Below are 115,073 nucleotides of genomic sequence, written 5' to 3' on the forward strand. Positions count from 1 at the left end.
GCGGCCGACGGACGGGTGGTCGGGTCGACCCGGTTCCTCGAACTGGACTACTGGCAGGGGCCGCTGGTGTGGCCCTCCGTGCCGGGGGTTCCGCACGGGGACCCGCTGACCTCCGTCCCGGACGCCGCCGAGATCGGCAACACCTGGCTGTCGCCGGCAGCCCAGGGCACCGGGATCAACGCCGAGGCGAAGCTGCTCATGCTCCGCCACGCCTTCGAGACCTGGGGGGTGCGCCGGATCTCGCTGCGGGCCGATGCCCGCAACGGGCGCTCCAGAGCCGCGATGGAACGACTCGGGTTCACCTCCGAAGGGGTCCGCCGGGCCCATTCGCGGGGGCTGGACGGCGAGGTCCGCAACACCGCGTTCTACTCCGTCCTCGACGAGGAGTGGCCGACGGTGCGGGCCGTGATCGAGATGCGGCTCGCGGACGCGGCCAAGGCCCGTCGCCGGCGCCGCACCCTCGTGCCGGCCTGAGTCCGACGGCCCCTCCCCGACCCCCGGTGGCGTAACGGTTCCGCACGCCCGCGCCCCGGGGGTCGCCCCGTTCGGCAATGCCCCGACCAGGCGATACCCAAGAGATCGTCAAGCGCGGAACCTGTGCGATCGTGGCGTCATCCTTCGACACGAAGAACGCCACCAGCCCCCTGCCGGGCAGTACGAGCCGGAGCACCGCACATGCCGCACCAGCCCGAGGGGCCGTCCGCGCCCCAGCGACCGCCCCTCCCCTCCCGCGGCGGCGACCGGCCCCGGCCCGGCACCCCGCCCCGCGCCCCACGCCCCGACCACCGGCCGGCGGCCGGCCCCGGGACCCCGCGTCCGTCCACCTCCGTGTACGGCACCCCGGGCGCCTTCGACCCCAACGGTCGCTTCGGCGCGCCCGACACCCACGCGGCCCCGCCCGCCCCGCCCCGCCCGGCCGCGCCCTTCGGCGGCGGCGAGGGCCCCCGGCCCCCCGAGTACCGGCCCGTGCCCGAACCCGAGCGGCCTCGGCGTCGGGGCCGGCGCTGGATCGTGGCCGGGGTCTCGCTGCTCGCGCTCGCGGGCATCGCGGCCGGCGTGATGACCTACTTCGAGATCCCGCCCTTCACCGACAAGGGCACCGAGGTCTCCTTCGGACCCACCCGACCCGACACCGGCACCCCGCAGGGCGGCGCCAAGCCGAACGCCGCGAGCAAGGTCTCGCTGCCCACCGGCCCCGCCGCCGACTTCAAGAACTCCATGACCCTGGACGACGGCACCCACGTGGCCGTCACCACCCTGGACGGCAAGAAGTCCGGGTTCACCGGCAAGGTCTGGGTGTGGGCCCCCAAGCAGTACTTCGACCCGAAGTACAAGGACAGCGGCTTCCCCGTGATGATCGCGCTGCCCGGTGGCGCGGGCTACCCGAACAACTACTGGATGGGCACCGACCTCGGCCTGCAGAAGTCCATCGCCCAGTGGTCCGAGGAGGGCAAGAGCAAGCCGTTCATCCTCGCCATGCCCGTCCTCAACCCCGGCCCCGACACCGGCGGCCTGTACTGGGACGGCTCCGACATCCCCGGCCAGCCCAAGATGGGCACCTGGCTCACCGAGGACGTCCCCGACCTGGTCCGCGCCAACTTCCGCACGGTCAAGTCCCGCGACGGCTGGGCCTTCATGGGCTCCTCCACGGGCGGTTTCGCCGGGCTCAAGGCCGTGCTGAAGCACCCCGACAAGTTCAAGGCCGTGATCGCCTCCGGCCCCGACATCGTGCCGGACTCCCGACTGTGGGTCGGGCACGACAAGGAGAAGGCCGAGAACAACCCCGAGCTGCTCGCCCAACAGCTGATCGCCAAGGGCGGCCCGGACGTGTACCTCGCCCTCCAGGTCGGCACGGCGGAGGACCCGAAGACCCTCGCGAACGCCCGCAAGTTCGTCCAGACCTACGGCAAGGGCCCCATCCACACCACCCTGCGCGAGATCCCCGGCGGCAAGCACAACGCCAAGACCTACGTGCCGAACATGGGCGAGGGCCCCATCCAGTTCATCAGCAAGGTGATGGAGGGCCCGGTCTCCGACTGAGCCCGCCCCCGTCCCCGCCCCTCTCTCCCCCGCCCCTCACTCCCCCGGCCCGCCGAGCCCCCTCGGCGGGCCGGCGCCGTCCCAGGCGGGCCATCCCGGGTCCCCGCCCGTCACGAAGGCCACCCACGCCGCGTGCACCCGCGCGGCCAGTTCCCGCGGCGGGTTCGGACCGGTCAACCAGGCGGCCCCGGGCGCGTCCAGGGTGTCCAGCACGAAGGCCGGCTCGATCGCGTGACAGGCCCCGAGCCCCGGCAGCCCGGAGGGCCAGTCGAAGCGGTACGCGTACACCGGGGCCGCCCCGGGGCGGGCCGAACGGGCCCGCGCCCAGCGGCGCAGCGGCTCGCGCAGCAACGCGTCCGTGAGCAGTCCGCCCGCCAGGTCGGCCGGCCCGGCCCCCGGATCGGCGGCCCGGGCCGCCGCCGCCCGCTCCCGGCCCGTGCCCGTCCAGCGGCGGGCCGCCTCCGGGGCCCAGCGCCCCAGCCGGTCCAGCCGGCGGCCCGCGCCGGTCGGGGCCAGCCACAATCGGTGCTCCCGCGCCGTCCACCCGGTGAGCACGGGGATCCGGTCCCCGGCCGGTCCCCGGGTGAGGGCCTCGATCGGGTCCTCGGGCAGCGTGGCCGGGTCCCGCACGAGACCGAACGCGGGCCCGCCGAGCAGCGGCACCGAACGGGCCTGCGCCCGGGTCTGCGCCGCCACCAGCCGCTCCCACGGGACCCCCGCGAGCCCCGCCGCCGTGGCCGGGACCCGCAGCAGCCGGGCCGTGCGCCGGGTCACGGCCCGCACCCGTTCCCGCGCGAGCGCCCCGGGCGCCCCGCTCTGGAGCACGGCCCGCGCGAACAGGCCCTCGGCGGCGGGGGCGGTGAGGAGGGCGCCCACCGCGACGGCCCCGGCCGAATGGCCGCAGACCGTCACCCGATCGGGGTCCCCGCCGAAGCCGGCGATGTGCGCGCGCACCCAGCGCAGGGCCGCGATCTGGTCCAGCAGCCCGCGGTTGGCCGGGGCGTCGGGCAGCAGCGCGTACCCCAGGGCGCCGAGCCGGTGCTCCAGGGTGACGGCGACCACCCCGTCCCGGGCGAAGGCCCCGCCGTCGTACACCGGGTTGCTGCCGGTGCCCCGGGTGAAGGCCCCGCCGTGCAGCCACACCAGCACCGGCAGCCGCGCCCCGGGGCCGGGCTCGGGGGTCCACACATTGAGGGTGAGGAAGTCCTCGCCGGGCCGGATCGGATCGGGCAGCAGCCGGTCGTAGGGCGGCCGGTAGGCGGGCTTGGGGGCGGTGGGTCCGAAGGCGCGGGCGTCCAGCGTCCCGGCGCCGCCGGGCGGCGGGGCGGGGGCGGCGAAACCGGCGCGGCCCACCGGCGGGGCGGCGTACGGGATGCCCCGGAACACCGCGATCGGGCCCTGTCGGACCCCTTCCACCACCCGGTCCCCGATCCGGGTCCGGGGCGGGAGAGTCGCCATCGTGCTTCCCTTCGGCAGGCCACGACCGGGGGGCGGGCCCGGTTCACGCACCGTGACACAGTCCCCGTGCGGGTGACAAGGCGTGACCCGCTCGGGCCCCCGACGGGTTGAACCCGCGACGGCGCCGCCGTCTCTCCCCCTGCCGACCCGATCGATCGCGAGACCCGCCATGCCCCGTGCCCCCCTGTCCCTGTCCTGTTCCGCGGCCGTGTTCGGCGCGGCCCTCGCCGCGTTGCTCACCACCCCGTTCGCGTCGGCGGCGGGGAGCGAGTTCCAGTACATGGGACGCGACGACACGGTGCACACGCTGACCTCGCCCTCCGGGTGCGCGGCGGCCAAGGGCGGCGGGGGCGGCGGCGGGCGGGCGGTGGTCAACAAGACCCCGCTGGTGGCCGAGCTGTACGAGAAGCCGGGATGCGCGGGCACGCCGCGCCAGTCCGTCGCCCCGAAGGGCAGCACACCCGTGCGATACCCGTTCGACTCGGTGCGCTTCCGTTCCGCCAAGTAGGCGCCCGGCCGTGACCCTCGGCCGGCCCCGCCGTTGTACGCCATGTCATTGCGCCGCAGATCATGCGGCAACCCGTTCCACAAGGAGATCTTGATGTCGCGTATCGCGAAGGCAGTCGCCGTCACCGCCGCCGCCGGCGGTGCCCTGGCCGCCGGTGCCGGCCTGGCCGTCGCCGACGCCGGAGCGCAGGGTGCGGCGATCGGCTCGCCCGGCGTCGCGTCGGGCAACCTCATCCAGGTTCCGGTGCACGTCCCGGTGAACGTCTGCGGCAACACCGTCGACGTCATCGGCCTGCTGAACCCGTCGTTCGGCAACACCTGCGTCAACGCCTCGGGTGGCGACCACCACACCGACGGCTACGGCGGCTGATCGAGGGCCCAGCCCTCGGCGGTCCTCCCGTGAGGGAGCGCTCGTCGGCCCCCGGCACCCTCCCGGTGCCGGGGGCCTCCTCGTGTCCGGGGCCGGTCCGGGTCAGGTCTCGTAGCGGTAGACGCCCTCGTGGCCGAGCATCTCGCGGGGGGTGACCCCCCAGGGGGCCATGGGTTCGTCCAGGGCGACCACCCGGCCGCGCTGGAGGTCCCCGTAGGGCAGGGGGCCGGCGGGGAGGTAGCCGGAGTCCGGGTGGCGTTGCTGCCAGCGGTCCCAGATCAGGTCCACGAAGGCGTGGTGCAGCCAGAACACGGGGTCGTTGGGCGAGGCCCCGCCGGTCATGTGCCCGCCGATCCACTGGTGCACCTTGTTGTGGTTGCGCCAGCGTTCGGCGCGGGGCGCGGCCCAGCCCTCCAGTTTGTTGCGGAAGCCGCCGCCGGTGGCGGTGGAGTCCCAGGGGGAGCGGTCGTAGACCGGGTCCTCCAGGGCCAGTTCGAGTTCGGCCGGGGTGGGCAGGGCGATGGGGTTGGCGGGACGGCCGAGGTTGCGGGTGAGGAAGCGGGCCTCGCTGACCCGGACGGTGATCTCCCATTCGCCCCGCTGGTGGGCGAAGGGTCCCGTCATGACCTGGCGGTCGCTCTCGCGGCCGGTGCCGCCGAGGAAGTCCTCGGCCCACAGGGAGGCGGCGGGGGTGTTGTCCGTCGTCCAGTCCCAGTAGGGCACGGTGACCCCGGGGTCGATCTCGCGCAGGGCGGACTCGAACTCCAGCAGGTAGCGGCGGTGCCAGGGGAAGAAGGACGGGGACATGTGGGCCACGCGCAGGCCGCGTTCGCGGTCGGGCACGAAGTAGCGGTCGTGGGTGCGGACGAACTCGTCGTAGACCCCATCGCGTTTGAGTTGGAGCACGGCGCCGACGAAGCGGCGCTTCTGCGCGGCGGTCAGGTCGCGCTGGTTCTGCCGGGTGTACACGCGGCGGTTCCTCCCGTGGTGGGTCGCCGGGGTGGGACGGGGGGCGGGGTTCAGGCGTCCGGGGCGCCGTGGCGCATGCCGCCGTCGGGGGCCAGGCGGGTGGTGCCGAGTTCGTCCACGGCGGCGCGGGCCAGGTCCAGCGGGGTGGCGAAGGACTCGAAGTGGTTGATGCCGCTCAGGTAGCTGCCGTCGGCGCGGCGCATCACCGGCAGGGGTCGGCCGTCGATGCGGACCAGGTCGCCGGCGACGGCGATGTGTCGGCCCCGGTAGGTGCTCTCGCGGACCGGCGGGCCGGGGGCGGGGGCCGGGGCGGCGCGCACGGGAGCGGTGCGGCGACCGGCGCGGAGCACCGGGGCCAGCGCGGCGGCGGTGCCGGCGAGGACGGCGGCGGTGAACGCCGTGCGGAGCAGGGTGCGCCGCGCCGTGGCGGCTGTCGTGTGCATGTGGTCTCCCTCGACGCGCCGGGCCGTGTTCTCGAGGTCCAACGAGGCCCGGCGGACGAGGTCACCGCTCAGGACACGGGGTCGGGGTCGAGGCGCTTGTAGAAGAGGGTGGTGGGACGCAGCCGGCCCTCGGGGTCGGTGGCGTAGTCGGGGATGGTGCCGACCTCGGTGTACCCGGCGGCGGCGTAGAGCGGCTCGGCGCCGCTGTCGGTCTCGGTGTCGAGGTGGAGCAGGGTGACCCCGTCCTCGCGGGCCCCCGATTCCACGGCGGCCAGGAGGGCGCGGGCCACGCCGGTGCGCCGGGCCTCGGGGTGCACCATCACGGTGCAGACCTCGGCGCGGTGGCGTCCGTTGGGCTTGGTCGCGCGGCGCAGTCCGGCGGTGCCGACGGCGCGGCCGGAGGCGTCCTGCGCGATCCACAGGGCGAGGGTCCCGTCGGCGGTCTCGGGTATCCGGCACTCCCACCAGGCGGCGGCCTGGGGCAGGTCGAGGTCTCCGAGGAAGCCGAGCGAGGCCCCCTCGCGCACCACGTCGAGCAGCAGGACACCCAGTTCCTCGTGGCGCAGGCGCAGGGTGGTGGCGGACAGTGCGGTGATCTCCGTCATCCCGACACCCTACCCAAGGGCCCGTTTCGGGCGCGGGGCGCGCGAGCGGGTCGCACGGGCGGCCGGCGGGGCGCGCGGGGTGCGCTCAGGCGGTGGGGCGCGCGGGGCCGCGCAGTCGGGGCAGGTGCAGGTCGCGCACGATGGCAAGCAGGCGCAGGGCGAAGACGAGGGCGGCCGAGACGGCGGTGTTCGCGTCGGCGCCGACCCCGGCGGTGTGCAGGCCGAGGTAGCAGCCGGCGCCGAGGAGGGCGGCGGTGGCGTACACCTCCTCGCGCAGCAGCAGGGGCGGGAACTCGCCGCAGAGCACGTCGCGGACCACCTCGCCGGTGACCCCGGTGAGCACGGCGAGGAGCAGTACGGCGACGGGGGTGACGTGGGCGTCGAGGGCGGCGCGGGCGCCGATCACGGTCACGACGGACAGGCCGACCGCGTCCACCACGAGCAGGGTGCGGCGGGGCAGCTCGCCGCGTCGGCGCAGGTACAGCATGGTCGCGCCGGCCACCCCCGCGATGAGGGTCAGCAACAGCCAGTCGCGGGTCCAGTACAGGGGGTGTCGGTCGAGGATGAGGTCGCGCAGGGTGCCGCCGGAGATCGAGGCGGCGAAGGCGAGCACGAGCCCGCCGAAGGGGTCCATGCGGGCGCGGTGGGCGGCGAGGACTCCGGAGGCCGCGAAGGCGGCGATCCCGAGCAGGTAGAGGGCGTGCGGCACGGCGCCTCCTTCGGGGGCAGGGACGGGGCGACCCGAAGAGACTGCCGGCGGCGGACAGCGGGTCGCTTCGGCCGTTCGGCCGGCGCGGCCCGCCGTTCGGCCGGTCCGTACGGGGTGCTCAGGCGGGCGGGGCCGGCAGGTCGGCGAAAGCGGCGACGAGGTCGAGGTGCCGGCCGGGGGTGCCGAAGGTCGCGGCCTGGGATTTGGCGCGTTTGAGCAGGAGGTGGGTGACGTGTTCCCAGGTCATGCCGAGGCCGCCGTGCAGTTGCAGGCATTCCTCGGCGGCGTGGACGGCGGTGCGCGAGCAGTGGGCCTGGGCCACGGCGACGAGCAGGGGCGCGTCGGCGGCGTCCTTGGCGAGGGCGTCGGCGGCGGCGAGGGCCGCCGCGCGGGCGCCGCCGATCTCGATCCACAGGAGGGCGGCGCGGTGGCCGAGGGCCTGGAAGGAGCCCAGCGGCCGGTTGAACTGTCGGCGGACGCGCAGGTGGGCGACGATCTCGGCGAGGCAGCGTTCGGCGACGCCGAGCTGTTCGGAGGCGAGCAGGCCGGCGGCGGTGAGGAGGGCGCCGGCGACGGCGGCGCGGGCTCCGGTGGGGTCGGCGAGGCGGTGGGCGGGGGCGGCGTCGAGGGTGACGCGGTGCAGGGGGCGGGTCTGGTCGAGGGAGGTGAGGGCGGTGATCCGGGCGTGTTCGGCGGCCACGGCGTACAGGCCGGTGTCGGCGAGGACGAGGAGGATGTCGGCGGCGTCCGCGTCGGCCACGGGGTGGACGGTGCCGGTGAGCCGGCCGGCGGGGTCGGCGCGGATGCCGGTGGGCAGTTCGGCGCCGGGGGCGAGGGTCAGTGGCAGGGCGGGCACGACGAGGGTCTCGGCGCGGGCGAGGCGGCGGAGGAGGGGTTCGGCGGCGGGGTCGTCGCGCAGGCAGCCGAGGAGGATCTCGGGGGCGAGGACCCCGGCGGTGAGGTAGGGGACGGGGGCGACGGCGCGGCCGAGTTCGGTGAGCACGGCGGCGGCCTCGCGGGGGCCGGCGCCGGCGCCGCCGAGGCGTTCGGGGACGAGCAGGGCCAGGGCCCCGATCCCCTGTCCGAGGCGCTGCCACAGGGCCCGGTCGCGGGGGCCGGTGGGGCGGCCGGCGCGGGCGGCCGCCTCGGTGTCGGCGAGGTGTTCCAGGACCCGGGTGGTGGGGCAGTGCTTGTCGAGGAGGGCGCGCACGCTCGCGGCGAGTTCCTCCGCGGCCTCGTCGGCGATCAGGTCCAGGGGGGTCTCGGGGGGCTGCGCGGGCCGCGGGCTCATCGGGCGAGGTCCTTCCAGGGCAGGTCCTTGTCGTCACGGGGTTCGGCGGGCAGGCCGAGGACGCGCTGGGCGATGACGGAGAGCAGGATCTCGCTCGTGCCGCCCTCGATGCTGTTGCCCTTGGCGCGCAGGTAGCGGTAGCCGGCGTCGCGGCCGGTGAAGTCGACGTGTTCGGGGCGGGTCATCGTCCAGTCCCCGTAGAGCAGGCCCTCGTCGCCGGCGAGTTCGAGTTCGAGGGCGCTGATCTCCTGGTTGAGGCGGGCGAAGGTGACCTTGGCGGCGCTGCCCTCGGGGCCGGGGCGGCCGGCGGCGAGTTGTTGGCGCAGGCGTTCGGAGCCCAGGCGGGCGACCTCCGCCTCGACCCACAGGGCGAGCAGGCGTTGGTGCAGGTGGTGGGTGCGGGCCTCGGGTCGGGAGCGCCAGAGCTCGGCGGCCGGGGCGATCATGCCGCCTTCGCGGGGCAGGCGCATGCCGCCGATGGAGACCCGTTCGTTGAGGAGGGTGGTGCGGGCGATCTCCCAGCCCTGGCCGACGGCGCCGAGGCGGTGGGCGTCGGGGACGCGGACGCCGGTGAGGAAGACCTCGTTGAACTCGGCCTCGCCGGTGATCTGGCGCAGCGGGCGGACCTCGACCCCGGGGGCGGTCATATCGCACAGGAAGTACGTGATGCCCTGGTGTTTGGGCAGGTCGGGGTCGGTGCGGGCGACGAGGATGGCCCAGCGGGCGGTGTGCGCGCCGGAGGTCCACACCTTCTGTCCGTCCACCGTCCAGTGCGCGCCGTCGGGGTCGGGGACGGCGCGGGTGGCCAGGGCGGCGAGGTCGGAGCCGGCCCCGGGTTCGCTGAAGAGCTGGCACCAGACCTCCTCGCCGAGCCACAACGGGCGCAGGAAGCGCTCGCGTTGGGCCTCGGTGCCGTGGGCGAGGATGGTGGGCGCGGCCATGCCGAGGCCGATGCCGATGCGGCGGGGGTCGTTGTCGGGGGCGCCGGCGGCTTCGAGGGCGGCGTCCACGCCGGCCTGGAGGGCCCGGGGGGCGCCGAGGCCGCCGAGGCCGGGCGGGAAGTGGACCCAGGCGAGTCCGGCGGCCCAGCGGGCGGCGAGGAACTCGGCGGGCGGGGTCTCGGCCGGCGGGTGGGTGGCCAGGAGTTCGGCGACGCGGGCGCGCAGTCCGGCGGCGTCGGGGACGGGGGCGGGGTCGGCGGGGCTCATCGGGCGGCTCCGGGGAGCAGCACGAGCCGGCCGACGGTGCTGCCCTCGGCGACCCGGGCCACGGCGTCGGCGCCGTCGGCCAGCGGCAGCCGGCCGCCGATGAGCGGGGCGATGGCGCCGGCGGCGGCGAGGCGGGTCAGTTCCTCGTGGCAGGCGCGGACGGCGGCGTGGTCGCGGGCCGCGTACAGGCCCCAGTGCAGGCCGACGAGGGAGTAGTTCTTGACGAGGGCGTGCCCGAGGGCGGGGGTGGGGATGGTGCCGGAGGCGAAGCCGACGACGAGGATCCGGCCCTCGAAGGCGACGCTCTTGGCGGCGACGGTGTGGAAGTCCCCGCCGATGGGGTCGTAGACCACGTCGGCGCCGCGCCCCTCGGTGAACTCCTTGACCCGGGCGGGGACGTCGTCGGCGCGGCGGTCGAGGACGAGGTCGCAGCCGAGGTCGGCGGCGACCTTCGCCTTCTCGGGTCCGCCGACCACGCCGATGACGCGGGCGCCGGCGGCCTTGCCGAGTTGGACGGCGGCGCTGCCGACCCCGCCGGCGGCGGCGCCGACGAGGAGCGTCTCGCCGGGGCGCAGGGCGGCCCGTCGGTGCAGGCCGAACCAGCCGGTCTGGTAGGCGATGTGGAGGGCGGCGGCCGAGGCGTCGTCGAGGGTGTCGGGGGCGGGCAGCAGGGTGTCGGCGGCGGCGAGGGTGTGTTCGGCGAAGCCGCCGTGCGGGAGGGCGGGGGTGGCGATGACGCGTCGCCCGTCCTCGGTCTCGGCGCAGACCTCGATGCCGGGGGTGAAGGGGAGTTCGGGGCGGATCTGGTACTGGCCCCGGCACAGCAGGGCGTCGGGGAAGTTGACGGCGGCGGCCAGGACGCGCAGGCGCACCTGGCCGGGGCCGGGTTCGGGCGGGGGGATCTCCCGGAGGCGCATGACCTCGCGGGGTTCGCCGTTCACGGGTACTCGCCATGCCTGCATCGGGGGCCTCCAGCCGCCGTCGAGGGATCACGCTCGCGCCGCATGCTAAGCGGTCGCTTGGCCCCGTGGGAACCGTCGGGCGCGGGGCCGTCGCGGGTTCGCGGGCGGCGCGGGGATGGTGTTCCGGGGCGGTGGGGGCTATCAATGCGGCGTCGCGCTTCGCCCGTCCGGCCACCGGAGGTCCCCATGCACCCTTCGCCCCTCACCCCGCCCGGGTTGCCGGCCCCGCCGCCGTTGGGCGCGGCGGCCCTGCCGGCGGGGACGTACGCGGGGCGGGTGGTGCTGGTGACGGGGGGTGGCACGGGGCTGGGGCGGGCCATCGCGACGGAGTTCGCGCGGCTGGGCGCGGACCTGGTGCTGGTGGGACGGCGGCCGGAGCCGTTGAAGGCGGTGTGCGAGGAGTTGGCGGCGCTGCCGGGCGCGGGGCGGGCCTCGGCGGCGGTGTGCGACATCCGGGATCCGGAGCGGGTCGCGGAGGTCTTCGACGCGGCGGGGGCGGCGGCGGGGCTGCCGGACGTGTTGGTGAACAACGCGGCGGCGAACTTCCCGAGTCCGGCGGAGGAGTTGTCGCCGAACGCGTGGCGGGCGGTGGTGGACATCACCCTGACGGGTACCTGGTTCGTCACCCGCGAGTTCGGGCGCCGGCACCTGGCGGCCGGCACCCCGGGGTCGGTGCTGAACGTGGGGGCCTCGTACGCGTGGACGGGCGGGCCGGGGTTCGCGCACAGCGCGGCGGCGAAGGCGGGGGTGAAGAGCCTGGTGGAGACCTTGGCGGTGGAGTGGGGGCCGTACGGGATCCAGGTGAACGGCCTGGTGCCGGGTCTGGTGCCGCACGAGGACATGACGGCGGACATCCGGGCCGGTCTGGACCGGGCGGGGGTGGAGCGGGGCGCCGGCGGGGACCGGGCGGCCCGTTCCTCCCCGGCGCACCGGGTGGGCGAGGCGAGGGAGTTGGGCTGGGCGGCCACGTTCCTGGCCTCGCCCTACGGCCGGTTCATCACGGGGCACACCCTGGTGGTGGACGGGGCGAACTGGCAGCGGCGGGCGGTGGTCAACCCGGCGGCGGTGCCCTTGCGGGAGCAGTTGGGTCGGCCCCCGTTCACGGAGCGTCCGTGACGGGGTGGGGGCCGTCGGTCGGGGTGGGTCAGTGGCCCTCGAACTCGGCTTCGCGACGTTCGGCGCGGGCCGCGTAGCCCTCGCGGCAGTCCTCGGAGGCGAGGGTGAGGGCGGCGGAGGCGGCGACCCGGTCGAGGGCGGCGGGGAGGGCCGCGTCGGCGTAGGAGTCGACGGCGCGTTTGACGGCGCGGACGGCGAGGGGGGCCTTGGCGGCGATCTCGGCGGCCAGCGCGGTGACGGTCTTGTCGAGGTCGGCGCGGGGGACGACCTCTTGGACGAGGTTCAGTCGGGCGGCCCGCTCGGCGTCGATGCGGCGGCCGGTCAGGGCGAGCATCTTGGCCCAGCCGGCGCCGGCCTCGCGGGCGATCCGCAGGTCGCCACCGGCGTCCACGGCCACCCCGAGGCCCACTTCGGGGAGGGCGAAGACGGCGTCGTCGGCGGCCACCCGGATGTCGGCGAGCAGGGCCAGTTCGAAGCCGAAGCCGATGCAGGGGCCCTGGACGGCGGCGATCACGGGCTGGGGCAGGCCGGAGAGCACGGCGAAGCGCTCGTGCACCCAGCGGATGCCCTCCCGGTACGCCTCGATCCGGGCGGCGGTGCCCTCGCGGGGCGGGACCAGCCGGCCGGGGGCGGTGACGTCGATGCCGGCGCAGAAGGCCCGCCCCTCGGCCCGCAGCACCACGACGCGGGCCTCGGGGTCGAAGCGGATCCGGTCGGCGAGCAGGCCGAGTTGGCGGCTGGACTCCCAGCTCCAGCCGTTGAGCCGGTCGGGCCGGCACAGGGTGAGCGTGGCGATCCGGTCGGCCACGTGCAGCCGGATCCGTTCCTCGCCCTCGGCGATCTCCGTGGACACGGTGTCGATCACGTGCTCACCCCTTCGAACGGCCGCACCCGGAACGGGTGTTGACGAGCCGTCAGATTAGGGGCGGCGGGTCACCGGGGGAAGAGTTCGAAGGCGACCGCCGGCCGGCCGCCGTAGCGGCCCGCCTGGGAGCCGGCCACCCCGGCGAGGAAGGTTCGCGCGTACTCTTCCGGGTCCTGGTCGGTGAGCGCCTCGATGTAGGCGCGGTGGGCGAGCAGGGAGCGGATCGCGCGTTCCAGGCCCGGTTCGGCGGGGACGGCGTGGTCGGCGTGCGGGCTGCCGGAGACGGCGACCCAGCGCACCCCGTCCCAGGGGGCGAGGCCCTGTTCGGCGAGGAGTTCGGGGAAGATCCAGCGGTTGCCGGCGTCGGAGGCGGCGTCGAGGGTGGCCCGGCCGACGGCCTTGTGGTCGGGGGTGTTCCAGTGGTTGCCGGGCCAGGTGTCGTACGGGTTGAGGGTGAGCACGAGTTCGGGGCGGTGCCGGCGGATCGCGGCGGCGATGTCCCGGCGCAGGGCGGGCCCGTACTCCACGACCCCGTCGGCGTGGTCGAGGAACTCGACCACCGACACGCCGACCTCGGCGGCGCTCGCGATCTGCTCGGCCTCGCGCAGCGCGGCGCAGGCGGTGGGCTCGATCCCGTCGATCCCGGCCTCGCCCCGGGTGGCGAGCAGGTAGACGATATCCTTGCCGGCCTCGGTCCACTGGGCGATGGCGGCGGCGCAGCCGTATTCGAGGTCGTCGGGGTGGGCGACGACGGCCAGCGCGCGGGTCCAGTCGGCGGGCATGTCGGCGAAGGGGGACGGGGCGTTCTCGATTTCGCTCACACGAACGACGATAGAAGATCCCTTCCGAACGGGCGCGACGGGCCCGGCCCCGATCCCCCGACGCGGGCGTCTCGGCATGTGGACTACGATCGCGTGATCGAATTCTCGGGGGACGAAGGGGGGACGCCGGCGTGCGGTCCGCGTGGATGTGGTGGTTGTACGACCGGGCCGGGGAGCTGGGCTGGTCCGACGGGCCCCTGCGGGCGACCGTCGGCACCGTGGCGGTGCTCGCGACGGCCGCCCTGGCCTGGGTGACCCTGCACCGCCACCACCCGGCCCGGCTGGTGGCGGCCGGGGCGGTGACGGTGCTCGGGGTGTGCTGGCTGGCCCTGCACTGAGAGCCCCCCGGCCGGCCGTCAGCGGTCGTGCACCAAATCCAGCAGGCGGTCCAGCACCCGGCCGCCGGAGGTCCGCAGCCCGTCGTGCTCGTACTCGTCGGTGACCCAGGTGCGCAGGCCCCGGATCGTGCGGGCGGTGACCAGGGAGTCGGCGGTGTCCACGTACATGTCGTCGTGGTAGATCGCGGCCGCGACCGGCACCTCGTTGGCGGCCAGCCGCGCCGGGTCGTACAGCGGGGTCCAGCCGGTGCGGTGGGCGAGGGCCTCGGCGGTCTCGCGCAGCGGGGCCAGGGCCGGGTCGACGCTGAAGTGCCAGGGGTGGATGGTCTCGCCGGTGAACAGGACCGGCGTGTCGGGTCCGGCGTCGAGGGCGAGGTCCGCGTCGAAGGCGGGGTGTTCGGCGCGGATCCGTTCGGCGGCCCAGGCGGTGGGCCGCTCGGGGTCCTGGGCGTAGAGGGATTCCTGGAGCAGGGCGTACAGCGGGTGCCCGGCGAAGGACAGCAGGGCGCCGACCCGCTCCAGGAAGGAGTCGGCCAGGGTGGGTCGGGCGGTGCCGGGCAGGAACGCCTCGGCGAGCAGCAGGTGCAGGGCGTGGGTGCCCTCGCCTGAGCCGAGGGCGAGGCCGAGGGACTGGAAGGACTCCACGGTCAGCCGGTGCCCGCCGGGCAGTGTGGTGGGGTGTTCGCGCAGGTGCGCGGCGATGGCCCGGACCCGCGCCAGGTCCTGGGGGTGGCGGGCGTAGTGGGCGGTGTTCTTGGCCCGAACGCGGGGGTAGGAGGCGCGGTACACGCCGTCGGCGTCGGTGGTCAGGCCGGGCAGCCCGCCGGTGATCAGGGCGTGGGTGAGGCCCTCGGGGGCCACCGAGAGGTAGTGGGTGACGCAGAACCCGCCGAAGCTCTGCCCCAGGACGCTCCAGGGCGCGCCGCCGGTGAGGGCGAGGCGGACGGCCTCGGCGTCGGCGACGATCGCGTCGGCCCGGAAGTGCGCGAGGTGTTCGGCCTGGGCCTCGGGCCCGCCCCGGGCGGGCAGGGTCTGCCGGTTGGCGGGGCTGGACAGGCCGGTGCCGCGCTGGTCGAGGAGGAGCACGCGGTGGTCGCGCAGGGCCCGGTCCAGCCATGCCTGGCGGCCGATGAAGCGGCGGGCCCCGAAGCCGGGGCCGCCCTCCAGATACAGCAGCCAGGGCAGGGTCTCGGGGTCGCGGCCGACCGGGGCCAGTTCGCGGGCGTGCAGTTCCAGGCGTTCGCCGTCGGGGCGGGCGTGGTCCAGGGGCACGCTGAAGGCGTGGTCGGTGAGGACCACCCCGGGCTGTCGCCAGGCGGGGGCCGCGGGCCGGGTCAGGGCCGGTCGGACGGCGAAGGGGACGGGGGCGCGCAGCGGACGCGTCGGGGTGGGCACGGACACGGCGGGGCTCTTTCACGGGAGCGGGCCCGACCGGCCGCGCGCGGGCGGGGGTGGTGCGCGGCGCGGGCGGTCGGGCGTGACGGGTGGTCGGGGTGGGCGGTCGGGGTGGGCGTGCGGCCCCGGGTCAGAACTCGACGACGGACCGCAGCACGTTGCCGGAGGCCATGCGGGCGAAGGCGCCCTCCACGTCGTCGAGCGGGATGGTCTCGGAGACGAACGCGTCCAGGTCGAGCCGGCCCTGGAGGTAGAGGTCGACGAGGACGGGGAAGTCGCGTTCGGGCAGGCAGTCCCCGTACCAGGAGGACTTCAGGGAGCCGCCCCGGCCGAACACGTCCAGCAGGGGGAGTTCCAGGCGCATCTCGGGGGTGGGGACGCCGACGAGGACGGTGGTGCCGGCCAGGTCGCGGGCGTAGAACGCCTGTTGGTAGGTCTCGGGGCGGCCGACCGCGTCGATGACCACGTCGGCGCCGTGGCCGCCGGTGAGTTCGCGGATGGCCTCGACCACGTCGACCTCGCGGGCGGCGAGGGTGTGGGTGGCGCCGAGGGAGCGGGCGGCGTCGAGTTTGCCGGGGTCGACGTCGACGGCGATGATCCGCCCGGCGCCGGCGAGGCGGGCGCCGGCGACGGCGGCGTTGCCGACCCCGCCGCAGCCGATGACGGCCACGGAGTCGCCGCGCGAGACGTTGCCGGTGTTGATGGCGGCGCCGAGGCCCGCCATCACCCCGCAGCCGAGGAGTCCGACGGCGGCCGGGCGGGCGGCGGGGTCGACCTTGGTGCACTGGCCGGCGGCCACGAGGGTCTTCTCGGCGAAGGCGCCGATGCCGAGGGCCGGGCTGAGCGGGGTGCCGTCCTCCAGGGTCATGGGCTGGGTCGCGTTGTGGGTGGCGAAGCAGTACCAGGGCCGGCCGCGCCGACAGGCCCGACAATCCCCGCACACAGCGCGCCAGTTGAGGACGACGAAGTCACCGGGGGCCACGTTGGTGACGCCCTCGCCGACGGCCTCGACCTCGCCGGCGGCCTCGTGGCCGAGGAGGAAGGGGAACTCGTCGTTGATGCCGCCCTCGCGGTAGTGCAGGTCGGTGTGGCACACGCCGCATGCCTTCACCCGCACCAGCGCCTCGCCCGGTCCGGGGTCCGGCACCAGGATGGTGGTGGTCTCCACCGGCTCGCCCTTGCTGCGCGCGATGACCCCGCGTACGCGATGAGTCACGTCGTCCCTCGCTCTCCTCGGCTCTGTTCGGCACCGGTCGGCGTGGCCCTGTCGGGATCGTCCGTCCGGGTCGTGTCGATCATCGCACGGTGACCGGCGCCGATCGGGGCCCGCGTCCGGATCCGGTGCGGGCGCGGGGGCCGGGACGGGGATTCAGGGCACGAGGGTCAGCCGGGGGTCCTCGGCCGCCGCCGCGCGCAGGGCCGCGGCGAACGCGGCGGACGCGGGATGCCCGGCGCCGCCGGCCCGGACCGCCAGGACCGTGTGCCGGCGCATCGGCAGGGCCGTCAACCGCACCCCGGGCGGGGGTCCGCCGGCCGGCAGGCCCAGGGCGGGGACCACCGTGACCCCTTGGCCGGCGGCCACGAGGGCCAGCGCGGTCGCGAACTCGTCCACGCGGTGCCGGATCCGGGGGGTGAACCCGGCGGCCCGGCAGGAGCCCAGCAGCATGGTGTGGCACAGGGTGCCGGGGGTGGCCGTGATCCAGGGGTCGTCGCGGTGTTCGGCGAGCACCGCCCAGGGGTCCCCGGCGCCGTCCCCGTCGGCGGGCCGGCGGGCGGCGGGGGCGGCGAGGTGCAGGGGTTCGTGGAAGAGGGCGCGGGTCTCCAGGCCGGGCTCCTCGGGCAGCGGGGCGAGGTCGTAGGCGTGTCGCAGCGCCAGGTCGAGGTCCCCGCCGCGCAGGGCCTGCGCCACGCCGGCCGGGTCCGTCTCGGTGACGTGCACCTCCAGCGCGGGGTGCCGGGACCCGAGATCGGTGAGGACCTCGGGCACGAGGGAGCGCGCGGCGGTCGGGAACGCGCCCAGCCGCAGGACTCCCCCGAGCCCGCCCCGGGCCCGCGCGAGCTCCCCCTCGGCCCGCTCCAGGTGCCGCAGCACCGCCTCGGCGTGCCCGACCAGAGCCAGGGCGGCGGGGGTGAGGGAGACCTTGCGTCCGGTGCGCTCCAGCAGCGGCAGGCCGGCCTCGCGTTCCAGGGTCGACAGTTGTTGGGAGACCGCCGAGGGGCTGAAGTTCAGGGCTTCGGCGACGGCGGCGATGGTGCCCCGGTGGGCGAGTTCGCGCAGCAGGCGCAGGCGTCGGACGTCGAGCATCGGCCCAGCTTACGCTCGGCGCCGGAAAAGCGAACTGGACCCGGCGCTCGACGCCGGCGCAGGCTCGGTCCATGAGCCGACGCACGCACACCACGACCGAACGCCCGGGGACCACGACCGCCCGCCCGGAGGGGATCCACGTCCCGCTGGTGACCCCGTTCACCGCCGAGGGCGAACTCGCCGCGCCGGCCCTGGAGGCGCTCGCGCACCGGGTGCTGTCGCAGGGCGCGGCGGGGCTGGTGGCCCTGGGCACCACCGGCGAGCCCGCCGCCCTGGACCCGGCGGAGCGCCGGGCCGTGACCCTCGCGTGCGCCCGGGCCTGCCGCGAGCACGATCGGTCGCTCACGATCGGGGTGGGCGGCGGCGACACGCGGGCGGTCGCGGCGGGGCTCACGGCCTTGGCCGAGCTGCCCGGACTGCCGGAGCGGACGGCGGCGCTGGTGACCGTGCCGGCCTTCACCCGCCCCTCGCCGGCCGGGGTGTTGGCGCACGTGCGCCGGCTCGCGGCGGCCTCGCCGGTGCCGCTGATCGTCTATCACATCCCGTACCGCACGGGGCTCGCGCTGGACGCGGAGACCCTGCGGGCCCTGTTGGCCGTGCCCGGGGTGGCCGGGATGAAGTACGCCGCCGGACAGGTGGACGCGGACACGGTGGCGCTGGCGGCCGACGCCCCGGCCGGCCCGAGCCTGTTGGCCGGGGACGACCTGCTGTTGGCCCCGCTGCTGGCCCTGGGCGCCCGGGGCGGGATCCTGGCCTCGGCGCACCTGGCCACGGGCCGGTTCGCGGCCGTCGCCGAGGCGTGGCGGACCGGGACGGCCCGTACCGGCGCGGGCACCCGGGAGACGGAACGGGCCCTGGCCCGGTGGGGGGCGACCCTGTTCGCGGAGCCGAACCCGGCGGTCCTCAAGGGGGTGCTGCACGCGCGCGGCCTGATCCCGACCCCCGATGTGCGACTGCCGCTGCTGCCGGCCGCGCCGGAGTCGGTGGCCTCGGCCCTGGCGGCGCTCGCCCGCGCGGAGACGGCGGGCGACACGACGGACGGGGTGACGGACGGGGCCACGGGGGACGCGCGGGCCGCGTGAGCTCGGACTCCCTCGGGGGCCGCGCGGCATGATCACGGGCCGGGCGGGCCGGATACCGGGGGTCGCGCGCGTCCGACCGGGCCCGCGCTCCCCCGCGCGAAAGGCGTCCCCGTGCCCCTCGATCCCCAGGCCCCACCACCGACCCCGTCCCTCACCCCGACCCGTGCGCACACCCCGGAGGAGCGGCGCCGGTACTACGGGGCGCATCCCGCGCCCTTGACCGTGGTTCACCGCGCTGGTGGTGGACGAGGCCGGCCGCGGTCACCGACCGGGAGGGGCCCGAGGAGGGCCTGGCCCACGAACTCAAGGAGGAGTTGGGGCTGTCGGTGCCGGTGGGGCGGTTGTTGGCCGTGGACTCGCGGGCTTCGGGCGAGTTGGGGCACTCGCTGGTGGCGCTGGTGTACCTGGTGGGTCCGTTGACCCCGGCCGAGGCGGCCTCGATCACCCACCCGGACGGGGAGGTGATCGAGGCCCGGTAGCCGGAGCCGGCGGCGGCGGAGGCGGAGTTGCCGCCTCGGCTCGCGCCCCGGTCGGCGGCGGGACCGGCGGCCTGGCACAACGGGACGGTCGCGCACCTGGTGGAGGGGGCGGCGCAGCCCTGATCGGCGGCGGGGGTGCCGGCGGCGGTGCGGGCGGAGCGGGAGGCCGTGCACGACCTGGACGCGGCCTCGCACCTGGCCGGGCGCCCGAAGTCGCTGACGGCCGCGACCCTGGTGTGCGCGGACGCGGCGGGCCGGGTGCTGCTCGTGCGCACCGCGTACGGGCGGCGGCGCCGGCAACTGCCCGGCGGCGGCGTGGACAGAGACACCGGGGAGACCCCGCGCGAGGCGGCCCGCCGGGAGGCGTGGGAGGAACTCGGGCCGGACCTCGCGCCGGGACGGCTGCTCGCGGTGGACCGGATCCGCCGGGAGCCCCGTCCGACGCGGGTGGGGTGGGTGTACGAGGGCCCGTTCGTGGACGCCGAGCTGACGGCCCGGATCCGACTGGCCCCGGTGGAGCTCGCGGCGTGGCGGATGGCGGGGCCCGAGGAGTGGGAGGCCCTGGTGCCGGCGCGGACGGCGGCCCGACTGCGGGAGGTGACGCGCGTGCTGCGGGAGGGCGGCGGACCCGTCGAACTGTGCGAGGGGCGCCGGGTCGAGGAGGGCGGGGCGGGCGCGGACGGGTGAAGGGGGCGGGGCCGATCGGGGTCCGACGCGCGGGGTGGGCTCGCCCGCCCGGGTGATCGCGGGGCCGAACAGGGTGCCGGGAGCGGACATCCCGGGCGAACGGGCCATCATCGACAGGGCCCGGCCGCCCCGCCAGAGACCGGCCGACGTACCAGGGAGGTCCCCATGCGCAGGCTCACCACGGCGCTCACGGCCGTCGGCGGCGCCCTGTTGGCGCTCGGAGCGGGCGTCCCGGACGCGCCGGCCGCCCGGCCGGACCGGGGCACGCGCGAGGTGAGCTGGACGGCGGGGGACGCGGCCCGGTACTGGACCCCCGAACGCATGGCCTCGGCGCGGGCCTGGGAACCGCCCCCGACCGCGCCGAACCCCGCCCGCCCCGCGCCCGACGCGGGCACCCCGGCCCCCGTCCCGCAGCACGGCGGGGAGACGGACGCGGACGGGGCCGAGGCGCGCGGGCCGGACGAGGTCACCTCCGAGGGCGGGTGGACCGTGCCCGCCGGGGCCGTGCGGGGCGGCGCCGCCCCCGAGCACCGGCCGGGCACCGGCCGTGATTTCGACGGGACGCCGACGGTGGGCCGGATGTACCTGGCCCGCGGTGACGGCTCGTACTTCTGCACCGCGAGCGTCGTCGACTCCCCCGCCGGGGACCTCGTGCTGACGGCCGCCCACTGCCTGGTGGGCAACGAGGCGCGCCGGATGGCCTTCGTGCCGCGCTCGACGAAGGCGACGCCGCGCCCGTACGGCATGTTCCCGGTACGCGTGGACGGCGCGGGCCGCTCGGTGGTGTACGCCGACGACCGGTACCGGGCCCGGGGTCCGGAGCGGGGGGCGCTGTGGGACGTGGCCTTCGTCCGGGTCGGCGCGGGCGCGGACGGACGCACCGTGCGGGCCACGGTGGGCGCCAACCGGCTGGTGACGAGCGGGGCGTGGGAGTTTCCGAAGGTGCGGCTGATCGGGCATCCGGCGAGCACGGCGCGCCCCCGGGTCTGCGAGAACCGGACCACGAAGTTCACCAGTACCGATCCCGGCAGCCCGGGCTCGTTCCTGCGGATCGACTGCACGGGCTTTCCCGGCGGGACGAGCGGGGGCCCCTTCCTGGTGGATTGGGACGAGCGCCGGGGCAGCGGGGACGTGGTGGGGCTGATCGGCGGGTGGAAGACGGGTGGTCCGACGGCGGACACCTCCTACAGTCCGCCCTTCGGCGCGGACGTCCGGCGCCTGTACGAGCGGGCCGGCGGCACCCCGAAGGGGTGAATTGTCCGATTGGGGAACAACGCCCGGAGTTATTCGTGACATGGGTCACGGGGAATTCCCGCACCGTGAAGATCGATTTCCCGACACCGCCCCGCGGGCAAGGAAACTGACGGGCGATCGACACGATGCGCGATGATCGAATTCCCACCTCCCGGGGAATTCGGCACTTGTCCGGATCTTTTTCCGCGACATACGGTCACGGCAATCCGAGGGAACGCCGAATCCTGCCGCCCTCGGGGAACCCATTCCCGGCACCACCCACGGCAGGAAGCGGGGGACCCAGGTCAGTACGCCGTACGCGGGAGCACGCGCCGCCGACGGCTCGGGGTGAAGTCGCGCGACCGCGCGGCCGGACGGTCTCTGGTCCGAACCCGACAGCTCACCTCGCAGGCGACGGAGAGGAAGCACCCCCATGCCGCAGCGAGGCAAGCACCGCCGTCCCCGCGTTCTCCCCCGTCTCGGCCGACGGGCCGGCCTGACCACGGGCCTCACCCTGGCCCTGGCCCTCCCCCTGCTCGGCGCGGGTGCGGGCACGGCCGCCGCCGCCGGCTCGACGAGCACCTACCGGGTGGCCGCCGGCGACACCCTCGGCGCGATAGCCGCCGCCCACGGGATCGCCGGCGGCCGACAGGGCCTGTACGCGGCCAACCGGGCCGTGATCGGCTCGGACCCCGACCTGATCCGCCCGGGCCTCGTGCTGACCCTGCCGGCCGAGGCCGCGGCGACACCGGCCGCCACGACGGCGGCGGATTCGCGGGCGAGTCGCTCCGCGGCCCGCGCGACCCTGTACCCGAACACCCTCGACGGCTGGATCCGCGAATCCCTCGCGATCATGGCGCAGCACGGCATTCCGGGGAGCTACGAGGGAATTCACCGCAATGTGCTGCGGGAATCCTCCGGAAATCCGCTGGCGATCAACAACTGGGATTCGAACGCGGTCGCCGGCACCCCGTCGAAGGGTCTGCTCCAGGTCATCGACCCCACCTTCCGCGCCTATCGGGTACCGGGCACCGCCGCCGACCCCTACGACCCGGTGGCGAACATCACGGCGGCCTGCAATTACGCGGCGGCCCGCTACGGCTCGATCGACAACGTCTTCGGCGCCTACTGACCCGCCCGCGAGCCCCCCGACCCCGAACCCCGGGCCGCCGGGCCGCCGGGCACTCAGGCCGGCGCCGCCCGTTCTCGGGGGGCGCCGGTCAGGGGGGTCGGGCGGGAGGTGCGGTCGGGGGCCGGGGGTGCGGTGGGGGTGTGGGTGAGGAGGACCACCCCGCGGGTGGCCAGGGCCGCGCCGGCGAGGGCCAGGGCGATGCCCAGCGGGCCGCCGCCGAGCCGTTCGCCGAGCAGGATCATGCCGATGGCGGCCGCCGCGAGGGGGTTGGCGAGGTTGACCATGGCCAAGGGCGCGCCGAGGCCGCCCTGGTAGGCGCGCTGCGCCAGCAGCAGGCCGCCGATCGCGAAGAGCAGGATCAGCAGGACGAAGCCGGCCACCCGCCACGGATTCGCCGTCCACGTGCCCCGGCCGATCGCCACGGCGACGGTCTGGGTGAGGGCCGAGCCCACCGCCGAGGCGAGGCCGGAGGCGGTGGCGTGGCGCAGGCCCGTGCCGGGGTCCCGGCGGGCCGCGAGCAGGCCGATCAGGACCACCCCCGCGCCGCCGACGGCGAACGCCTCGGTCACCGAGAGGGTCTCCTCCGGGGCCGGGCCCGAACTGGGCAGCAGCAGGAGGGCGAGGCCGGCGAGGGTCAGCAGGGTGCCGCGCCACTCGGTGCGCCGGACCCGTCGGCCCGCGATGCGGGCACCCAGCGGGACGGCCGCCACGAGGGTCAGCGCCCCCAGGGGCTGGACCAGCGTGAGCGGCCCGTAGCGCAGGGCCGCCGCGTGCAGGAGGGCGGCCAGCGTGTTCAGGCCCGCCGACCACCACCAGGCGCCGCCCGAGAGCAGGACGCGCAAGCGGCCGCGGGTCGGGCCGCCGGGCGGGGTGCGGCGGGCGAGGCGTTCCTGCTGGACGGCGGCGGTCGCGTAGGCGAGCGCGGAGAGCAGGCACAGCAGGAGGGCGAAGGCGGTGGCCGCGTTCACGCCGCGCTCCGTCCGCCCGCGGGTGCCGGACGCCGGAAGGGCTCCGGAGCCGACGCGGGTGCCGACGCCGGTGCCGGCGGCAGGGGCGTCGCCCGGCGCGCAAGGGGTGCGGGGCGGCGGGCCGGGGCCCACAGGGGCAGGGTGACGGCGCCCACCAGGGCCGCCGCGACCAGGGAGTCGAGCCAGTAGTGGTTCGCCGTGCCGACGATCACCAACAGGGTGAGGGCCGGGTGCAGGAGCCACAGCCACCGGGCCCGGGTGCGGCCCGCCGCGATCAGGAGCACGGCGATCAGCAGGGCCCAGCCGAAGTGCAGGGAGGGCATGGCCGCGTACTGGTTGGCCAGGTGATCGCTGTCGGGCGCGGCCCCGTAGACGGTGGGTCCGTACACCCGCCCGGTGTCGATCATGCCGGTCGCGGCGAGCCGGGGCGGGGCCAGGGGGAAGAGGAGGTGGACGGCCAGGCCCGCGCCGGTGAGGAGCGCGAGCATGGTGCGCGCCCGCCGGTACTGTCCGGGTCGGCGCAGCCACAGCCAGCCCAGGAACAGGGCCGCGGCGGGGAAGTGAACGGCCGCGTAGTAGGTGTTCGCGGCCTTGATCACGGGTTCGACCTGGACGAGGAGGTGCTGGATCACGGCCTCGTCGGGCAGGTGCAGGGCCTGTTCGCCCCGGCGGACCAGGTCGGCGTTGCGGAAGGCGTCCTCGGTGCGGTCGGCGGTGAGCAGGCGGCCGGCCTTGTAGAGGGCGAACATCGCGGTGACCAGCGCGATCTCCCGGAGCAGGTGGGGGCGGTCTGTGGCCCGGGTGTCCCCCCGGGTCGGCCGGTGTCTCATCCCCGGTCTCTCTTCGTCTCGTCGGCGGCGGCCTCGGCGTCGCCGCCGGCGTCGTCGTGCTCGTCTCTCTGGGTGTGCGCGGGATCGTGGGGGTCCCGACACGGCCGCTCCACGGAAGCGACACGCCAGTGTATCGATACTTGAGCGTATCGATACGGCAGTGTTCCGATACGCTTCTGTTCCGCTATCATCGGCGGGCGGTCCGGATCACGCGGACCGCCAGACCCCTCGGCCCGGGAAGGAGAGCCCGCCGCGATGTCCGAGACCCCGGCGTCCAGCCGCTCCAAGATCACCCCCGAGCGGGTCCGCGAGTTCTACGACGCCGTCCTGGAGCAGTTGCGCGAGCACGGCTACGACGCGCTGACCATGGAGGGCGTCGCCGCGCGGGCCGGGTGCGGGAAGTCGACCCTGTACCGGCAGTGGCGGACCAAGCCCCGGCTGGTGGCCGCCGCCCTGCGCGCCGGCCGCAGCCGGACGCTGGCGGCCGTGGACACCGGAAGCCTCGCCGGGGACCTGCGGGAGGCGGCGCGGGTCGCGGCGGGCACGGCCGGCCGGGACACCCGGCTCGGGCAGGCCCTCGGGCACGCCGTGCTCGGCGACCCCGAGCTGCGCGAGGCGCTGCGGGAGGCGCTGGTGGAACCGGAGCTGGCCGCGTTCCGCCTGATGATCGACCGGGCCGTGGCCCGGGGGGAGATCGCGGCCGGACACCCGGCGGCGGAGTTCCTGCCGGCCCAGCTCATGGGCGTCACCCGGATCCGGCCGGTGCTCGACGGCTGCTACGCCGACGAGGAGTACCTGGTGCGGTTCGTGGACGCCGCGCTGCTGCCCGCGCTCGGGCTCCAGGCGCCCCCGGCTCCCCCACCGCCGCCCACACCCTGAAGACCGGTGGCCGCCGCCCCCTCGTGGATGACCGGGCGGCGGCCGGCCGGCGCTGCCTCGTGGGGACGGTGGCAGCGCAGCCCCGGCCCGGGCGGCAGGCCCCTCCCCTGTTGGGGGGCCCGCCGCCCGGGCCGGTCGTTTTCCCGGCGCCGTCGAGGTTGGCCGGTTCCCGTCGGTCGGGGCCTCAGGCCGCCGCGCCCATGACCCGCGTGAACTCCTCCGGGTCCACCGCGAACCCGCGCACCCCGGCGCGCAGTTCCCAGCCGCCGCCCGCGCCCCGGGTGAACTCGGCGAGCACCGCCGCGGTGGCCTCGCCGAGCCGGCCCAGGGCCTCCTCGGCGAGCACCTCGGGGCCTTCGGCCACCCGGGCGGCGACGCCCGCGACCGCCCCGAAGTCCACCCGGCCGGCCCGGTCCTGGATCACGGCTCCGACCACGACCCGCCCGGCCCGGTCCGGCAGCCGGTCCAGCTCCAGGCGCATGACCTCGTCCCAACCGAAGCCCTGCCCGGTGCGGCTGTCCCGGCTGAGGGTGATCGTGCCGTCCGGGGAGCGCTGCCCGTAGTGGACGACCTGGAGCGGTTCCCCGTGCGGGGCCTCGACCGGGTAGACGGCCGCCACCAGGTCCAGGTCGTGGGCCGGGCTGCCCGCCGGGCTGGGATCCCACTTGAGCGAGACCTCGACCCTGCTCAGGCCCTTGCGTATGCCGGTCATGCCGTCCGCCCCTCGTCCTGGTGTTCCGCGCGGCCCCCTTGGCCTGATCCACATGGTGGCACGCGGCCCCGCGGGCACCGTCGCTCCTCGGACAGCCCACCAAAGCGGGGGCGGTGACGGTCCGTCGGGGATCAGGCCGTGCGCAGGACGACCACGCCGTCGTCGTCGGCGTGCACCACGTCGCCGGGCCGGAAGGTGATCCCGCCGAAGGTGACCGGCACGTCCACCTCGCCGGCTCCGGTCTTGCCGCTCTTGCGGGGCACGGTGCCCAGCGCCCGCACCCCGAGGTCGAGACCGCCGAGGGCGACGCTGTCGCGGACCGAGCCGTGCACGAGGACCCCGGCCCAGCCGTTGCGCGCGGCGGCGCCGGCGATCAGGTCGCCGAGGAGGGCGGTGCGCGGGGAGCCGCCACCGTCGACGACCAGGACCGCGCCGTCCCCCGGGGTGTGCAGGAGCTCGCGCAGCAGGGCGTTGTCCTCGTGGCAGACCACGGTGCGGATCGGTCCGGCGAACAGCCTGCGGCCCCCGAACCCGCGCAGCGGGAGTTCGCAGATGTCCAGGTCCTCGCCGTGCTCGTCGTAGAGGTCGGCGGTGGGAACGGCGTTGATGGCGCTCATGTCGGCTCAGTCCTTCGATCGTGGGTCGCACCCGCCGCCAGCGTAGGACCCCACCCCACCCACCCCGACCGCGGGCGTGCACGATGGCCCGGTGACCCACGTGAACGAAGCCCCGCGCGAACCCGGCCCCCTGCCCGTCACCCTGCCCGGCCACGAGGGCGGCCCGTACGCGCACCGGCCCGAACTGTTGACGGACCCGGCCTTCTGGACCGCCCACCTGTACTCCTTCGCGAGCGGCGAGGCCGCCGAGGACGCCCTGGCCGAGACCCGTCGGGAGGTCGGGGCCTGGACCGCCCCCTCGGAGGAGGGGACGCCGTGGCCCGTGTTCGTGGTGCCGCTCGCCGACGGGCACCGGCTGTACGTGGTGGTGCGGATCGCGGAGGGCGACGAGGGAGTGGACTACCTGCTGCACCATCCGAGCTGGGAGCGGGCCGAGTTGATCACCCGGGACGACGGGCACTTCTCGGGCCCGGGGCTGTCCTGGCCCGAGCTGGTGGCCGCCGCCGACAGCGGGTCGCCGGGCGGCAGCACTTCGGATCCGCACGCCCGGCTGTTGCTCCTGCTGCCCGCGTACGCCGACGGCGCGACCCCCGAGGGGGCCGTCGAGCGGGTCGGGGCGGCCTTGGGGGCGCTGGTCGGCCCGGCCGACCCCGGGGCCCTGGCCGCGGCCCTGCTGTCGGCGGATCCGGAGTGCCCGGAGGAGGTCACGACGTGGAGCGTGAACGGGGACGGGGTCCTCGTGAACGACGCGGAGACCTCCTGCCGCAATCCGGCGGGCCCCTTCGCCCTCCCCGCCGCGCGCCTCGCCCGGGTGGCCCGCGCCCTGACACCCTGAACGGACCCGGGATCCTGTGGCCGTTCGGGGGTGTGGCCGGGGTTTTCCTCGCGGATCGGATCGTGATGCTCAACTTTTCCTCAGAACCGGTGACAGGGTCGGGTCGGGCTTCCTAGCGTCTCGGCGGAGGGGCCCGTCGTCGTGCCGCGCGCGCCGGGGGTCCCTTCCCTCCCCCGGACAGAGAGCACCCCTCATGAGAGTTCCCCGCATCGGCCTCGTCGCCGGCGCGATCGCCTTGGCCGTGACCACCTCGGGCTGCTCGCTCTGGGAGGACCCGCCGCCGGAGCTGATCACGATCGGCATCAAGTACGACCAGCCGGGGGTGGGGTTCCGGGAGCCGGACGGCAGGTTCACGGGTCTGGACGCGGACGTGGCCCGGTACGTGGCCAAGGAGCTGGGCTACGGGCCGGACCAGGTGCGGTTCAAGGAGGTGACCAGCTCGGACCGTGAGCTGCTGTTGCAGTTCGGGGAGGTGGACCTCGTCGTCGCCAGCTACTCGATCAGCGACAAGCGGCGGAAGAAGGTGACGTTCGCGGGCCCGTACTTCACCGCGCACCAGGACCTGCTGGTGCGGACGGACAACAAGGACATCATCCGGCCCGAGGACCTCAACGAGAAGCGGCTGTGCTCGGTGACCGGCTCCACCTCCGCCGAGAACGTGCGCCAGAAGTTGGCGCCGAAGGCCGCGCTCGTCGAGTTGGGCAACTACTCCGACTGCGTGGTCGCCCTCGGCGAGGGGGTGGTGGACGCGGTCACGACGGACGACGCGATCCTGGCCGGGTTCGCGGCGCGGCCCGAGCACCGGGGCAAGTTCCGGCTGCTCGGGCTGCGGTTGAGCGACGAGAAGTACGGGATCGGGATCGACAAGAAGGACCCGGAGACGCGCGGGAAGGTCAACGACGCGCTGCGCCGGCTCGGCTCGGACGGCTCGTGGCAGTCCTTCGTGAAGCGGAACTTCGAGGGCGCCTCCTACCGGAACGAGCCGATGCCGCCGGTGACCGAGACCCGCTGAGCGGGCGGACGGACGCGAGCTCGCACACGCGTCCCCGCCCCCCGACCCCACCCGGGCCCCGTTCCCGGTCGACCCCGCGCGGTCGGCCGGGTGCGGGGCCCGTCCGGTCCGGGCGAATCACGCCGGCCCCGGCCCCGGCGGGCGCGCGCCCGACACGGGGCGCGCGGGCCGGTCGACGCGGAGGCAAATCCGTTCCGTGAGCGGGTGGTTGCGCAGCGCAGAGGGGCGGCGCGCACCCGCGTACACGCGTCACCACAACACGACGTGCGGGGCGAACCACCCCAAACGGGGCCGGCGAATATCGGACGGTCGGGGACCCCCACGCTGCCAAGAGGTATAGACCAATGCTACGTTGGTCACGCTTCCCGCACCGTCCCTGACCGCCCGTCACTGGAGAAGCCGTGCCTTCCACCCTCATTGGCAGCCACGCCGACCGCCCCAAGTACCTGAGGATCGCCGACGTGCTCGGCCGTGAACTGGCCCTCGGCGTGCTCGGCCCCCACGGTCGCCTGGCCTCCGAACGGCGTCTCGCCGAACGCTTCGACGTCAACCGACAGACCGTCCGCGCCGCCCTGCACGAACTGCGGGCCGCCGGGCTCATCGTCACCGAACGGCGCGGCACGCGGGCCGCCGTGGACCACCGGGGCCCCGAACGCCCGGCCCGCTCCGGCGCGAGCGCCCCGCGCCCCGCGCCCGAGGCCACCGGCCCGGCACCCGAGGCGCCCGATGCCTTCGCCCCCTCCCCCGGCGCCCCGTACGCCGCCGCCCGCACCGGGCCGCGCGGCGGGGTGCGGCTGATCGGCGTGCCGCCCGCCCTCGCCGAACTGCTCGGCATGGCCCCGGGCGAGCGCACCCTCGTGCACCGCCGGCGCGGGGCCGCGCCGGCGGCCGGGGAGCCGGGGCCCCGGGACGAGGTCAGCTACCTCGCGCCCACCGCCGTCGCCGCCGATCCGCTGCTGGCCGCCGTCCGCGAGCGGATCGAACGGGGGCTGCCGGTGGACCCCAGGGCCCTCGTGGACCGGCTGACGGAGGCCGAGCGCCGGGGGCCGGTCGCCGAGACCCTGACCCTCACGCGGGGGGAGCGGATCAGCCCGGACGCGGCCCGGTTGACGGTCCGTCGGACCCTGCGCGATCCGGCCGGGCGGCTGCTCGCCGTGACCGACCTCGATTTCCCCGGCTGGGAGCAGATCACCCTGCGCCGCGCCCCCTCCGCCCTGGCGGACACGGCGTTCTCGGTGCGCTGACGCGCGGGCGCGGCCCCGCGCCCTGGGACGGGGCGCGGGGCCGCGGGCCCACCGGGTGCCGAGCCGGATCGGCTCAGGCGACGGGGGCCTTGCTGCGCAGCACGGTGAGGAACTCGCGCATCCACGCCGGGTGGTCGGGCCAGGCCCGCGCGGAGACGAGGGTGCCGTCCACGACGGCCTCGGAGTCCTCGAAGGAGGCGCCGGCGGCGAGCACGTCGGGGCGCAGGGCCGGGTAGGCGGTGATCCGCCGGCCGGTGAGGTCGGCGCCGGCGGCGGTGATCAGGGGGCCGTGGCAGATCTGGGCCACGGGCTTGTCCGTGCCGGTGAAGGCGGCGACGATCCGCTGAACCTCGGGGTCGTTGCGCAGGTATTCGGGGGCGCGGCCGCCGGGGATGACGAGCGCGACGTAGTCGGCGGGGTCCACGTCGGCGAAGGCGATGTCGGCGGGGAAGGTGTAGCCGGGCTTCTCGGTGTAGGTGTCGAAGCCCTCCTCGAAGTCGTGGACGACGAAGCGGAGCTTCTTCACGGTGGGGGCCGCGATGTGCACCTCGTAGCCCTCCTCCAGCAACCGCTGGTAGGGATAGAGGACTTCGAGGGACTCGGCCGCGTCGCCGGTGACGATGAGGACCTTGGCTGCCATGAGTTGCTCCATGCGGACTTCGGGATCACGAGGGGCCGGACGATCATCCGGCCCCAGGCAACCGTGCCCATCCGTCGCCGGTCCGACACATGGTCTTCATCTGTTCGGCGCATGACAATGTGAGCCTCGCTCTGCCACCTGATGACCCGCCACATCCCCGGGCGGGTGCGGGTGTTCGTGGAGAGGCCCCCCACCATGAGACCTTCTCGTCCGATCCTGTGGTCCCTGGCGCTCGCCGCCCTCCTGGCCGCCGGCGCGACCCCCGCCGCCCTGGCCGGCACCCCGGCCGCCGCGTCACCGCCCGGCGCCCCCGCCGCCGGCCCGCCGGCCGACTACTACGCGGCGGCCCAGGGCAAGACGGGCGCGGCGCTGAAGGCGGCGCTGCACGGGATCGTCAAGAACCAGACCACCGTCACCTACGACGGGGTGTGGAACGCGCTGAAGAACACCGACCAGGACCCGAACAACGCCAACAACGTGATCCTGTTGTACTCGGGGCGCTCCCAGGCGAAGTCCACCAACGGCGGCGGCGCCAACGACTGGAACCGCGAGCACGTGTGGGCCAAGAGCCACGGTGACTTCGGCACCGCCACCGGTCCCGGCACGGACCTGCACCACCTGCGTCCGGAGGACGTGAGCGTCAACAGCACCCGGGGCAACAAGGACTTCGACCTGGGCGGCTCCCCCGTCTCCGAGGCCCCGGGCAGCCGCACCGACGCCGACTCCTTCGAGCCGCGCGACGCCGTCAAGGGCGACGTGGCCCGGATGCTGCTGTACATGGCGGTGCGCTACGAGGGCGGCGACGGGTGGCCGAACCTGGAGCCCAACGACAAGGTGAACAACGGCTCGGCGCCCGCGATGGGCCGGCTGTCGGTGCTGCGGCAGTGGAACCGGCAGGACCCGCCGGACGCCTTCGAGCAGCGCCGCAACGACGTCATATTCCAGACCTACCAGCACAACCGGAACCCGTTCGTCGACCACCCGGAGTGGGTGGACTCGATCTGGCCCTGAGGCCGGTCCCGGTGCTCAGCCCGCCGGCGGGGCGACCTTGTCGACCAGGGTCGCGAACCGTGACCAGGAACTCGCCGGCGGGCGGGGGTCCCAGACCTTCTGGGCGAGGGCCGCGAGCGGGCGGCGGATGCCGGCCGCGACCTGGGCCGGGGTCTGGGCCCCGGCCAGATCGCACCAGACGGCGAGGCGGGCGCCGAGGATCCGGTCGGAGTGGGCGGCCGGCACGGCGGTGCGGCCGCGCAGGACCAGCGGGGTCCACTCCTCGTAGATCCGCCGGCCGGTGGGATAGACGAACTCGTTGGGCTGGCCCAGCACGTAGTACAGGTACTCGTCGTTGAGGTTGACCACCGGCCGGCCCTCGTCGAGGTAGGCGGTCGGGGGCCGGGCGCCGAGTTCCTTGCCGGTCCAGTACTCGACCTCGATGTCCGCGGGGGCCTTCACGACCCCGCCGGCGAAGAAGCCGTCGTTCCACGCCTTGGGGACCCGCCCGGCGGAGCGGACCACGGCCGCGCGGTCGGCGAGCCAGCCCGTGGCCAGGTCCCGGACGCCGGCGGCCGGTCCGTAGCGGGCGCGGGCGGCGGCGAGCAGGGCGGGGAAGGAGGCGCCGGGGTCGCGGCGGGTCAGGGCCTGGTACTCGTCGGCGCCCAGGTGCCAGGGGGCGTCCGGGAACAGCGGCAGGTACTCGCGCAGCAGCTCGTCGACGAGGGTCGCGGCGCCGGGGCGGGAGATGTCGATCGCGCCCTTCACGGCCTTGCCGGCGGTGTCGCGCAGTTGCAGCTCGGGGTGGGCGCGCAGCACCGCGCCGAGGTGTCCCGGGGAGTCGATCTCGGGCACGACGGTCACGTGCAGGGAGCGGGCCAGGGCCACGATGCGGCGGACCTCGGCCTTGGTGAGGTGGGGGGTGGAGACGATCTCGGGGTGGGTGTCGGAGGCGATCCGGAACGCCTGGTCGTCGGAGAAGTGCAGGCCGAGCTGGTTGAGCTTGAGGTCGGCGAGGGTGCGGACGCGGTCCTCGATCCAGCCGGCGTCGAAGTTCTTGCGGGCGATGTCGAGGTTGAGTCCGCGCTGTGGGCGGTCGGGCCGGTCGGTGGTGGTGCCCTCGCCGAGGCCGCCGGCGGCGCGGACGGCCTGTTTGATCGTGCGGGTGCCGTAGAAGACCCCGGCCTCGTCCGGCCCGGTGACGGTGGCGACGCCGCCGCGGACGGTGAGCGTGTAGGACTCGGCGGGGCCGGCGGCGCGGGTACGGGTGAGTCTGATGTCGCCGGGGCGGGGGGCGGCTGCGTCCTCGGCGGCGGTCAGGCCCAGTTCGCCGGCGAGCAGCCGGGCCTCGTCGGCGAGGGCGGGGGCGTCGGCGGGGGCCACCAGCACGCGGCCGGTGGGGCCGGGCTTCCAGCCGGGGCCGCGGGCGGGGGTGAAGGAGCGCACGGCGGGCACGGTGGTCGGCGCGGTGCCCAGGGGGGCGTTCGGGTCCGCCTCGCTCGGGGGCGGGGTGGGGCTCGGCGCGGGGGCGGTGGCGCCGGTCGGGGTGGGGGCGGCCTCGGTGCCGGGCCGCGCGGCGGGGTCGGCCCCGCCGGCGCAGGCGGTGAGCGCGAGGGCCGCGGCGAGGAGCAGGGCCGGCGGCCCGGGGCGCGGTCGGCGACCGCGGCGGCCGGGGGTCTCGGCGTCCTCGGGTATGTGCTCGGGTGTCTGGTGCACGCGTGGTCCCCTGCCGGCCGGCTCTGCGTCGCTCGCTGTCCTCCCAAGCTCGCACGGGGCCCCGGACGACGCGACCGGAACCCCGGTGGGCGCGCCGCCCGGGGCCGCCGGGTGGTAGAGGGGGTGCGGAGGTCAGAGGCCGAGGGTGTTCGCGGCCTCGAAGGCGGCCGCGTGGTCCTGGTCGGGGGCTCCGCCGCCGACGCCGAGGGCGCCGACCAGTCGGCCGTCGCGGTGCAGGGGGAGGCCGCCGGCGATGAACAGCAGGGGGCGGTCGAGGGCGGTGGGGAGGGTGTGGAAGAGGGCGTCGGGACGGACGAGGTCGACGAGGTCGGCGGTGGGGGCGTCGAGCTGGAGGGCGGTGTATGCCTTGCGGGTGCTGGTCTCGCCGGAGACGAGCACGGCGCGGTCGTCGCGCCGGAAGGCGAGGAGGTGGCCGCCGGCGTCGAGGACGGTGACGCTGACGGTGATACCGGCCCGCTCGGCGGCGGCGCGGGCGGCGCTCACGAGGGCCTCGGCCTCCTCGGTGCCGAGCGGGCGCACGGCGGCGGGGGTGGCGACGACGGTGGTGGTGGAGGTGGTGGTGGTGCTCACGAAGTACTCCTGTACGGGTGGGAGGGTTCAGACGCGGGCCGGGGTGCGGCCCGGGGCGGTGGGGGTCCCGGCGGCGGCGGCGCGGGCGGCGCGCCCGGTGCGGCGTTCCAGGGCTCCGGAGACCAGGGCCAGCACCAGGGCCGCGGCGGCCAGCGCGGCGCCGACCCAGTTGGGGGCGGTCCAGCCGAGGCCGGCGGTGATGACGAGGCCGCCGAGCCACGCGGCCAGGGCGTTGCCGAGGTTGAAGGCGCCGATGTTGACGGCGGAGGCGAGGGTGGGGGCGCCGGCGGCCTGGTCCAGGACCCGCTTTTGCAGCGGGGGGACGGTGGCGAAGCCGAGGGCGCCGATGAGCACGAGGGTGACGGCGGCGCCGGCCCGGTGGTGCGCGGTGACCGTGAACAGGGCCAGGACCAGCGAGAGCGCGCCCAGCGATCCGTACAACAGGGGCATCAGGGCGCGGTCGGCGAGCTTGCCGCCGAGCAGGTTGCCGCCGACCATGCCGAGGCCGAAGAGCACGAGCAGCCAGGTGACGGAGGTGTCGGCGAAACCGGCGACGTGCGTCATCATCGGCGCGATGTAGGTGATGGCGGCGAAGACCCCGCCGAAGCCGAGGACCGTCATGGCCATCGCGAGGAGCACCTGCACGTTCCGGAAGGCCGCGAGTTCGTGGCGGATCCGGACGTGTTCGGGTCGGGGCAGGTCGGGCACGAGGCGGGCGATGCCGAGCAGGCCGAGGACGCCGAGGGCGGCGACGATCAGGAAGGTGACGCGCCAGCCGAGGGTCTGCCCGACGAGGGTGCCCAGGGGGACGCCGACGACGTTGGCGACGGTGAGGCCGGTGAACATCATGGCGATGGCGCCGGCCTTCTTGGCGGGGGCCACGAGTTCGGCGGCGACCACGGAGCCGATGCCGAAGAACGCGCCGTGGGCCAGGGAGGCCAGCACGCGGCCGGCGAGCATCAGGCCGAAGGCGGGGGCGAGGGCGGAGAGCACGTTCCCGGCGATGAACAGGCCCATGAGGATCATCAGCATGCGTTTGCGGGGGACCCGGGTGCCGAGGACGGTCATGAGGGGGGCGCCGAGGACGACGCCGAGGGCGTAGCCGGTGACGAGGAGGCCGGCGGTGGGGACGGTGACGCCGTAGGTGTCGGCGACCTGGGGCAGCAGACCCATGATCACGAACTCGGTGGTGCCGATCCCGAAGGCCCCGATGGCGAGGGCGAGCAGGGCGAGAGGCATGGCGGAGGGGCCCCTTCCGGGGAGATTGCATGTGCGGACTGACTGCGGCCACAATAATTGCAGACGCGGGATAATTGCAAACGCGGGCTATTTCACGGGTGGCCTATCCTGGAGGGCGTCACGCCCCGCACCCGCGCGGCCCCGCACGGACCCGGAGGACCCCATGACCGCCACCGACGGCGCCCTGACCGCGCTCTCGCGCAGCTGGTGCGCCCTGTCGCTGCTGCACGACCGGATCGAGGCGCACATCGAACGCGCCCTCCAGGCCCGGCACGACCTGAGCGTGCGCGAGTTCTCCCTGCTCGACGTGCTCAGCCGGCAGCACGACGGCCCCGGCGGCCACCTGCGCATGAACCAGGTCGCCGACGCCGTGGTCCTCAGCCAGAGCGCCACCACCCGGCTCGTCACCCGGCTGGAGGACCGCGGCCTGCTGCGCCGCTACCTGTGCGCCACCGACCGGCGCGGGATCTACACCGACGTCAGCGAGACCGGCCTGGACCTGCTGGCCGCGGCCCGTCCCACCAACGACGCCGCCCTGCGCGAGGCCCTCGACGCGGCCGCCGCCGAACCCCGGTTCGCCTCCCTGGTGCGGGCCGTGGAGGCCATGCCCACCGAGGTGGAGCCGCTGCCGGCGGGCCACGGCGGCTGAGCCCGCCGCGCCCCTCGCGCACGCCGAGCCGCACGCCGAGCGGGGTCGGCCCGGTGGATCCCTCCACCGGGCCGACCCCGCTCGGGCCTCGCGCCGGTCCGTCCCGGCCGGCTCTCAGCCGGTCGGGGGGACGGGCGCGAGCACCACGGCCGTGCCGTACGCGCACACCTCCGTGCCCACGTCCGCCGCCTCCGTCACGTCGAAGCGCATCATCAGCACCGCGTTGCCGCCGCGCGCCTTCGTCTGCTCGATCAACCGCTCCATCGCCTGGTTCCGGGTCTCCACCAGGGTCTTCGTCAGACCCTTCAGCTCCCCGCCCAGCATGGACTTCAGCCCCGCGCCGATCTGGCTGCCCAGGTGCCGCGAGCGCACGGTCAGTCCGAAGACCTCCCCGATCACCCGCTCCACCCGGTATCCGGGCGCGTCGTTGGTGGTGACCACCAGAACACCGGTCTCGGCGGCGCCGGCGCCGCCTCCGTAATCCTCGATACCCATGACCCCACCCTGGGCGAGATCGGGCCCGCGCGCATCCCGAACCGCCGCACCGGCCGCGCCGATCCGGGGATCGGGATCAGCGCGCCGCGCGCCCCGGACGGGACCGGCCGGGCGCGGACCGGGCCCGGCGCGTCGGCCCGGACCGGCCGGCGCCGGCCGCCGCGCGGCCCGCGCCCGTCGTCACCGCGCGGCGTTCCTCCTCGGTCAACCCGCCCCACACCCCGTACGGTTCGCCCACCGCCAGCGCGTGCCGCAGGCACCGTTCGCGCACCGGGCACAGGGCGCAGATCTCCTTCGCGGCCCGGTCCCGTTCCTCGCGCTCCTCGCCGCGCTCACCGGCCGGGTGGAAGAACAGGGAGCTGCCCAGCCGGCGGCAGGCGGCCTCCTCCTGCCACTGCCAGTGCGCTTCGGCGGCTCCGGGCGGACGGACGGTGCTGTGCGTGGTCATGACCCCTCCAGGCGATCGCGGCACGGGCGCCGGGCGCCGGCTCCTCCCGCGGCGCCCCCTCCCTCGTGCGTGTGACCCGTTCCGCCGCCCCGAAACGGGTTGGGGGGCAGGGGAGTTCAGGGGGCGCCGCCCTCCCCCTCGGGCGGGTCCGGGCCCGCGTCGGGCACCGGGCCCGGGGTCGCCCGGGAGGCCGCCTCCGCCGCCAGGGCCTCGTGCACCGCCCAGGCCACCGACACCAGCGGCACGGCCACCACGGCGCCCACGACCCCGGCGGAGATCGCGCCGGCCACCACCGACAGGGCCACGATCACGGGGTGCAGGCTGACGGCGCGGCTCATCACCAGCGGGTGCAGCACGTGCCCCTCGAACTGCCCGATGACCACGATCAGCGCGATCACCACCCCCGCCACCACCGGGCCCCGGGTGGCCAGGGCCACCACGGCGGCCACCGCCAGCGCCACGGGCGAGCCCACCAGGGGCACGAAGGCGGCGAGGAACTCCAACAGGGCCAGCGGCAGCGCCAGCGGCACCCCCAACAGGTAGAGGGCGATGCCGACGAGGACGGCGTTGGTGCCGGCGACGATCACGATGCCGTGGGTGTAGCCGGTGAACGTGCGCCACGCGGCCCGGCCCGCGATCCGCACCCGCTCGCGGCGGGCCCGCGGCAGGCGGCCCACGAACCAGCGCCAGTGCCGGTCCCCGGAGTGCACGAGGAAGACCGCGCAGAACAGGCCGAGGACGGCGGTGGTGACGAGTTCGGCGAGCCGGCCCGCGCCGGTGACCGCCTGGGAGACCAGCGCGCCCCGGTGTTCGGCGAGGTAGGTGCCGATCCGGTCCTGGAGACCGGTCAGGGCCGTGGGGTCCACGTGGAAGGGGGGTCCGGCGAGCCAGTCCCGGATCCGGTCGAGGCCGCCCTCGAACTCCCGCACCAGGCTCTCGCTCTCCCCCGCCACCGTCTCCCCCACCAGCGCCGGCACCCCGAGGATCAGGACCAGGGCCCCGATCAGGGTGATCGCGACGGCCGCCGCGCGGGGCAGCAGCCGGGCGAGCCGGTCGGCGACCGGGCGCAGCAGGGCGGTGAGCACCAGGGCGAGGAAGAGGGCCACGCCGATCTGGTGGAAGCGTCCCAGGACCACGAAGACCGCGTAGCCGGCCGCGCCGACGACCAACAGGCGCCAGGCGTAGCCGGCCGCCGTCCGCAGTCCCGGGGCGACGGGTCGGGGTTCCTCGGCCGGCACGGTGGCCGCCGCCCGCCCGGTCAGTCCGCCGTCGTCGGCGGGACCACGGCGACCGGGCAGTGCGCGTGGTGCAGGACGGCGTTGGCGACGGAGCCCATGAGCAGGGAGCCGGGGGTCAGGCGCGGACGGTGCCGGCCGACCACCACGAGGGCCGCGCCCGCCGATGCCTCCACGAGTTGGGCGGCGGCGTCGGCGGGGGCGACCACGGGCTCGATCCGCACCTCGGGGTGGTGTTCGTGCGGGGTCCGCAGCCGGTCCTCCTGGGCCCGTCGGGTCGCGTCGGCCACCGGGGGGTCCTCGTCGTGTTCGAGGGCCACCTGCGGGATCGGGGCGGGGCCCAGGACGAGCAGCGGGGAGGGCGGCACGGGGTAGGCGGAGATCACGCGGAGTTCGGCGGCCCGGGTGCGGGCCTCGTCGAAGGCGAACTCGATGACGTCCTCGGGGGTCTGGGCGGTCTCCAGGCCCAGCACCACCGGGCCGCCGGGGAGTCCGTAGGCGCTGCCGCGGTGGGTGCCGGTGGCGTCGTCGGCGTCGTGGGTGGTGTGCGGGACGACGACCACCGGGCAGGGGGCGGTGCTGCTCACGGCGCGGCTGTTGGAGCCGAGGAGGAGGCTGACGAAGCCGCCGCGGCCCCGGGAGCCCATGACGAGCATCCGGGCGCCGGAGCCGATCGAGCGCAGGGCCTCGGGCACCGAGCCGTCGAGGGAGACCCAGCGCAGTTCGCGCGGGAGGGCGCGGCCCTCGGCGGTGAGGCGTTCGCGGACGGCGGCCAGGACGGGGTCGCCGGTCTCGGGGGCCTCGCCGCCGACGGTGGCGCGGCGGGCGGCGTAGAGCTGCGCGTGGTCGGGGAGGACGTGGGCGACGGTGAGGGGGGCGTCGTGGCGCAGGGCCGCGTCCCGTGCCCAGTCGAGGGCGGCGAGGCTGTGGTCAGATCCGTCCACGGCCACGATGATGGCTGCCTGGGTCATGTCCCCATGCTCCCATCCGTCCCTTTTCTCCGCAGATCCGACCCCCGGTCGGTGCGCGGGGCACCGACCGGGGGTCGGAGGGTCTGACGCTCGGTTGTTGGTGGGATCGGGGCGGGTCAGGGGGCCGGTGGCGGGTTCCCGTGCCGCAGGGGGGTGATCTGGTCGATGTCGTAGCGGGCCCGCAGGGCGGCGATGGCGGCCTGGTCGGGGGTCGTGCCGGCGTCGAGGAGTTCCAGGAGTTCCTCGAAGTAGCGTTCGTGGTCGGGTGGCGGGGAGGACTGGAAGAACATCCGGGCGGTCCGCCCGCTCCGGTTGGCGAAGGCGTGCGGGCAGCCCGGGGGGACGACGATGACGGTGCCGGGGCCCGCCGTGACCACGCGTCGGCCGGTGCCCGAACGCCAGTGCCGCCAGTCCTCGCGGGTGCGGACCTCCGGTTCGAAGGCCAGCACCTCCAGTTCGCCTTCGAGGACGTAGAAGAGTTCCTCGCTGCGGGTGTGCACGTGGGCGCCCACGTCGAAGCCGGGGGGCACGGACACCTCGAAGCTGGAGGAGACCCGCGAGTGCGTGCCGGTCACCTTGAAGGTGACCCGGTGGGCGTGGGTGTCGAGGGTGCGTCCGTGGCCGGGGGGCACGAGCAGGCCCTCGCCGCGCGCGAGGGCGCCGTCGCCCGCGGCGAGGTGCGCGGTCACCAGGTCACCGGCAGGCCGCGCGGGCCCCGGATCAGGGCGCCGGGCCGCCAGCTCAGCTCCTCGGTGGGCACGGCCAGGCGCAGGGTGTCGGGGAAGCGGTCGGCGAGGGCGTCGAGCAGCAGCTCCAGCTCCAGGCGGGCGAGCAGGCCGCCCACGCAGTAGTGGGGGCCGAACCCGAAGGACAGGTGCGGATTGGGGTTGCGGTCGAGGTGGAGGGTGTCGGGGTCGGGGAAGACCTCGGGGTCGCGGTTGGCGGCGAGGTAGGAGACGTAGACGGCCTCGCCGGCGCGGATTCGGTGGCCGCGGAACTCCATGTCCTCGGTGGCGATGCGGGACAGGCCCACGGAGTTGCGGTGCGGGATGTAGCGCAGCAGCTCGTCGAGGGCGGCCGGCCGCAGCGCGGGGTCGGCCCGCAGTCGGGCCAGGTGGTCGGGTTCGGTGAGGAGGATGTACGCCATGTTCCCGGCGTTGTTGGTGACGGCCTCGCCGCCGATCTGCACGAGCAGGGCCAGCCCGCACGCCTCGTCGGCGGCCACCTCGCCGGCGGCGACGGCCGCCGCGAGGAGGTCGAGGACGGCCGGGGTGTCGCTCTCGGGCGCGGGGGCGGCGGCGCGGGCGCGCAGGGCCTCGGCGAACCAGGCGATCATCGCGGTCTTGGCCTGTTCGCTGCGGTCGGCGCCCTCGGCGGAGGAGAGGATGAGGGTGGTCCACTCGTGCATCCGGGGCCGGTCGGCCTCGGGCACGCCCATCAGCTCGCAGACCACGGCGAGCGGGAACGGGGCCAGCAGTGCCTCGGTGAGGTCGGCGGGGGGTCCGGTCGCCAGCGTGGCGTCGACGAGTTCGTCGAGCATGCCCTGGGCCTTGGCGCGCAGGCGTTCCACCCCGCGCGAGGTGAAGGCGGCGGCCACGGCCCGGCGCAGTCGGGTGTGCTCGGGCGGGTCCTCGAAGCCGATGGCCCCGGGCACCGGGATGAAGTGCGGGGCCAGCCGGGTGACATCGTGTTCGGCCACCAGTTTGCGGCTGTAGCGGGGGTCGTTCGTCATGGTCCGCACGTCCTCGTGGCGGGTGACGAGCCAGGCCCAGCCGCTGCCGTTGGGCAGCGAGATGCGGGTCACGGGGCCCTCGGCCATGAGCTCGGCGAGGACCGGGTCGAAGTCCACGCCGCGCAGTTCGGGCGTGGGCCAGTGGCGGATCGGGGGGCGGGCGGGGCAGCGCTCCGCCGCGTCGACGGCGCCGGCCGCGCGCGGGGCGCGGCCGGTCTCGTGCGACGCGGCGTGCGTGGTGCTGTCTTCGAGCATCGTGGAGTGCCTCGTGGGGGTCAGCGGGCCGTCGCGCCGGCCCGGCGCGGGGCCGGTTCCGTCGCCCGCGCGGATTCCGCTCCCGCCTCCGCGGCCGGGATCACGGAGCCGATCGGGTCGATCGGCGTGGTCCAGCGGCCGAGGCTGATCTCGGCGGTGATGCCGGGGCCGAATCCGGCGAGCAGTCCCTTCGCGGCGTGGTCGGCACCGCCCGCGTCGAAGAGTCGACGCAGCGCGTCCAGGACGACGGCACTGGCGATGTTTCCGTACTCGGTGAGTGTGGCCCGGCTGTACCGGAATGCCTCGGGAGGCACACCGAGGAACTTGCTGAGGTCGTCCAGGATGCGGGGGCCGCCGGCGTGGATGATGTAGAAGTCCAGGGCGGCGGCGTCCCAGCCGTGGGCGCCGGCGAGTTGTTTGAGGGCCGGGGCCAGGGGTTCCATGGTGCCGGGGACGCGCTTGTCGAGCTTGAAGTGGAAGCCGGTGGAGCGCACGTCGTAGGCGATCCAGTCCTCCGTGTCGGGCACCAGGTAGGAGCCGTTGCGCTCCAGGTCGATGCCGGTGGCCTTGCCGGGCTTGCCGCGCATGACGGCGGCGGCGATGCCGTCGCCGAAGAGGCCGTTGGAGAGCAGGTTGCCCACGTCGAGGTCGGTGGGCTGGTAGCACAGCGAGCAGAACTCGCAGGCCACGATGAGGACGTTGGCCGTCGGGTAGGCCAGGGTGAAGTCGTGGGCGCGGTTGACGGCCGCCCCGCCGGCGGCGCAGCCGAGCTGCGCGATGGGGATCTGCCGGCAGTCGGTGCGGAAGCCCATCGTGTTGATCAGCCAGGCGGTCAGCGAGGGCATCATGAAGCCCGTGCAGGACACGTAGATGATCACGTCGATGTCGCGGGGCCGCAGCGCGGCCGCTTCGAGGGCCTCCTCGATGACGGCGGGGACCCGGGCCTTGGCCTCGCGTTCGTAGGTGGCGTTGCGGTCGGCGAGGCCGGGGTGCAGCAGGGTCTCCTCGATGGGCCGCAGCAGGTGGCGCTTCTCGACGCCGGTGTTCTTGATGAGCCGCAGGGCGAGTTCCAGTTGGGGGTGGTCCGCGTGGACCGTGCGGGCCAGGGCCAGGGTCTCGTCGAGGGTGATGATGTGCTCGGGAACGGCGACGGCCGGTCTGCACAGGATGGCCACGGCGGGCCCCTTTCTCTCGGGTCACGTCTCGTCGGTTCGCTTCGGTGTGCGCCGCTCCCCCTGGGGGCGGCGGCGCAGCTTCGGGCGGTCGGGCGGTCGGGGCCGAGCGGGGCCCGAAAGGGACGGAGGGTCCCCGGCCGCCGACGGCCGGGGCCGGGGCGGGCCGGTGGCCCGCGGTCCGCCGGTCCGTCACCGACGGCGGGTGCTTCACAGCATCCGGCCCGTCGTGCGATCCCGCGCGTCGGGCCGGGCGCCGGGGGCCGAGGACGTGGGCCATCGGGGTGAACTCGGGTGCCCCGTGCGGCGCGCCGACGGGACTTCGGGAAGAGATGACTGGTCCCGTCCGGTCGGTGTGTCGTGCGCGGCCCACCCGACCGGGTCCCCGATCCCCCCGGAGCGACCCGCATGACCTCGGACACCACCACGCAGGCCCGACCGCCCGACGAACCCGATCCGCCGGACCGGCCGCCGGGCTCCCCCGCCGAGGCCGCCTCGGCCGCGCTCAGCGCGCACCCCACCGCCGTGCACGACTGGCGGCTGCCGGACCTGCCGGGGCTTGAGTTCGACCCCCTGCTGTACCGGCTGCTGCACGAGGAGCCGGTGGCGCGGGTGCGCCTGCCCTACGGCTCGGGCAGCGCGTGGCTGTTGACCCGGTACGCGGACGTGAAGGCCGCCACCGCCGACCCCCGGTTCTCCCGGGAGGCCCTCGCCACGACGCAGGTCACCAGTTCCGCCCCCAACCCGGTCTCGGCCAGGCACGCGGCCCTGAACTACGCCGATCCGCCGGAGCTGACCCGGATGCGGCGGGTGGTGGCGCGGGCCTTCACCGGCAAGAGCATGAACCGGCTGCGGCCCCTGGCCCAGGCCGGTTGTGACGCCCTGTTGGACCGGATGGAGGAGGCCGGGTCGCCGGCCGACCTGATGGAGCACCTCCACGGGCCGTTCCCGCTGGCCGTCGTCGCCGACCTGCTCGGACTGGAGGAGGAGGCGCGGGCGCGGATCACCTCGTGGGCGACGGTCAGCATGTCCTCCGGGCCGGACGGCGAGGAGAGCAAGGCGGCCCGGCTGCGGGTGCGGGGCGTGATCGTGGACCTGCTGGAGCGGCGCCGGGCGGCCCCCGAGGAGGACCTGGCCAGTGTGCTGGCCACGGCGGCCGGGTCCGGGGAGATCACCGAGGACCAGGCGGTGTCCCTGGCCACGGCCATCCTGGTGAGCGGGGCCCACGCGGTCCGCAACAACAGCGCGAACATGGTGTTCGCGCTGCTCACCCATCCGGAGCAGCTGGCCCGGCTGCGGGCCGATCCGGCGCTGTTGCCGCAGGCCGTGGACGAGCTGTTGCGGTTCATCCCGCACCGCAGCGGGGTGGGCATCCCCCGGATCGCCACCGAGGACCTGGAGATCGGCGGGGTCCCGATCCGGGCCGGGGAGGCGGTGTTCGCCTCGTACCTCGCGGCCAACCGCGATCCGGCCGAGTTCCCCGACCCGGACGTGCTGGACTTCGACCGGGGCCCGATCGGGCACCTGTCCTTCGGCAACGGCCCGCACCACTGCGTGGGGTCGATGGTGGCGCGGATGGAGTCCGAGATCATGATCGAGACCCTGCTGCGCCGGTACCCGAACCTGCGGTTGGCGGTGCCGGTGGAGGAACTGAGCTGGCAGAAGAACGCCCTGATCAGGGGCCCCGAGACGCTGCCGGTGGCCTGGTGAGCCCGGTCGGCCCGCCCTGGCGGCGGGCCCGGCCCCCGACCGGTCGGGTGGTGGCGGGCATACCCGGCGCGGCCGCCCCCTGCCCGCCGGCGACGGAACCGGCGGGCCGTACCGGCGCGGCCCGGGTCCCGGTGGGTCCGGCGCCCGGACGGGTGCGCGGACGCGGCCGGGCCCGGCCCGCGGTGGAGGGCACGACGGCGGAACGGGAGGCCGAGGCCCGTCGGGCCGCGGGGCTCGCACCCGCCCCGCCGGCCGCCCCGGACGCGCCCCGGACCGCGCCCCGCGTCCGGCCCCGGCCGGCCGTCCCCGACGAGGACGAGACGCCCGGGACCCTCTTGGCGTACGACATACGCGTGGAGCGCGGGGACCCCACGGCGGAGGAGCTGGCCGCGCTGGTCGTCGTGCTGACGGCCGCGCTCCGGGCCCGGGACACCGAGCCCGCCGCCCCCGCCCCCGCCCCGGCCGTGCGCCGGGCCCACTGGGACCACGAGTGGCGGGTCCGCGAGACCCATCCGGTCACCTCCTGGCACACCCGTCCCGCCACCCGCCCCCCGAGCGCTCCGCGCTGACCCGCCCCGCGAAGGCCCGCCGTCCCCGGACGGCGGGCCTTCGCTCACGCGGGCAGGTCGACGGCGATCTCGGCGAGCATCGCCTCGGCGCGGGCCCGGTCCTCGGGGGACGCGGCCGGGCCGTGTCGGCGCAGCGCGAAGGCCAGGGCTCGGTGGGCGGCCGCGGGATCGTTCTTGAACTCCAGCAGGATCCGGGCGTTGTCCAGGCCGCGGGCGAGTCCCGTCAGTTCCTTCGAGCCGCCGTACTCCAGCTCGTCCGGCTCGTCGCGGCGGACCACGATGAGGGAGTTGCCGTTGGGGTCGACCACGGTGAACCGGCTCGCCCCGGGACGCAGGCGGGTCACGCGCGGCAGTCCGGAGGTGGGGACCCGCCCCAGGGCGGCGCGCAGGCCGGCGGTGAACGCGGCGTGGAAGGGGGCCACGTCCTCCACCGCGATGAGCGCCCCGCCGCTCTCCTCGCGGCTCGGGTCGGTGCCGGCGGGGGCGGGGCCGAAGTGCAGGTCGACGCCGGCGCAGGTGAGGGCGAGGTAGAGGTACGGGCGGCGCTGCTCCCAGGTGGTCTCGAAGCCGAGGGCGCGGTAGAAGGCGAGGGTGGCGTCGGGGTCCGCGCACGGCAGCAGCGGCACGGTGCGGGCGTCGGTGGGCAGGGCCGCGCGCAGGGCGGCGGCCTCGGCCTCGGCCCGCTCCCGCCGGGCCCTGCGGGCGGGGGTCTCGGGCTTCGGGGACTCGGGCGTCGGGGCTTCGGGCTTCGGGGACTCGGACGTCGGCGTTTCGGGGGCGGTGCGGTGGTGCGGGGGCTGCGGCGTGTTCACGTGCGCGGTCCCCTCCTTCCGGTTCGGCGGGCTCCCCTGACCCGCCGGACGGTAGCCGTTTGTGGCGCGCGGCGCCTATGGGCCCCGGCGGTTCGGGGCGGCGGGCGCGGGTAGCCGCGTGATCACGGGGGCGCCGCGCGGGCGTCCCCCCGAGGTGAGGAGAGGTGACGGACCGTGTCGGAGAAGGCTCGGACGGACGTCGTGGCGATGATCCTGGACGATCACCGTCGGATGGAGGAGCTGCTGCACCGCATGCGCAGCGTGGAGAGCGACCGGGCCGACGCCCTGACGCGGTTCTCGGCGCTGCTCGTGGCCCACGGGGAGGCGGAGGAGCTGGAGGTGTACCCGGCGCTGCGGCGGCTGCGGAACGTGGACGCCGAGGAGGTGGACCACGGGGCGGAGGAGCACGAGGAGGGCAACGAGGCCCTGCTGGCGCTGCTGGAGGTGGAGGAGGTCGGCTCGGAGGACTGGGAGAAGCGGCTGCACGAGCTGTCGGAGAAGATCGCGCACCACTTCGACGAGGAGGAGCGCACGATCCTCAACGACGCCCGCGAGAACGTCTCCGAGGAGCGGCGCGGCGAACTGGGCGAACGCTTCCTGCGCGCCCGCCGGGAGCTGCTCATGGCCGACTGCGGGGCCGTGGAGAAGGTCCGCGATCTGGTGCGGGTGCGCTCGGGCTTCTGAGCGGGTCGCGCCTCGCCGGGGAGGAAGTGGGACAATTTCCCCGGGTGAGCGAGGTGATGCGCATGTCGACCACGACCGATCGTGGGGTGGGAGCGCCCTGCTGGGTCAGCCTGACCAGCCGGGATCCGGAGGCCGCCGAGCGGTTCTACGGGCGGGTGATGGGCTGGGGCTTCCAGGACGCGGGCGACACCCCGGGGCTGCGGATCGCGCTGACCGGCGGCGTGCCGGTGGCCGGGATCGCGGGGCTCGGGGAGGGTTCCTCGGGCCGGGCCGCGTGGACCCCGTACTTCTCGGTGGACTCCGTCACCGGGACCGCGGCCCGGATCACCGAGCGCGGCGGAACCCTGGCGGTGGGCCCGCTGTCCTTCGGCGGCGGCCGGGTGGCCTGGGTCGCGGACCGCGACGGCGCCCTGTTCGGGATCCGCGAGGGACTGCCGCTGGGGAGCTGGCGCCCCGGACCCGGGCCCGCGCCGGCCTGGCCCGAGCTGCGCACCCGGGACGCGTTCGCCGCCGCCCTGTTCTACGGGGAGGTGCTGGCCTGGGCGGAGCCGGGGCCGGGCTGCTGCGCGGTCTCCTACGAGAACGAGCGGGTGGTGCTGCGGGACGAGGGCCGGGCGGTGGCCCGCCTGCGGGGCGGGGCCCTGGAGGAGGCGCCGGACCCGGCGGTGCGCCCGCGCTGGCACGTGAACCTGCGGGTGCCGGATCCGGGGGCGGCGGCGGAGCGGGCCCGGGTCGCCGGGGCGAGCGTGCTGCCGGGGCCGGGCGGGGCGCGGGCCACGTCGAACGTGCTGGTCAGGGACCCGGAAGGGGCTCTGTTCACGCTGACCGACGAGCCCGCCGGCCCCTCCGAACCGGATGATTCGCCCGGCTTGTCCGAATGATTCGGGCGGGTGGGGGCAGTGGTCGACCATGGACACGTACGAGCGACCGGTCCCGCCCCCGCCCCTGTCCCCGCCGGAGTTGCTGGGGATCGTCCGGGACATCGCGCGGGACCTGAACCTGTGGCGCGGGCGGCTGGCGCACGCGGCGGAGGAGGCCGGACGGCACTGGGTGCCGGTGTTCCACAGCGATCACGTGGGCGTGTGGGCCATGGACTGGTCCCGGCTGCCGGCCGGGTCCGACGGCGGGCTGGAGCACCGGGACGCGCGCGGCGCGGTCTGGGTGGCCCAGGGGCTGCTGCGGCACCTGCGCACCGGACCGGCGCTGACCCCGGTGGCCTCGACCCTCGCCGAGGGCGACGGCTTCTGGTTCGACGAGAGCTGTCGGCACCGGATGCGGCCCGACCCCTCGGCCGGCCCCACCCTCACCCTGCACGCCTTCTCGCCCGCCGCCGCCCAGACCCCGCCACTGCTCCCCTGACCGCACCCCGCACGTGTTTCGGTCCCCGCAAGGTCTCTTGCGGGGACCGAAACACGTGCGGGCTCAGCGGGTGCGGTCCGCCGCCGTGTCCTCGCCCTCGTCGCGCTCACCCTCCGCCTGGGAGGGGGTGGTGCGCGGCAGGTCGGCCCGCCGGCCGGAGCGGGCGGTGTCCTCCTCGCGTTCGCCCTCGGCCTGCGAGGGCGTGGTCCAGTCCGCGTCCTGTTCCCTCATCGCGACTTCTCCCTTCGCTCGATGCGGCGACCGGTGCGGTCGGGGCCTTGCGCGTCTGCCCCGGGCGGGCGGGGTTCACGCCCCGCCGGCGCTCGTCGGGGTCGGGGCCGGGGCGGCGGACAGGGGGGCCGCGATGTCCTCCAGGGACTTGTTCTCGGCGGGCACCGCGAAGAACGCGGCCACCACCCCGGCCACCGTCATCAGGCCCGCGCCCACGCAGAACGCGATCACGGTGTCCGAGACCACCCCGCTGGAGGTGAGGCCGGCGAAGACCAGCGGGCCCGAGATGCCGCCGGCGGCCGTGCCCAGGGCGTAGAAGAAGGCGATGGCCATCGCCCGGGTCTCCATCGGGAAGATCTCGCTCACCGTCAGATAGGCCGAGCTGGCCCCGGCGGAGGCGAAGAAGAGCACCACGCACCAGCACAGGGTCATGGTCACGGCGGTCAGGGCGCCGGCCCCGAAGAGCCAGGCCGTGCCGAACAGCAGCAGTCCGGACAGCAGGTAGGTGCCGGCGATCATGGGGCGGCGGCCGAGGGTGTCGAAGAGCCGGCCCAGCAGCAGCGGGCCGAGGAAGTTCCCGACGGCGATGAGCGCGAACCAGTAGCCGGTGCGGCCGCTGTCCACGTCGAAGAAGCGGATCAGGATGGTGCCGAAGCCGAAGGTGATCGCGTTGTAGAGGAATGCCTGCCCGATGAAGAGGGCCAGGCCCAGGACCGCGCGGCGGGGGTAGACGCGGAAGACGGTGCGGGCGATCTCGCCGAAGCCGATCGGGCCGCGCGGGTGGATGGTCAGCTCGGGTCCCGGTTCCGGCAGGTCACGGCCGGTCTCGGCGCGGATCCTGGCCTCCGCGTCCGCGACGATCTCCTCCGCCTCCTCGCCGCGTCCGTGGATGAACAGCCAGCGTGGGCTCTCGGGCACGTTGCGGCGTACCAGGAGGATCACCAGGCCCAGGACCACGCCGAGCCCGAAGGTCAGCCGCCAGCCCACGTCGGCCGCGAAGAGCTCGGTGTTCAGGGCGGGCACGGACAGCAGGGCGCCGGCCACCGCCCCGAGCCAGAAGCTGCCGTTGACGATCAGGTCCACCCGGCCTCGGAAGCGGCTGGGGATCAGTTCGTCGATGGCGGAGTTGATGGCCGCGTACTCGCCGCCGATGCCGAAGCCGGTGAGGAACCGGAAGACGAAGAACCACCAGGACGAGAAGGACAGGGCGGTCAGGGCGGTGGCCGCGAGGTAGACGGCCAGGGTGATCAGGAAGAGCCGCTTGCGGCCGAAGAGGTCGGTCAGGCGCCCGAAGACGAGGGCGCCGAAGCAGGCGCCGGCCACGTACAGGGCCGCGGCCAGGCCGGTGACCTGCGCGTCCGTGATGGGCAGGCCGCTGCCGGACTCCGAGAGCCGGCCGGCGATGGAGCCGACGATGGTCACTTCGAGACCGTCGAGGATCCACACGGTGCCCAGGCCGATCACGATCGTCCAGTGCCACCGTGACCAGGGCAGTCGGTCCAGTCTGGCCGGCACCCGCGTGCTGATCGCGCCTTCCATGGCCTCGTCCGCCTCTCTCGCGCCCACCGGCCGGGGTCCGCCCCCGGTCCTCGCCCGCCGCGCATGCCCGGTGATCGCCGGGCACAAACGGGCGGGACGGGGGGCGCGCGGGGTCAGATGCCCAGGGAGCTGAGGTACTGGCCGAGGCTGTCGAGGGTGGCGGCGATGCGCGGGTGGGTGGTCTCGAAGCGGGCCAGGGAGTCGCCCACGCCGGAGCGCAGCCCCTCGTCCTCGGGGGCGCCCTCGCGGGTGCGGGCCTCGACCCGGTCGGCCAGGGCGCGCAGGTGTTCGCGGTCGGCCTCGTCGAGTTCCGGGTCCTCCGCGCGGGCCCGCAGTTCGCGCAGCGTGGGGTGGTCGGCGGCGGGCACGGGGGGCGTGACGGGGCCCGTCGTCCCGGCTTCGGTCGCCTGCGGTTCCTGCTCGGTCATCCCGGCCTCCTCGGCGTCCTGCGACGCCCGTCGCGATCACGGCGCGTTGCGCGCTCCCGTCCGAAGCGTACTGATCCGTCCGGTCGGCGCGCGCGTCGGGATCGGGCACGGCGGCACGAAGGGGTACCGAAGGGGCAGACTGCACGGCGGGGGGCGCGGCGCGCCGGGCGTCGCGTACACGCGCAGGACTTCGGAAGATTGGGTGACCCTCATGGGCAACGACGATCTCGGGCGGGTGCCGTTCAGCCGCTCCCCCGTCCACTTCACCGACCGGATCACCGCCGACGGCTCTCCGGACGGGTGGGCGGTGGAGCCGGGACGCTACCGGCTGGTGGTCTCGCTGGCCTGTCCGTGGGCCTCCCGGGCGGTGATCTCGCGCCGCTTGCTGGGGCTGGAGGAGGCGCTGCCGATGGCGGTGACGGACCCGGTGCAGGACGACCGGAGCTGGCGGTTCACCCTCGATCCGGGGGACCGGGACCCGGTGCTGGGGATCCGTTACCTGAGCGAGGCGTACGAGGCGCGCGAGCCGGGCGCGCCGGGCGGGGTGAGCGTGCCGGCGGTGGTCGACACCCGGGACGGCCGGCTGGTCGGCAACGACTACCTGCGGTTGACCCTGGACCTGGCGACGGAGTGGCGGTCCCTGCACCGGCCGGGGGCGCCGGAGCTGTACCCGGCGCCGTGGCGGGCGGAGATCGACGAGGTGGTCGAGCTGGTGTACCGGGACGTCAACAACGGGGTGTACCGGGCGGGTTTCGCCTCGGACCAGGAGACGTACGAGGCGGCGTTCGAGCGCTTGTTCTCGCGGTGGGACTGGCTGACCCGGCGGCTCACGGACCGGCGCTACCTGGTCGGGGACCACGTCACGGAGGCCGACATCCGCCTGTTCACCACCCTGGTGCGCTTCGACGCCGTGTACCACGGCCACTTCAAGTGCAACCGGGAGAAGCTGTCGGAGAACCCGGTGCTGTGGGCGTACGCGCGGGACCTGTTCCAGACCCCGGGCTTCGGCGACACCGTGGACTTCGACCACGTCAAGCGGCACTACTACGGGGTGCACCGGGGGATCAACCCGTCCGGGATCGTGCCCGCGGGCCCGGACGAGGGCGGCTGGACCCGGCCGCACGGCCGGGAGCGGCTCGGCGGCGCCCCCTTCGGCGCGGGCACGGCCCCCGCTCCCCCGCCGGCCGGCGCCCGGCTCGGGCGATCGGCGGACTGGTTGCGGGGCTGAGCGCGGCGGGTCCGGAGCCGGCCGGGGCTCAGCCCCGGCCGGTGGGTCGGGCCAGCAGCACGGCCACGTCGTCGCGGGCCGGGGTGGGCAGCAGCCGGGCCAACACCCGGTCGCACAGCTCCTCCAGGGCCGCGGGCGGGCCCGCGAGGGCGGTGGCGAGGGCGGCGAGCCCCTGGTCGAGATCGCGGTCCCGGGATTCGATCAGGCCGTCGGTGTAGAGGGCCAGCAGGCTGCCGGGCGGCAGCGGGATCGCCTCGGCCCGGAAGGCGCGCCCGCCGCTGCCCAGCGGGGTGCCGGGCGGTCCGCCGGGCAGGGTGACCCGGCCCCGGGGGTCGACCACGGCGGGCGGGGGGTGGCCGGCGCGGGCCATCAGCACGTGCGCGGCGGCCGGGTCGTGCACGGCGTACACGCAGGTGGCCATCTCGTCCTCGCCGAGGTCGGCGACGATCGCGTCGAGGGAGCGGAGCATCTCGACGGGCGGGACCTGGTGGCGGGCCAGGGTGCGCACGGCGGTGCGGAGTTGGCCCATGACGGCGGCGGCGTGCACGCCGTGGCCCATGACGTCGCCGATGACCAGTCCGGTGCGGCCCTCGGGCAGGGCGATGACGTCGAACCAGTCGCCGCCCACGTCGTGGTCGCTGGCGGGCAGGTAGCGGCCGGTGAGGTCGAGGCCGGGGATCCGGGGCAGGGCGCTGTTGGTGAGGCTGCGCTGGAGGGTGAGGGCGGCCTGTCGTTGGCCGGTGTACAGGCGGGCGTTGTCGATGTTGAGGGCGGCGCGGGAGACGATCTCGTCGACGAGGACGAGCTCTTGGTCGTCGAAGGGTTCGCGGTCGCGCGCCCGGGCCACGAGGACGGCGCCCAGCACGCTGCCCCGGGCGGCCAGGGGGATCAGCCGGGCCGGGTGCAGCCGGTCGACCGGGGGCGGGTCGGGCAGGAGGGTCGCGAGGGCGACGAGGTCGGCCTCGGTGAGGGTGTGCGGTCGGGCCTGGCCCAGGACCCGGTCCCAGCCGGAGCCGGCGGGGACCCGGAAGGAGGGCGGGCAGTCCGGGTCGAGGGCCGGGCGCCGGCCCGGGTCGGGTGGTGCCAGGGGGGTGGAGGCGGCGAGCCGGCGCAGGTGGGCGGGGTGGGCGGGGGCGGCCTCGTCGGGTTCGAGGAGTTCGGCGGCGAGGTGGACCTCGGTGAGGTCGGCGAGGTGCGGGACGAGCACGTCGACGATCTCGCGGGCGGTGCGGTGCAGGTCGAGGGTGGTGCCGATGCGGGCGCCGGCCTCGGCGAGCAGCGCGAAGCGGCGGCGGGCCCGTTCGGCCTCGATCAGGGCCCGTTCGCCCTCGGTGATGTCGATGAGGGAGGCGATCAGGCCGAGGATCCGGCCGGCGCCGTCGACGAGGGGGGCGTAGGAGCAGGACCAGGTGTGTTCGCGGTGCGGGTCGGCGGGGGTGCGGCCGGTGCGGCGGGCGTCGACCACGGCCTCGCCGCTGTCGAGGACCCGGCGCATCATCGCTTCGAGGGCGACGGCGTTGACCCCGGGGACCACCTCGGTCAGGCGGCGGCCGAGGTGCGCGGCGGCGGCGACCCCGTTCATCCGGGCCAGGGCCTCGTTGACGCGCAGGAAGCGCAGGTCGGGGCCGAGGGTGGCCAGGCCGATGGGCGATTGGGTGAACAGGCTCTCCAGGGCGGCCAACGAGTCCCGCATGCGCAGCACGCCGGAGGTCTCGACGGCGATCAGGAGGGTGCCGGGGCGGCCGGCGGGGTCGGTGGCGGGGACGATCCACATCTCCATGGTGACGGGGTGGCCGTCGCGGTGGCGCACGGAGAGGGTGCCGCCGACGGTCTCGCCGGCGTGCACCCGGCGGGTGAGTTCGTCGGCGAGTTCGGTGTTGCCGTCGGGCACGAGGAGGCCGGCGGCGGGGCGGCCGATGATCTCCTCGGGTCGGTGGCCGAGCAGGTCGCGGGCGGCCAGGGACCATTCGGTGACGCGGCCCTCGGCGTCCTCACGCCACAGGGCGATGGGGAGCAGTTCCCGCAGGACGCCCGCGTAGCCGACGGCGCGGTGGGTGTGGCGGCCCGGCGATCCGTCCGCTGGTCTGTGTCTCATACAACGACCTCACCCCGTCGTGGGTCGATTTCGCCCGAAAACGCCTCTCGGAAAAACACCCTAACCGAGAGGTTCCGGGGCGGCCCTCCGTCTCCCCGGGACCCGCGCGCCTCGCACACCTGTGCACGCAGGTCGCCCTCGCCCCGGGCCTCGCCTGGCGCCGGCACGGGCCCGACTCGCGTACGGTGACATCTCGGGCAGCCGTACGGGCCGTCCCGGGCTGCGCCGAACGTGGTGGACGGGGCAGCATGGAGTGACCGGGCGCCGACGGCGCCGACGGTGTTGACCAGCACGGACGAGGAGGGCACGGTGACGGCCGAGACCTCCCCGGAGCCGGGTGGACGCCGCCGGGGGCTGCCCTGGTTGCGCAGTGTGGCCGGTCAGGTCTTCGCGCTGGAGGCGGTGATCGTGCTCGTGGTGGTCGCGGCCGCCGCGCTCGCGCTGATCCTCCAGGCCCGCTACGACAGCCTGCGCGACGCCCGCAACCGCTCGCTGGCCGCCGCCGAGGCCTTCTCCCACGCCCCCGGACTGGTCGAGGCCCTGTCCTCGCCCAATCCCACCGCGCTGCTCCAACCGGGTGCCGACGCCGCGCGGCGCGGCTCGGGGCTGGACTTCATCTCGGTGCTGGGCACCGACGGGATCCGCTACACCGACTCGCGCCCCGAGCTGATCGGGCACAAGGCCACCGGGGACCTCTCGCGGGCCCTGGCCGGCACGGCGTTCACCGAGCGTTTCCACGGCGCCCCCACCGACGCGGTCCGGGCCGTGGCCCCGGTCCGCGACCCCGCCGGCAAGGTCGTCGGCCTGGTCTCGACGGGGGTCGAGGTGAGCACCGTGGGCGAGGTGCTGGAGGACCGGATGCCGCTGCTGCTCGGCGCGACGGCCGGCGCCCTGGCCCTGGCCACGGCCGGCGCCGGGCTCGTGCACCGACGGCTGCGCCGGCAGACCCACGGGCTGGGCGCGGCCGAGATGGCCCGCCGGTACGCGCACCACGAGGCGGTGCTGCACGCGGTCCGCGAGGGCGTGCTGATCATCGGACCGGACCGCAGGCTGCTGCTGGCCAACGACGAGGCCCGCAGGCTGCTCGGGCTGCCGGCCGACGCCGAGAACCGCGACGTGCGGGAGCTGGGCCTGGCGGCCGGCACCGCCGAGCTGCTGGCCTCGGGCCGCGCCGCGACCGACGAGGTGCACCCGGCCGGGGACCGCCTGTTGGCCGTGAACGTGCGCCCCACCGAGCCGCGCGGGCAGGCCCCGTGGAGCGTGGTGACCCTGCGCGACACCACCGAGCTGTCCGCGCTGGCCGGGCGGGCCGAATCGGCCCGGGACCGGCTGACGCTGCTGTACGACGCGGGCGTGCGGATCGGGACCACGCTGGACGTGGCGCGGACGGCGGAGGAGCTGTCCGAGGTGGCCGTGCCCCGGTTCGCGGACTTCGTGACGGTGGAGCTGCTGGACCCGGTGCTGCGCGGCGCGGAGCCGGCCGGGCCGCCGGGCGAGCACACCGAGATGCGACGGACGGCGCTGGGCGGCCGGCCCGAGCCCGGCGCCGGTCCGGTGCCGCTGCAACCGGTCGGGGACCTGATCCGGATGGTGCCGAGGACCACCCCGATGGCCGGCGCCCTGGCCGGCGGGCGGGCGGTGCTGGAGGAGGACCTGGAGAAGGCGGCCGGATGGCGCGCCCAGGACCCCGAGGGCGCGGCGGCGGCCCTGGCGTACGGGCTGCACTCGCTCATCACCGCCCCCTTGCAGGCGCGCGGGGTGGTGCTGGGGATGGCGAACTTCTGGCGGGCGGGCGGCTCCCCGGCCTTCGGGCCGGAGGACCTGGACTTCGCGGAGGAGCTGGGGGCGCGGGCGGCGGTCTCCATCGACAACGCGCGCCGGTTCACGCGCGAGCACACCATGGCCGTGACCCTCCAGCGCAGCCTGCTGCCCCGGGTGCTCCCGGACCAGGGCGCGGTGGACGTGGCCTACCGGTACCTGCCGGCCCGGGAGGGCGTGGGCGGGGACTGGTTCGACGTGATCGCGCTGCCCGGGGCCCGGGTGGCGCTGGTGGTGGGCGACGTGGTGGGGCACGGGCTGCACGCGGCGGCCACGATGGGCCGACTGCGGACCGCCGTGCACAACTTCTCCACCCTGGACCTGCCGCCGGAGGAGTTGCTGGCCCATCTCGACGAGTTGGTGGACCGGATCGACCGGCACGAGAGCGGGGGCGCGGCCCCGGCCCGGGAGCCCGGGGGCATGGACGAGGAGGACGAGGACGGCTCGGCCGGTCCGATCACCGGGGCCACGTGCCTGTACGCGGTGTACGACCCGGTCTCGGGGCGGTGCGCGGTGGCGCGGGCCGGGCACCCGGGGCCGGCACTGGTGCACCCCGACGGGCGGGTGGAGTTCCCCGAGGCCCCGGCGGGGCTGCCGTTGGGCGTGGGCGGGATGCCGTTCGAGTCCTCGGTGGTGGAGGTGCCGGAGGGCAGTCGGCTGGTGCTGTTCACCGACGGGCTGGTGGCGGACCGGGGTCGGGACGCGGGCTCGGGGGCTGCGGCGCTGCGCCGGGCCCTGGAGCGGCCGGACCGTACCCCGGAGGAGACCTGTCGGGACGTGCTGGAGGCGGTCCTGCCCAGCGCGCCGGACGATCCGGGCGACGACATCGCGTTGTTGGTGGCGGGCGCGCGGCGGTTGTCGGCGGACCAGGTGGCGGAGTGGGACGTGCCCTCGGACCCGGCGGCGGTCTCGCGGATCCGGACGGCGTGCGCGCGCCGGCTGACCGAGTGGGGTCTGGACGAGGTGGTGTTCACCGCCGAGCTGATCCTGAGCGAGTTGATCACGAACGCGATCCGGTACGGCGGGCAGCCGGTGCGGGTGCGGTTGATCCGGGACCGGGCGTTGATCTGCGAGGTGTGGGACGCCAGCAGCACATCCCCGCACCTGCGGTACGCGGCGACCACGGACGAGGGCGGGCGCGGGCTGTTCCTGGTGGCGCAGTTGGCGGAGCGGTGGGGGACCCGGTACACGGGGCGCGGGAAGGTGATCTGGGCGCAGTTGGCGCTGGGCGGGGAGGTGCCGGCGGCGGCGCTGCCGGTGTTCGACCTGGAGGACCTGGGCGACCTGTCCTGGTGAGGGGCGCCGCAAGGGCCGCCGGGGGGCCCGCAAAGCGCGAATTCCGCGCCGTTTTCTCATGTCTTCTCGGATTCGTGGTGAGTGGGGCTCCTTTCGGCCCGCCTTCTTCTTGACTCGGCGGTAACCCCTGGGGATGCTCGGTGCACATTTGCGCGGACATGACAATTGAGAGTGGTGACGATGACACGACTCGCGCACCGTCGACGCGGCGGCCCCCTCGCCCTCCTCGCCCTGTTGCTGGCCCTGGTCACGGTGCTCCTCGGCCCCGCCCCGGGCAGCCTGGCCGACACGGGCTGGTGGAACCCCACCGCCCGCCCGCAACCCGACTCGGGCATCGGCGTGACGGGTGAGCCGTTCAAGGGGACCGACGCCCAGGGCAAGGTCCGCGGATTCGTGGACGCGCACGACCACCTGATGGCCAACGAGGGCTTCGGCGGCCGGCTCATCTGCGGCAAGCCCTTCTCCGAACTCGGCGTCGCCGACGCCCTCAAGGACTGCCCCGAGCACTATCCCGACGGCAGCCTCGCCGTCTTCGACTTCATCACCAAGGGCGGGGACGGCAAGCACGACCCCGACGGCTGGCCCACGTTCAAGGACTGGCCCGCGAACGACTCCCTGACCCACCAGCAGAACTACTACGCGTGGGTGGAGCGGGCCTGGCGCGGCGGCCAGCGGGTGCTGGTCAACGACCTCGTCACCAACGGTGTGATCTGCTCGGTGTACTTCTTCAAGGACCGCGGCTGCGACGAGATGACCTCGATCCGGCTCCAGGCCCGCAAGACGTACGAGATGCAGGACTACGTGGACCGCATGTACGGCGGCCCCGGCAAGGGCTGGTTCCGCATCGTCACCGACACCGCCCAGGCCAAGCGGGTCATCGAGGACGGCAAGCTCGCCGTGGTCCTCGGGGTGGAGACCTCCGAGCCCTTCGGCTGCAAGCAGATCCTCGACGTGGCCCAGTGCTCCAAGGCCGACGTGGACAAGGGCCTCGACGAGCTGTACGGGCTCGGCGTGCGCAGCATGTTCCTGTGCCACAAGTTCGACAACGCCCTGTGCGGGGTGCGCTTCGACGAGGGCGCCCTCGGGGTGGCCATCAACGTCGGCCAGTTCCTCTCCACCGGCACCTTCTGGAAGACCGAGACCTGCGCGGGACCCCAGCACGACAACCCCATCGGGCTCGGCCTCGCCGCCGACGCCGCTCCGCAGGCCGTCAAGGAGCTGCCCGCGGGCGTGAGCGTGCCCACCTACGCCGGGGACGCCAAGTGCAACGCGCGCGGGCTCACCGAACTCGGCGAGTACGCGGTGCGCGGCATGATGAAACGCAAGATGATGCTCGAACTGGACCACATGAGCGTCAAGGCCGCCGGGCGGGCCCTGGACATCGTGGAATCGCAGAACTACCCCGGCGTCATCTCCTCGCACAGCTGGATGGACCTGGACTGGACCGAGCGGGTCTACGCCACCGGCGGTTTCATCGCCAAGTACATGGGCGGCTCGGAGGGCTTCGTCGCCGAGGCGAACCGCACCAAGGCGCTGCGCGACAAGTACGGCAAGGGCTACGGCTACGGCACCGACATGAACGGGGTGGGCGGCTGGCCCGGCCCGCGCGGCGCCGACGCCCCCAACCCCGTCCAGTACCCCTTCCGCACCGCCGACGGCGGCTCCGTCGTCGACAAGGTGACGGCCGGGCAGCGCACCTGGGACCTCAACACCGACGGCGCCTCCCACTACGGGCTGGTCCCCGACTGGATCGAGGACATCCGCCGGGTCGGCGGCCAGGAGGTCGTGGCCGACATGTTCAAGGGCGCCCAGTCCTACCTCGACACCTGGGGCGGCACCGAACGCCACCGGGCCGGGGTGAACCTGGCCACCGGGGCCGCCGCGAGCGCCTCCACCTCCCAGTGGTGGAACCCCTTCGTGGACTACTCCCCCGGCCGGGCCGTCGACGGCGACCAGGGCAGCCGCTGGGCCAGCGAGTGGAACGACGACCAGTGGTTCCGGATCGACCTCGGCTCCGCGCAGCGGGTCGCCAAGGTCACCCTGGACTGGGAGCGGGCCCACGCCCGCGCCTACCGGGTGGAGACCTCCACCAACGGCGAGACCTGGCGCACGGTCGCGAACGTCACCGACGGGGACGGCGGGCTGGACACCCTCCGCTTCGACGGGGTCAGCGCCCGCTACCTGAGGGTGCAGGGCGTGCAACGCGCCACCGGCTGGGGCTACAGCCTGCACGAGGTGGGCGTGTACGGCTCCTGAGCCGCACGCCGCCGAGCGCACCGGGCCCGGGGCCCGGCGGGACCTCCCGTCCCGTCGGGCCCCGGGCCCCCGCGCGTCTCAGCGGGGCAGGACGGTGACGGTGAGCACGGCGGTGTCGTCGTTGCCGGCCGCCGTGTAGTCGGCGGCGGCGGCCAGCAGTCGGGCCGCCGCGCCCTCGGGGTCCCCGGGGCCGGCCGCCGCGAGGGCCCCGTCCATGACCTCCTCGAAGAAGGCCCCGTCGGCCGAGCGGGCCTCGGTGAGGCCGTCGGTGTACAGGTAGAGGGTGTCCCCGGGACGCAGGATCTCGGTCAGCGGTTCGTAGCGCACGTCGGGGGCGACGCCGAGCAGCAGCCCGCCGGCCGGCAGCCGGCGGACCGTGCCGTCGCGGCGCAGCAGCACGGGGTGGGGGTGGCCGGCGCCCGCGACGCGCAGCTCGTGGCCCTCGGGTCCGGGGGTGAGGACGGCGACGACGGCGGTGACGAAGCGGGTGGCGGCGGAGCGGGTCAGGGAGCGGTTGAGACGGGCCAGGGCGGCCTCGGGGGCGGTCCCGTCCTCCAGCAGGGTGCGCAGGGTGTGCCGGGCCAGGCCGGTGAGGGCGGCGGCCTCGGCGCCCCGGCCGCACACGTCGCCGATGACGAGGGCGGTGGCCCCGTCGGACTCGACCACGTCGTAGAAGTCCCCGCCCACCTCCATGGAGGTGTCGGCCACCCGGTACTCGGCGGAGAAGGCCAGGCCCGGGACCCGGGGCAGGGCGCTGGGCAGCAGGTGCTGCTGGAGCATCCGGACCTGTCGGCGGCGCTCGGCGTGCACCAGGGTGCTGTCGATGGCGAGGGCCGCGCGGTCGGCGAGGTCGGCGAGGAAGTGCGCGGAGGCCACGGGCTGCCGGCGGCTGTAGAGGAAGGTGAGGGTGCCCAGGGCCCGACCGCGCGCCGTCAGCGGGTTGACGCTGACGTGGGTGACGCGCCCGTCGTCGAGGGGCCCACCGGCGAGGCGGTCGCCGTCGAGGGTGAGGGCGTGGCCGCCGGTGAGGGCGCGGCGCAGCAGGGCGGTGAGCCAGGGGTCGGCGGCGACGTGTTCGGCGAGGTGGTTCTGGGCGGCGACGGAGACGTGCGCGTGGGCGTGCGGGCGCGGGTCGCCCTCGGCGTCGGCGAGGTGGATGAGGCAGCCGTCGGCGATGGCGGGGACGGCGAGGCGGGCGATCCGGCCGAGGGTCTCGACGGCGTCGAGGCTGGCGTCCATCTGGAGGGACGCCTCGGCGAGGAAGGCGTCCTGGAGCCGGCGGCGCTGGTTCCAGTCGCGCAGCCGCAGGCGTTCGTCCCCGGCCAGGACCACGTCGCCGACCTGGTGCAGTCGGCGGACCAGGGCGGCGTGGTCGGGGACTTCCTCGGCGAAGCCGACGGCGATGGCCGCGTGGTCCCCGGAGGGCAGGGTGAAGACGCACTCGGCGACGTGGAGCACGCCCGGGCCGAGCACGTCGGGGCCCCCGGGGCGGGCCAGGGCGGCGTAGGCCGCGCGGGTGAACAGGTCCACCCGGGTGCCCTCCCCGACCTCGGTCGCGGGCGGGGGCACGGGCAGGTCCCAGTCGGTGCGCGCCTCGTCGGCATCGGGGACGTGCAGGGCGGGTCGGGTCTCGCCCCGGCCCAGGCGGCGAGTGTAGGACAGGCGGGTGCCGGTCCAGCGGTAGCCGACGACGGTGCGGACCCCGCACGCGTCGACGAGGGCGGGGTAGAGCTCGGGGGCGATGCCGGTGATGTCGCCGACGCCGGTGGCGCAGGTCCACAGGGCGTGCAGACGGACCGACCAGTCCTCGTCACCGGTCCATGTGACCGTGTCGGCCGTACCCATCGCGCGCACCCCCGTCCGTCCGTCGCGCGCCGCCCGCGCGCGGGTCCGATCCGAAGCGCCGGAACCGCAAGAACCCTACGACACGCGGGGCGGCGGGGCACCCGTGCCGGAGGCGGGCGACCGGGTCCGTTCGGGTCATGATCGTTCGCGGTGGCGGCCGGTGTGCCGCCGGACCGTCCGGTGATCGGTTCCGCCGGTACGCCGCGACCCCGGCGGGGGGTGCCGGGGTCGCGGGAGAGGGCGGGACGGGGGGCGGTGGTCAGCTGAGCGAGGCGAATGCCTGCCAGCCGCTGGTGCCGACCTGGACCGGGGTCCCGACGAGGTCGGGGCGCATCCACAGCTTGCCGTCGGGGGTGTTGGCCCACAGGGCGGGCCGGCCGCCGACCCCGCCGGGGGCCGCCGTGAGCAGCGGGTGCGCGGCGGCGGTCAGACCGGTCGCGATCACCTTGGCGGCGGGGCCGGAGCCCAGGCCCTGTCCGTCGGGTCCGGTGCCCTCGTAGAGCCGCAGGTCACCGGTGGTGCGGTGGCGGGCGAGCAGGTCCACGCGGCCGTTGCCGGTGCGGTCGCCGGGGGCGAGGAGCTCGTAGGGGTCCCAGGCGTTGGCGCCGATCAGGACCGGAGGCCGGTCGTAGTCGAGGTAGCCGGAGGGGTGCCCGAAGTACAGCCACAGCTGGTTCTTCGACTTGACGACGAGGTCGGGGTGGGCGGGGGCGCCGTCCTCGACCGCGCCGTCCACATCGCCGATGGCGAGGATCTGGTCGGCGTCGCGGAAGTGGTCGTTCTCCTCCTCGAACACCTCCAGGCGGATCCGCTCACGGTCGCAGGCGCCGCCCGCGGCCTCCTCGCCGTACGCGGAGCAGGCGTGCCCGTAGCCGTTGTTGGGGAGGACGTCCAGCACCCGCGAGCCCTTCGGGCCGGTGAGCGCGATCAGGTCCTCGTAGCCGTCGTCGGTCCAGTCCCCGCGGTGGGTGAGGGAGGCGCCGGCGAGGGAGCCGGCGGCGGCCCTGCCCTGGTTGGCCAGGCGCCCGTCCCCGCGGCCGGAGTAGAGCAGCAGTTCGCCGCCGGGCTTGAGGGCGTACACGTCGGGCACGCCGTCGCCGTTGAGGTCACCGGGCTTGTCGGCCTCGGCGGCGCGGTTCACGTAGAAGAGGTAGGTGCCGGTGTCGGAGCGGTTGCCGGCCACGTCCAGGGAGCGGGCGTAGAGGTTCTGGGGGCCGACCACGGGCGGCTTGAGGGTGAGGGTGACGGGCTTGCCGCCGCTGGTGTTCGCGGTCTTGACGGCCGGGTCCCATGAGGTCCACCACTCGTAGCGGTTGACGTCGCCGATGCCGTTGGCGCCGAGGGTGAAGCGGCCCTCGGTGCGGGCCGCCCCGGTCCGGTCGGGCCAGCCGGCCGAGCCGTCGGGGAACTCGGGGGAGGTGACGGTGGGGGGCACGCTGGGGCGGGTCTGGTCGACGATGAAGCGGCACACCGGGGACCAGGCGGAGACGGAGGAGCCGTCGTCGGCCTGGACCTGCCAGGAGTGCTGCCGGCCGCTGACGAAGGCGCTCTTGGGGATGACGACCTTGGCGACGTTGCCGGAGGTGACCGAGACCACCTTCTCGAACAGGACGGTGCCGGTGCCGGTGCGCCACATCTTGAACCGGCCCTTGACGGTGCCGCCGTCGGGGTCGGAGATGGTCGAGAACAGCTCCACGTCGGTGTTGCCGACGGTGGTGCTGGGCTCGGCCGTGCACTGGGTGGCGGGGTTGGTGCGCTGCCCGGCCGGCGGGTTGGGGGTGGAGTTGTACTCGGTGGAGAGCACGGCGGTCTTCGCGTCGAACTTCTTCCAGCCCAGGGCGTCGCTCTCGCTGCTCGCGCGCAGGCCCAGGGTGGAGGTGGGCCACTTGTTGGCGGAGGCGAGTTCGGCGACGGAGCGGGTGTCGAACTCCAGGTTGCCGGCGGGGCAGTTGGCGCCCCAGCCCTTGGCGGCGTTGACCGTGCCGACCTTGGCGGCCCAGGTGGGCTGCTTGTTCCAGGTGGTGCCCGAGTTGATGGTGTTGGTCCGCCACAGTTCGACCGGGCGGGCGGTGCAGCTCCAGGAGTGGGTGTTCTTGATCCTGAAGGTGGACTTGACGATCTTCTTGCCGTGCAGGGGCTTGGTGTCCATCGTGAAGAGGGAGCGCCAGGTGCCGCCGGTGTCGGTCTCGTGGCCGGAGCGGGCCACGCCGGAGGAGTGGTTCCAGTAGGAGGTGGTCGGGTACTTCTTGGCGACCGAGGTCCAGTTGGAGCGGGAACCGCCGACGGTGGGGTCGATGTAGACGGGGAAGACCGTGTCGGGGTCGTTGAGCAGGGCGCGGTCGGGCACCAGGGCGAGCCCCTCGTCGCCGACGCTGACCGGCATGGTCCGTTCGACGGCGCCGACGCGCGGTTCGAAGACGTCCTCGGCGGGGCCGGCGGGCGCGCCGCCCCGTGCGGCGAGGAGTCGGTCGAGGGCCTCGGCGTCGCGCGGCGCGGGGGTGCTCGCGGCGAGGGAGGCGCCGGAGTCGGCGGGGAGCCCGGCGGAGTCCCACATGACGGGGGTGGGGGCGGTGAACACCTCCTGGCCGGCCGGGTTCAGGGCGCGCAGGTTGCCGGCCGCGTCGGCCTCGACCTCGACGCCCTCGCCCGCGAGGTCGAACCGGAGCCGGTCGAGGGCGGGGTTGCGGGCGGCCTCGGGGGTCTTGACGACGAGGAGTTGCCGGAAACCGGTGACCTCGGCCTTCATCCGCAGGTCCACCCCGGGGAGCACCTCGGGGTAGGTGGCGGTGTCGGCGGTGAGGACGGGGCGGGGCAGGGGGGCGGGCCAACCGACCGTGAGGGAGCGGCCGTCGCGGGTGATGGTGGCCAGGGGGCCCTCGCCGCCGCCGGAGAACTCCAGCGCGACGGTGGTCGCGACGGGGGCGACGGTGCCGCGGTCGGTGGCGCGCAGGGTCTCGTCCACGGGCACGTACCGGTCACCCTGGCGCACGCGGACGGGCAGCAGGGAGCTCTCGCGGGTGAGGGTGCCGTGCGGGTTGGCGTACACGGTGGCGAACTCGGTGCGCAGTGCGGTGACTTCGACGGGTTCGCCGGTGCGGGCGGCCCGCTCCAGGGCCTCCTCCTCCCCGATGCCGGAGGTGACCGCGCCGGGGTTTCGGGCGGATTCCTCGGCGGCGGCGCGGGCGGCGCCCCCGTCCGGCACGGGTGCGGCCACGGCGGTCCCGGCGAGGGACACCGGGCCCGCGGCGAGACCCAGTACGAGGGCGCAGGCCATCGGAGTGCGGGCGAATCGGCTCGCGCCGCGCCTCCGTTGGGATGCTGACATTTTCTGCCCTTCCGTCAGTTCGACTCGCCGCGATTCGGCAAGGGCAAGGTATAGCACAGGTAAAGTAGGGTCTTTCGGCCTGTCCGTTTGGGGACTTCCGCATTCCGGCGGGGCGTAAATGATCGGTAAAGTCTTCGCGATCTTGATCATCGATCCCGTTGGGGGAATCGTGCGCGGCCAACCCGCCGAACCGGGAATCCAGGACTGGGTTCCGACCGGACGCAGAAGAAACACCAGAGCCGGCAGACGGGCCGCCCGGGCCGTCACCACCGTGACCGCCGTCGCCGTGCTGGGCGGGCTGGTGACGGCCGAGGCCCTCGCCATGACCCCGTTGCGGCTGCCCGACCTCCAGGAGACCCGCCCGGTCCCGGTGGGCCGGGTGGACACCACACCCGCGGGCCCGGACGACGCGGCCGCCGACGCCCGTCGCCACGCCCCCGAGGTGACCTGGCCCGCGCCCGGGGTCGTCACCGCCGCGTTGCCCTCCGAGGGCCGGGACCGCTCGCTGGCGCCCGGCGGCCTGCCGCTGACCCTGCGCTCCCCCGGCGGCCCGGCCGCCGCGCCCGCCGGAGGGGACCTGCGGGTCGAGGTGCTGGGTCGGGACGCGGCCGAACGCGTGGGGGTGGACGGCCCGCTGCTGGCGGCCGAGACCCCCGCCGGTACCGGCGGCGAGACCGAGCTGACCGTGGACTACTCGGGCTTCCGAGAGGCGTCGGGGGCCGGTTGGGCCTCCCGGCTGCGGCTGGTGCGGCTGCCCGAGTGCGCCCTGACCACGCCCGAGGCGCCGGAGTGCCGGCCCGAGCCGGTGGCCGGGGCGCGCAACGACGTGCGCGCCGGCACCGTGACGGGCCGGATCGCGCTGCCCGCCCCCGTGCCGGTCGCCGGCACCTGGGCCACCGGCGCGCCCGCGAGCTCGACCCCCGTGCGCACCCTGTACGCGTTGCGGGCGGCCCCGGCCGGGCCGGACGGGGACTTCAAGGCCAGTTCCCTCTCGCCCTCCGGCACCTGGCAGTCGGGCTCCTCCTCCGGCGCGTTCACCTGGACCTACCCGATGGGCCTGCCGCCGGTCCCGGGCGAGGTGGCCCCCGACCTGGCGCTGAACTACAACTCCGCCTCCCTCGACGGCCGCACCGCCGCCACCAACAACCAGGCCAACAACGTCGGCGACGGCTGGACCCTGGAGCCCGGCTTCGTCGAACGCCGCTACCGCTCGTGCAACGAGGACATGAAGGGCGGCAACAACAAGGCGAAGAACGGCGAGCAGTGCTGGGCCACGGACAACGCCGTGCTCTCGCTGAACGGCTTCTCCAACGAGCTGGTCAAGGACGACCGGACCGGCACCTGGAAGCTCCTCAAGGACGACGGCAGCCGGATCGAACGGATCAAGGACCCGGCCCGCGACAACGGCACCCACGAGGGTGAGTACTGGAAGCTGACCGACGCGGGCGGCACCCAGTACTTCTTCGGCTACCACAAGCTGCCCGGGTGGACCTCGGGCAAGCCCACCACCGACTCCGCGTGGACCGTGCCGGTGTACGGCAACCACGCGGGAGAGCCGGGGCACAAGCCGGCCTTCGCGGACTCCATGACCCGGCAGGGCTGGCGCTGGAACCTGGACTGGGTGGTGGACCCGCGCGGTGACGCCATGGCCTACCACTGGGCCAAGGAGAGCAACCGCTACGGCCGCAACGTCAACGCCTCCACCGGCGCCTCCACGAACACCGAGTACACCCGCGGCGGGTACCTCAAGCGGATCGAGTACGGGCTGCGCGCGGACACCGCCCTGGCCGGCACCCCGGCCGCCCGGGTCACGTTGAACACCGCCGAGCGCTGCCTGCCCGGCAAGGACTTCGACTGCGCCGAGGCCAAGTTCACCAAGGAGAACGCCAAGCACTGGCCGGACGTGCCCTTCGACCAGTACTGCAAGGCCGGCGAGAACTGCAAGAACCGCCACAGCCCCTCGTTCTGGACGCGCAAGCGGATCACCGGCATCACCTCCGAGGTACGGGTCGGCGCCGCCTACCGCAAGGTCGACTCCTGGGCCCTGACCCACCAGTTCCCCTCCCCCGGCGACGGCGCGAGCCCGGCCCTGTGGCTGGCCTCGGTGACCCGCACCGGGCACACCGGCGGCAAGGACCTGGCGATGCCGCCGGTCACCTTCTCCGGCAAGCAGCTGGAGAACCGGGTGGACCGCACCGGTGACGGCATCCCGCCGCTGATCCGCTACCGGGTGCGGGGGATCAACACCGAGTCCGGCGGGACCGTCGCCGTGGACTACTCGGCCCCCGAGTGCACCCCGGCCTCGCTGCCCGCCGAGGAGTCCAACACCAAGCGCTGCTACCCCGTGTGGTGGAACTCCCCCGACGCCCCCGGCGCCGACTCCAAGCCCCTCAAGGACTGGTTCCACACCTACGTGGTCACCGGCATCCGCGAGGAGGACCGGGTCGGCGGCGCCCCGCCCAAGCGCACCGACTACACCTACCTCGGCGGCGCCGCCTGGGCGAAGTCCGAGGACGAGTTCGCCAAGCCCGAACACCGCTCCCACTCCCAGTTCCGCGGCTACGGACAGGTCCGCACCACCGAGGGCGACGGCAAGGACGGACCGCGCGCCCACACCGAGAAGCGGTTCTTCCGCGGCCTGACCGGCAAGCAGGTGCCCGACTCCGAGGGCGTGAACCTCCCCGACGCCCCGCCCCTGGCCGGCATGCAGCGCGAGGAGACCACCCACCTGGCCGGCGCGGTCCTCGACGGCACCTCGGCGACCCCCTGGACCTCCGCGCCCACCGCCACCCGGGCCCGCCCCGGCCTGCCCGACCTCACCGCCCGGATCACCAAGCCCGACGCGGTGATCGCCGAACGCCGGCTCCAGGGCTCCGCCTGGCAGCGCGCCCGGGTGGAACGCGGCTACGACGCCCAGGGGCAGGTCGTCACCGAGTCCGACCTCGGCGACCTCGCGGTCACCGGCGACGAGACCTGCACGACCACCACCTACGCCCGCAACCCCGCCCTGAACATCCTCGACCTCGCCGCCTCGGTGAAGAAGGTCGCCAAGGCGTGCGGGATCACCCCGAACCTCCCGGCCGACCTGATCTCCGAACACCGCACCTACTTCGACGGCTCCACCACCCTGGGCGCCGCCCCCACCAAGGGCGACACCACCCGGGCCGACGAGCAGAACGCCGCCGGCACCGGCTTCGTCACCGTCGAGACCCACAAGACCGACCGGCACGGCCGGGCCGTCGAGACCGTCGGCGCCGCGGGCGCCAAGTCCACGGCCGTCTTCACCCCGGCCCACACCGACGCCCCCACCTCCCTCGTCGCCCGCAACGCCCTCGGCCACACCGAGACCAGCGAGTACGACCCGGGACGCGGCGAGCCGATCGCCAAGATCGACGCCAACGGCAAGCGGCAGGACGCCGACCTCGACCCGCTGGGCCGCGTGGCCCGGGTCTGGGAGAAGGGCTGGTCCAAGGCCGCCAACCCGGACGCCCCGAGCCTGGAGTACGTCTACACCGTCTCGCGGACCGCGCCCTCCTCGGTCGCCGCCCGACACCTGCGGCACACCGGCGAGTACCGCACCGAGTACACCCTGTACGACGGTCTGCTGCGCGAACGCGAGACCCAGGTGCCCTCCGCCAACGGCTCCGGCCGGGTGGTCACGGAGAAGAAGTACGACTCCCGCGGCCTGGAGTGGAAGGTGTACAAGGAGTACCTCGCCACCGGCGAGCCCTCCGCGACCCTGGTCACCGCCGACGACACCAAGGTCCCGCACCTGACCCGCACCGAACACGACGGCGCGGGCCGGCCGGTGCTCCAGATCGCCGAGAAGTACGGCGACGAGCGCAGCCGGGTCACCACCCGGTACGACGGCGGACGCACCACCGTGATCCCGCCCGCCGGCGGCACCCCCACCGCCACCGTCACCGACCTGCGGGACAACGTCGTCGAACGGGTCGAGTACGCCGACACCGGCCTCAAGGTCGGGCACAGCACCCGCTACACGTACACCCCCTCCGGTGAGCAGGCCAGCGTCACCGACCCGACCGGGGCCCGCTGGACGTTCACGTACGACAAGCGCGACCGCGTGGTCAAGGAGGACGACCCCGACAAGGGCGTCACCACCCACACCTACGACGCGGCCGACCGGCGCGTCACCAGCACCGGCGCCGGCGGCGCCACCCTCACCACCGGCTACGACCCGCTGGGCCGCCGCACCTCCCTGAAGCAGGGCGCCACCACGCTCGCCGGCTGGGAGTACGACGCCGTGGCCAAGGGCGAGCAGCACCGCGCGGTCCGCCGCGTCGGCGGCCAGGACTACGTCGTCGAGACCACCGGCCTCGACGGCCGCGACCAGCCCACCGGCACCCGCGTCACCATCCCCGCCCGCGAGGGCGGCCTGGCCGGCAGCTACGAGCTGACCCACGGCTACAACGCCCGCACCGGCCTGCTCGAATGGACCCGGCACCCGGCGTTCGCGGGACAGACCGCCGAACGCGTCACCCACCGCTACTCCACCTCCCTCCCCTACGACCAGGTCGTCTCGACCGTGGGCGGCTCCGGCACCCTCGTCGCGAACATGACCTACGACCCGTTCCAGCGGGTGCTGCGCACCGAGTACGGCTCCGCCGGCCGCAAGGTCTGGGAGAGCAACGAGTACGACGAGCACACCGGACACCTGACCCGCGTGGTCACCGACCGCGAGACGGGCCCCTCCCGGATCGACGACACCCGCTACGGCTTCGACCAGGCCGGCAACATCACCGGCGTGACCACCGAGTCCGGGCAGGACGGCGGCAAGTCCGTCGACACCCAGTGCTTCACCCTCGACGGGCTGCGCCGCGTCACCAACGCCTGGACGGCCACCGACGGCTGCGCCGCCAAGCCCAACGCCGACGGCACCCCCGGCGGCACGACCCCGAAGGTCGGCGGCCCGGACGCCTACTGGCACAGCTTCACCTACGACGCCATCGGCAACCGCAGGACGGAGACCCAGCACGCGGCCCCCGGCAACCCCACCGCGACCACCGACCTCGTCCGCAGCTACGCCTACGGCGAGAACGGCGCCGGCACCCGCGCCCTGACCTCCGTCACCACCAAGAGCGCCGGGCAGAAGGACCGCAAGGACACCTACGGCTTCGACAAGGCCGGCAACACCACCGCCCGCCAGGTCGGCGGCCGCGCCCAGGACCTCGCGTGGGACGCCGAGGGCCGACTCGCGCGGGTCACCGAGAACAACCTGACCACCCACTACACCTACGACGCCGACGGCGCCCGCATCCTGGCCGCCGACCCCACCGGCACCACCCTGACCCTGCCCGGCGGCAACCAGATCCGGATGGACGCCAAGGGCGCCAAGGCCGGCACCCGGTACTACGCGCAGGGCGACAAGACCGTCGCGACCAAGACCGGCGGGCAGACCAGCATCCTGCTCTCCGACCACCACGGCACCGCCTCCGTCGCCGTCCTCCTCGGCGCCGGACAGGCCGTGACCCGCCGCAAGAAGCACATCTTCGGCAACCCGCGCACGGCCCAGCCGGGCAACTGGCCCGGCAACCAGGGCTTCGTGGGCGGCACGATGGACGGCACCGGCCTCACCCACCTCGGGGCCCGCGAGTACGACCCGACCCTGGGCCGGTTCATCTCCGTGGACCCGGTGATCGACACGGCCGACCCGCAACAGATGCACGGCTACACCTACGGCAACAACAACCCGCTGGTGCAGTCCGACCCGGACGGAAAGTTCTTCGGCGCGCTCAAGAACTGGATCTCCGACGTCAGGCGCAAGGCGGAGGAGGCGTACCGCGCCTTCATGCGCTGGATGGCGATCCTGCGGGCCCGTTGGGAGGCCGAACGCCGGGCCGCCGAGGCCCGCGCCCGCGCCGCCGAGGCCGCGCGCAAGGCCCGTGAGGCCCGCGAGGCCGCCGAACGCGCCCGCAAGGCCGCCGAACGCAAGGCCCGCGAGGACGCCCAACGACGGGCCAAGCAGGCCCGGGAGGCCGCCGAGAAACGCCGCAAGGCCCAGGAGCAGAAGAAGAAGGACAACCGGTCGGGGCTGCGCAAGCTCTGGGACAAGGGCGTCGCCAAGGCCGGCGGGGCCATCAAGAAGCACTGGCGCGGAGCGGCCGAGATCGCGGCCTTCGGGGTGTGCGTGGCCGCCTCGGCCGGAGCGTGCATCGTCGCCGGGGCCGCGGTCGCGGGCGCCAAGTGGTTCGCGTCCTCACGAGATCCGAACACCAAGAAATACGGCGCCGGGGACTTCTTCCGGGAAACCGGCATCGGTGTCCTCGGCGGCGCCGCCGGCGCCGCGATCGGCAAGGGCGTGACCCGCGGACTCGGCGGCAACACCACCTTCTGGCGGGCCGGCATGGGCAATGCCGTGTCCTCCAAGGGCGCCGAGAGATACATGAACATGAGCATCAACGCGAAAATGTCGGTGGCCGGCTGCGGAATCGGAGGTTTCAGCCCGAGTTATTGTTCATAGGAGCGTTGCGAACGGCGCCGCCGGCCGGATCCCCTTCCGACCGGCGGCGCCGCCGCGTTCACACCCTTTCCGATTCGGGAAAACGAAAGACAAGGAGTCCCGGTGCCATCCAGCGGGAAAACGGTGGTGCGGGGGCGGGGCCTGCCCGTGTTCTGCGCCCTCGTCGCGGCGGGCGCGGCCACCGGCGCCCTGATCACCGTCATCGACCCGGTCGGCTCCGTCGACCTCGCCCTCGTCGGCACCCTGACCGCCCTCGTCTGGCTCTGCTGGCGCCTGGCCCGGAGCCGGGTGGAATTCGACGCCCACGGGGTCACCCTGGTCTCCTTCGCCACCCGCCGGTACCTGGCCTGGGGCGCCGTCACGGACATCACGCACACCAGCGGGCTGAGCGTGCTCGACGCCGAGGGCCTGCCGCGCGGCGTGCCCACCCTCGCCGGCTCGGCCGTCGACAACCTGCTCCAGCGCCGGGGCCGCAGCCGGGTCCGCGCCGCCGCCGACGCCCTGCGCGCGGCCCGCGCGGCGGCCTCCCCCGAGGCCCTGGCCGACACCACCCGAACCCTCCGCCCCGACCCCACCTGGCCCGACCTCCTCCTCCCGACCTCCCTGACCCTGATCCTCCTGGGCCTCTGACATGGCGGGATCCGTCTCCTCACCGGCCGAATCCCGACATCCGTCACCTAAGCGCAAATCTCCCAGGATAACGGTGGAACAGCGCGTTCCCCCGAACTCCCGTGACAACGAGGTGCGTGCTCACTCCCGCCCCTAGCGTCCCTCCCATGACAGACGCGACCTGGGATCCCACCACCCCCGTCTTCCGTGACCTGCTGCCGCCGGAGGCGTGGCGGGCGATGCTCGGACACGGACAACGACCGCACGCCGCCGGTGAACTCCTCCTGCGCCAGGGGGACGCCGGCACGCACGTCCTGGCCCTGACCGAGGGCATGGTGAAGGTGCTCCGTCGAGCGGCGGACGGCAAGGAGACCCTGCTCGCCTTCCGGGGGCCGGGGGAAATCCTCGGCGAGATGGCCGTACAGGACGGCGCCGCGCGGCTCGCCGACGTGGTCACCATCAGCCGCTGCCGGGTCTCGGTCGTCCCCCGCGCGGCCTTCGTGCGGCTCGTCGCGGAGCACGAGCTCGCCCCGGCCCTCGCCCACCACACGCTCCAGCGGCTCCGGCAGCGGATCCAGTCCTCCGAAGGACCCGTCGTGCGCAGACTGGCCGAGGCCCTGATCCGACTCGTCACCGTCACCGGCAGCCCCCGGGTCGCGGTCTCGAAGGCCGAGCTCGCCCAACACCTCCAGGTGAGCCGCAATTCCGTGCTCGACGCACTGCGCGCGTACGGGCCGGGGCGTGTCCTGTCCGAGCACAAGAGCATCACCGTCGTCGACCGCGAAGCGCTGGCGGCGTTCCTCTCGCCGCCCTTCGACGGCTCGGCGTGACCGGGGTCACCACGACCGTGCTCTGCCGGAGCAGACGCCGAGGCCCGGTCCGGGCGAACCTCTCCTCACCGCGCGACTCACCCTCGACAGCACCGGAGGACACCATGGAACAGCACGCCCGCGACCTGGCCCGGACCGGAGACGTCCCCTACACCCGGAGCCGACGACTGCCCGCCGTCCGGGGCATCCTGGCCGTGGACGCGAAGGACTTCACCGGACGGCCGGCGATCGAACACGAGACGATCAGCCGGGCGATCCCCGAGGTGCTCCGCATCTCGCTGCTCCGCGCGGGCCTGGCCGAGGTCTGGGACGGGCGGCTCTTCCCGGCCTCGACCGGGGACGGCTACGCCTTCGGCTTCGAGCCCTCGTTGATGCCGCTCGTGCTGAGCCCCTGGCTGGACACCCTGCAGGACACGCTCTCGGAGTACAACGTCCATTCGCTGGGCACCGCCCCCCTGCGCCTGCGAGCGAGCCTGCACCTGGGCCCGCTGCCCGAGACCGGTGACGGATTCGGCGGCCAGGGAACGGCCCGCAACGACACCCACCGCCTGCTGGACTCCGTCCCCGTCAAGGCCGTCCTCTCCTCGACCAGCGAGAACGTCACCCACGTCGCCGCGATCCTCTCCGACCGTTGCCACCAGGACTGCGTGGCGAGCGGCTACACGGCCCTGCACCCCGACCGGTTCATCGAGGTGTCCGCCTCCGTCCCCGGCAAGGACTTCTCGCAGCGCGCGTGGATCCACGTCCCCGTGATCTCGGGTCCGCTGCGCGACCACGGCGTCCTCGGCCCGCAGGCCCAGGCGCCGGCGGCCCCCGAGCCGCAGGACACCCCGCCCGCCGCGCCGGCCGGCACGAACACCACGTACAACGCCGACGGGAGCAACATCAACACGGGGACGGTGCACGGGGGTCAGAGCGTGAGCAACCAGCACGTGGCCGGGGACCACGTCGGCGGCAACAAGGCCCGCACCGTCCGCGGCTTCCAGGGCGACCGGGTCCGCGGCGACAAGCACCAGGGGCGGGCGTGACCACCGCGGAGACCACGGAGGCCGCGGACCCGACCGCGCCCCCACCGGTCACCCCCACGGTCCACAACACGTACAACTACAACGCCTCCAACGGCAACATCAACGCGGGCACCGTGCACGGCGACCAGGCCACCGACAACCAGTGGTCCGCCGATCCCGACCCGGCGAGGCGCCCCCGGGTCCACGAGGGACCGATCCCCCGCGCCGAGGTCGAGGAGGCCATCCGGGGCTTCGCCGTCCCCACGTGGTGGCCGGAGGCCAAGGAGGCGCTGGCCCAACGCGTGGTCTTCCTCGCGGGCGAACCCGGCTCCGGCCGACACACCGCCGGCCTCAACCTGCTCCACGAACACTGCCGGGACGTGACGGCCCTGCGCGCCGTGGACAACGTGCCCCTCGACACCTGGCGCCCCAAGGACCGTGACGCGCGCGGCTACCTGATGGAGGGGCATTTCCCCGACGGCCCCGACGGCCCCATCGGCCCCGGGGCCCTGGGGCACCTGCGGGCCCTCTTGGAGGAGGCGGACTCCGTTCTGGTGATCACCCTGGTCGACGACCCGCACATGCTGCGCGCTCTCGCCCGGGACCTGCGGATCGCCCCCGTGCGGTGCGTTCCCCCGGCGCCCGATCGGGTCTTCACCAGCGTGTTCGAGGCGAGGGTCCGCCACGCCTCCGAGCGGGCCCGGCTGTTGAGCGCCGTGCCCATCGGTCTGCTCGACACCCTGCTCGACTCACGTCTGATCCCCTCGGACGTGGTGGAACTGGTGCGGACGATCATCTCGGCGGACGGTGCGCGGGATCGACTGGAGGACCTCGCCGAACGGGTGGGGCATCGGTCCGAGGAGGGTGTGTCCGAGCTCGTGACCTTGTTGCACGACAGCCCCGAGGCCCTGGCCTTTCTCGTGGCGACGGCCGTCTTCGAAGGACTCGACCACCGGATCGTCCGCGAACAGGCCGACCGGTTGCTGGCCCTCTCCGACGGGGCACTGTCCTCGGTGCTGCAGCCCAGCCCAGACTCCGGCGGTGCGGCACGGCCCAATCCTGATTTCGCCCTGCGCCATTCGCTCGCCTCGCTGCTCGTGGCGATCACGGCCCGATGCGGTGCGGCCGAGGTCCGCACCACCGGCACCTACCCGCACCGGGTGGAACCGGTGACCTTCATCCGGCATCGGAGGGCCGAGTCCGTGCTGCGGCACATCTGGCGCGAGTACGGGCAGTTCGCCACGATGCTCACCTCGTGGCTCCGCGACGTGCCCCCGTACATGGAACTCACCGAACCCGTCGGCAGGGTGATGGGGATGGCCGCGGGATGGGGTGGCGGGCGGCAGGCGTTGCATCACATCACCGACCTGGCGGGCTCCGAGCGGGTGACAGGTCGCCAGATCGCCGCGCATGCGCTGGGCATCGCCGCCGAGGACCCCGTCCTGGTCGGCGAGGTCCGTCACAAGCTGGCCGGCTGGACCAGGTCGCCCGATCCGCGCCTGCGCTCCACGGTCGCCTTGGCCTGCGGCAGCGAGTTCGGGCTCGCACGCCCCGACCTGGCCGTGGACCTGCTGGGCAAGCTCGTCTCCCACGCCGGCGCCGACCCGGCCCATCCGGCCGGTGACGTCGCCCGGGCCCTCCACCGACTCCACCGCGCGGGGTTCGAGGAGGCCGTGTTCGACCGGGTGCACGCATGGAGCGGCGACCCGGCCCACGAGTCCACCGGCTTGGGTCTCCTGGCGGGGCTCATGCACTCCCCCGACTGGTTCGCGCGGCAACTCGCCGAGGACACCGTACGGGGCGATCGATTCGTTACTCTGCTCCACCGGGCCCTCGACTCCGATCCGGTGTTCGACGCGACGTCCCGTGCCCTTCTGACGTGGTGCGACGACGCCTCCCGTGACGACGGCCTCGCCGCCGTCCTTCCCGACCTGCTGACGCGGCTGTCCCGCTCGCCGAGTCGCGGCACACTGCGGCTGTTCGTGGAACTGGAGCGGCGGGAGAAGGCCGATCCGCGGGCCCGGGACATCGCCCGGGCGGTCATGTCGGCCTGGCGTGAGGAAGGAGGGGCGCGGCATGGCGGGTGACGATCACCCCGAAGTCCTGGTGCGGCCGCTCTCGCGTGCGCCGTGGCGGGAGATCATCTCGTACCGCTGGTCGTGCCCGAGGGACCGTGCGCTCGTGCTGACGAACCACGTCGGGGAATCCTTCGTGCTGGGGCGTTCCGGGGATCCCGAGGCCCCGGACGCGGCGGAGACCTCGCCCGAAGCCTCCGGCGCGCCTCCTCTCACCGGTCGGTACGCCAGTGCCCACACCGTGTTCACCGCTCCGCGCGTCCACTCGCGGCGGATCGGTCTGCCGTCACCCCGGGGGCCGGAGCGGGTGGACCTGTGGGTGTCCTGGTGGGTACACGATCCGGTGCGGCTCGTGCTCTCCCGGACGGTCGGGGGGTGGTTCCACGTCCGCGACCACCTGACGCGGGAACTGCGCCACCTGGCCGAGCGGCACGCGGCCTCCGGGCGGACGCTCACGGCGGGCGAGTTGGCGCGGCACTTCGCCGCCCCGCTCCGGATCGGCGAGGTGGGTCTCGGCTATCGGCTCGTCGACGTGCGCGGGCCCGAGGACGGCGAGGACCTGGACCTCGTGGGCGAGGGCACGCCCGCGCCGTTCGCCTGGCGGAACGTGAGTCGTGAGGAGTTCGAGTTCTGCCTCCGGGTCCTGCGCGAGGGTCCGCTCTCCCTGACCGCCCTGTGGTTGACGAGCAGGCCCGAGGAGGTACAGGAGGTCCTCAGGTGGTCCGTGGAGCACGCGAAGGTCCTCGCTCCCGCCGACGGACAGGGGCAGGTGGCGGAACTGCTCGCCCAACTGTCCCCGCAGGAACGCGCGGCCCTGTCCGGCCTCCTGCGCGAACGCGTGGCCCGAATGGCCGGGGGCTCCTTCGGGTCTCGGCCTTGACCGTCGTCCATCCATCCGATCGGAGGCATCCGTGACCATGCACCCCACTCACCTCTCCCAGCCATCGGCTGCGGACTCCACGCACGGAGCCTCCAGCGAGTCACGGGAGGCACCCTTCCCTTTCGCGGAGGTTCTCGACGCTCAGGATCCGAACGCCATGGCCGCCCTCGCTCGAATCCTGCCGGACCGGACCCTGGTGTTCGCCACAGGCTCCTCGATCAACACCGGAACGAATTTCGGAGATCAGCACACCTCCTCGGCCCCTGCTCCGGAGACACGAGCAGCCCCTCGTCAAGGGCCGGTCTCCCGGGAAGCGCTGGCCCGTCTCAAGGAACGCTTCGTACCGACCGACGCGTATCCGAGGACCTTGGCCGCATTGGACCGGGGTCCGGTGGTTCTCTTCGGTACCCCTGGCAGCGGGCGTCTCACCCTCGCGCTCGCCGCGTTGACACACGGGCACGAGGATCCGGTCGTCCTCCAGGTCGACGGCACAGTGGATCTGGCCTCGTGGGTGCCCCTGCACTCCGGCGTTCACGGCTATCTCATCATGTCGGCGCCCGATGCCCCGCCACTCAAAGAGTGGGACCTTTCCCGCCTGGCAGACCTGATGGACGAGAGCGGCGCGCGTCTGATCGTCCTCCGGTCCGAGAGTACCGAGGCGCTCCCCCCGTGGAGCGAGGATCTGGGGGATCGGGTGGTACTCCATCGCCCCCCGTCGGCCACCGACGTATTCCTGTCCCATCTCGTGGCCATGATTCCGGACCCCTTCGAACGACGTCGCAGGATCCTGCCGTTTCTCCCCGGACTCCTGCCGCACGTCCTGGTCCCCGGGTTGCCCCCACGTCAGGCCGTGCGCGTCGCCGAGGCCGTTCTCCGATCCGATCCCGGCATCGGACAGGTCTCCCGCGTTCGTGACGAGCTCATCGCCGCCTGGGCCGACGACATCGCGAAGGCGGCGAACGAGCGGCGCGAATTGTGGGGGCTCGTGCTGTCGCTCTGTGTCCACGGAGGCAGAGGGGTCGACCTTGTCCTGCGTCGAGCGAACGCCCTGCTCGGTCTCGTCGCGCGCGACAGCCCCAGAGCGGCGGCGTCCTCCATGACGCGCATGGACCTCCACGATCTCCTTCCCTCATGTGGGGCAACCTCGACGGTCGTCCAGGACACGGGGAGGACAGCCGTGACGGTCGATTTCCTGTGGGCCTCCGTGGCAGGGGCCGTCTGGGGAATCGTCTGCCGTGATCACGGGCATCTCCTGCCCGCCATTCACACGTGGTTGACCAGCCCCGACGCCGAGGAGACGGAACTGCCCTCTCTGGCCAGGGCATTGGCGACGATCTCCCGCCATGTATCCGGGAGCGCCTGGCCCCTGCTTCATCACGTCGCCTCTTCGGGAGCACCCTTCTCGTCGGAGATCGCCGGCATGGCCCTCCGATCGGCCATCGCGCGGAGGGGCGGTGACAACCAGGCCATGACCCGCACACTGCACGACTGGAGCCTGTCACCCGATCCCGCTCTGCGAAGGGCGGTCGTACATGCCTGCGGTCCCACCGGTGACACCGAGGAGCTGGGTCACGCGCCGGCGGCGCGCCTGCTGCATTCCGCACTGCGCGGACAGCCCGCCGAAAACCCCCGAGATCCAATGGTGTTGACGGCCACCGAGGTGATGAGTCGGCGCTTCGCCGGTGCCGACAGCGGCACCCGACGCAACCTGCTCCGCCACACGGCCCGCTGGGGCAGGGAAGAGGAAGCGACCGGCCACGTCGCGGCCGTCCTCACGGTGAGACTCATCCGCACGGAACGCGACTGGTTGGTGGGCGAGTACAGGAGCGGCAGGCCGCTCACCCACCTCGCCGTCTGTTGTGCGAACGCGCTGGACTCCCCCGTCCACCACCCATCGACCCGAGATGCGCTGCGCGAATGGTCACGTGCCGCCGAGTCCGACCCTGCGGGCCGCAGCACCCTCACCGGCCTCTACCGAGAACTCCTCCGGCTGAGGTCGCACGGGTTCATGCGCCTGCTGCGCTCCTTCGAACGCGACACCGAGGGGACACCGGGTCGGGAACCGGCCCTGGAGATTCTCGCCACGTGGCGTCGCCTCATCCACCACGAATCGACAGAACGGGGAGCATCATGACCACCACCGTGTACAGGACCCCACTCTTCGTGACGATCGAACGAAGCCTGCCGGCCACTGCCGAGATCCCCGGTCCATACCGCCCACACCCCGGGGCCGCCTCCCTCACCTTGCGGGATGCCCGCACGATTCTCTACGACCGGACTCGCCCCGAAGAGCAGCGCGACCCTCTGTGGCACCACGTCGGCAAGCTGGCGCGCCGGCCACACGAGGACCCCGCAGGGCGCATGGCCGCACTCTGGATAGCACTGCCCGGACTGCGTCGTACCGCCCGCAACATCAGCGAACGGTTCCACATCGCCCGTGAGGACGTGGAGTCCGAACTCCTCACGTGTTTCCTCGAGTCCGCACGCGACGCCCCCGACGTGCCGGCATCGGGGCATTCCGTTCTCCGGTCGGCCTGTTCGAGGGCGTGGTCCCTGCCCAGGAGGCATCCGGGAGAACACAGCACGGCGGACGTGGACACCACCGTCACCTGTGCGGGGGTCTCTCCCGAGGATCGCTGGGCGATCGAACTCAACGGCCGGGAGCGACCGGACGGCTTGGCGGCCGACATCCGGATCCAAGTCTCCGGGGAGGGCGCCGAGGGGATACGGCTCGGGGCCCTGGCTGCTGACTGGGGCCTTGTCTCCCATGTGGACGAAGCACGACTGACACGGCGCGGGCGAACCGTCGGGTACTTGTCGCTGCGTCAGCGGCGAGGCACGTCATGAACCACCGGTCCACGGCAACCCTCAGCTTCCGAGAGCTTTTCGATCTCCCTGTCAGCGTGAACCTGGAGACAGCCGCTCGCGCCTTCGGCATGTGCCTGGGCACGGCCTATCGATTGATCGACCAAGGTTCCTTTCCGTGCGCGACCATCCGCGTCGGGCGACGCCATCGGGTGCTGACCTCCGAACTGATGCGTGCCATCGGCATCGAGGAGCGCCCCGTCTTCGCCGAGGACGTCAGCAGGGGGGTGGCCCTGACCCTCTTCGACTGATCCGGCCATCCACAGCGCGACAAAGGAGTTGCCATGCCGACCTGCTTCGTTCTCGGCCCCGATTCCGAGACCCCGGCCCTCCATCAGCACCGCTTCCAGGTCTTCCACGCCGACGTACTGACACCCGTGTGTTCGCAGCTCGGATTCACGCTGCTGCCCATCCACCGCCCCGACATTACCGAGCCCGAGTCCACGGCGTGGCTGGACGGCCTGCTGGGTGCCGACGTGCTCATCGCGCACCTGTCCGGCCGGGGAACGACATTCGGATACGGACTGGGGCTCCGACACATGATCGGACGACACACGTTCCACGTGAACGAGATCGGGCTGATCTCCCCCGATCTCGGATCCGCCCCCGTCATCCTCTACCCACAACTTCCCGGAGGGCTCACCGAGGCCCGGCTGCGCATCCAGACCGCCTTGTCCGAAACCGTGTCGGGCACCTCTCCGACACTCATGCCTCCGGCACGAGCCCTCCTCCGAGAACCGGCAATCGCACCTGTCACCGAGCCCGAAGGCTCCGCCCTCTGGGCGGACGACTCCTTTCCGGAGGACGGTCCCGGCACGCTGGACCACATGGCTTCCGCCGAGGAGGCGATGGCCGCGCTGGATGAGGACATGGCCAAGGTGGGTGCCGCCTTCGGCGACCTCCTGGCCATGACCGAACTCATCGACGAGGACATGCGACGGTCGCACAACCCCCGGACCCCGGGCAACAAGAGCCTGGTTGTGCTCAATCGATTCGCCCGATCCCTGGAGGGTCCGGCGGCGGAGTTGGAAGAGGCATCCACCGCCTTCGCCGAGCACGCGGGCGTCATGGTGCAGGCCATGGGTTCGTACCTCGTGTGGATGCGGGAGATGCCGGGAGAGGAGGGACGGGAACCGGCTCGGGACATACTGGAACTGAGTCGCGAACACGCGGCACAGATGGCGCCCGTCCTGGCGCAGGCCCAGGAGTTCAGTGCCATGTTGCGGTTCCTGAGTCGAACGAGCCGGCGCATGCGCAAGCCCGCGCGCAGCATCGATTCCTCACTCCGTCTCCTGCTCGGCAGCTTCGACGTCCTGCGGGGCTGGAACCCGGCCACCGATTCCCACGCATCCCCCGGGGATCCGACGGACCCGTCGGATCCCGCGCATCCCGACGATCGAGCGTGACGATCTCGACGGCCGGAAGGGGTTGGTCCGGGGGCCGGCGTGGCCGGATTCCCGGTGCCGGTGGGGGTGGGGTTCGTGACACCCTTCCCCTCGGCCGGGGTCGGCACGGTGTTCGAGCGGGGCGCGTTGCCCGTGCCGTCTCGTGACGGTCCGGCGCTCCCCCACGGGCGCCCGCGGCCGTTCACCGTCCCCCCACGTTCGAGGAGAACCCCCGTGTCCGAGTTGTCCCGGCGGATCGATTCCGCTCGTCCTCATGTCCTCGGTCTGTTCCGGATCGTCGTCGGTCTGTTGTTCGCCGTGCACGGCACCGCCTCGTTGTTCGGGGTGCCGGAGAGCGGGCGGGCCGCGGCGGCCTTGGGGAGTTGGCCGGGCTGGTACGCGGCGGTGATCCAGTTGGTGTGCGGGGTGCTGGTGATGTTGGGGCTGGGGTCCCGCAGCGCCGCGTTCCTGGCCTCGGGGTCGATGGCCTACGCGTACTTCACGGTGCACCAGGGCGCGGCGCTGTGGCCCTCGCAGAACAACGGCGAGAGTTCCGCGTTGTTCGCCTGGGCCTTCCTGTTGCTGGTGTTCACCGGGCCGGGCGCGTTCGCGGCGCAGCGGCTGTTCGTGCGGCGCGGCGCCTCCGGGGTCGGTGCGCCCGAAGCGGCCGAGGGGGCCCGGGCGCGCAGCGGAGCGGCCGCCGTCTGATCTCCTCGCGAGCCGTCGAGGATCCTGCCCCGGGTGCGCATGTGCCCGGGGCAACGCCGTGTTCCGGGGGGCGTGTCGTTCCTCGGCGTGGGCGCGTCGGCGCGCACAGGGGCGCGCGGTATCGTCCCGCGCGGGTCTCCCGTCACTCGGGGCAACCGACCGGTGCCGGAAACGGTCTTCGGGAGGGGCGCAGCCTTAAGAATTCCGCAATGAACGACGGCGGGGCCCGGCAGTAGTCTCGAATCCGGGGGGAGCGGGCATGGACGACGTACTCGGCGATCTGTTGGCCTCGATCAGGTTGGAGGGAGCGTTCCGCAGCCATTGGCGGCTCGGTGCGCCGTGGGGGATCCGGGGGCCGGACGAGAACTGCGCCGTGCTCCACTACATCGTGGACGGCAGTTGCTGGGCCACCCTGGCCGACGAGGTGGAGTTGCCCGCCGGCAGCGGCCACGAGCGCAGTCGGCTGTTGCGGCAGGGGGACGTGGCGGTGTTCCCGTGGGGGGCGCCGCACTCGCTGGGCGACCGGCCCGACCGGGACGGGCTGCCGTTGGCGGCGGTGCTGGCCGATCGGCGCCCGGAGGCGCCGGGGGTGGTGCGGCTGCCGGGGCCGGGGCCGGAGACGGCGATGTTGTGCGGGGGGCTGTACTACAACGCGGTCGGCGATTCGACGTTGTACCGGGCGTTGCCGCCGATGCTGGTGCTGGACCGGGCGCTGGTGCGTCGCCGGCCGCTGTTGCACCACACGTTGGCCGCGCTGGCCACCGAGCACCATCCGGACCCGGCGGAGCGGCAGTTCATCAGCGTGCGCGGGTTCGAGACGGCGCTGGTGCTGGCGCTGCGGCTGGCGTTGACGGGGGATGCCTCGCGGCGGCTGGCCGACGACTATCCGTCCTTGCGGGCGCTGGGCCATCCGGGGATCGGGCGGGCGTTGACGGCCGTGTACGCGCGGTTCGGGGAGCAGTGGACGGTGGATCTGCTGGCCCGGGAGGCTCGGATGTCGCGGACGGCGTTCACGGCGGTGTTCCGGGAGTTGGTGGGCGAGAGCCCGGGCCGGCATCTGACGGCGCGCCGGATGCGGGAGGCGGCGCGGCTGTTGGGGGAGACGGACAAGGCGGTGTCGGTGATCCCGGCCGCGGTCGGCTACCGCAGTTCGGTCGGTTTCCACCTGGCGTTTCGCAAGTGGGCGGGGATGACCCCGGGCGAGTACCGCGAGTCGCGGCAGCCGCCCGCGCGCGCGTCGGCGCCGGCGGCGGTGCCCGTGGGCTCCTGCACGGTGTGAACGCGCGGACCGGGCCCGGCCGCTCCCCACGCGGGGAGCGGGCCGGGCCCGTCGCGGTGTGGGTCAGTTGGCGGCCCAGACCTGCCAGTTCCGCGCCGCGATCCACTCGGCGGCGGGGGTGGGGGTGATGCCGAAGGCGGCCTCGGCGCCCGGTGCGGATTCCAGGAAGCCGGCGCCCTCCTCGGTGACCGCCCACTTGTAGGTGCCGGCGATGCCGGCGGCCGTCTCGGGCCCGAACGCCTGGGCCAGCCCGCCCTCGAACTGCGCGGGCTCCAGCGGGATGTAGCGGACCTCGCGGCCCAGGGCCGCGGTGAAGCGCTCGGCCAGTTCGGGGCCGGTGAGGGACTCGGGGCCGCCGAGGTCCAGGGTGCGGCCGGTGAGGTCCACGTCCAGGAGGGCCGCGACGGTGGCCGCCGCGAGGTCCTCGTGCGAGAGCCAGGCCACCTTCACGTGCGGGGGCAGCGGGAAGGCGAGTACCCCGTCGTTGACGAGGGAGGGCCCGGAGATGGGGCTGTAGAGGTTGTCCAGGTAGATCGGGGGCCGCAGGGCCGTGGTGGGCACCCCGGAGTCGAGGAGGATCCGCTCGGCCTCGCGCCGGGTCTCGAACCCGCTGTACTCGGTGACCTGCTCGGGGACGCGGGTGTTGCCGTTGACCACGAGCCGCTCCACGCCCTCCTCGCGGGCCGCGCGGGCGATGTTCCGCGCGTAGCGGGCGACGGTGTCCCGGTCGTACGCCTGCGGGATGGTGACGGAGACGCGGGTGACGCCGGCGAACGCCTTGCGGACGGCGTCCGCGTCGCCGAGGTCCCCGGTGAGCACCTCCACGCCGGGCACGGCGCGCTCGGGGGCCGGGGCGTTGCGGGCGAGGCCGCGCACGGTCTCCCCGCGTTCGGCCAGCAGCCGGGCCACGGCCCCGCCCTGGAATCCGGTCGCGCCGATGACGAGTACGGTCATGGTTCGTTCCTTCCTTCTGGTGTCGCTGTCGTCAGGCCGGTTCGGCCTGTGCCCGCTCCGGTGCGGTGAGCACCGGCACGAGCGCGTCGAGTAACGCGTCGTTCGCCTCGCGGGCGCCGATGGTGACGCGCACCCCCTCGGCGGCGAACGGCCGCACGATCACCGCGCGCGCCGCGCACGCGGCGGCGAGTTCCGCGGCCCGCTCCCCCACCGGCAGCCACAGGCAGTTCGCCTGGCTGCGCGGGATTCCGGGCACGAGTTCCCCGAGGGTCTTGGCCAGTCGTTCGCGTTCGGCGGCCAGCTCGGTGATCCGCCGGCGCATCTCGGGTTCGGCCCGCAGCGCGGCCAGCGCGGCGGCCTGGGCGAGGGCGCCGGTGGAGAACGGGGTCACCACGCGGCGGATCCGGTCGGCGAGGTCGGGGTGGGCGGCGAGGAACCCGATCCGGACCCCGGCCAGTCCCCACGCCTTGGACAGGGTCCGCAGCACGAGCACGTTCGGGCGGTGTCCGTGTTCCACGAGCGCGTCCGGGACCTCGGGGTCGGTGACGAACTCGCGGTACGCCTCGTCCACCGCGACCACCACCCGCTCGGGCACCGCGTCGAGGAAGCCGGTGAGTTCGGCGCGGGTCAGCGGGACCCCGGTCGGGTTGTTGGGGTGGCACAGCAGCACGAGTCCGGTGTCCGGGGTGATCGCGGCGAGCGTCGCGTCGAGGTCGTGGCCGTGGTCGGGGCGGGTGGGCACGGGCACCGGGCGGGCGCCGCCGGCCTCGATCAGCACCGGGTACGCCTCGAAGGACCGCCACGGGTGCACGACCTCCCCGCCGAGGGCGGTGGCGCGCACCGTGTGTTCGATGAGCGCGGCCGTGCCGCCGCCGGTGACCAGGTGCTCCACCGGTACCCCGTACCGGGCGGCGAGGGCGGCCCGCAGGTCGCCGGCGGCCATGTCCGGGTAGCGGTGGGCGCCGTGCGCGGCCTCGGCGATGGCCTCGACCACGCCCGGGAGGGGGCCGAAGGGGACCTCGTTGGTGCTGAGGTTGACGGCGTCCTCGGGGATCCGGTCCACGACGTACACGGGGCCGCCGGCGGCGGGGGCGGCGCTCACACCGTCACCTCCCGTCGGTCGGCGCGGGGCCGGCGGGCCGCGGGCAGGTGCACGGGCACGGTGGGTTCGTCGGCGGGCAGGAAGGGGGTGAAGGGCGGGACCTCCTCCTGGGCCAGGCGCAGTTCCAGCAGTCCGGGCAGGCCGTGGCCGGCCCGATCGGCCTCGCGGGAACGGTCGGCCCAGTCGAGGAGGGCCTTGTCGAGCCCGTCGCGGTCCTCGGCGCTCGCGACCCACAGCCGGTCGGGTCCGCCCAGGCCCCGGGCCACGCCCGCGATGTCCGCGGGGGTGTAGCGGACGGCCTCGACGCGGCCGTCGAAGAAGGTCTGCTGGCGGGTGACGCACATGCCGTGCATGGCGTTGTTGAAGACCACGTAGAGGATCGGCAGCCGCAGGTCCACGGCGGTGTGCACCTCCAGGCCGTTCATCAGGAACGCGCCGTCCCCGGCGAGGACCACGGTGCGGGCCCCGGGGGCGGAGCCGAGCTGGGCGCCGACGGCGGCGCCCAGGCTGTAGCCCATGCCGCCGGCGCCCAGCGCGATGGTGGAGGTGGTGCCCTCGGGCACGTCGGCGAGGTGGATGGCGGCCGAGGCGCAGTTCCCGGCGTCGTAGACGAGGTGTCCGCCCACCGGCAGGGTGTCGGTGAGGGCGGCGATGGCCTCGCTCTGCCGCAGGGTGCCGCCGAGCGGGGAGGGGTCGAGGGCGGGGGCGGGTCGGGGCCGGAACCTGGTGCGGGGGCGGGTGGGGGCGCCGGGGCCCCGGAAGGGCTCGCGGGCCAGCAGGTCCAGCAGGGCGCGGGCGGTGGCGCCGGCGTCGCCGCGGACGACGAGGCCGGGGGCGACGGCGCGGGTGGCCTCCCCGGGGTCCACGTTGACCACGGCGACCCGGTCGCCGGTGAGGTCGCCGAGCGGGCCCCGGGTCATGACGTTGAGGCCGGCGCCGACGGCGACGACAAGGTCGGCCTCGCGGATCGCGGTGTGCGCGGAGGGGTGTCCGACCACGCCGGCCACGCCCAGCCACAGCGGGTCGGCGTTGGGGAACTCGGCGCGGGCCGACATGGTGGCGGCCACGGGCAGGGCGGCGGCGCGCGCGAACTCGGCGATCGCCTCCCGGTCGGCGCTCCGGCGGACCCCGTGGCCCAGGAGCAGCACGGGGCGATGGGCGCGGCGCAGCCGGTCGAAGAGGGCGCGGACGGCGGCCGGGTCCGGTGCCTCGGTGGCGGCGAGGTCCTCGGGGGCGGCGGGCCAGTCGGCCGGGCGGGGCGGGGCCGGCAGGGCGAACACGTCGCGGGGGACGAGCAGGGCGACGGGTCCGGGCCGGTCGGACAGGGCGGTGCGGGCGGCCTCGGCGAGTTCCTCCCACAGCCGGTCGGGGTCGGTGAGGGTGGTGACGCGTTTGGTGACCGCCGACAGCAGCCGTTCGGAGTCGACGCTGCGGCCGATGCCGGAGCCGTCCTGGAAGGCGCCCTTGCCCTCCAGGGCGCGGGGCGGCTGCCCGATCAGGGCGAGCACGGGCACGGACTCGGCGTAGGACTCGGCGAGTCCGACGGCGAGGTTGACCAGGGCGCCGCCGGAGGTGGCGCAGCACAGGCCGAGGGTGCGGTGGACGCGGGCGCGTCCGTCGGCCATGAAGGCCGCGCCGTCCTCGCGGCGGGCGAGGACGGAGGTCAGCCGGCCCTGCCCGAGGCGGTGCACGGCGTCGTGCAGGTGCTCGATGTTGGCGCCGCCGACGCCGAACAGCCAGGCCAGGCCCCAGTCGCGCAGGGCCTCGGCCAGGGCGTCGGCGACGCTGGGCGCGGGATCTCGTGTGGTGGTGTCCTGAGTCATGTCTCCCCCGTGGACGACCCGCCGGGCGGCGGGTCGTCGTGCGTGCGGTGTGGTGCGGGGCGCGGCCGTGGTCAGTGGCCGGTGTGCCAGCGGACGGTCATGGCGCTGACGATGTCGCCGCCGTTGGCGAAGGTGCCGAAGGCGAGCAGGTCCCCGTCGGCGATCAGCCCGTGGTCGAGGGCGTCGGCGACGGTGACGGGGATGGAGCCGGCGAAGAGGTTGCCGTACTTGGCGAGGGTGTCGTGGCTGCGTTTGGGGTCGATGCCGCAGCGGGCGCGCCATTCGGCGAGGAAGTCCGCGTTGGGCTGGTGGGTGACGAGGAGGTCCACGTCGTCGGCGGTGAGGCCGGCGGCGTCGAGGGCGATGCCGACCGCCTCGGGCACCAGGGCCAGGGAGTTCTCTCGGATCGCGGCCAGTTTCTCCTTGGTGAAGTTGACGGTGATGGGGCCGCAGCCGCGTTCCCAGTGGTTGCGGAACACGCCGTCGACGAGGTCGGGTTCGAAGCGGAGCAGTCCGTAGTGCTGTCCGTGGGCGCGTTCGTGCGCGGACAGGACGCTGCGCCGGCCGGGGGCCACCAGGGTGGCGGTGGCTCCGTCGCCCAACACCCTTGAGCGGTGCGACTGTTGGAATTCGGGCAGTCGGGACACGAAGTTGGTGACGGTCAGCACGACGACGTTGCGGTGGATCCCGGACTCGATGAACGCCTGCGCGGTGCGCAGTCCGGAGAGCCAGGAGCAGCAGCTGGTGTCGAGTTGTTGGACGGTGGCCCGGCGGGCGCCGACCGCGTCCTGGACGGCCGGTCCGATGCCCGGCCAGAAGGTGTCGTTGAAGACGCAGTTGTAGAGAATGAGGTCCACGTCCTCGGCCGCCAGCCCGGTCCGGGCCAGGAGCTTGGCGATCGCCGCCGCTCCCAGCTCGGCCGAGGTGTGGTCGGGGGACGCGAAGCGCCGTTCGGCGACGCCCCGGAAGAAGGCGTGGTCGCCGAGGGCGTCGGCGCCTCCTTCCGGGTCGGCGTTGGAGACGACCCGCTCGGGCAGGAAGCTCACCACGTCGATGATCTGGGCCTGCGGGCCTGTGCCCGTCGGGCCCGACGCGTCCGGGGCCATGGTCAGCCCGCCTGGCCGGTGCCGAAGCGGTGTTCGAGGATCCGCTTGAGGTTGGCGGTCTCGATGCGGTGGATGGCGTCGAAGTTGGGCCAGATGTCGCCGACCCAGTAGCGGTCGGTGCGGGCCCGGCCCTCGGTGATGTAGTCGGGCACGTCGGTGACGGCGCGGTCGTAGTAGGGGTGCTTGACGTTGGTCCACAGCACGACCGTGCCGGGCCGGCCCAGGGTGCGGGTGGCGTCGATGAAGGTGAAGTAGTAGCGCATCCAGAGCTCTTTGCCCTGGTCCCAGGCGCAGGGGTAGAACACCAGGCCGTGTTCGGGGCCCTTGAGGACGTCGGCGCGGATGTAGATCTCGGTGTTGGGCTGGATGGCCTCGACGCCCCGGTACAGTCCGCCGCCGACGTGCCGCAGGTCGCGGACGCTGAAGGTCCACTCCTCCATCGAGTGGATGTTCGCGGCGTACTCGAAGGCCACGTCGTAGGGCACGTCGATGTACTCGCCCAGCGAGCAGTACTGCCCGAAGACCTCCTCGTGGGAGTAGGTCTCCTTGGTGCCCTCGATCATGAGCCGGTGGCATTCCTCGGGGCTGACCTGTTCGCTGCGGATCAGGCCGGGGATCTTCTCCAGGTCCGAGCCGTCCAGCAGGTAGTTCTTGATGTCGCCCGAGTCGTCCGCCCGGCGCGGGGTGATGTCCGCGGTCACTTGCCGACCTCCTTCAGAAATCCTTCGATGTCCTCCCAGTGCTCGGTCCGGGAGATGCGTCCCCCGGTGATCGTCTGGGTCTCCTCGCCGCGGAAGCACACGTACTTGTGCGTCGCCGGGACCCCGGCGAACTCCGCGGAGTGGGTGCCGCAGTGCAGGAGCGACACCTCGATCCGGTCGCCGTCGCGGCGGACCCGGGTGATGTTCTCGACGAGGTCGGGGAAGACTCCCCGGACCTCGCGCACCAGGCGCTGGGCGGCCGGCACGCCGGTGCCCAGTCCCGGGTGGGTGGGCAGGTCCTCCCAGTCGTCGGTGACCGCCCGTTCCATCAGGCGGGTCTCGCCGGTGCTCAGCGAGGTGTAGAAGAAGGCCACCGCGGTCCATCCGGCGATCCCCCCGAGCTGCGTCGCGGCCGCCTGGTCAGTGGCGACGGACGTGTCGGTGGTCTCGGCGGTCCCCGTCCCGGGTGTGTTCGCCGCCTGGGCCGGGGCCCCCGCGACGGTCACGACGGCGGCCAGCGCCAACGCCGGCAGCGCGCGCCGCGCCCTTCTCGTGACGTGTCTCATTCCCGAACCTCCCCCTGGTTCGTCGGTCTGTGCACCTCCCATCCTGGCCGGCCGGCCGGTTCGGGTCGATGAGGATCCGGCCCGGATGCGTTAGCAATCGTCCGGAGGGGACCGGGGGACGGCGGGGAGGTTCAGCGGGGGCCGGCGTCCTCGGCGACGGCGCGGGCGAAGGGGTCCCGGAGCCGGCCCCGCTCGAATTCCCGGGCGAACCCGGCGGGCCCGAGGCGGTCCAGCAGCCGGCCGGTGATCCGTTCCACGTCCCCGCGTTCGGCCGCCGGGTGCGGGGCACCGGCGGCGGCGCGGGCGGCGGCGGCCGTGCCCAGCAGGCGGGCGGCGGCCGGGTCCCCGGACAGGGACAGGGCGCCGGCGATCCCCTCCAGGGCCAGGGCCACGGCGCGCGGATCGTCGTGGACCCGGGCGGCGGCCAGTCCCTCCCGGTGCAGGGCCAGGGCCGAGCGGGCGTCCTCGCGCTGTTCGGCGATGAACCCCAGCTCGGCCAGGACCAGCGCCAGGCCGGGGTGGTCGGCCCGGCTGCGGTTCCACTCCAGCCACGGCGACAGGGCCCGCCGGGCCTCGGCGAGCCGGCCCTCGCGGCGCAGGCCGAGGGCCAGTCCGATGGCGGCGAACTGTTCGGCGGGCCGGTTGCCCTGCTCCTCGGCCAGTCGCAGGGCCCGGGCGTGCAGTTCCCGGGCCTCCTCGAAGCGTCCGGACAGCAGGGCCAGCCGGCCCAGTCCAGCGATGGTCCGCGATGCCTCCGACCACAGTTCCAGCCGTTCGGCGATCCGCAGGCCCTCGCCGTGCAGGCGGGTCGCCTCGTCGTAGTCGCCGCCGATCTCGGCGAGCGCGGCCAGGGACTCGGCGGCTTTCAACCGGCCCCAGCTGTCGCCGAGTTCGGTGAACCGGGCGTGGGCCTCCAGGGCGTTGCCGCGCAGCATCACCAGGTCCCCCCGGCCCAGGGCGAGGGCGGCCCGCGCGGCCAGGGCCGCGGCCGTGCCCCAGGGGTCGCGCAGCACCCGGAAGTCGCGCAGGGCCCGGCGGACCCCGGCCTCGGCGTCGGCGATGGACCCGACCCGGTACCGGGCGAAGGCCAGGAACCATTCGGCCCTGGCGAGGTTCGGGTGCGGTACGGTGTCCGGCCCGCCCCGCCCGGCGGCCGCCGGACCGCTCGCGGGCGTGCCGTCGCTGCCCGCGCACACCCCCTCGGGCAGCCGCTCACCCACCAGCAGCCGGAATCCGGCGTGCCAGGCGCGGGCCTCGGCCACCTCGATCGTCGGCACCTCCCCGGGCAGGGCCAGCGCCTCGGCGAAGGCCCGTTCGGCCTGGCGCAGCCGGCCGCGCAGGAAGCGGTACCAGCCCAGCGCGTTGGCCAGCCGGACCGCGTCCCGGGCGCGGCCCGACCGGTGCGCCTCCTCCGCCGCGCGCTGGAGGTTGGCGGCGTCCGCGTCGAGGAGGGCCAGGCGCCGGCACTGGTCGCGGCCGTAGAGGTGCGGCCGGGCGGCCTCGGCGCTCGCCAGGTGGTGGCGCAGGTGCCGTGCGGCCGTCTCGGCGGCCTCCCCCGACGCGAGCAGTTCGCGCCGGCCGTAGGCGGCTATCGACTCCAGCAGGCGGTAACGGACGCCGGCCGGGGCCTCCACCCGCAGCACCAGCGAGCGGTCCACGAGCGCCGCCAGCACGTCGAGCACCTCGCCCCCGTCGACCTCCCCGCCCGCGCACACGGCCTCGGCGGCCTCGGGGTCGCAGCCGTCGACGAAGACCGTCAGCCGGCGCAGCACGGCCTCCTCGGCGGGCTCCAGCAGGCCCCAGCTCCAGGCGATGGTGGCCTGGAGGGTGCGGTGTCGGCGCGGGGCGTCGCGGTAGCCGCCGGTCAGCAGCCGGAAGCGGTCGTCGAGCCGTTCGGCCAGCGCCCGCACCCCCAGCCCCCGCACCCGGGTCGCGGCCAGCTCCAGGGCCAGCGGCAGTCCGTCCAGGCTCCGGCACAGCTCCACCACCAGCGGCGCGGTCTCCTCGTCCAGGGCGAACCCGGGATCGCTCGCGCGGGCCCGCTCCGTGAACAGGCGGACCGCGGCCGACGCGCCCACCGCGCGCGGGTCGCACTCCCCCGGATCGGGCAGCGCCAGCGGGGGCACGGGCCACACCGTCTCGCGGCGCAGCCGCAGCGGCTCCTGGCTCGTGGCCAGCACGTGCAGCCCGGGGGCGGCCTCCAGCAGGACGGTCAGCAGTCCGGCCGCGGCGTCCAGCACGTGTTCGCAGTTGTCCAGGACGAGCAGCAGGCGGCGGGGGGCGAGGAGCGCGGCGAGCCGGCGCACCGGGTCGCGCGCGCCCTCGTCGCCGTCGCCGTCGCGCACCCCGATCAGGTCCAGGACCAGGTCGGCGAGGACCCGCACGCCCGCGGGTCCCTCGGGTGCCTCCGATCCGGCGAGTTCGGCCAGCCAGACCCCGTCGGGGAACTCCTCCTCGCGGCCCGCCGCGGCGGCCAGCGCCAGCCGGGTCTTGCCCACCCCGCCCGGCCCGGTCAGGGTCGACAGGCAGCTCCGCGCGAGGAGTTCGCGCACCGCAGCCACCGCCGCCGAGCGGCCGACCAGCGCCCCGGCCGGCGCGGCGAGGTTGCCCCGGGTCCGCGCCGGCCCGCCCGGCGCGGGGGCCGGGGCCGGGGCGGGACGGGACAGGTCGGGATCGTGGACGAGCACCGCCCGGTGCAGGGCGCCGAGTTCGGGACCCGGGGTCAGGCCCAGCTCCTCGTCCAGCCGGCGCCGCAGGTCGCCGTACACCTCCAGGGCCTCGACCCCCCGGCCGGCCCGGTACAGGGCCCGCATCTGAGCCGCCCGCAGCCCCTCCCGCAACGGGTGCCCTTCCAGGTATGGCGCCAACTCGCCCAACAGCAGCCCGTGTTCACCGAGTTCCAGGCGGGCGGCGGCGTACTCCTCGACCACCGTCAGCCGTTCCTCCTCCAGCCCCTCGGCGGCGGCCAGCGCGAACGGCCGGTCCGCGAGGTCCGCGAAGGCCGGGCCCCGCCACACCGCGAGGGCCTTGGCGAACAGCCCGGCCCGCTCCCCCGCGTCCCGCAGGGTCCGGGCCCGGCGGGCGGGCTCGCGGAAGTCCTCCAGGTCCAACGCCCCGGCCGGCACGTCCAGCAGGTAGCCGGGCGCCCGGTGCACCACGAGGGAACGGGCCCCGGGTTCGGCCCCGTCCAGGGCCCGCCGCAACTGCGAGACCTTCGCCTGGAGCGAGGAGACGGGCTGCGCGGTCGAAGCGGAACCGCCCCACAGCTCCTCGATCAGTCTCGCGGTGGGCACCGTGCGGGACCGGTGCGCCAGCAGGATCGCCAGGAGCACACGGACCTTCAGCTCGGGGACCCGCACCTGGCGCCCCTGATCCGTCCACACCTCCAGTGGGCCCAGCACACCGAATCTCATCCCGTCATGCTAGCCCCGCACGCGAATCGCCCGCCCGGGAGGTCGCGCAGGTCACAGCGGTTTTCGAGCGGGCCGCGAGCGCGGCGCGAACGGGGCCCGAAGCGGTCCCGAAGCGAACCCGAAGGGGCTTCCACCACAGTGAGGAACAGTGGGCACACCCCAGGCCAGGAAGGACCACGGGAAGAGCAGGCATGTCCTACAGAGAGAAGCTTCGACTCGTGGTCATCATCGGGAGCGTGCGCAAGGGCCGGTTCGGGCCCACCGCCGCGGAATGGATGGCCCGTCGGGCGGAACGGCATCCGGCCTTCGACGTGGACGTCATCGACCTCGCCGCCGCCTGGCTCCCGGACGTCATGTCGGCCGCCCCCGAAGAGGTGAAGCCGCAGGCCGTCCAGGACCTCGAACCCTGGCTCGCCGCCGCCGACGCCTTCGTGGTGGTCACCCCCGAGTACAACCACAGCTACCCCGCGTCGCTGAAGAACGCCATCGACTGGTACGACGCCGAATGGCACGCCAAGCCGGTCGCGTTCCTCTCCTACGGCGGGGCCTCCGGCGGTCTGTTGGCCGTCGGCCACCTGCGCCAGGTGTTCGCCGAGTGCCACGCCGTGACCGTCCGCGAGACGGTCTCCCTGCAGGACTATCTCGAACGCCGCGTCGCCGGCGGCCACTTGGACGACGACCCCGCCCACGTCCGGGACGCCGACCGGATGCTGGACCGCCTCGCCTGGTGGGGCCGGGCCCTGCGCGCGGCCCGCCGGCGGGACCCCTTCAACGTGAACTGATCGCACACAGTGAGGACTTGAGAACATCGTGGACAGTCTTTGGTTCAGGACGGTCGGCCAGACCGCAGACGGCCACTCCGAGGCCCTCCGACTCGTCTGCTTCCCGCACGCCGGCGGCTCGGCGGGCACCTACGTCCCCCTCACCCGGGCCCTGGCGCCCGAGATCGAGGTGCGGGCCGTGCAGTACCCCGGCCGACAGGACCGCCGGCGCGAGACCCCGGTCGCCGACCTGCTCGACCTCGCGGGACGGATCGCCGAACGCCTGCACGAGGCCGGCCCCCGCCCGTTCGCGTTCTTCGGCCACAGCATGGGCGCCCTGCTGGCCTTCGAGACCGCGCGCGCCCTGCGCGCGGCCGGCCGGCCGCTGCCCGTGCGGCTGTTCCTGTCCGGACGCGGCGCGCCCACCGGCTCGACCAACCCGCACGACGTGATGCCCGACGACGCGGCCATCCTGCGCGCCGTCCGCATGCTCGGAGGCGCCGGCGCGGGCCTGCTGGAGGACCCCGAACTGCGCGACCTGGCCCTCCCGGCCCTGCGCGCCGACTACCGGGCCCTGGCCGCGCACGACTGGCGGCCCGAGCCCCCGCTGGAGGTCCCGATCACCGTGCTGACCGGCCGTGAGGACCCGGTGGTGCCCACCGCCGAGGCCGCGCGCTGGGCCGAGCAGACCACCGCCGCCGAGGACACCCGGGTGTTCCCCGGCGGTCACTTCTACCTCGACGACCACCTCGCCGACGTCGCCGACGTGGTCCGGGAACGGCTTCGGGCGGTCCCCGCGCACTGAGCGGACCATCCGCCGGCGACGCGGACGGGGCCCCGGCCCCGTCCGCGTCGCCGCGCACGCGGTCTCCCCGCGCGATCCGCGGGGAGACCGGCGCAGGCCCCGCCGACAACGCGGCGGGGTGAACGACGTACGGCAAGGGGGAGACATGCAGTTCAGGATTCTGGGCCCGATGGACGTCTCGGTGGGCTCGCGGACATTGACCCTGGGCGGGTTCAAGCAACGGGCCGTGCTCGGGCTGCTGTTGCTGCGACCCAACCAGGTCGTGGCCACCAGCGAACTCCTCGGCGCCCTGTGGCCCGAGGAGTACCGCCCGATGACCGCCCGCAAGATCGTGCAGAACGCCGTCTCCGGGCTGCGCACCACCCTCGCCGCGCACGTCCCGGCCGACGCGGCCCCCCACGCCTCCCCCTACGGCGTGGTCCCCGAACTGATCACCCGGGCCCCCGGCTACCTGCTGCGGGTGGACCCGGCCCGCCTGGACATGACCCGGTTCGAGGAGAAGGCCGCGGCCGGCCGGGCCCGGCTGGCGGCCGGCGACCCCGCCGGGGCCGCCGAGTCCCTGCGCGCGGCCCTCGCCGAGTGGCGTGGACCGGCCCTCTCGGACCTGATGGAACAGGGCGTGGACTGGCCCGAGGTCTCCCGGCTGCGCCAGCTCCGCCTGGACGCGATGGAGCACCGCTTCGAGGCCGAACTGGCCTGCGGTCGGCACCACACGATCCTCGGGGAGCTGCACGCGCTGGCCGAGGCGGAGCCCCTGCGGGAACGCCTCAGCGGACAGTTGATGCTGGCCCTGTACCGGTGCGGGCGCCAGGCCGAGGCCCTGACCGTGTTCGGCCGGGTGCGTCGGGCGCTGGTGGAGGAGCACGGGCTGGAGCCCTCCCGGGACCTCCAGGCCCTCCAGGCCCGGATCCTGCACCAGGACCCCGCCCTGGCCGCCCCCGCGCCCACCGCCCTGCCCGTCGAGGTCCTCCTCGCCCCGAACGCGACCCCGGCCCCGAGCTCGGTCCCGGCCCCGGCCCCGGCCCCGGCCCCGGCCCCGGCCCCGAGGACGGCCCCGGCCGCCGCGCCGGGCCCGACGTCCCAGGCGCCCCGGGTGCCCGCCCGGCCCGCCCCGCCGGTCGCGGTCGCGGTCGCGCCGGCCGTGACCGAGCTCGCCGGTCGCGCCGCCGCGCACCGCTCCGCGCCGGCGCGCACCCCGGCCACCGCGGCCGCCCCGGCGGCCGTCTCGTCGCCGTCGCCCGCGACCGGCGGGACCGGCCGGCGGGACGTGTGCGTGCTGCTCGTGCGGGTCCGGCCCGGCGCGGCCGGGTGGGCCCCGGCGAGCGAGCGGCTGGACGGGAACCTGGCCGCGGCCTCGGCCGCGCTGGTGGCCGGGGTGGCCGAGCGGGGCGGCACGATCGTGGGCTCGCTGGGACATCTGACCGCCGCGCTCTTCGAATTACCCCGTGACGGCTCCGCCGGCCCCCTCGCCGCGCTGACCGCCGCGTTCGACCTGCGCGACCTGGTGCGGGCGATGCCCGGGTTGACGATGGAGGCGGTGGTGACCACCGGCCGGGCCCTGGTTCGCGAGGACGCGACGGGCGGGATCTCCGTGGTGGGGACCCTGCTGGACTCGGCCCAGCGGCTGCTGGCCGATGTGCCGCCCGGCAAGGTGCACGTGAGCGGCGAGGTGGCGCGGGTCACGGCCGACGCGGTGCGGCACCGTCGGGTCTCGCGGGGGCCCGGCGGCTTCGAGGTCCACGAGGCCCGCGAACCGCTGGCCGCCGACGCCGGCCCCGGCGCGGGCGAGGGCCCCACCGACCGGGAGCACGAGCTGGCGATCGTGACCAGCCACCTCGACCACTCCCGCACCCTGTACACGCCGTACCTGGTGACGGTGCTCGGCGAGCGGGGCGTGGGCAAGGGCGATTTCCTCACCGAGTTCTCCTCCCACGTCTCCCGGCGGTCCGAGCCCACCCGCGTGCTGCGGGTGCCGGCGGCGGAGCACGGGGACCAGGGGCCGCGGGCGCTGACGGAGGCGATCCTGGCGGCGTGGGGCCGCTCGGCGGGGCTCGGGCCGCAGGTCCCGGCCGACGAGGTGCTGACCGAGTGGGTGCGGGCCGCGGCGGGCACCGGGCCGACGGCCGAGCGGCTGCTGCGGACCCTGCGGGCGGCGGCCTCGCCGCTGCGGCACGCGGTGACCCCGGCCGTGTTGGAGGCGTGGAAGGAACTGCTGGTGCTGTGTGCCCGGCAGACCCCGCTGGTGCTCTGTCTGGACGGTCTGGAACGGGCCGACGACGCGGTGCTGGACTGGTTGGAGGGCTTCGTGACCACCGTCTCCGAGGCCCCGTTGCTGATCGTCGCGGGGGCCCGGCCCCCGCTGTTGGAGCGCCGGCCCCTGTGGGGGGTGGGGCGCGGGCGGACCAGCCTGTTGAGCCTGAGCCCGCTGCCGGCGGCGCGGTCGGTGCCCTTCGAGCGGCCCCCGGTGGACATCGGCGCCCGGCGGCGCGGGGCGGAGCCGGCCCGCGCGCTGCGGGTGCCGGTCCGGTTCGAGCGCGCCGATGACCCGTGGGCGGAGTGCCGTGTTGCGGGCTGATGGAGGAAATGACCGGAGACGGGATCGGTCAGTGGGCGGCCGGTGTGACGGGGTTGCTGTGCTGGTGGACATGGACGAGACAGTGATCGGCCCGTCGATCTCGGGCCCGCAGAGCGCATCGAGCACGGCCGTTCCGTCGGAGCCGTGGACGGGGGCGGAGGCATTCACGGGCTTCCTGGGACGGGAGTTCGCCACGGCCCTCCAGGAGGGCCTCAGACGGTCCCGGGTGACCTCGGTCGGGGCCTCCGCCCTGCCCTCGGGGCTCGCGGTGGAGACCGGACCGGCGGCGGCCGGACTGGGGCTGCTGCGCGACCACGCGGAGGAGATCCTGCTGCGGTTCGAGAGCGCGATGCCGCTGGAGCCGGGCCTGGCCGGGCCGATGAACCGGCGGGTCCGGGTGGAGCTGCTGACCTGGGCGCGGCAGGTGTTGGGTTCGCTGGTGCCCCTGGAGGCCGACGGGGCTCCGGCGGCCTCGGGGGCGGTGCTGGCGGCGCCGCACCGGCAGACGACGGCGGTGTCGCTGCTCATCGAATCGGCCTCCCTGGGGCTGCCGTTCGGTTCGCCGGCCGGTCCGGAGGCGATCCGGGCGCTGGCGCGCGCGGTGCGCGGGGCCGGGTCGGGGGCGCGGCACGCGGCGGCGCCGGCGGTCCGGGCCCGGATGGCCTGAGGGCCGCCGGTCCCGGCCGGCCCGGACCCGGACCCGGCCCCCGGTCTCGTGTCAGGGGGAGGCCGGGATCCGGTGGGTGCGGGTCAGGGCGTGGTGGGGCGGGGCCCGACCGGCTCCAGGCGGGCCAGGAGGCGGTCCAGGGCGGCGTCGGTGGTGGGGAGCAGGCCGACGACCATGGCGTGCCGGTGGTCCACGGCCCATCGGGGGGCGCGTTCGGGCAGTCGGTCGTCGGCGGCCACGAGGTGCAGGATCGGGGCGTCGGGGCGGCCCGCGAGGAGCGCGGGCAGTTCGGCGAGCAGGGCGTCGTCCACGTGGTGGACGTCGTCCCAGATCAGGACGAGCGGGGTGGCGCGGGCGGCCAGGGCGAGGAACTCGCGCCAGCCGGCGAGGACTTCGGGCCGGGGCGGGGTGGCGCCGGGGCGGAAGAGCTCCCCGAGCAGGGCGGGCAGGCCGGCGCGGATCCGGAACTCGTCGGTGAGCCGGTCGAGGGCGGCGGAGACGCGGGCGACGGCGGTGCGTTCGTCGTCGTGGTCGCCGATGGCGCAGTAGGCGGCGAGGAGGTCGGCGGGCAGGGAGCGGCCGGCGGGGGTGCCGGGCGGTCGGGCGGTGGCGGTGAGCACGCGGGCCGGTACCTCGGGGGTCTCCTCGACGCGTCGCTGGAACTCCATCAGCAGTCGGGTCTTGCCGCGTCCGGGCGGGCCGAGGACGGTCACGAGGTGCGGGGTGCTGCGGTGGCGGGCGCGGCTCCACATGGAGGCGATGAGGTCGAGTTCGCACTCGCGGTCGCCGAAGTCCAGGGTGCCGGGGCCGCCGGCGTGGTCGGTGACGCCGAGGAGTTCCCAGGGGGCGGAGGCGGTGGCACAGGCCCGTCGGTAGACCACGTCGCCCTCGGTGAGGCGGTGGGTGTCGGCGCAGACGTGCACCTCGCCGGGCGCGACCTCCTCCAGCATCCCCTGCGCCCGGCCCACCAGGGGGTCCCCGGCCCAGGTGGTGCCGGGGGCGCCCGCCTCGCGCGGGGCGGGGCGCGGGCCGGTGGCGACGGCGGCGTGCACGGACAGGCCGTGGGCCACGGGTTCCCGGGGGGCGCCGGGGGCGCCGGCGATGTGGAGGAAGTCGCGGATCTCGCTGCCGACGCGGACGGCGCGGACGGCGGCCGGGGTGCCGGGGTCCTCCTCGAAGACGCCGAGCAGGAGGGAGCCGATGGCGGAGCCGATCCGGCCGCCGTGGGCGAGGATGCGTTCGCGGGCCAGGGTGGTGAGGGCTTCGAGGGCGCGGTCGGTGTCCTCGGGGCAGCCGGGGTCCACGTCCTCGTCGAGGCAGAAGCGGACCAGGACCACCGAGCGGGTCTCGCCGGCGGCCGGCTCCGGTACCGCGGCCGGCTCCGGGACCGGGGCGGGGGTCGGGGCGGGGGTCGGGGTCGGCCGCGGGGCCGGCGCGGGTTGCGGGGGCGTCGGGGGACGCAGGAGGACCGGGGCCCTGGGCGCGTCGAGGGCCGGGTCGTGGGCGAGGACGGCGGCGTGCAGGGAGCGCAGTTCGTGGCTGGGTTCGAGGCCGAGTCCGGCGACGAGTTCCTCGCGGACCCGGGTGTAGACGGCCAGTGCCTCGGCCTGTCTCCCGCACCGGTAGAGGGCGAGCATGAGTTGGCGGGAGGCGCGTTCGCGCAGGGGGTCGGCCTCGACCAGGGCCTCCAGCTCGGGCAGGATCCCGTGGTGGCCGCCGCAGGCGAGTTCGGCCTCGAAGCGGTCCTCCATCACGTCCACGCGGGTGCCGCGCAGGGCGGTGATCTCGGGCCAGGCGATGCCCTCCTCGACGAGGTCGGCGAGGGCCGGGCCGCGCCACAGGGCGAGGGCCTCGGTGAGGCGGGTGCGGGCGGTGCGCGGGTCGCCGCCGGCGAGGGCGGCGCGGCCGGCGGCGACGTGCCGGCGGAAGGTGAGCAGGTCGACCTGGTCGGGGCTCACGTCGAGGAGGTAGCCGGGGTTGCGGGTGAGCAGCCGGGCCGGCGGATGGTCGGCGGAGGGGTCGGCGAGGACCCCGCGCAGTTGCCAGATGGCGTTCTGGAGGATCTTGCGGGCGGTGGTCGGCGGGGCGTCGTCGCTCCACAGGGCGTGCAGGAGCCGGTTGGTGGAGACGACTTGATTCGCGTGGACCAACAGGTAGGCCAGGACCCCCCGTCGGCGCAGTCCGCCGATCTCCACCGGCCCTTGGTCGTTCTCGGCCTCCAACGGCCCCAACAGGCGAAACTGCATGACCACACCCCCCGTGGGATCAACCGGCGTCCCGTCCGGGCGGACGGTTCGCCGGTTCGCGATTGCCGCGTGATCCATTATTCTCCGCCGGCGCGCTTGACGGGATATCGGCCGGCGCCGGCGGAGGAAGTGTGCCGGGGTTCACACGGAGACGAGCACTTCGCCCTTCTCGGCGGCCAGCAGCACGCACACGTCGCGCAGTCCGGCCTCCAGCTGGGCGATCTCGGCGTCGCTGAGGTACAGCGAGGGCTCGAAGCGCAGGGTGTTGACGGCGCTGGCGGTGGGGAAGGTGCGGACCCGGTGGGCGCGCAGCAGGTGGCCGGCGAGGACGTAGCCGAACAGGCCGCCCTGGGCCGCGCCGCTGATCTCGGGGGATCCGGACCCGGACTGGTCCCGGAACTCCAGGCCCTGCATGAGGCCGCGGCCGCGGACCTCGGCGACCACGTCGGGGTGGTCGGCGGCGACGGAGTCGAGCATCGCGCGCAGGGCGTCGCCGCGTTCGGCGGCCTGCCCGTACAGGCGGCCGTCCTCGGCCTCCAGCAGCTCCAGGACCTTGAGGGCGATGGTGGAGGAGAAGCTGTCCTTGGCGAAGGTCGAGCTGTGCACGATCTCGAACTCGCGCCGGTAGCGGGCCTGCCGCACGAGCATCACGGAGGTCTTGGCGATGCCTCCGCCGAGGGTCTTGGCGAGGGTGTAGTAGTCGCCGCGCAGCCCGAGGGGGGCGGAGGCGAGGAAGCTGCCGGTGCGGCCCATGCCGCTCTGGATCTCGTCCACGAGGACGGGGCAGTCGATGGCCTCGGCGAATGCCTGGATCTCGCGCGCGGCCTCCTCGGTGAGGACGCGGATGCCGCCCTCGCCCTGGATGGGCTCGACGAGGAAGGCCACGAAGACCGGGAACTCGACCTCGCGGACCTCGACGCGACCGTCGACGACGGCGAGGTGCTCCAGGGTGCCGCGCTCCTCGGCGTGGATCTCCGCCAGGCGCTCCAGGCGGTCGGCGGGCACGAACCGGGCCTGGGCGGCCAGGGAGCGGAACGGGGCGCGGTAGCCCTCGTTGTGGGTGAGCTGGACGCTCGCGGCGAGCTTGCCGTGGAAGCCGCCCTCCAGGGCGAGGAACAGCGGCGGGCGGGCGGTGCTCTCGGCGTTGCGGGCGGTGACGGCCGCGTCGAGGGCGGCGGCGCGGTCCTCGGGGGCGAGGTCGGCGGGCAGTTCGAAGCGGGCGGCGAGTTCCTCGGGGAGGGTCGCGGCTCCGGCGGTGACGGCGGCGAGGGCGGCCGCGGTGAGCTCGGCGGCCTCGGCGCGCAGGGCCTCGACGCGCATGCCGCGGTCGAGTTCGGCGTGCTTGACGGCGGCCTCGACGGCCTCGGCGCCGCTGTTGGCGAAGATGGCGAAGTAGGGCTCGTCGGTGTCGAGTTCGCGGTGCAGGATGCGGTTGAGGGCGTTCGCGAGCCGGTTGGCGTAGGGGTGGCGGGAGAACTGGGCGTGGACGGGGGTGCCCTCGGTGATGAGCCGGTGGGCGAGCGCGGAGATCTCGGGGTGGTGGTGGCCGAGCAGGACGGAGCCGTAGCCGCCCGCGAAGTCCACGACGGCCTCCTCGGCACCGTTCTCGCCCCGCAGGTACAGGGTGTTGCCCTCGGCGCGCACGTACTCCACGGCCAGGCCGGCGCTGCCGAGCACCTCGCGCAGGAAGGGTTCGGCGAGTTCGGGGCCTTCGTTTTCCTCGGTGAAGAGTTCCATGAACAAAGGGTGCGGCGGCCCGGTAAACCGGTGCTCACCGCGTGGTCATTCGCGGTCGCGGACGATTGTGGGGGCGTGATTACCGAACGATGGCAGGGGCCCGGAATGGGCCCGCATACGGTGGAGTGAATCGCCGTCCCGAATGCTGACGGCAGCGTGCACTTCTTGTGCCAAGACAATCGGAGAGACCGGCATGAATTCCGCATCCGTCGACCTCGATCCCACGACCCTGCATTCCGGCACGGGCCTCGTCGAGCCCGCCCTGCTGAGGGATGTGGTGGGCAGTTTCGCCACCGGAGTCACGGTGATCACGGTGGGTGGCGAGCACCTGCACGCCATGACCGCGAACGCCTTCAGCTCGGTGTCCCTGGACCCGCCGTCGGTGCTGTGCAGCGTCGGGCACGGCGCGGTCATGCACGGCGCGCTGAGCGACGCGGGGCGGTTCGCCGTGAACATCCTCGCCGCCCCGCAGGAGGGCCTGGCCAAGCACTTCGCGAACAAGCGCCGCACCCTGGGCGCGGCCCAGTTCGAGGACGTGGACTGGCGGGCCGGTGAGCGCACCGGGGCCCCGCTGCTGGCGGGGGCGGTGGCGTGGTTGGAGTGCGAGCTGACCGACTCGCACTCGTTCGGCGACCACACGATCTTCATCGGCTCGGTGCTGGCGGCGGGGCGCGGGGACTCGGAGGACGGGCTGTTGTTCGTCAACGGCCGGTTCGCGCGCACGGCCTGAGCGGATCGGCGGCCGGGGTCCCGCGGCGGGGCCCCGGCCGTCGGCGTCGGGGGGCGGGCGCCCGGCGGCGGCACGACGAGGGGCCCGGACCGTGGGTGTGCACGGTCCGGGCCCCTCGTGGTGTGGTCCCCGGTGCCGCCGCCCCGGGTGCGGGCCGGGGCGGCGGGGTTCGCTGCCGGCCCGCGGGGGGCCGGGCGGGTCACAGGAAGTAGGTGCCGGGCTCCAGGCCGACCAGGACGCGGCCCTGGACCTCCAGGTTGGCGTCGCGCTGCACGAGGGCGTGCAGGGAGAAGCCCTGGATGTCGCGGTGGAAGCGCTGCAGGGGCACGTCGGTGCGGATGACCGAGCCGCCGCTGAGGTCGAAGAGGATCTCGACGGCCTCCTTGGCGAGCTGCGCGGAGTACGCGGTGCGACCGCGGATGATCGCCTTCTGCTCGTCGGTGGGCTGCTCGCCGAGGTCGGCGGCGTCCTGGAGGACCTTGTGCCACAGGTGCGAGAGGGCCTCGGCCGAGTCGATCTTGTTGGCGGCGTTGGCCACCTGGACCTGGGTGAGCGGGTGCAGCTTCTGGTCGGTCCAGTCGGTGTAGGTGATGCCGCGACCGGGCAGCCGGTCGAGGAACAGCTCCAGGGCGCCGCGGGCCATGCCGAGGAAGGTGGCGGCCACGCTGGACATGATGTAGCCGAGCAGGCCGTAGTTGCGGCCGGTGGCGCCGGTGTTGGCGCGGTTGCCGGTGGCGCTGACCATGGCCTCCTCCAGGGAGACCACGCGGTGGGCCGGGACGAACACGTCACTGGCGGTGGTGGTGCCGCTGGCGGTGCCGGCGCCGGAGGAGACCTGCCAGTCGTCGGTGAGGGTCAGCTCGTCCATGGGGACGAGGGCGACGAGTTCCTCGTGGGCGCCGTCGGGGCCCTCGACCACGGCGGCCAGCAGGTTCCAGGCCGCGCCGCGGTGGCCGGAGTTGTAGCGCCAGGTGCCGTTCAGGCGGTAGCCGCCGTCCTCGGCGGGGGTCAGGGTGCCGGTGGGGGCGAAGACGATGGAGACCCGGCTGCTGCCCCCGTCGAAGACCTCCTTCTGCGCCTGGTCGGGGTAGAGGGAGGCGGCCCAGGCGCTGGTGAGCCAGACCATCGTGAGCCAGCCGGTGGAGGGGCAGCCGCGGGAGACCTCGGCGATGACGGCGGCCTGCTGGGCCACGTCGAGGTCGAGGCCGCCGTGGGCGCGGGGCACCGCGGCGCGGAAGACGCCGGCCTTCTCCAACAGCTCGATGTTCTCCTCCACCACCCAGCGGCGCTTCTCGGTCTCGACGCCGTTGCGGCGGAGGGTGGGGACGGCGTCCCGGACGGCGTCCAGGACGGACGTCAGTTCTTCCTGCGTGGCCACGCTTACTCCTCGGTGTGCCCGTGCGTCGCGGGCACGGGGGTGCTGGGGTGGGGCGGCACGGCCGCGCCGCCGGACCGGACCCGTGCGGGATCCGGGGGCCGGGGGGCGCGGCCGTGCGGACGAGAGACGGTGGTGCCCGGTGTTACTCGGCGACCAGGCCGTTGGCGGCGACCGGACGGTCGATGGACATGAGCCAGCGGCCGTCCTCCTGCAGGCGCAGCACGTCGGTGCAGACGCCGGCCAGGTGCAGCGGCTTGCCGTCGGGGCCCACGGTGTCGATGGCGTACTCGACGCCGATCAGGGCCACGTCGCCGGCCACGTAGGCGTGGGTGAGGGTGGCCTTGAGGTCGGGCTTGGTGGCCAGGAACTCCTTGAAGAAGGCCAGGCGGGCCTCGCCGGTCAGCGGGGCACCGGAGAAGTTCGAGATCGAGTCCTCGAGGTACAGGCTGTCGAACAGGGCGCCGTCGCCGGTGTTGAAGACCTGGAGGAAGATCTCGTTCTGGGTGTCGTGGTCCGCGGTGAGGTCAGGCTTGGCCGGGTCGAACGGGACGGTGAAGGTGTAGGACATGACGAGGTCGTGCCTTTCGGTCTCGGGTGGGTGCGCGTCGACGCGGGTGCGGTGCGACGCGTCGTGGTGGGGTGGTGCGGGCGCGGCGGGGCGGCCGGGGCCGCCCCCGGTCACATGGCGGCGATCTGCCGGGCCGCGCGGAGCCCGGATTCGATGGCGCCGTCGATGTAGCCGCTCCAGCCGTTGGCGGCGTCGCCGCTGGCGAACGCGAGCCGGCCCTTGGGGTTGGTGATCTCCGGGTAGAGCGTGGTGAGCTGACCCGGCTTGCGGTAGGTCCAGCCGCCGCCCGCGTAGGGGTCGTTGCCCCAGTCGTGGTTGAACAGGCCGATGATGTCGAGGTCCACGCCGAGCTTGCGCACGGCGGCCTCGACCTGCGGGACGCTGGTGTGGTCGAGGGTGGGGTCGGTGCTGAAGCCCACGTAGAGCATGCCCTGCGCGGTCTCCTTGAAGGGCAGGAGCAGCGAGATGGGGGTTCCGGTCTCGGCGCCCTGTCCGTACACCCGGCCCTGTCCCTTGGCCGCGTGGATCCACAGTTTCACGGCGTTCCTGACGGCCAGGCCCTGGGTCCCGCCGGTGGTGAGCGCCGGCGGCAGGCTCGGGGAGAACTTGATGCCGGGCCACAGGTTGGCGGGGATGGCGACGACCGCCCGCGGGGCGTTGTACGTGACCCCGGAGGTGAGCCGCACGTGCACGCGTTGCCCGGTGTCGGTGACCGAGGCCACCGGGCTGTTGAGCTTGATGGTGGGCCGACCCTCCGCGATCATCGCGTTCAGCAGGGCGGAGGTGCCCTTCTTGACGCGCCACCGCATCGTGTCGTTCCAGCCGGCGTCGTTGTGCCCGGCCAGCGCCCACCACTGGGCGAAGTGGGTGAACGAGCCGACCGCGCTGGAACCGCCGGAGTAGACGGCGGTCTGGCCGTTGACCAGGAGTTCCTCGGCCGGGGTGAGGGCGAGTTGGTCCAGGCGGTCGCGCAGGGTGAGCTTGTCCAGGCTCGCCAGGAGGTCGGCCCGGTACAGCGGTTCGAAGGGCTTCTCGAAATAGGTGCGGGTGCCGTCGAAGATCCGGGTGAAGACCGCGCCCATGCGGGCGAAGCCGTCATCCGGGGTGAAGGCCGACGGTCCGGTCGGGGTCGGGAACACGACCCGGTCGACCGGCAGGTCCTCCTCCAGTTCCAGGTTGTACCGGGCGAGCTCGGCACCCACGTGCGGCTGGGTGGGTTCCACCCAGGTGCCGCCGCGCTCGATCAGGTGTCCGGCGTGGGTGGCCGTCCAGGTCCGACCGCCGACGCGGTCACGGGCCTCGAGCACCAACACGCGGTTGCCCTGGGCCCGCAGTTCGCGGGCGGCCGTGATCCCGGCGAAGCCGGCGCCGATCACGATGACGTCGTACGCCGCGTCCTCCGCCGTCTCACCGGTGGCGTCGGCGACGGCGGGTGCCGTCGCGGTGACCACCGCCGAGGCGGCGACCGCCGTGGCACCGGCCGCCTTGAGGACGGTGCGGCGCGTCGGTCTGGTGCGGACCTGCATCGGTTCTGCTCCCCCGGGTACTGCGAGGGCGGCGGGTGCGCGGCGGCACCCGGTCGCCCGACTGTCGGTGTTCTGGGACGTGCTGGACGAGGACCCGCCGGTCGGTGCGCGGGGGCCTGCGCCCCCGGGCCGGCTCAGGCTCAGGCTTCCTGGCCGTACGGGTCGTCGATCGCGTAGCGCCACACGTTGTCCTCGCCCAGGCGCAGCACGTCGACGCCGACGCCGGAGAGGTGCTCGGGCTCGCCGTTCTCGTCGACCGTGTCGATGGTCCAGTCGACGATGAGGAGGGCGGTGTCCCCGGTGACGTAGGACTCGCGCGGGACGGCCGTCATCTTGGGCTTGTTCTTGAAGAACTCGCGGGCGTACTCGCGGCGGGCGTCACCGGTGAGCGGCTGGCCGGGCTCCCAGACGGCGACGGCCTCCTCGGTGTAGAAGCTGTCGACCTTGTCGAAGTCGCCGGCGTTGAATGCCTCCACGTAGAGGGCGGTGTGCTTTTCCACGTCGTTGGTGAGCTGCGTCATGACGGGATTCGACCTTCTTTCACTGCTGAATCGCTGCGCTGATCGGTGTCGATCAATCGGTGAGCCAGACGCTATTGGGTGAAAATCCTTCGCTGTCCACCCCCGGGTAATGACCCGCTCTCATCGGGCCGCGCCGGCCGATTACCGACCGGTGGACGGGAACTGAGATGACCGAGAGGACCGGCTGCATACCATCTGCGGGTGTTGTCTCCGGGGCTTTCACGCACCGGTCCGTGCGGTCGCTAAATGATCTGGAAAGGGCAGTCGAGCGCGATGAGCAATCAGAGCCAATCCCCCAGTGCCGTTGAGCCCGGTGGCGTCGAGGGGCCCATCGCGGTCGTCGGCATGTCCGCTCGCCTCCCCGGCGCCGACGGTCTCGGGGCCTTCTGGTCCCTGCTGTCCTCCGGCGCCGACGGCGTCACCGAAGTCCCCGAGGGCCGGTGGGTGTCGGCCTCGGGCGATCCCGCGCCGGCCGACAGCACGGCGGGCAAGCGCCGCGGTGGGTTCCTGGACCGGGTCGACACCTTCGACGCCGCCTTCTTCGGGGTCTCGCCGCGCGAGGCCGTGGTGATGGACCCGCAGCAGCGGATGGTCCTCGAACTGGCCTGGGAGGCCCTGGAGGACGCCGGCATCGTGCCCGCGAGCCTGCGCGGCACCCGGACCGCCGTGTTCGTGGGCACCCTGCGCGACGACTACGCCGCCCTGCTGCACCAGCACGGCGAACGGGCCGTCACCCAGCACACGATGGCGGGCGTGAACCGGGGCGTCATCGCCAACCGGGTCTCCTATCACCTGGGGCTGCACGGCCCGAGCCTGACCGTGGACTCCGCCCAGTCCTCCTCGCTGGTGGCGGTGCACCTGGCCGCCGAGTCCCTGCGGCGCGGGGAGTCGGACGCGGCGCTGGTCGCGGGCGTCAACCTGAACATCCTGGCCGAGAGCGCGGTGGCCCAGGAGCGCTTCGGCGGGGTCTCCCCCGACGGCACCACCTACGCCTTCGACGCCCGCGCGAACGGCTTCGTGCGCGGCGAGGGCGGCGCGGTCGTGGTCCTCAAGCCGCTGGCCGCGGCCCTGGCCGACGGGGACCGCGTGTACGGCGTGATCCGGGGCAGCGCCGTCAACAACGACGGCGCCACCCCCGGGCTGACGGTGCCGGGCGGCGCGACCCAGGAGCGGGTGCTGCGCGAGGCGTACGCGAAGGCCGGGGTCGACCCCTCGGCCGTGCAGTACGTGGAGCTGCACGGCACCGGCACCCCGGTCGGCGACCCGATCGAGGCCGCCGCGCTCGGCGCGGTGCTCGGCGCGGGCCGCCCGGCCCAGACCCCGCTCGTGGTGGGCTCGGTCAAGACGAACGTGGGCCACCTGGAGGGCGCGGCCGGCATCGTCGGTCTGGTCAAGACCCTGCTGGCGCTGGCGCACCGGACCATCCCCGCGAGCCTGAACTTCGAGACCCCGAACCCGGAGATCCCCTTCGCGGAGCTGGGCCTGACCGTGGCCGACAAGGCCCGGGAGTGGCCCGCTCCGCAGGCCGAACTCGTCGCCGGTGTCTCCTCGTTCGGCATGGGCGGCACGAACGCGCACGTGGTGCTGGCGCAGGCGCCGGCGGGCACCGGTCTCGACGCGCCGGGCCCGGACACCAGCGAGGACCTGTCCTGCGTGGTGCCGCTGGTGGTCTCGGGCCGGACCCCGGCCGCGCTGCGGGCGCAGGGCGAGCGGCTGCGCGCGGCGCTGGCCGCCGAGGACGCCCCCGGCACCCACGCGGCGGCACGGGCGCTGGCCACCTCCCGGACCGTCTTCGAGCACCGCGCGGTGGTCCTGGCGGGCGCCGACGCGACGGCGGGCACGGACGCGGCGCTGGCCGCGCTGGCCGCCGGCGAGCCGGCCGCCGACCTGGTCACGGGCGTGCCCGCGCCGGCGGCGCGACTGGCCGTGCTGTTCACCGGCCAGGGCGCCCAGCGCGTCGGCATGGGCCTGGAGCTCCGCGAGCGGCACCCGGAGTTCGCCGCCGCCTTCGACGCGGCGTGCGCGGCCCTGGACCCGCACCTGGAGCGTCCGCTGGCCGAGGTGATCGCCTCGGGCGAGGGCCTGGACGAGACGGGGTACACCCAGCCCGCGCTGTTCGCGGTCGAGGTGGCCCTGTACCGGCTGGTGGAGTCCTGGGGGGTGCGGCCCGAGCTGGTGGCGGGGCACTCGATCGGCGAGATCGCGGCGGCCCACGTGGCCGGGGTGTTCTCGCTGGCGGACGCGGCCCGGCTGGTCGCGGCGCGCGGCCGGCTGATGCAGGCGCTGCCCGCGGGCGGGGCCATGATCGCCGTGGAGGCCGAAGAGGCCGAGGTCCTGGCGGCCCTGGCCGAGCTGCCCGAGGGCGCGGACACCGTGGGTGTCGCGGCCGTCAACGGGCCCCGCGCGGTGGTGGTCTCCGGCGCCGAGGCGCCGGCGCTGGCGGTGGCCGAGCGGCTGAAGGAGGCCGGTCGGCGCACGAAGCGCCTGACGGTCTCGCACGCCTTCCACTCGCCGCTGATGGAGCCGATGCTCGACGAGTTCCGTGCCGTGGTGGCCGAACTGGAGCTGAACGAGCCCGAGTTCGAGACCGTCTCCTCGGTGACGGGCGAGAGCGCGGCCGAGGCGTGGACGCGGGTGGAGTACTGGGTGGAGCAGGTGCGCCGGCCGGTGCGCTTCCTCGACACCGTGCGCGCCCTGGAGGCGGCCGGCGCCGGGACCTTCCTGGAGCTGGGCCCGGACGGGGTCCTCTCGGCGATGGTGCGCGACGGGGCCTCGGGCGACGCGGTCGCGGTGTCCGCGCTGCGGCGCGGCCGGCCGGAGTCGCGGACCCTGGTGTCCGCGCTGGCCTCGGTCTTCGCGCGGGGCGTGGCGGTGGACTGGGCGGCGGCGCTGGGCGCGAGCGCGTCCGAGCCGCGGGTGGCCCTGCCGACGTACGCGTTCCAGCGCGAGCGGTACTGGGTCTCGGGCACGGCGCGCACGGCGACGGCGGCCCCCGAGGCCGTGATCGAGGCCCCGGTCGAGACCCCGCGCGCGGCCCGGACGCCGGTGGGCACGGACGTGACGGCGCTGGTGACGGCGCGGGTGGCGGCGGTGCTGGAGTACGGGGCGGACCGGCCCGTGCCGCTGCACACCCCGTTCAAGGAGCTCGGCTTCGACTCGCTGATGTCGGTGGAGCTGCGCGACGCGCTGGCCGAGGCCCTGGGGCTGCGGCTGGCGAGCGGTCTGCTCTTCGACCACCCCACGGCGGCCCTGCTGGCCGCGCACCTGAACACCCTGATCGCCGGGCCGGCCGAGGACGAGGCGCTCGTCGCGCGCGGCCCGGTCGAGGCCGACGAGCCGATCGCGATCATCGGCATGGCCTGCCGTTACCCGGGCGGGGTGGCCTCGCCCGAGGACCTGTGGCGGCTGGTGTCCGAGGGCACCGACGCGATCTCCGGCTTCCCCACCGACCGCGGTTGGGACCCGGACCTGTACGACGCGGACCCGAGCCGCGGCGGTCACAGCACCGTGCGTTCGGGCGGGTTCCTGCACGACGCGGCCCTGTTCGACCACGGCTTCTTCGGGATCTCCCCGCGCGAGGCGCTGGCCATGGACCCGCAGCAGCGGCTGCTGCTGGAGACCGCCTGGGAGGCGGTGGAGCGGGCCGGGCTCGACGCCGACGCGCTGCGCGGCAGCCGGGCCGGGGTGTTCGTGGGCGCCACCGCGCTGGACTACGGGCCCCGGATGCAGGACGCGCCCGAGAGCGTCGAGGGCCACCTGCTGACCGGCACCACCCCGAGCGTGATGTCCGGCCGGATCGCCTACCAGCTGGGCCTGGTCGGTCCGGCGCTGACCGTGGACACCGCCTGCTCCTCCTCGCTGACCGCGCTGCACCTGGCGGTGCGTTCGCTGCGGTCGGGCGAGAGCACGCTGGCCATCGCGGGCGGCGCCACGGTGATGTCCTCGCCGGGCATGTTCACCGAGTTCTCCCGGCAGCGCGGCCTGGCCGCCGACGGCCGCTCGAAGTCCTTCTCCTCCACCGCCGACGGCACCTCCTGGGCCGAGGGCGTGGGCCTGCTGGTCGTGGAGCGGCTCTCGGACGCGCGGCGCAACGGGCACCGCGTGCTCGCCGTGATCCGGGGCACCGCCATCAACCAGGACGGCGCGAGCAACGGCCTGACCGCCCCGAACGGCCCGGCGCAGGAGCAGGTCATCCGGCAGGCCCTGGCCGACGCGGGTCTGGGCGCCGGCGACGTGGACGCCGTCGAGGCGCACGGCACCGGCACCCGCCTGGGCGACCCGATCGAGGCGCAGGCCCTGCTGGCCACGTACGGGCGGGACCGGGCCGAGGACCGGCCGGTGCTGCTCGGTTCGCTGAAGTCGAACATCGGGCACACGCAGGCCGCGGCCGGCGTGGGCGGCGTGATCAAGATGGTGCAGGCGCTGCGCCACGGGGTGCTGCCGCAGACCCTGCACGTGGACTCCCCGACCCCGATGGTGGACTGGTCGGCGGGCGGTCTGGAGCTGCTGACCGAGCGTCGGGACTGGCCCGAGGCGGACCGTCCGCGCCGCGCCGCCGTCTCCTCCTTCGGGATCAGCGGCACCAACGCGCACGTGATCCTGGAGCAGGTCGAGGAGGCGCCGCTCCAGGCCCCGGCCGAGGAGCCCGCGGTCTTCGACGCGCCGGTCGCCTTCCCGCTGTCGGCCGCCGACCCGGAGGCCCTGCGGGAGCGGGCCGCGCAGCTCGTGGAGCTGCTGGGTTCGGGCGCGGTCTCCGTGCGCGATCTGGGCTTCTCGCTGGCGACCACGCGCACGGCGCTGCCGCGTCGGGCCGCCGTGGTCGCGGCCGACGGGGCCGAGCTGACCCGGGGTCTGACGGCGCTGGCCGAGGACCGCGAGGACGTCTCGCTGGTGCTCGGGGACGCCGGGGCCGCGGGCCGCACCGCCTTCCTGTTCACCGGCCAGGGCGCGCAGCGCCACGGCATGGGCGCCGAGCTGTACGCGACGAACGAGGTGTTCGCGGCCGCCCTCGACGAGGTGACGGCGGCCTTCGACGCGCACCTGGAGCGCCCGCTGCGCGCGGTGATGTTCGCCGCCGCGGACGCCGAGGACGCGACCGAGGCCGCGGACGCGGCGCTGCTGCACCGCACCGCCTACACCCAGCCGGCGCTGTTCGCCGTCGAGGTGGCCCTGTTCCGGCTGGCCGAGCACCACGGGCTGCGGCCCGACCTGGTGGCCGGTCACTCGATCGGCGAGCTGGCCGCCGCGCACTGCGCCGGGGTGTTCTCCCTGGCCGACGCGGCCCGGCTGGTGTCCGCGCGCGGCCGGTTCATGGAGGCGGCCCGCGCCGGGGGCGCGATGATCGCCGTGGAGTCCTCGGAGGAGGAGCTGGCGCCGCTGGTGGCCGAGTACCCGGGCCGGCTCGCGGTCGCCGCGTACAACGGCCCCACCTCCGCCGTGATCTCCGGCGACGAGGACGCGGCCGAGGAGCTCGCGGGCCGGCTGAAGGCCGAGGGCCGGCGGGTCAAGCGGCTCACCGTCAGCCACGCCTTCCACTCCCCGCACATGGACGAGGCCGTTCTCGCGTTCCGCGAGGTCGCGGCCGAGGTGGCCTACCACCCGCCGGTGCTGCCGCTGATCTCCACCGTGACGGGTCGGCCCGCCGACGCCGACACCCTGGCCTCGCCCGACTACTGGGCCGGGCAGATCCGGGAGGCGGTCCGCTTCGCCGACGCCGTCCGCGAGCTCTCCGCGCACGGGGCGACGGTCTTCGTGGAGCTGGGTCCGGACGCGGTGCTCGCGCCGCTGGCCCGGGGCGCGGCCCCGGGCGAGCCGGCCGCCGTGTCCCTGCTGCGGGCCGGTCGGCCCGAGGCCCGCACCCTGGCGCTGGCGCTGGCCGAGGCCCGGGCCAACGGCGCGGTCCTCGACGGCGGTTCCTTCTTCCCCGGTGGTCGGGTCGTGGACCTGCCCACCTACCCGTTCCGGCGCGAGCACCACTGGCTGCCGGCGCGGGCGGCCGGCGACGCCCGGTCCTTCGGGCTGGTCCCGGCCGAGCACCCGCTGCTGGCCGGCGCGGTGGACATCGCGGGCGGCGAGGACCTGGTGCTGACCGGCGTGCTCTCCGCGGCGGGCCAGCCGTGGCTGGCCGATCACGTGATCGGCGACGCGGTGCTGCTGCCCGCCACCGCCTTCGTGGAGCTGGCGCTGGCCGCCGGCGCGCACACCGGACTGGACCGGGTGGCCGACCTGACGCTGGAGGCGCCGCTGCGGCTGCCCCTGGACGGGGCGGCCCGGGTGCAGGTGTCGGTGGGCGCCCCCGAGGGCGACGGGGCGCGGCCCTTCGCCGTGCACGCCCGTCCGGCGGGCGCGGCGGCGGACGCCGAGCCGTGGACGCGTCACGTCTCGGGCGTGCTGGCCGAGCGCGGTCCGGCCCCGGTGGCCGAGGCCGAGGTCTGGCCGCCGGCGGACGCGGTGGCCGAGCCCCTGGACGGGGTGTACGACCGGCTGGCGGCGCTGGGCTACGGCTACGGGCCGTCCTTCCGGGGGCTGACCCGGATGTGGCGCGCGGGCTCCGAGGTGTTCGCCGAGGTGCGGCTGCCGGCGGGTCCGGACGCGGCGGCCGACCGCTTCGCGCTGCACCCGGCGCTGTTCGACGCGGTGCTGCACCCGGTGGTGCTGCACGCGGCCGACGCGGCCGGTGACGGCGCGACCCGGCTGCCGTTCGCGTGGAGCGGCACGGAGCTGTACGCGGCGGGCGCGGCCGAGCTGCGGGTGCGGATCACCCCGCTCGGCGGGGACGCCTACGCCCTGGCCCTGAGCGACGGCGCCGGCAACCCGGTGGCCTCGGTGGAGTCGCTGGCGCTGCGCGCCGTCGCGGCCGAGGCCCTGGCGGCGCCCGCCGCCGGTCCGGCGGCCGAGCACCTGTACGCGGTGGAGTGGTCCCCGGTGCGGGCGGCGGGCCGCGAGGTCGCGGCGCACGTCCTGACGGGCGGGGCGCTGCCGGGCCCGGACGCGGTGGCGGAGGCCGACGCGCTGGTGCTGCGGGTGGACGAGTTGACGGCCGGTGTCGCGGCCGGGGACTCTCCGGTCGCGGCGGCCCACGAGGTCACCGCCCGGGTCCTGGACCTGGTGCGGGAGTTCCTCGCCGAGGAGGGCTACGGCCGGGCGCGGCTGGTGCTGCGCACCCGGGGCGCGGTGGCCGTCGGGGTCGGGCAGGACGTGCCGGATCTGGCGGCGGCCCCCGTGTGGGGTCTGGTGCGGGCCGCGCAGGCCGAGCACCCGGACCGGCTGGTCCTGTTGGACGTGGCCGAACCGGCCGAGGGGGAGGCCGCGTTGGCGGCGGCGCTCGGTGACGAGCCGCAGCTCGCGGTGCGCGGGGGCGTCGTGCTGGCGCCGCGGCTGGTGAAGGCGCCGACGACCGGTACCGGTACGGGCCCGGCCTTCGGTCCGGAGGGCACGGTCCTGGTGACCGGTGGCACCGGTGGTCTGGGCGCGTTGTTCGCGCGGCACCTGGTGGCCGAGCACGGCGTGTCGCGGCTGCTGTTGGTGAGCCGGCGCGGTCCGGCCGCCGAGGGTGCGGACGAGTTGCGGGCCGAGCTGTTGGCGGCGGGCGCGGCGGAGGTGACGATCGCCGCGGGCGACGTGGCCGACCGTGCGGCGCTGGCCGGGCTGCTGGCCGGGATCCCGGCCGAGCACCCGCTGACGGGCGTGGTGCACACCGCCGGTGTGCTGGACGACGCGACGGTGGAGGCGCTGACGGCGGAGCGGCTGTCGGGCGTGCTGCGGCCGAAGGTGGACGCGGCGTGGAACCTGCACGAGCTGACGGCCGACGCGGCCCTCACCGCGTTCGTGCTGTTCTCGTCGGTGTCCGGGCTGACCGGTACGGCGGGGCAGGCGAACTACGCGGCGGCCAACACCTTCCTGGACGCCCTGGTGGCGCGCCGGCGGGCCCTGGGGCTGCCGGGCACCTCGCTGGCCTGGGGTCTGTGGGACGCCGGGCAGGGCATGGGCGCGGGTCTGGGCGAGGCCGACCTGGCGCGCTGGGCGCGGGCCGGGATGCGGCCGATCACCCCGGAGTCGGGTCGGGCGCTGTTCGACCGGGCCGTGGTCGAGGACCACGCGCCGGCGGTGCCGGTGCACCTGGACCCGGTGGCGCGGCGGGCCTCGCAGGAGGCTCCGGCGGCGCTGCTGCGCTCGGTGTTCCGCGTCGCGGGCGGTCGACGGGCGGCGGCCCGGTCGGCGGCCGGCGGGGACGCGGGCGCGTGGGCGGAGCGGATCGGCGCGCTGCCCGAGGAGGAACGTTCCGGCGCCGTGTTGGGGCTGGTGCGCGAGACGGTCGCGAGCGTGCTGGGGCACGCGGACGGCTCGACGATCGAGCCGGCGCGGGCCTTCAACGAGATCGGTTTCGACTCGCTGGCCGGCGTCGAGCTGCGCAACCGGCTGAACAAGGCGACGGGGGTGCGGCTGTCGGCGACCGCCGCGTTCGACCACCCCTCGCCCAAGGCCCTGGCCGAGCACCTGCTGTCGCTGGTGGCGGTCACGGACCCCGCGAAGGCGGCGCCGGCGCGGCGCGTCAAGCGGTCGGCGGCGCTGGACGAGCCGATCGCGATCGTGGGCATGGCCTGCCGCTACCCGGGCGGGGTGTCCTCGCCCGAGGAGCTGTGGCGCCTGGTGTCCGAGGGCACCGACGCGATCAGCGAGTTCCCGACCAACCGCGGCTGGGACCTGGGTCGGCTGCACCACCCGGACCCGGCGCACACGGGCACCTCGTACGTGCGTCACGGCGGGTTCCTGCACGACGCGGACCTCTTCGACCGCGAGTTCTTCGGGGTGTCGCCGCGTGAGGCGACCGCGACGGACCCGCAGCACCGCCTGCTGCTGGAGACGGCGTGGGAGACCCTGGAGAGCGCCGGGCTGGACCCGGAGGACCTGCGGGGTTCGCGCACGGGCGTGTTCACGGGCGCCATGTACGACGACTACGTGACGCGGCTGAGCGCGGCGCCGGAGGAGTACGAGGGCTTCCTGCTGGCGGGCAACCTGTCCAGCGTGGTCTCGGGCCGGCTGTCGTACACCTACGGGTTCGAGGGTCCGGCGGTGACGGTGGACACGGCGTGCTCCTCCTCGCTGGTGGCCCTGCACTTGGCGGCGAACGCGCTGCGGACCGGTGAGTGCGATCTCGCGCTGGCCGGCGGCGTGACCGTGATGGCGGGTCCGAGCGTGTTCGTGGAGTTCTCGCGCCAGCGCGGCCTGTCCCCCGACGGCCGGTGCCGGTCCTTCTCGGCCGAGGCCGAGGGCACGGGCTGGTCGGAGGGCGTGGGCCTGCTCCTGGTGGAGCGGCTCTCGGACGCGCGGAGGAACGGGCACCGGGTGCTCGCGGTGATGCGCGGCAGCGCCGTCAACCAGGACGGCGCGAGCAACGGTCTGACCGCCCCGAACGGTCCGGCGCAGGAGCGGGTGATCCGGCAGGCGCTGGAGAGCGCGCGGCTGGCCCCGGCGGACGTGGACGCCGTCGAGGCGCACGGCACCGGCACCCGCCTGGGCGACCCGATCGAGGCCCAGGCCCTGCTGGCCACCTACGGCCAGGACCGGCCGGAGGAGCTGCCGCTGTACCTGGGTTCGCTGAAGTCGAACATCGGGCACTCGCAGGCCGCGGCCGGCGTCGGCGGCATCATCAAGATGGTGGAGGCCATGCGGCACGGGGTGCTCCCGAAGTCGCTGCACGCCGACAACCCGTCCTCGGTCATCGACTGGGACGCGGGCGCGGTGGAGCTGTTGGCCGAGGAGCGGGCCTGGCCCGAGACGGGCCGGCCGCGTCGTGCGGGCGTCTCCTCCTTCGGCATCAGCGGCACCAACGCGCACGTGATCATCGAGCAGGGCGACCCGGAGCCCGCGCCGGCCGCCGAGCCGGTCCGACCGGCCGTGCCAGCTACGGCCTGGCTGCTGTCGGCGCGCGGCGAGGAGGCGCTGCGGGCGCAGGCCCTGCGGCTGCGCGAGCACGTCGCGGGCCGCGCGGAGCTGCGGCCGGCGGACGTCGGCCTGTCTCTGGTGACCACCCGTGCCACGCACTCGCACACCGCGGTCGTGGTCGGCGCGGACCGGGAGGAACTGCTGGCGAACCTGGACCTGTTGGCGCAGGACGCGCCGGCGCCGGGGCTGCTGGTGGAGCTCTTCGGTCCGACGCGCGGCAAGCTGGCGGTGCTGCTCACCGGTCAGGGTTCGCAGCGGCTCGGCATGGGCCGGGAGCTGTACGAGTCCTCGCCGGTGTTCGCGGCGGCCTTCGACGAGGTCTGCCGGCACCTGGACCCGGAGCTGGTCCGGCCGCTGAAGCAGGTGCTGTTCGCCCCGGCGGACTCGGCCGACTCGGCGCTGATCGACCAGACGGCCTTCACCCAGGCGGCGCTGTTCGCGGTGGAGACGGCCCTGTTCCGACTGGCCGAACACCACGGCCTGAAGCCGGACTTCCTGCTCGGGCACTCGATCGGCGAGGTGACGGCCGCGCACCTGGCGGGCGTCCTGGACCTGCCGGACGCGTGCGTGCTGGTCGCCGAGCGCGGCCGGCTGATGCAGGCGGCCCGCGAGGGCGGGGCGATGTCCGCGATCGAGGCGGGCGAGGAGGAGGTGCTGGCCACCCTCGTCGAGCACGGTGACGCCGTGGTCGTCGCGGGGGTCAACGGGCCCCGCTCCACGGTGATCTCGGGTGACGAGGAGGCCGTGGACGCGGTGACCGCGCTGTGGCGGGCCCGGGGCAACCGGGTCAAGCGACTGCCGGTCAGCCACGCCTTCCACTCCCCGCACATGGCGGAGGTGCTGGACGAGTTCCGGCAGGTCGCGGCCGGGCTCACCTTCCACGAGCCGCGGATCCCGATCGTCTCCAACCTGACGGGCGAGATCGCCGACCCGGCCGACCTGGCCTCGCCCGACTACTGGGCGCGGCACATCCGCGAGGCCGTCCGCTTCCTGGACGGGGTGCGGACCCTGGTCGGGCGCGGGGTCACGGAGTGGCTGGAGCTGGGCCCGGACGGGGTGCTGACGGCCCTGGTGCGGGAGTGCCTGGAGGGCGCGGAGACCGGGACCCTGCTGCCGGCGCTGCGACGCGGCCGGCCCGAGGCGACGGTGTTCGTCTCGGCGCTGGCGCGGCTCGCGCAGCGCGGGGTGCCGCTGGACCCGGCCCGGCTGTGGCCGGGCGGGGTCCGGGTGGACCTGCCGAGCTACGCGTTCCGGCACGCCCGGTACTGGCTGGACGCGCCGCAGGGCGCGCCCGGGGACGCGGCCGGCTTCGGCCTGGTCGCGGCCGAGCACCCGCTGCTGGGTGCCTCGGTGGCCCTCGCGGACCGGGACGAGCACGTGTTCACGGGCC

Annotated in this window: 91 protein-coding genes and 1 riboswitch (2 of these 92 running past the window's edge); of the genes, 43 read left to right on the forward strand and 48 right to left on the reverse strand. The window is 74.8% G+C overall.

Translation table 11 applies throughout. The annotated features are described in order from the left end of the window. A protein-coding gene (locus ACN20G_RS00720) for a GNAT family N-acetyltransferase (RefSeq protein ID WP_424210723.1) crosses the window boundary here: on the forward strand, positions 1-474 show its 3' portion. Its footprint begins 213 nt before the window's first position; 474 of the gene's 687 nt are visible here — the last part of the coding sequence; its start codon lies off the left edge, out of view; its stop codon occupies positions 472-474. Positions 475-675: 201 nt separating this feature from the next. Further along, on the forward strand, positions 676-2,040 hold the full coding sequence (locus ACN20G_RS00725; RefSeq protein WP_424210724.1) for an alpha/beta hydrolase-fold protein: 1,365 nt from the start codon (positions 676-678) through the stop codon (positions 2,038-2,040). Between the two features lie 36 nt (positions 2,041-2,076). Here ACN20G_RS00725 and ACN20G_RS00730 read toward each other — a convergent pair whose 3' ends face one another. Then, positions 2,077-3,498, reverse strand: coding sequence for a carboxylesterase/lipase family protein (locus tag ACN20G_RS00730; RefSeq protein WP_424210725.1), 1,422 nt, complete (start codon positions 3,496-3,498; stop codon positions 2,077-2,079). Positions 3,499-3,667: 169 nt separating this feature from the next. Here ACN20G_RS00730 and ACN20G_RS00735 point away from each other — a divergent pair, with 169 nt between their 5' ends. Together ACN20G_RS00735 and ACN20G_RS00740 are read left to right on the forward strand one after the other, a co-directional pair. Next, positions 3,668-4,006, forward strand: coding sequence for a hypothetical protein (locus ACN20G_RS00735; RefSeq protein WP_424210726.1), 339 nt, complete (start codon positions 3,668-3,670; stop codon positions 4,004-4,006). 93 nt (positions 4,007-4,099) lie between these two features. Continuing rightward, positions 4,100-4,375, forward strand: coding sequence for a chaplin (locus ACN20G_RS00740; RefSeq protein ID WP_424210727.1), 276 nt, complete (start codon positions 4,100-4,102; stop codon positions 4,373-4,375). 102 nt (positions 4,376-4,477) lie between these two features. Here ACN20G_RS00740 and ACN20G_RS00745 read toward each other — a convergent pair whose 3' ends face one another. The 7 genes from ACN20G_RS00745 to ACN20G_RS00775 form a co-directional block, all read right to left on the reverse strand. Further along, complete coding sequence (locus tag ACN20G_RS00745; RefSeq protein ID WP_424210728.1) at positions 4,478-5,344, reverse strand: tyrosinase family protein; 867 nt, start codon at positions 5,342-5,344, stop codon at positions 4,478-4,480. Positions 5,345-5,394: 50 nt separating this feature from the next. Further along, a complete protein-coding gene (locus tag ACN20G_RS00750; RefSeq protein WP_424210729.1) occupies positions 5,395-5,787 on the reverse strand; it encodes a tyrosinase family oxidase copper chaperone in 393 nt (130 codons plus the stop codon). Between the two features lie 68 nt (positions 5,788-5,855). Next, on the reverse strand, positions 5,856-6,392 hold the full coding sequence (locus ACN20G_RS00755) for an N-acetyltransferase family protein (RefSeq protein ID WP_424210730.1): 537 nt from the start codon (positions 6,390-6,392) through the stop codon (positions 5,856-5,858). A gap of 85 nt (positions 6,393-6,477) precedes the next feature. Next, the gene (locus ACN20G_RS00760) at positions 6,478-7,101 is read right to left on the reverse strand and encodes a trimeric intracellular cation channel family protein (protein ID WP_424210731.1); all 624 of its coding nucleotides are present in this window, start codon (positions 7,099-7,101) and stop codon (positions 6,478-6,480) included. Positions 7,102-7,219: 118 nt separating this feature from the next. Beyond that, on the reverse strand, positions 7,220-8,392 hold the full coding sequence (locus ACN20G_RS00765; RefSeq protein ID WP_424210732.1) for an acyl-CoA dehydrogenase family protein: 1,173 nt from the start codon (positions 8,390-8,392) through the stop codon (positions 7,220-7,222). Continuing rightward, complete coding sequence (locus ACN20G_RS00770) at positions 8,389-9,600, reverse strand: acyl-CoA dehydrogenase family protein (protein ID WP_424210733.1); 1,212 nt, start codon at positions 9,598-9,600, stop codon at positions 8,389-8,391. Before ACN20G_RS00770 ends, ACN20G_RS00765 begins: the two co-directional genes overlap by 4 nt. Beyond that, a complete protein-coding gene (locus ACN20G_RS00775; RefSeq protein ID WP_424210734.1) occupies positions 9,597-10,562 on the reverse strand; it encodes an NADPH:quinone oxidoreductase family protein in 966 nt (321 codons plus the stop codon). The genes ACN20G_RS00770 and ACN20G_RS00775 overlap by 4 nt, the downstream gene beginning before the upstream one ends. A gap of 186 nt (positions 10,563-10,748) precedes the next feature. Here ACN20G_RS00775 and ACN20G_RS00780 point away from each other — a divergent pair, with 186 nt between their 5' ends. Further along, positions 10,749-11,678 (forward strand): SDR family oxidoreductase, encoded by a 930-nt coding sequence (locus tag ACN20G_RS00780; RefSeq protein WP_424210735.1) that lies wholly within the window; start codon positions 10,749-10,751, stop codon positions 11,676-11,678. Between the two features lie 28 nt (positions 11,679-11,706). On the opposite strand, the gene ACN20G_RS00785 is transcribed toward ACN20G_RS00780, so the two are convergent. Together ACN20G_RS00785 and ACN20G_RS00790 are read right to left on the reverse strand one after the other, a co-directional pair. Beyond that, entirely contained in the window at positions 11,707-12,543 is an 837-nt protein-coding gene (locus ACN20G_RS00785) for an enoyl-CoA hydratase/isomerase family protein (RefSeq protein WP_424210736.1), read from the reverse strand. Positions 12,544-12,611: 68 nt separating this feature from the next. Further along, the gene (locus ACN20G_RS00790) at positions 12,612-13,325 is read right to left on the reverse strand and encodes a PIG-L deacetylase family protein (protein ID WP_424215312.1); all 714 of its coding nucleotides are present in this window, start codon (positions 13,323-13,325) and stop codon (positions 12,612-12,614) included. A 170-nt stretch (positions 13,326-13,495) separates the two neighbouring features. Here ACN20G_RS00790 and ACN20G_RS00795 point away from each other — a divergent pair, with 170 nt between their 5' ends. Continuing rightward, positions 13,496-13,702: a hypothetical protein gene (locus ACN20G_RS00795; protein WP_424210737.1), complete on the forward strand. Its 207-nt coding sequence runs from the start codon at positions 13,496-13,498 to the stop codon at positions 13,700-13,702. A gap of 18 nt (positions 13,703-13,720) precedes the next feature. Here ACN20G_RS00795 and ACN20G_RS00800 read toward each other — a convergent pair whose 3' ends face one another. The 3 genes from ACN20G_RS00800 to ACN20G_RS00810 form a co-directional block, all read right to left on the reverse strand. Then, entirely contained in the window at positions 13,721-15,040 is a 1,320-nt protein-coding gene (locus ACN20G_RS00800; RefSeq protein WP_424215313.1) for an alpha/beta fold hydrolase, read from the reverse strand. 187 nt (positions 15,041-15,227) lie between these two features. Beyond that, positions 15,228-16,313: an S-(hydroxymethyl)mycothiol dehydrogenase gene (locus ACN20G_RS00805; protein ID WP_424210738.1), complete on the reverse strand. Its 1,086-nt coding sequence runs from the start codon at positions 16,311-16,313 to the stop codon at positions 15,228-15,230. A 153-nt stretch (positions 16,314-16,466) separates the two neighbouring features. After that, complete coding sequence (locus tag ACN20G_RS00810; protein ID WP_424210739.1) at positions 16,467-17,402, reverse strand: LysR substrate-binding domain-containing protein; 936 nt, start codon at positions 17,400-17,402, stop codon at positions 16,467-16,469. 71 nt (positions 17,403-17,473) lie between these two features. Between ACN20G_RS00810 and ACN20G_RS00815 the strand changes: the two genes are divergently transcribed. The 5 genes from ACN20G_RS00815 to ACN20G_RS00835 all read left to right on the forward strand — a co-directional run bounded on the left by ACN20G_RS00815 (position 17,474) and on the right by ACN20G_RS00835 (position 22,015). Beyond that, positions 17,474-18,484 (forward strand): dihydrodipicolinate synthase family protein, encoded by a 1,011-nt coding sequence (locus ACN20G_RS00815; protein ID WP_424210740.1) that lies wholly within the window; start codon positions 17,474-17,476, stop codon positions 18,482-18,484. 314 nt (positions 18,485-18,798) lie between these two features. Then, positions 18,799-18,963, forward strand: coding sequence for a hypothetical protein (locus ACN20G_RS00820; protein WP_424210741.1), 165 nt, complete (start codon positions 18,799-18,801; stop codon positions 18,961-18,963). A gap of 168 nt (positions 18,964-19,131) precedes the next feature. Continuing rightward, positions 19,132-19,650 carry an NUDIX domain-containing protein gene (locus ACN20G_RS00825; RefSeq protein WP_424210742.1) on the forward strand — a complete coding sequence of 173 codons (519 nt, stop codon included), beginning with the start codon at positions 19,132-19,134 and terminating at the stop codon, positions 19,648-19,650. Between the two features lie 165 nt (positions 19,651-19,815). Beyond that, positions 19,816-20,904, forward strand: a complete 1,089-nt coding sequence (locus tag ACN20G_RS00830; protein WP_424210743.1) for a trypsin-like peptidase domain-containing protein — start codon at positions 19,816-19,818, stop codon at positions 20,902-20,904. 205 nt (positions 20,905-21,109) lie between these two features. Beyond that, positions 21,110-21,312, forward strand: a riboswitch (cyclic di-AMP (ydaO/yuaA leader). A 4-nt stretch (positions 21,313-21,316) separates the two neighbouring features. After that, on the forward strand, positions 21,317-22,015 hold the full coding sequence (locus ACN20G_RS00835) for a transglycosylase SLT domain-containing protein (RefSeq protein ID WP_424210744.1): 699 nt from the start codon (positions 21,317-21,319) through the stop codon (positions 22,013-22,015). Positions 22,016-22,068: 53 nt separating this feature from the next. On the opposite strand, the gene ACN20G_RS00840 is transcribed toward ACN20G_RS00835, so the two are convergent. After that, positions 22,069-22,983 (reverse strand): DMT family transporter, encoded by a 915-nt coding sequence (locus ACN20G_RS00840; RefSeq protein WP_424210745.1) that lies wholly within the window; start codon positions 22,981-22,983, stop codon positions 22,069-22,071. Continuing rightward, complete coding sequence (locus ACN20G_RS00845) at positions 22,980-23,813, reverse strand: phosphatase PAP2 family protein (RefSeq protein WP_424210746.1); 834 nt, start codon at positions 23,811-23,813, stop codon at positions 22,980-22,982. Before ACN20G_RS00845 ends, ACN20G_RS00840 begins: the two co-directional genes overlap by 4 nt. Before the next feature lie 255 nt (positions 23,814-24,068). Here ACN20G_RS00845 and ACN20G_RS00850 point away from each other — a divergent pair, with 255 nt between their 5' ends. Continuing rightward, positions 24,069-24,692, forward strand: a complete 624-nt coding sequence (locus tag ACN20G_RS00850) for a TetR/AcrR family transcriptional regulator (RefSeq protein ID WP_424210747.1) — start codon at positions 24,069-24,071, stop codon at positions 24,690-24,692. 184 nt (positions 24,693-24,876) lie between these two features. On the opposite strand, the gene ACN20G_RS00855 is transcribed toward ACN20G_RS00850, so the two are convergent. Then, positions 24,877-25,404, reverse strand: a complete 528-nt coding sequence (locus tag ACN20G_RS00855; protein ID WP_424210748.1) for a TerD family protein — start codon at positions 25,402-25,404, stop codon at positions 24,877-24,879. Between the two features lie 131 nt (positions 25,405-25,535). Next, the gene (gene rraA, locus ACN20G_RS00860; RefSeq protein ID WP_424210749.1) at positions 25,536-26,021 is read right to left on the reverse strand and encodes a ribonuclease E activity regulator RraA; all 486 of its coding nucleotides are present in this window, start codon (positions 26,019-26,021) and stop codon (positions 25,536-25,538) included. Positions 26,022-26,112: 91 nt separating this feature from the next. On the opposite strand from rraA, the gene ACN20G_RS00865 reads away from it, so the two are divergent. From ACN20G_RS00865 to ACN20G_RS00875, 3 genes are all read left to right on the forward strand, one after another. Further along, a complete protein-coding gene (locus ACN20G_RS00865; protein ID WP_424210750.1) occupies positions 26,113-26,856 on the forward strand; it encodes a hypothetical protein in 744 nt (247 codons plus the stop codon). A gap of 193 nt (positions 26,857-27,049) precedes the next feature. Next, on the forward strand, positions 27,050-27,868 hold the full coding sequence (locus ACN20G_RS00870) for a glutamate ABC transporter substrate-binding protein (protein WP_424210751.1): 819 nt from the start codon (positions 27,050-27,052) through the stop codon (positions 27,866-27,868). A 401-nt stretch (positions 27,869-28,269) separates the two neighbouring features. Next, positions 28,270-29,112 carry a GntR family transcriptional regulator gene (locus ACN20G_RS00875; RefSeq protein ID WP_424210752.1) on the forward strand — a complete coding sequence of 281 codons (843 nt, stop codon included), beginning with the start codon at positions 28,270-28,272 and terminating at the stop codon, positions 29,110-29,112. A 73-nt stretch (positions 29,113-29,185) separates the two neighbouring features. Here the strand turns inward: ACN20G_RS00875 and ACN20G_RS00880 are convergent, their stop codons facing one another. Further along, the gene (locus tag ACN20G_RS00880) at positions 29,186-29,752 is read right to left on the reverse strand and encodes a DJ-1/PfpI family protein (protein WP_424210753.1); all 567 of its coding nucleotides are present in this window, start codon (positions 29,750-29,752) and stop codon (positions 29,186-29,188) included. Between the two features lie 195 nt (positions 29,753-29,947). Here ACN20G_RS00880 and ACN20G_RS00885 point away from each other — a divergent pair, with 195 nt between their 5' ends. Further along, positions 29,948-30,763, forward strand: coding sequence for an endonuclease I family protein (locus ACN20G_RS00885; protein ID WP_424210754.1), 816 nt, complete (start codon positions 29,948-29,950; stop codon positions 30,761-30,763). 15 nt (positions 30,764-30,778) lie between these two features. On the opposite strand, the gene ACN20G_RS00890 is transcribed toward ACN20G_RS00885, so the two are convergent. The 3 genes from ACN20G_RS00890 to ACN20G_RS00900 form a co-directional block, all read right to left on the reverse strand. Beyond that, entirely contained in the window at positions 30,779-32,374 is a 1,596-nt protein-coding gene (locus ACN20G_RS00890) for a beta-N-acetylhexosaminidase (protein ID WP_424215314.1), read from the reverse strand. Between the two features lie 216 nt (positions 32,375-32,590). Next, positions 32,591-33,049: a GlcG/HbpS family heme-binding protein gene (locus ACN20G_RS00895; RefSeq protein WP_424210755.1), complete on the reverse strand. Its 459-nt coding sequence runs from the start codon at positions 33,047-33,049 to the stop codon at positions 32,591-32,593. Positions 33,050-33,076: 27 nt separating this feature from the next. After that, on the reverse strand, positions 33,077-34,288 hold the full coding sequence (locus ACN20G_RS00900) for an MFS transporter (RefSeq protein ID WP_424210756.1): 1,212 nt from the start codon (positions 34,286-34,288) through the stop codon (positions 33,077-33,079). A 163-nt stretch (positions 34,289-34,451) separates the two neighbouring features. Here ACN20G_RS00900 and ACN20G_RS00905 point away from each other — a divergent pair, with 163 nt between their 5' ends. After that, complete coding sequence (locus ACN20G_RS00905; protein WP_424210757.1) at positions 34,452-34,937, forward strand: MarR family winged helix-turn-helix transcriptional regulator; 486 nt, start codon at positions 34,452-34,454, stop codon at positions 34,935-34,937. Positions 34,938-35,051: 114 nt separating this feature from the next. Here ACN20G_RS00905 and ACN20G_RS00910 read toward each other — a convergent pair whose 3' ends face one another. The 7 genes from ACN20G_RS00910 to ACN20G_RS00940 all read right to left on the reverse strand — a co-directional run bounded on the left by ACN20G_RS00910 (position 35,052) and on the right by ACN20G_RS00940 (position 41,248). Beyond that, on the reverse strand, positions 35,052-35,432 hold the full coding sequence (locus ACN20G_RS00910) for a YbjQ family protein (protein ID WP_424210758.1): 381 nt from the start codon (positions 35,430-35,432) through the stop codon (positions 35,052-35,054). 76 nt (positions 35,433-35,508) lie between these two features. Then, a complete protein-coding gene (locus tag ACN20G_RS00915) occupies positions 35,509-35,880 on the reverse strand; it encodes a WhiB family transcriptional regulator (protein ID WP_424210759.1) in 372 nt (123 codons plus the stop codon). A 116-nt stretch (positions 35,881-35,996) separates the two neighbouring features. Continuing rightward, positions 35,997-37,118: an AI-2E family transporter gene (locus tag ACN20G_RS00920; protein ID WP_424210760.1), complete on the reverse strand. Its 1,122-nt coding sequence runs from the start codon at positions 37,116-37,118 to the stop codon at positions 35,997-35,999. 20 nt (positions 37,119-37,138) lie between these two features. Continuing rightward, a complete protein-coding gene (locus tag ACN20G_RS00925) occupies positions 37,139-38,086 on the reverse strand; it encodes a universal stress protein (RefSeq protein WP_424210761.1) in 948 nt (315 codons plus the stop codon). A gap of 116 nt (positions 38,087-38,202) precedes the next feature. Continuing rightward, on the reverse strand, positions 38,203-38,775 hold the full coding sequence (locus tag ACN20G_RS00930) for a cupin domain-containing protein (protein WP_424210762.1): 573 nt from the start codon (positions 38,773-38,775) through the stop codon (positions 38,203-38,205). After that, on the reverse strand, positions 38,772-40,073 hold the full coding sequence (locus tag ACN20G_RS00935) for a cytochrome P450 (RefSeq protein ID WP_424210763.1): 1,302 nt from the start codon (positions 40,071-40,073) through the stop codon (positions 38,772-38,774). Before ACN20G_RS00935 ends, ACN20G_RS00930 begins: the two co-directional genes overlap by 4 nt. A 20-nt stretch (positions 40,074-40,093) precedes the next feature. Continuing rightward, positions 40,094-41,248, reverse strand: a complete 1,155-nt coding sequence (locus ACN20G_RS00940; RefSeq protein WP_424210764.1) for a type III polyketide synthase — start codon at positions 41,246-41,248, stop codon at positions 40,094-40,096. Between the two features lie 405 nt (positions 41,249-41,653). Here ACN20G_RS00940 and ACN20G_RS00945 point away from each other — a divergent pair, with 405 nt between their 5' ends. Both ACN20G_RS00945 and ACN20G_RS00950 read left to right on the forward strand, forming a co-directional pair. Then, positions 41,654-42,955: a cytochrome P450 gene (locus tag ACN20G_RS00945; RefSeq protein WP_424210765.1), complete on the forward strand. Its 1,302-nt coding sequence runs from the start codon at positions 41,654-41,656 to the stop codon at positions 42,953-42,955. After that, positions 42,952-43,524, forward strand: a complete 573-nt coding sequence (locus ACN20G_RS00950; protein ID WP_424210766.1) for an acyl-CoA carboxylase epsilon subunit — start codon at positions 42,952-42,954, stop codon at positions 43,522-43,524. Before ACN20G_RS00945 ends, ACN20G_RS00950 begins: the two co-directional genes overlap by 4 nt. 44 nt (positions 43,525-43,568) lie before the next feature. Here ACN20G_RS00950 and ACN20G_RS00955 read toward each other — a convergent pair whose 3' ends face one another. Next, positions 43,569-44,336, reverse strand: coding sequence for a glyoxalase (locus ACN20G_RS00955; protein WP_424210767.1), 768 nt, complete (start codon positions 44,334-44,336; stop codon positions 43,569-43,571). A 207-nt stretch (positions 44,337-44,543) separates the two neighbouring features. On the opposite strand from ACN20G_RS00955, the gene ACN20G_RS00960 reads away from it, so the two are divergent. The 3 genes from ACN20G_RS00960 to ACN20G_RS00970 all read left to right on the forward strand — a co-directional run bounded on the left by ACN20G_RS00960 (position 44,544) and on the right by ACN20G_RS00970 (position 46,379). Continuing rightward, positions 44,544-45,020, forward strand: a complete 477-nt coding sequence (locus ACN20G_RS00960) for a hemerythrin domain-containing protein (RefSeq protein ID WP_424215315.1) — start codon at positions 44,544-44,546, stop codon at positions 45,018-45,020. Positions 45,021-45,082: 62 nt separating this feature from the next. After that, positions 45,083-45,901 carry a VOC family protein gene (locus tag ACN20G_RS00965; protein ID WP_424210768.1) on the forward strand — a complete coding sequence of 273 codons (819 nt, stop codon included), beginning with the start codon at positions 45,083-45,085 and terminating at the stop codon, positions 45,899-45,901. A gap of 28 nt (positions 45,902-45,929) precedes the next feature. Beyond that, positions 45,930-46,379 (forward strand): hypothetical protein, encoded by a 450-nt coding sequence (locus ACN20G_RS00970; RefSeq protein ID WP_424210769.1) that lies wholly within the window; start codon positions 45,930-45,932, stop codon positions 46,377-46,379. 63 nt (positions 46,380-46,442) lie between these two features. Here the strand turns inward: ACN20G_RS00970 and ACN20G_RS00975 are convergent, their stop codons facing one another. The 3 genes from ACN20G_RS00975 to ACN20G_RS00985 all read right to left on the reverse strand — a co-directional run bounded on the left by ACN20G_RS00975 (position 46,443) and on the right by ACN20G_RS00985 (position 48,577). After that, entirely contained in the window at positions 46,443-46,610 is a 168-nt protein-coding gene (locus tag ACN20G_RS00975) for a hypothetical protein (RefSeq protein WP_424210770.1), read from the reverse strand. A gap of 75 nt (positions 46,611-46,685) precedes the next feature. Continuing rightward, complete coding sequence (locus ACN20G_RS00980; protein ID WP_424215316.1) at positions 46,686-48,149, reverse strand: MFS transporter; 1,464 nt, start codon at positions 48,147-48,149, stop codon at positions 46,686-46,688. A gap of 113 nt (positions 48,150-48,262) precedes the next feature. Further along, on the reverse strand, positions 48,263-48,577 hold the full coding sequence (locus tag ACN20G_RS00985; protein ID WP_424210771.1) for a DUF4404 family protein: 315 nt from the start codon (positions 48,575-48,577) through the stop codon (positions 48,263-48,265). 211 nt (positions 48,578-48,788) lie between these two features. Between ACN20G_RS00985 and ACN20G_RS00990 the strand changes: the two genes are divergently transcribed. Continuing rightward, complete coding sequence (locus ACN20G_RS00990; protein WP_424210772.1) at positions 48,789-49,805, forward strand: glutathione S-transferase family protein; 1,017 nt, start codon at positions 48,789-48,791, stop codon at positions 49,803-49,805. Positions 49,806-49,833: 28 nt separating this feature from the next. Here the strand turns inward: ACN20G_RS00990 and ACN20G_RS00995 are convergent, their stop codons facing one another. Beyond that, positions 49,834-51,900, reverse strand: coding sequence for a SpoIIE family protein phosphatase (locus tag ACN20G_RS00995; RefSeq protein WP_424210773.1), 2,067 nt, complete (start codon positions 51,898-51,900; stop codon positions 49,834-49,836). 279 nt (positions 51,901-52,179) lie between these two features. On the opposite strand from ACN20G_RS00995, the gene ACN20G_RS01000 reads away from it, so the two are divergent. Both ACN20G_RS01000 and ACN20G_RS01005 read left to right on the forward strand, forming a co-directional pair. After that, entirely contained in the window at positions 52,180-55,014 is a 2,835-nt protein-coding gene (locus ACN20G_RS01000) for a SpoIIE family protein phosphatase (RefSeq protein ID WP_424210774.1), read from the forward strand. A 180-nt stretch (positions 55,015-55,194) separates the two neighbouring features. Beyond that, positions 55,195-57,270 (forward strand): discoidin domain-containing protein, encoded by a 2,076-nt coding sequence (locus ACN20G_RS01005; RefSeq protein ID WP_424215317.1) that lies wholly within the window; start codon positions 55,195-55,197, stop codon positions 57,268-57,270. A 78-nt stretch (positions 57,271-57,348) separates the two neighbouring features. Here the strand turns inward: ACN20G_RS01005 and ACN20G_RS01010 are convergent, their stop codons facing one another. Next, positions 57,349-59,115, reverse strand: a complete 1,767-nt coding sequence (locus ACN20G_RS01010) for a PP2C family protein-serine/threonine phosphatase (RefSeq protein ID WP_424210775.1) — start codon at positions 59,113-59,115, stop codon at positions 57,349-57,351. A gap of 259 nt (positions 59,116-59,374) precedes the next feature. Beyond that, the gene (locus ACN20G_RS01015; protein ID WP_424210776.1) at positions 59,375-62,440 is read right to left on the reverse strand and encodes an FG-GAP-like repeat-containing protein; all 3,066 of its coding nucleotides are present in this window, start codon (positions 62,438-62,440) and stop codon (positions 59,375-59,377) included. A gap of 271 nt (positions 62,441-62,711) precedes the next feature. On the opposite strand from ACN20G_RS01015, the gene ACN20G_RS01020 reads away from it, so the two are divergent. The 12 genes from ACN20G_RS01020 to ACN20G_RS01075 all read left to right on the forward strand — a co-directional run bounded on the left by ACN20G_RS01020 (position 62,712) and on the right by ACN20G_RS01075 (position 80,559). Beyond that, entirely contained in the window at positions 62,712-68,921 is a 6,210-nt protein-coding gene (locus ACN20G_RS01020; protein WP_424210777.1) for an RHS repeat domain-containing protein, read from the forward strand. Positions 68,922-69,023: 102 nt separating this feature from the next. Continuing rightward, positions 69,024-69,551 carry a hypothetical protein gene (locus ACN20G_RS01025; RefSeq protein WP_424210778.1) on the forward strand — a complete coding sequence of 176 codons (528 nt, stop codon included), beginning with the start codon at positions 69,024-69,026 and terminating at the stop codon, positions 69,549-69,551. 146 nt (positions 69,552-69,697) lie between these two features. Further along, positions 69,698-70,360, forward strand: a complete 663-nt coding sequence (locus ACN20G_RS01030; protein WP_424210779.1) for a Crp/Fnr family transcriptional regulator — start codon at positions 69,698-69,700, stop codon at positions 70,358-70,360. Between the two features lie 104 nt (positions 70,361-70,464). After that, positions 70,465-71,388: a hypothetical protein gene (locus tag ACN20G_RS01035; RefSeq protein ID WP_424210780.1), complete on the forward strand. Its 924-nt coding sequence runs from the start codon at positions 70,465-70,467 to the stop codon at positions 71,386-71,388. After that, positions 71,385-73,454, forward strand: coding sequence for a hypothetical protein (locus tag ACN20G_RS01040; RefSeq protein ID WP_424210781.1), 2,070 nt, complete (start codon positions 71,385-71,387; stop codon positions 73,452-73,454). Before ACN20G_RS01035 ends, ACN20G_RS01040 begins: the two co-directional genes overlap by 4 nt. Further along, positions 73,444-74,322, forward strand: a complete 879-nt coding sequence (locus tag ACN20G_RS01045; RefSeq protein ID WP_424210782.1) for a hypothetical protein — start codon at positions 73,444-73,446, stop codon at positions 74,320-74,322. The genes ACN20G_RS01040 and ACN20G_RS01045 overlap by 11 nt, the downstream gene beginning before the upstream one ends. A 157-nt stretch (positions 74,323-74,479) precedes the next feature. Continuing rightward, positions 74,480-76,456 carry a hypothetical protein gene (locus tag ACN20G_RS01050; RefSeq protein WP_424210783.1) on the forward strand — a complete coding sequence of 659 codons (1,977 nt, stop codon included), beginning with the start codon at positions 74,480-74,482 and terminating at the stop codon, positions 76,454-76,456. Beyond that, entirely contained in the window at positions 76,453-77,169 is a 717-nt protein-coding gene (locus ACN20G_RS01055) for a hypothetical protein (protein WP_424210784.1), read from the forward strand. The genes ACN20G_RS01050 and ACN20G_RS01055 overlap by 4 nt, the downstream gene beginning before the upstream one ends. 56 nt (positions 77,170-77,225) lie before the next feature. Continuing rightward, the gene (locus ACN20G_RS01060; protein ID WP_424210785.1) at positions 77,226-77,438 is read left to right on the forward strand and encodes a helix-turn-helix domain-containing protein; all 213 of its coding nucleotides are present in this window, start codon (positions 77,226-77,228) and stop codon (positions 77,436-77,438) included. Positions 77,439-77,471: 33 nt separating this feature from the next. Further along, the gene (locus tag ACN20G_RS01065) at positions 77,472-78,593 is read left to right on the forward strand and encodes a hypothetical protein (RefSeq protein WP_424210786.1); all 1,122 of its coding nucleotides are present in this window, start codon (positions 77,472-77,474) and stop codon (positions 78,591-78,593) included. Positions 78,594-78,815: 222 nt separating this feature from the next. Further along, complete coding sequence (locus ACN20G_RS01070) at positions 78,816-79,280, forward strand: DoxX family protein (protein ID WP_424215318.1); 465 nt, start codon at positions 78,816-78,818, stop codon at positions 79,278-79,280. A gap of 259 nt (positions 79,281-79,539) precedes the next feature. Continuing rightward, positions 79,540-80,559 (forward strand): AraC family transcriptional regulator, encoded by a 1,020-nt coding sequence (locus tag ACN20G_RS01075; protein WP_424210787.1) that lies wholly within the window; start codon positions 79,540-79,542, stop codon positions 80,557-80,559. A gap of 63 nt (positions 80,560-80,622) precedes the next feature. On the opposite strand, the gene ACN20G_RS01080 is transcribed toward ACN20G_RS01075, so the two are convergent. The 7 genes from ACN20G_RS01080 to ACN20G_RS01110 form a co-directional block, all read right to left on the reverse strand. Continuing rightward, on the reverse strand, positions 80,623-81,513 hold the full coding sequence (locus tag ACN20G_RS01080) for an SDR family oxidoreductase (protein ID WP_424210788.1): 891 nt from the start codon (positions 81,511-81,513) through the stop codon (positions 80,623-80,625). 31 nt (positions 81,514-81,544) lie between these two features. Further along, positions 81,545-82,615, reverse strand: coding sequence for a histidinol-phosphate transaminase (locus ACN20G_RS01085; protein WP_424210789.1), 1,071 nt, complete (start codon positions 82,613-82,615; stop codon positions 81,545-81,547). Continuing rightward, positions 82,612-84,438, reverse strand: a complete 1,827-nt coding sequence (locus ACN20G_RS01090) for a thiamine pyrophosphate-binding protein (protein WP_424210790.1) — start codon at positions 84,436-84,438, stop codon at positions 82,612-82,614. The genes ACN20G_RS01085 and ACN20G_RS01090 overlap by 4 nt, the downstream gene beginning before the upstream one ends. Positions 84,439-84,509: 71 nt before the next feature. Further along, complete coding sequence (locus ACN20G_RS01095; RefSeq protein WP_424210791.1) at positions 84,510-85,544, reverse strand: 3-oxoacyl-ACP synthase III family protein; 1,035 nt, start codon at positions 85,542-85,544, stop codon at positions 84,510-84,512. 2 nt (positions 85,545-85,546) lie between these two features. Then, entirely contained in the window at positions 85,547-86,245 is a 699-nt protein-coding gene (locus tag ACN20G_RS01100; protein ID WP_424210792.1) for a hypothetical protein, read from the reverse strand. Further along, complete coding sequence (locus ACN20G_RS01105; RefSeq protein WP_424210793.1) at positions 86,242-86,811, reverse strand: ester cyclase; 570 nt, start codon at positions 86,809-86,811, stop codon at positions 86,242-86,244. The genes ACN20G_RS01100 and ACN20G_RS01105 overlap by 4 nt, the downstream gene beginning before the upstream one ends. 131 nt (positions 86,812-86,942) lie before the next feature. Next, a complete protein-coding gene (locus ACN20G_RS01110) occupies positions 86,943-90,224 on the reverse strand; it encodes a BTAD domain-containing putative transcriptional regulator (protein ID WP_424210794.1) in 3,282 nt (1,093 codons plus the stop codon). Positions 90,225-90,415: 191 nt separating this feature from the next. Here ACN20G_RS01110 and ACN20G_RS01115 point away from each other — a divergent pair, with 191 nt between their 5' ends. The 4 genes from ACN20G_RS01115 (at position 90,416) to ACN20G_RS01130 (ending at position 95,032) form a co-directional block, all read left to right on the forward strand. Continuing rightward, positions 90,416-91,006: an NADPH-dependent FMN reductase gene (locus tag ACN20G_RS01115; RefSeq protein ID WP_424210795.1), complete on the forward strand. Its 591-nt coding sequence runs from the start codon at positions 90,416-90,418 to the stop codon at positions 91,004-91,006. A 28-nt stretch (positions 91,007-91,034) separates the two neighbouring features. Further along, positions 91,035-91,790 carry a thioesterase II family protein gene (locus tag ACN20G_RS01120; RefSeq protein WP_424210796.1) on the forward strand — a complete coding sequence of 252 codons (756 nt, stop codon included), beginning with the start codon at positions 91,035-91,037 and terminating at the stop codon, positions 91,788-91,790. A 145-nt stretch (positions 91,791-91,935) separates the two neighbouring features. Next, positions 91,936-94,365, forward strand: a complete 2,430-nt coding sequence (locus ACN20G_RS01125; protein WP_424210797.1) for a BTAD domain-containing putative transcriptional regulator — start codon at positions 91,936-91,938, stop codon at positions 94,363-94,365. 70 nt (positions 94,366-94,435) lie between these two features. After that, positions 94,436-95,032 carry a hypothetical protein gene (locus ACN20G_RS01130; RefSeq protein ID WP_424210798.1) on the forward strand — a complete coding sequence of 199 codons (597 nt, stop codon included), beginning with the start codon at positions 94,436-94,438 and terminating at the stop codon, positions 95,030-95,032. 83 nt (positions 95,033-95,115) lie between these two features. Here ACN20G_RS01130 and ACN20G_RS01135 read toward each other — a convergent pair whose 3' ends face one another. Then, complete coding sequence (locus ACN20G_RS01135) at positions 95,116-97,278, reverse strand: BTAD domain-containing putative transcriptional regulator (RefSeq protein WP_424210799.1); 2,163 nt, start codon at positions 97,276-97,278, stop codon at positions 95,116-95,118. Between the two features lie 141 nt (positions 97,279-97,419). Continuing rightward, positions 97,420-99,015 carry an aspartate aminotransferase family protein gene (locus ACN20G_RS01140; RefSeq protein WP_424210800.1) on the reverse strand — a complete coding sequence of 532 codons (1,596 nt, stop codon included), beginning with the start codon at positions 99,013-99,015 and terminating at the stop codon, positions 97,420-97,422. Positions 99,016-99,208: 193 nt separating this feature from the next. Here ACN20G_RS01140 and ACN20G_RS01145 point away from each other — a divergent pair, with 193 nt between their 5' ends. Next, positions 99,209-99,745, forward strand: coding sequence for a flavin reductase family protein (locus tag ACN20G_RS01145; protein WP_424210801.1), 537 nt, complete (start codon positions 99,209-99,211; stop codon positions 99,743-99,745). A 199-nt stretch (positions 99,746-99,944) separates the two neighbouring features. Here ACN20G_RS01145 and ACN20G_RS01150 read toward each other — a convergent pair whose 3' ends face one another. From ACN20G_RS01150 to ACN20G_RS01165, 4 genes are all read right to left on the reverse strand, one after another. Further along, positions 99,945-101,123, reverse strand: a complete 1,179-nt coding sequence (locus ACN20G_RS01150) for an acyl-CoA dehydrogenase family protein (RefSeq protein WP_424210802.1) — start codon at positions 101,121-101,123, stop codon at positions 99,945-99,947. Between the two features lie 142 nt (positions 101,124-101,265). Further along, a complete protein-coding gene (locus tag ACN20G_RS01155; RefSeq protein WP_424210803.1) occupies positions 101,266-101,691 on the reverse strand; it encodes a YybH family protein in 426 nt (141 codons plus the stop codon). 110 nt (positions 101,692-101,801) lie between these two features. Then, positions 101,802-103,217: a flavin monoamine oxidase family protein gene (locus tag ACN20G_RS01160; protein WP_424210804.1), complete on the reverse strand. Its 1,416-nt coding sequence runs from the start codon at positions 103,215-103,217 to the stop codon at positions 101,802-101,804. Between the two features lie 140 nt (positions 103,218-103,357). Continuing rightward, on the reverse strand, positions 103,358-103,738 hold the full coding sequence (locus ACN20G_RS01165) for a YybH family protein (RefSeq protein WP_424210805.1): 381 nt from the start codon (positions 103,736-103,738) through the stop codon (positions 103,358-103,360). Positions 103,739-104,011: 273 nt separating this feature from the next. Between ACN20G_RS01165 and ACN20G_RS01170 the strand changes: the two genes are divergently transcribed. Beyond that, on the forward strand, positions 104,012-115,073 hold the 5' portion of the coding sequence (locus tag ACN20G_RS01170; protein ID WP_424210806.1) for an SDR family NAD(P)-dependent oxidoreductase. 2,702 nt of this gene lie beyond the right edge of the window; only the first 11,062 of its 13,764 coding nucleotides appear in the window; it begins with the start codon at positions 104,012-104,014; its stop codon lies beyond the right edge, outside the window.

The sequence above is a fragment of the Streptomyces dryopteridis genome (genome assembly GCF_049606955.1).
GTDB lineage: Bacteria > Actinomycetota > Actinomycetes > Streptomycetales > Streptomycetaceae > Streptomyces.

Bases quoted from the DNA above. Each gene is read 5' to 3' on its own strand.
- ACN20G_RS00845 (WP_424210746.1), bottom strand. From the start codon at position 23,813: ATGAGACACCGGCCGACCCGGGGGGACACCCGGGCCACAGACCGCCCC.
- ACN20G_RS00905 (WP_424210757.1), top strand. From the start codon at position 34,452: ATGACCGCCACCGACGGCGCCCTGACCGCGCTCTCGCGCAGCTGGTGC.
- ACN20G_RS00855 (WP_424210748.1), bottom strand. From the start codon at position 25,404: ATGACCGGCATACGCAAGGGCCTGAGCAGGGTCGAGGTCTCGCTCAAG.
- ACN20G_RS01065 (WP_424210786.1), top strand. From the start codon at position 77,472: ATGCCGACCTGCTTCGTTCTCGGCCCCGATTCCGAGACCCCGGCCCTC.
- ACN20G_RS00980 (WP_424215316.1), bottom strand. From the start codon at position 48,149: ATGGAAGGCGCGATCAGCACGCGGGTGCCGGCCAGACTGGACCGACTG.
- ACN20G_RS00925 (WP_424210761.1), bottom strand. From the start codon at position 38,086: ATGACCCAGGCAGCCATCATCGTGGCCGTGGACGGATCTGACCACAGC.
- ACN20G_RS00870 (WP_424210751.1), top strand. From the start codon at position 27,050: ATGAGAGTTCCCCGCATCGGCCTCGTCGCCGGCGCGATCGCCTTGGCC.
- ACN20G_RS00775 (WP_424210734.1), bottom strand. From the start codon at position 10,562: ATGCAGGCATGGCGAGTACCCGTGAACGGCGAACCCCGCGAGGTCATG.
- ACN20G_RS01090 (WP_424210790.1), bottom strand. From the start codon at position 84,438: ATGACTCAGGACACCACCACACGAGATCCCGCGCCCAGCGTCGCCGAC.
- ACN20G_RS01095 (WP_424210791.1), bottom strand. From the start codon at position 85,544: ATGGCCCCGGACGCGTCGGGCCCGACGGGCACAGGCCCGCAGGCCCAG.
- ACN20G_RS01055 (WP_424210784.1), top strand. From the start codon at position 76,453: ATGACCACCACCGTGTACAGGACCCCACTCTTCGTGACGATCGAACGA.
- ACN20G_RS01015 (WP_424210776.1), bottom strand. From the start codon at position 62,440: ATGTCAGCATCCCAACGGAGGCGCGGCGCGAGCCGATTCGCCCGCACT.
- rraA (WP_424210749.1), bottom strand. From the start codon at position 26,021: ATGAGCGCCATCAACGCCGTTCCCACCGCCGACCTCTACGACGAGCAC.
- ACN20G_RS01035 (WP_424210780.1), top strand. From the start codon at position 70,465: ATGGAACAGCACGCCCGCGACCTGGCCCGGACCGGAGACGTCCCCTAC.
- ACN20G_RS01045 (WP_424210782.1), top strand. From the start codon at position 73,444: ATGGCGGGTGACGATCACCCCGAAGTCCTGGTGCGGCCGCTCTCGCGT.
- ACN20G_RS01005 (WP_424215317.1), top strand. From the start codon at position 55,195: ATGACACGACTCGCGCACCGTCGACGCGGCGGCCCCCTCGCCCTCCTC.
- ACN20G_RS00755 (WP_424210730.1), bottom strand. From the start codon at position 6,392: ATGACGGAGATCACCGCACTGTCCGCCACCACCCTGCGCCTGCGCCAC.
- ACN20G_RS00750 (WP_424210729.1), bottom strand. From the start codon at position 5,787: ATGCACACGACAGCCGCCACGGCGCGGCGCACCCTGCTCCGCACGGCG.
- ACN20G_RS01075 (WP_424210787.1), top strand. From the start codon at position 79,540: ATGGACGACGTACTCGGCGATCTGTTGGCCTCGATCAGGTTGGAGGGA.
- ACN20G_RS01105 (WP_424210793.1), bottom strand. From the start codon at position 86,811: ATGAGACACGTCACGAGAAGGGCGCGGCGCGCGCTGCCGGCGTTGGCG.
- ACN20G_RS00850 (WP_424210747.1), top strand. From the start codon at position 24,069: ATGTCCGAGACCCCGGCGTCCAGCCGCTCCAAGATCACCCCCGAGCGG.
- ACN20G_RS01115 (WP_424210795.1), top strand. From the start codon at position 90,416: ATGTCCTACAGAGAGAAGCTTCGACTCGTGGTCATCATCGGGAGCGTG.
- ACN20G_RS00780 (WP_424210735.1), top strand. From the start codon at position 10,749: ATGCACCCTTCGCCCCTCACCCCGCCCGGGTTGCCGGCCCCGCCGCCG.
- ACN20G_RS00725 (WP_424210724.1), top strand. From the start codon at position 676: ATGCCGCACCAGCCCGAGGGGCCGTCCGCGCCCCAGCGACCGCCCCTC.
- ACN20G_RS00730 (WP_424210725.1), bottom strand. From the start codon at position 3,498: ATGGCGACTCTCCCGCCCCGGACCCGGATCGGGGACCGGGTGGTGGAA.
- ACN20G_RS00810 (WP_424210739.1), bottom strand. From the start codon at position 17,402: ATGCTCGACGTCCGACGCCTGCGCCTGCTGCGCGAACTCGCCCACCGG.
- ACN20G_RS00765 (WP_424210732.1), bottom strand. From the start codon at position 8,392: ATGAGCCCGCGGCCCGCGCAGCCCCCCGAGACCCCCCTGGACCTGATC.
- ACN20G_RS00915 (WP_424210759.1), bottom strand. From the start codon at position 35,880: ATGACCACGCACAGCACCGTCCGTCCGCCCGGAGCCGCCGAAGCGCAC.
- ACN20G_RS00995 (WP_424210773.1), bottom strand. From the start codon at position 51,900: ATGAGACACAGACCAGCGGACGGATCGCCGGGCCGCCACACCCACCGC.
- ACN20G_RS01130 (WP_424210798.1), top strand. From the start codon at position 94,436: ATGGACGAGACAGTGATCGGCCCGTCGATCTCGGGCCCGCAGAGCGCA.
- ACN20G_RS01010 (WP_424210775.1), bottom strand. From the start codon at position 59,115: ATGGGTACGGCCGACACGGTCACATGGACCGGTGACGAGGACTGGTCG.
- ACN20G_RS00740 (WP_424210727.1), top strand. From the start codon at position 4,100: ATGTCGCGTATCGCGAAGGCAGTCGCCGTCACCGCCGCCGCCGGCGGT.
- ACN20G_RS00835 (WP_424210744.1), top strand. From the start codon at position 21,317: ATGCCGCAGCGAGGCAAGCACCGCCGTCCCCGCGTTCTCCCCCGTCTC.
- ACN20G_RS00985 (WP_424210771.1), bottom strand. From the start codon at position 48,577: ATGACCGAGCAGGAACCGCAGGCGACCGAAGCCGGGACGACGGGCCCC.
- ACN20G_RS01050 (WP_424210783.1), top strand. From the start codon at position 74,480: ATGGCCGCCCTCGCTCGAATCCTGCCGGACCGGACCCTGGTGTTCGCC.
- ACN20G_RS00790 (WP_424215312.1), bottom strand. From the start codon at position 13,325: ATGCCCGCCGACTGGACCCGCGCGCTGGCCGTCGTCGCCCACCCCGAC.
- ACN20G_RS01080 (WP_424210788.1), bottom strand. From the start codon at position 81,513: ATGACCGTACTCGTCATCGGCGCGACCGGATTCCAGGGCGGGGCCGTG.
- ACN20G_RS01125 (WP_424210797.1), top strand. From the start codon at position 91,936: ATGCAGTTCAGGATTCTGGGCCCGATGGACGTCTCGGTGGGCTCGCGG.
- ACN20G_RS01135 (WP_424210799.1), bottom strand. From the start codon at position 97,278: ATGCAGTTTCGCCTGTTGGGGCCGTTGGAGGCCGAGAACGACCAAGGG.
- ACN20G_RS00880 (WP_424210753.1), bottom strand. From the start codon at position 29,752: ATGGCAGCCAAGGTCCTCATCGTCACCGGCGACGCGGCCGAGTCCCTC.
- ACN20G_RS01145 (WP_424210801.1), top strand. From the start codon at position 99,209: ATGAATTCCGCATCCGTCGACCTCGATCCCACGACCCTGCATTCCGGC.
- ACN20G_RS00830 (WP_424210743.1), top strand. From the start codon at position 19,816: ATGCGCAGGCTCACCACGGCGCTCACGGCCGTCGGCGGCGCCCTGTTG.
- ACN20G_RS00970 (WP_424210769.1), top strand. From the start codon at position 45,930: ATGGACACGTACGAGCGACCGGTCCCGCCCCCGCCCCTGTCCCCGCCG.
- ACN20G_RS00910 (WP_424210758.1), bottom strand. From the start codon at position 35,432: ATGGGTATCGAGGATTACGGAGGCGGCGCCGGCGCCGCCGAGACCGGT.
- ACN20G_RS01110 (WP_424210794.1), bottom strand. From the start codon at position 90,224: ATGAGATTCGGTGTGCTGGGCCCACTGGAGGTGTGGACGGATCAGGGG.
- ACN20G_RS00935 (WP_424210763.1), bottom strand. From the start codon at position 40,073: ATGCTCGAAGACAGCACCACGCACGCCGCGTCGCACGAGACCGGCCGC.
- ACN20G_RS01140 (WP_424210800.1), bottom strand. From the start codon at position 99,015: ATGGAACTCTTCACCGAGGAAAACGAAGGCCCCGAACTCGCCGAACCC.
- ACN20G_RS01160 (WP_424210804.1), bottom strand. From the start codon at position 103,217: ATGCAGGTCCGCACCAGACCGACGCGCCGCACCGTCCTCAAGGCGGCC.
- ACN20G_RS00900 (WP_424210756.1), bottom strand. From the start codon at position 34,288: ATGCCTCTCGCCCTGCTCGCCCTCGCCATCGGGGCCTTCGGGATCGGC.
- ACN20G_RS00885 (WP_424210754.1), top strand. From the start codon at position 29,948: ATGAGACCTTCTCGTCCGATCCTGTGGTCCCTGGCGCTCGCCGCCCTC.
- ACN20G_RS00770 (WP_424210733.1), bottom strand. From the start codon at position 9,600: ATGAGCCCCGCCGACCCCGCCCCCGTCCCCGACGCCGCCGGACTGCGC.
- ACN20G_RS01030 (WP_424210779.1), top strand. From the start codon at position 69,698: ATGACAGACGCGACCTGGGATCCCACCACCCCCGTCTTCCGTGACCTG.
- ACN20G_RS01165 (WP_424210805.1), bottom strand. From the start codon at position 103,738: ATGACGCAGCTCACCAACGACGTGGAAAAGCACACCGCCCTCTACGTG.
- ACN20G_RS00735 (WP_424210726.1), top strand. From the start codon at position 3,668: ATGCCCCGTGCCCCCCTGTCCCTGTCCTGTTCCGCGGCCGTGTTCGGC.
- ACN20G_RS00815 (WP_424210740.1), top strand. From the start codon at position 17,474: ATGAGCCGACGCACGCACACCACGACCGAACGCCCGGGGACCACGACC.
- ACN20G_RS01155 (WP_424210803.1), bottom strand. From the start codon at position 101,691: ATGTCCTACACCTTCACCGTCCCGTTCGACCCGGCCAAGCCTGACCTC.
- ACN20G_RS00960 (WP_424215315.1), top strand. From the start codon at position 44,544: ATGATCCTGGACGATCACCGTCGGATGGAGGAGCTGCTGCACCGCATG.
- ACN20G_RS00945 (WP_424210765.1), top strand. From the start codon at position 41,654: ATGACCTCGGACACCACCACGCAGGCCCGACCGCCCGACGAACCCGAT.
- ACN20G_RS00975 (WP_424210770.1), bottom strand. From the start codon at position 46,610: ATGAGGGAACAGGACGCGGACTGGACCACGCCCTCGCAGGCCGAGGGC.
- ACN20G_RS00990 (WP_424210772.1), top strand. From the start codon at position 48,789: ATGGGCAACGACGATCTCGGGCGGGTGCCGTTCAGCCGCTCCCCCGTC.
- ACN20G_RS00965 (WP_424210768.1), top strand. From the start codon at position 45,083: ATGTCGACCACGACCGATCGTGGGGTGGGAGCGCCCTGCTGGGTCAGC.